Here is a 115,343-nt window from a genome sequence, read left to right as displayed (position 1 = left end):
TGGTTTGTGCTTTCAACTGCTTTAATTTTGATTTTATTAATTTACGTATATTCGATTTTTAAACTTTTGCAACAAAAAAAATACTCTGAATTGCAGCGTGATTTTATCAATAATATGACGCATGAATTTAAAACCCCATTATCTTCTATTTTAATTGCATCGAAATATTTAATAGAACAAAATCCAATTAAGGAAAATAAAAAACTGCATACTTATACTGATATTATAATCAATCAGAGTAATAAACTGAATAATCATATTGAAAAGATTTTAAATATTGCGAAATCAGATTACAGACCTTTAGAATTAAAAAAAGAAACTGTTTTAATTATTCCAATTATTGAAGAAGCAATTGAAAACATTCACCTGAAATATCCAGAGGCGGTTATCAAAATCGAAACGCATTCTAAAGAGTATTTATTAGAAACAGATATATTTCATTTTTCTAATATCATCTATAACCTTTTAGACAATGCGGTAAAATACTGCAATGCAAAACCGGAAATCACAATTAAAATATCTGACGAAAAATCGATTTTAAAGATTGAAGTTATTGATAACGGAATCGGAATTTCTTCTAAAAAAATATCCTTTATATTTGATAAATTTTATCGAGTTCAAAATGAAAAAAGTAATGAAGTTAATGGTTTTGGACTTGGTTTATATTATGTGAAAGAAATTTGCGGACTGCAAAACTGGAAAATTAAAGCCGAAAATAATGCAACAAACGGAGTTACTATAACTTTATCTATTCCTTATAAAAAATGAAACAATATAAAATACTTTATACCGAAGATGATGAAACATTAGCCTTTTTGACCAAGGATAATTTAGAACAAAACAATTACGAAGTTGTTCATTGTATTGATGGTAAGTCTGGCTTGGAAACTTTTAAAAAAGAGAGTTTTGACATTTGTATTTTTGATATTATGATGCCAAAAATGGATGGTTTTGAATTGGCTTCAGAAATAAGAAAAATAGATTTAGATGTGCCTATTATTTTTCTATCAGCAAAAACTTTAAAAGAAGATCGTATAAAAGGACTGCGTTTAGGAGCTGATGATTATTTGGTAAAGCCTTTTAGTATTGAAGAATTAATGCTTAAAATTGAAATTTTTCTAAAACGCTCACAGCGAAATATCACGGTTGAGAAATCGATCTACGAAATTGGAAAATACCAATTTGATACTAAAAACTTCATTCTCTTTAATGATGATGAAAAAATTGGACTTACTCAGCGTGAAGCCGAATTATTAAAACTATTTCTCGATAATAAAAACTCTGTATTAAAAAGAGAACAAATCCTAACCTCTCTTTGGGGAACTGATGATTATTTTATGGGTAGAAGTCTTGATGTTTTTATTTCGCGACTTCGTAAAATTCTATCCAATGAAAAAGGTATTTCGATAGAAAATCTTCACGGAATTGGTTTCAGGTTTTCTATTGAATAAATTTCCGAAAATTCTTAATTTAAACGCTAACAATTTTATTAAAAACAAAGAGAAATCTATAAATTAAATTTGAAAAATCTTTGTATTTTTAATATCTAATTTTCCAGATATGAAAATACATCATTTGCGAAATGCGACTTTAGTTATTGAAACAGAGAAGCATGTAATTTTGGTTGATCCAATGTTAGGAAAAAGAAAAACGATTCCTCCATTTACAATCTTTCGATACAAACCAAAAAGAAATCCCTTAGTTTCTCTGCCCAAAAACAGCCGAGAAATTTTGAGTAAAGTAACTCATTGTTTAATAACTCATTTACATCCTGATCATATAGATAAAGCTGGTGAAGTTTTTTTAAGACGAAAAGGCATATCAGTTATTTGCAGTGCAAAAGATGAAAAAGTGCTTACAAAAAGAGGTCTTAACATTGTTCAAACTTTAAATTACTGGGAACCGCAATCTTTTTTAGATGGAAAGATTATTGGTATTCCCGCACTTCATGGTTATGGTTTTGTTGCAAAATTAATGGGAAATGTAATGGGATTTTACATCGAACTCGAAAATGAAAAATCTGTTTACATAAGCGCTGACACCATTTTTACCAATGATGTGCAAAAAGCGCTCATCGAGTTAAAACCTGATATTGCAACTGTTGCCTGCGGAACTGCCAGATTAGATTTTGGACAGCCTTTATTAATGCGAATGAATGATATTTTGAAATTTACAACACTTGCTCCTGGAAATGTTTTTGCAAATCATCTTGAAGCTTTAAACCATTGTCCAACAACTCGTGAAGAACTCAAAACGGCTCTTGCTGAAAACAATCTTCTCTCTAAAACTGCAATTCCAAGCGACGGAACTTTTGTAGAATACTAATTTATAAAACTAACAATCCGAACTCGCGTAAAGTGTTTATAGGTTTTGAATACCAAAACAACTCAAAATCTTCTAAATGAGTTTCAAAGTCATTTTTCACTTCTTGAAAAGTATAACTTTTAGGATTTGAAACTGAAATTTTAGTTAGAATTTCAATTAACCATTTACCTTCTTCATTACTGGTTTGAATAGCAAAACTTTGTTTTTTGTCATGAAAAGTCAGCGACATCATTTCCCAGCTTCTGCCTTTTTTAGATTTAGTAAAAATCTCCGTTGAAGGTTTTCCGCCAAGCCAAACCACTTTTGCATTTGGCTTTGTATTGAAATCATTTTGCTCTTCAAGTGCATTAAATATAAAATCGGGGTGAATTTTTGTCTTTGGAATTTTGAAATCAAACCAATCTTGAAGTTCGTAATCAAAACAAATTCCGTGCATGAAATTAAAAAGCGATTTCTTTAACCCAAAACTAAATTTATCGTGATTAATTCCCGTTGAATCTGTGTATTCAATATCATTATTAGCAAAAGTTCCAATAGTTTCAGAAGCCTTAGTTACACCAAATTTTTCAGGATACAACCCAACCGGACTATGGGCAGTTAATGCAAACTGATGCCAAAATCCAGACTGTAAAACTCCCGCTTCAAACAATTGACGAACCATTTCAAGACTATCTACTGTTTCTTGGATCGTTTGTGTTGGATATCCGTACATTAAATAGGCATGAACCATAATTCCCGCTTCGGTAAAATTGCGTGTTACTTTTGCAACTTGCTCCACCGTTACACCTTTGTCTATTAATTTCAATAATCGGTCTGAAGCAACTTCTAAACCGCCTGAAACTGCAATACAGCCAGAGGCCTTTAAAAGAAAACAAAGATCTTTAGAAAAACTTTTTTCAAATCTAATATTCGTCCACCATGTAACTGCAAGTTTTCGCTTTAGAATTTCAAGCGCCAAAGCACGCATTAAAGCTGGCGGTGCAGCTTCATCAACAAAATGAAAACCATTTTGCCCCGTTTGCAAAATCATTTCTTCCATTCGATCACAAAGTAAACTTGCCGCAACTGGCTCGTAAACTTTAATATAATCTAACGAAATATCACAAAAAGTACATTTTCCCCAGTAACAGCCATGCGCCATGGTAAGTTTATTCCAACGTCCATCACTCCACATTCTGTGCATTGGGTTTACAATTTCAATTACCGAAATGTATTTATCCAAAGGCAGATCTGAGTAATCTGGAGTTCCTACTTGTGATTGCTTATAATCGTGTTTTAACGAATTATTTTTATAAACTACTTCTCCGTTTTCTAATAAAAAGGTTCTTTTATAACACTTCTCGTCCCTCGACTCCGCTCGGGATGACATATTTTCAATAAGTTCTTCTATTGGAACTTCGCCATCGTCTAAAGTGATAAAATCGAAAAATTCAAAAACACGTTTATCTGAAAGTGAACGCAGTTCTGTATTTGGAAAACCGCCTCCCATTGAAATCTTAATTTCGGGGTGGTTTTGTTTTACCCATTGTGCACATCTAAATGCGCTGTATAAATTTCCTGGAAAAGGAACAGAAATCAAAAAGAATGTAGGCTTTACAGCTTCAATTTTTTCTTTTAAAATAGAAATTAAAACGGAATCAATATAAGTTGGTTCTTGTTGTAAAGCATTGTACAATTCATCAAAAGAATTGGCACTTCGGCCTAAACGTTCTGCATATCGGCTGAAGCCAAAATTTTCATCAACACATTCTACAATAAAATCCGAAATATCTTCAAGATATAAAGTCGCCAAATGTTTGGCTTTATCTTGTGTTCCCATTGTTCCAAAAGCCCAGTCAAGCTCTTCCAACTGTGCAAAACGAGAAGCTTCAGGCAGAAAATCTTCCTGACAAATCTGCAAAGCCAAAGTTGGATTTTTTCCCTGCAAAAACTGAATTACAGCATCAATGGTTTTGATGTATTCATCCTGCAAAGCAAAAATACGTTTAGAGTTATCTGAAACTTCAAAACCAGAAGTCTCAAACTTAAAACTTGAAATTTTAAACAAATGATTTAATCCTTTCTTCGAAAACAATTCTAAAATCACATCAATACCCAAATCTGCCTGAACCGACTCGATCATTTTGGTATTCAAAAAACCTTTTATATAAGCCGTTGCCGGATACGGAGTATTCAGTTGTGTAAATGGCGGCGTTATAACGAAGAGTTTAGTTTTCAACAGAAATTATTTTTTGCAAAAATACGAGATATTTAGAGATTTTTATGGGAAAGATTCTATAAGCAGTCGTTTTAGATTTTTGATTTTGTTTTGTAAGATATTTAATTAATTTTACTCCTATCCAAAACAAACCTATGAAACATAAATTACTTTTATTTTTTTTGTTCATTGCAATTCAATTATATTCTCAAAACAAAAACCAATCCATTGGTTTTAAAGAAAATAAAGGTCAAATTGTAGATCAAAAAGGAAAACCCAATACCGCTGTAAAATATTTATTGAATTCTAATGGATTAAATGTTCAATTAAAGAAAAATGGATTCTCATATGATATTTACGAAGTAAAGAAAACACCTATTGTTTGTTCTAAAACAGCAAAAACACTTCCAGATTTAACTTTTGACAAGGAAAATAACGAAAACCAAGAGTTTAGTTTAGAATATACATACCATAGAATCGATATTGAATTTCTAAACTCAAATTCAAAAGTAGAATTAGTTGCTAAACAAAAGTTAACCGATTTTGACAACTACTACAATATTCCTAATAAACCTGAGGGAATTACCAACGTATATCAATTCAAAGAAATTACGTATAAAAACATCTATCCAAATATTGATGTTATTTTTACAATTCCTGCCGATCCTCAAAAAACAGTCGAATATAATTTTGTAATTCATCCAAAAGGAAAAATTTCTGATATTCAATTAAAATTTACTGGAGCTGAAACTAATTTAGTTGATAATAAAATCCAAATGAATGTTCGTTTTGGAAAAATGAAAGAAACGCTTCCTTCGAGTTGGATTGAAGACGGAAATAGTAAAACGGAGATTGAGGTTGAATATAAAAAAATAAATAAAAACACTTATGGATTTAATTCAGTAGATTGTTCTAATGAAAAAACGATTGTAATTGATCCTGTGCCAATAAGATTGTGGGGAACATATTATGGCGGTGCAGAGTTCGATTATGCAACCTCAATTTTCACAAAAGACGATTTTGTCTATATGGCTGGAGTAACCTACAGCATCAGCAATATTGCTTCTTCTGGCTCCTTTCAAACATCTTATTATTCAAGCACAGACTATGATGCTTTTTTTGTTAAATTTAATCCTGATGGCACTCGTATTTGGGGAACTTATTTTGGCGGGAATTTTGCTGATCAAATTATGAAAATTAAAGTCTCAAATAATGACAACATCTATATAGCTGGTAAAAGTCTAAGCCCTACAAATATTTCAACTTCAGGAACTCATCAACCAGTAAAAAATCGTTATTTTGATGGTTTCGTGGCCAAATTTGATTCGAACGGCATTAGAAAATGGGCTACTTATTACGGAGGATCAGACAACGAATCTATAAATAGCATTTTAATTGATTCAAATGAAGACTTTTACATTTTTGGAGAAACTAATAGTACCGCAAATATTGCGACACCCAATTCTCATCAAAGTAATGTTGGAAACACATCGGATGGTACACAAGATGGCTTCATAGCTAAATTTAATATTGCAGGTGTTCGTCAATGGGCAACATATTACGGAGGAAGTAAAGCAGATGCTATTTTTGATGCCGAATTTGATTCAGATGGAAATATTATTATTCTTGGCTCTACAGGAAGCAGCAACAATATATCGACAGTAAATTCTTATCAAGAAACAAATCTTAAATCAGATGGCTTCTTAGCAAAATTCACACCAAATGGAAATATACTATGGGGAACCTATTTTGGTGGCGAAGGTGATGATTATTTTCTCAACATGGGAGTAGACTCAAATCATAACATTTATTGTTTTGGAAAAACAAACAGTATCCAAAACATAAGCACTTCAGGTGTTTTTCAGGAAACCTATCTTCGAACTCAAATTTCAATTAATCAAAATACTAGTAATGGTTGTATTTTTAAATTCAACGGTAATGGTCAAAAGATCTGGGGATCTTACTTTTTTCCAGAAACATTAGGAGGATCTGTTTCAAAAAATGGTTCTATTTACTTTGCAGGACGGGCTGAAAATGGATTTTCACCTACAATAAATGCTTACCAAGAAACCCGTAATCCTGGAACAGAGTCCTATCTTGTAAAATTCAATACAAATGGACAAAGAGAATGGGCAACATACTTTGGCGGAGAAATGGCAGATAATGCATTGATCACAGATGTAGATAACAAGTCAAATATTTATTTGGCAGGAGCAACAAATAGTACAACAAATATTGCAACCCCTGGTACATATCAACTAAATCTATATCCTAAAATTAATAGTTATACCCCAAATATTGGAGATGCTTTTCTAGTAAAATTTAAAGATTGCCAATCGAACTTAACGGCCTCTAGTAACTCACCCGTATGTATTGGCAAAACATTAGAACTTACGGCCTCAGGAGGAACAAACTATTCCTGGACAGGACCAAACGGATTTGTATCTACTGATCAAAACCCAAAAATTATAAATACAACAACTTCAAACTCCGGTGAATATTCATGTACAATTACAGGAAGTGGAGATTGTGATGACATTAAAAAAATCAGTGTTATAATTGGTGATATAGAAGCTCCAGTTCCTAAAATGAATATTTTACCAATAATAACTGGAGATTGCAACACTGTAATAAATACAATCCCAAGTGCTGCAGATGCATGTGCTGGACAAATTACTGGAACAACTACAAGTCCATTATCTTATAGCTTACCTGGAACTTACACAATTGTTTGGAATTATAACGATGGAAATGGAAATTCATCAACTCAAAATCAAGTTGTAGAAATTACAAGTGTTCCTATTCCTACAGTAAATTCTACTCAAGACTTCTGCATACAGCAAAATGCAACATTAGCCAATATTCAAATTACAGGAAATACTATAAAATGGTATAACGCCCTAACGGCTGGAACACTTTTACCAGATACAACTTTACTTCAAAATGGAATAACGTATTATGCATCGCAAACTATTAATGGATGTGAGAGCGAAAGAATTCCAGTAACAATTACAATTCAAAATACTCTAGCACCAACAGGAAATGCAAATCAGCCTTTTTGTGCAAGTCAAAATGCCACAATTGCCAATATTCAAGTTATCGGAACTTCAATAAAATGGTACGATACATTAACTAATGGTTCTTTGTTAGCAGGAACAACAAATTTGATTAACGGAAAAACTTACTATGCTTCGCAAACAATTAATGACTGCGAAGGCCCGAGATTTGGAGTTACTGTTTCAATCGTAAATACGCCTCCTGCTCCAACAGGAAACGTAAATCAGTCTTTTTGCAAAAACGAAAATGCAACCTTAAGCAGTATTCAAATTTTAGGGCAGAATATAAAATGGTACGATACCAATATGTCTGCAGCCACTTTACCAAACACTACTTTATTAGAAGACAACAGAACATACTACGCTTCTCAAACTATTGGATGCGAAAGTGATAGAACTCCTTTTTTAGTTAGAATTTACGACACCACATTACCAACAGGAAGTAATAATCAACAATTTTGTATAGATGAAATTGCTACTATCGAAAATTTAAATATAAATGGGACCAATGTTAAATGGTACGATGCCGCAACAAACGGAAATATATTACCCGAAACAACTTTATTACAAAACAACATCTATTACGCATCGCAAACATTGAATAATTGCGAAAGCCCACTATTTGCCATAACTGTAAAAATTCAGGATACTCAAATCCCACTTGCTGATTCACCACAAGCATTTTGTATTCAGAAAAATGCTACTATTAATGATATTGATATTACAGGGCAAAATACAAAATGGTTCGAAAGTGCTTCTTCGACAATTGTGTTATCGGAGTCAACTCCTTTAGAAAATGGAAATACTTATTATGCCACTCAAACCTTAAATAACTGCGAAAGCGACAGAATTCCTGTTACCATAAATATTCTTGAAGCGACACATAAAGATTGCATTAATTTAGTTGATGAACTTCCTTTTCCTAATTTTTTTACTCCAAATGATGATGGTTACAATGACACTTGGTCCATTAATTTTGATTATCTCGCACCAAATAGTAGTATCAAAATATATGATCGTTATGGAAAACTCCTTAAACAACTAAGCAAAAATACTTCTTGGGACGGAACTTTCAGCGGTCAGGATTTACCTGCTTCCGATTATTGGTTTACGGTTACTCGAGCAAATGGAACCGAATTTAGAGGTCATTTTAGTTTGAAACGATAAAAAAACAACCGCAAAAGTATATTTTGCGGTTGTTTTTTATTTACAACATTTTTTAACTTATTTCGTCTGTAATAAAACCCACCTTGATATTTCTTCTAAAGTTATTGGAGAAAAAGTCTGTTCAATTTTTTCATATTCATCTGGCGAACCTGTTTTACACTCCTGAAACAAATGATTTAAATCAGGTGAAATTTTAGCCGTCACTTTTTTATTTCCCGCTTTTGCTAAAGTCTTTTCTATCACTTGTAAATTAACTTCTGCAGGGACTTGCAAATCTTTACTTCCATTAAGCGCTAAAACTGGACATTTTACTTTTGCTAAAGCAACTGCTGGATCCATTTTTATAAAAGTGTACCACCAATTACTTGTAATTTGGTGCGTCGCCGCTTTTGCTTGATTCTCATCAAATTTTGAATTAAAATAAGTACCTACACTCTTTTTGAAATTTTCATCATTTGCAGAAGAAGCCAAAACAAGATCGTAAGCCCCCTTTAAAATTTCTTGTCTTTTTTTAATTTCCTCGTTAGAAACACCACTTTGTCTCTCTATTAATTCGGTTTGTAAAAGTAATAAAGCATCGCCACGCAAACCAGGACCTGCCAATAAAACAATAAAATCAACATCTTTAGAATTTCCTGCTATAATAGGTGCGATTAGTCCACCTTCACTATGGCCTATTAATCCTATTTTCTTTTTATCAATTTCTTTTCTTGTTTTTAAATAATCAACTCCAGCCTGAACGTCTTTTGAAAAATCAATCGTGGATGCTTTCGAAAAATCTCCTGTAGATTCGCCTGCACCACGATCATCAAAACGTAATACCGCAATGCCTTTTTTAGTCAAATAATCCGCTAAAACGAGGAACGGTTTATGTCCTAAAAGTTCTTCATCTCTATTTTGTCTGCCACTTCCTGTAATTAATATCACAGCCGGAAAATTCCCCTCTTTTTTAGGAAGAGACAAAGTTCCTGCTAAAACGACATTATCAGTTTTATTCTCGAATTTTACTTCTTCAGTATAATATGGGTAAGGCTTTTGCGGTTCCTGAGGTCTTGCATAAACTTGTTGTTGAATAGTTTCCCTAGATAAATCCAGTTCTAAAGATTGTCCTCCCTGCGTAAATTTTCCAACAACAATATTATCTTTATTCAAGGTACCCTCGTAAGAAATTTGAGCACTTGGAATTTCCAATTTTAAAATCGAATTTTCAAAAACAACTTTCCCCAAAGGAATTCCTGTGACTTTCTGATCTGGACTATCCATTGTCCCATTATATCCATTTTCTGCCTTGTTGACATGAAAAACAACTCTTAACTGCCCGTTCGGAACCTTCAAAAGTCCATTCCATTGTCCTGTAATTTCTTGTGCGTTCATTATAAAAGAAATTAAAGCTGTAATTATAATAAGTACTGTTTTTAACATTTTTATTTGAATAAGTGAATGATTTAATTGATTTTCAACCGTTACAGTTTTTCTTCTTTTTTCTCTAATTGCTTGAATTTGATAAAGGAATATGCAATTGGTACAAATGCTAAAACAACTCCGATAGCAATGAAAGCTTTAGCGAAAATAGGGCCTGAAAAAATAAGTGCCCCTAAAATGATAATTAGACCGCCGCCAAACCAAAGCTTACCTGCAAATACGTGCGTAGCTTTCCAAACTTCAGGATTTTCTAATGTCCACGGTGTTCTAATTCCGATAAAATAATTGGGCTGAATTACTTTAAAATAATTTCCTAATGCCATTAATAAAGCACCAATCAAAACATACATTAAATTCGGATTTGAAAAAGTTTGATTTTTTGAGATGTATATTATGAACAATGCAAGCAAAGACATAATCAAAATCAGAAAAAACTTCAATTGATAAAATTTAGACCCCATTAAAGAAATCCTTTTTTTAGGATCAAATTTTGCAGCCGCAATCGTAATAAGATACATTAAGCCCGGCAGCATAAAAACCAATACAATCAAGAAAGATTTATTTCCCCAATCGTCAATTTGTCCATTAATATTCCAATGTATTGGAACTCTTTCCGGAAGACTGTTCCAAATTGTACCTAAATACACAAAAGGAGCCAATACAATTCCAATAATTGGAAGCTCTTTTTTTAATTCTAAATTCATTTTTTATTTTTTAAAAGTTAATATCCATTGCAAGACATCCTCCATTATGGTGGTATTGATGGAATAAATGATGAATTGCCCTTTTTTTTCGGATGTAATTAAATCCGCTCGTCTTAAAATATCTAAATGATGCGAAATACTTGGTTTTGAAATATTAAATGCATCTGCAATTTCGCCTGCAGACATATCTTTCTGTCTTAAAAGCTCAAGAATTTCTCTTCTTGTTGCATCATTTAATGCTTTAAAAATATCATTCATTCTATTTATATATTTAGACAAATATCTAAATACTTTTTAAACTGACAAAAAAAAGCAGTAATTTTTAAATTACTGCTTTCCTATATCTTTAGAAATATCTTAAAACTTATGCTCCTCTTTACTGATTACCAAAAATGAAAATAATGAAATACAAGCAGCAGCTGTTAAATACAACCCTACATAACTTACGCTATAAGTAGAGGCTAAATAAATGGCAATCATTGGCGCAAAAGCAGCTCCAAGAATTCCTGCCATATTAAAAGTCAAAGAAGCACCAGAATAACGAACATTTGTTGGAAACAACTCTGATAAAAATGTTCCTAAAGGACCATAAGTGAACCCCATTAACCCCATTCCGATGCAGGCAAAAGTGGTAATTAAAGCAATGTTTCCAGTACTCAGAAAGTACGAAAAGAAAAAACCAAAAACTGCAATAGCTCCTGTGGCAATAATAAGCATTTTACGACGTCCGATTTTATCAGCAACTACTGCAGAAACTGGAATAAAAGCCGCAAAAAACAGTACGGAGAATAATTGCACTAATAATGCATCTCTTTTGACAATTCCTAAATCTGAAGTTGCCCAGCTCAATGTAAAAACGGTCATTAAATAAAAAACTAAAAAAGTTGTAATGGCAGCAAACGTTCCAAAAATTAACTGATTTTTATATGATTTTACCAATACTAAAAAAGGGATTTTAACTTCTTCCTTCTCTTTTTTAGAATTTTCAAATGAAGGTGTTTCAGTAATTTTTGTTCGAATATAAAAACCGACTACAACCAAAAGTGAACTCGCAATAAATGGAATTCTCCACCCATAATCCATAAAATCCTCATTACTCATAGAATCGGTTAACAATAAAAATGTTCCTCCCGAAAGTAACAATCCTATTGGAGCGCCTAGTTGCGGAAACATTCCGTACCAAGCACGTTTGTTTGGCGGTGCATTTTCTATAGCCAGCAAAACTGCTCCTCCCCACTCACCTCCTAAACCAACACCTTGCCCAAAACGACAAAGCATCAACAATAAAGGCGCCGCAACACCTATACTGGCGTAACTTGGCAAAAATCCAATCGTAACTGTAGAAATACCCATTGTTAATAAAGCCGCCACTAATGTAAATTTACGTCCGATTTTATCACCATAATGACCAAAAAAAGCAGAACCTAAAGGTCGTGATAAGAATGCAATTGAAAAAGTAGCTAACGATTCCAGAGTCGCCATAGTCGAATCTGAACTGGGGAAAAATAATTGTGGAAAAACTAATACAGCTGCATTAGCGTAAATATAAAAATCAAAAAATTCAATTGTAGTACCAATTAGGCTTCCAAAAAGAACGTGTTTTAAGGAGTTCTTCTTTTTTGGGTTAGTTTCCATGTAAAATAGATATATTTATTTCTGCTACAAAAATAGGTTTTCACCTCTAATAATTCAATGATACACAAATTAGTTTTAAACCATTTACACATTATTAACAAATTTAATGCGTTTTTACATTTTTACAACCCCTTAAAAAACTTAATTAAAAAACTGATTTTAAGACATTTATCTTAAAATTTAAAAATCAATTCTTAAGCAATCGTTAAAACCAATTTTGACTGTATATTTTCATTAAATTTACAGCTGTCAAAAATAAATTTCAAATTATGCCTACAGACTGTATCAGCTACCAAACTTCAGGATATTTTTCTAAACTAATACAAGATTATTTAGATCAAAAATCAGAATTAAAGCCGCTGTACAATCATTTTCCTACTTTAGAAAATTTTCAGAAACAAATCACTGAAAAGACGGTCAACTTTGACAATAACAATCGAATTCCTTTAGTAGAGACTTTAAAAAAGCAATATCAAAACATAGAAGTTTCGAATTCTACTAAACAGAACATTGAACTTCTTGCACTCGAAAATACCTTTACAATTACAACTGGACATCAACTAAACTTATTTAGCGGTCCATTGTATTTTTTATATAAAATTATTTCGACCATTAATCTTACTGAAGAATTAAAAGCGAAATACCCATCACAAAATTTTGTTCCGATTTACTGGATGGCAACAGAAGATCATGATTTTGAAGAAATTAACTATTTTAATTTTAAAGGAAAAAAATTCAGATGGAACAAAGAAAGTAATGGTCCAGTTGGAAGACTTTCGACTGAAGGTCTGGCAGAGTTTTTTGAAATTTACGCTTTAGAATTAGGCTCAAGTACAAATGCCAATGTATTAAAAAAGCTCTTTGCTGATGCTTATTTAAAACATGACAATCTAGCCGATGCGACTCGATTTTTAGCAAACAGCTTATTTGCAGACTATGGTTTAGTAATCTTAGATGCTGATGATGCACACTTAAAACGTGCCTTTATTCCGTATGTAAAAGAAGAACTAGAAAAACAAACTTCATACACAGCCGTTCAAAAAACAATTGAACAGCTTGCAGCATATACAATTCAGGTAAATCCGCGCGAGATTAATTTATTTTATATTGAAGATCATTTACGCGAAAGAATCATTTTTGAAAATGATAAGTACGTTGTAAATAATACAAAAATCACGTTTTCAAAAGAAGAAATTTTCAACCTTTTAGAAAGTAATCCCGAAAAGTTCAGCCCAAATGTGATAATGCGTCCGCTTTATCAAGAAATTATCTTACCTAATTTATGTTATATTGGCGGAGGCGGAGAAATTGCCTATTGGCTTGAATTGAAATCTTTTTTTGATGCGGTAAAAATTACGTTTCCAATGCTTTTAGTTCGTAATTCCGTTCTTCTAGCAACTGAAAAACAAGCTAAAAAAGCAGATCAGCTGCATTTAAGCTGGAAAGATTTATTTACCAAACAAGAGAATTTAGTCAACACAATCACACATAAAATTTCGACATTTCCTATTGATTTGACGCCGCAAAAAGATATTTTGAAAACACAATTTCAATATCTTTACGAACTGGCAGATCAAACTGACAAATCATTTTCGGGAGCTGTTAAAGCACAGGAAATAAAACAGACAAAAGGTCTTGAAAATTTAGAAAAACGTTTATTAAAAGCGCAAAAACGAAAATTACACAATCAATTACAACGTGTTATTGATTTACAGTGCGAATTATTTCCAAATAATAGTTTACAAGAACGCCAAACCAATTTTTCTGAGTTTTATTTAGAAAAAGGCGAAGAATTAGTACCGCTTTTATTGGAGAACTTGAAACCATTAGAAATGAATTTTAACATTATAACAATATAAAAAAGTCAGCCATGAATTGCACTAATTCACACTAATTTCTAGAAGCAAAAAAGTAATTCTAAAATTCATGCAATTCGTGACTAAAAAAACAATAAAGTAATAATTCTGAGAACCAAATAACCACCTTCTTCTCGAAATTATTGCCTCTCTAAACCAAATAGAAAAATTTTATAAAAACAAAAATTAACCTATTTACCAAAAACTATGACCAGAGAGCGCTTGATTTCGTTAGATGTCTTTAGAGGACTCACTATTTTATTGATGACAATTGTAAACAACCCCGGCGATTGGGGCAATGTTTATCCGCCATTATTACATGCCGATTGGAACGGATGCACGCCTACTGATTTAGTATTTCCGTTTTTCATCTTCATAATGGGTGTTGCGGTCCCATTAGCAATGCCGGATAAATTTTATGACGGTTCCACTTTTAATAAAATCCTAGTTCGCTCTTTACGAATGCTCTGTTTAGGGATTTTCTTTAACTTTTTTGGAAAAATTCAGTTATTTGGGCTCGAAGGAATCCCACTTTTAATTGGCCGATTAGCCATTACAATTGCCGTAGGTTATGCTTTAATGGGAAGTTTCAGTTCCAAAATTAAAAACATATTAGCCTTTTCAATTCTCTTTATTTATCTATTTCTAGCTTACAGCGGTATTGAAGCTTATAGCAGCGTAAGACTTCCAGGAGTTTTACAAAGAATTGCGATCGTTTATTTTGTCGTTTCTCTTTTGTACTTAAAAACATCTCAAAGAACACAAATTATAACTGGAATACTTTTACTATTTGGCTATTGGGCAATTATGACCTTAATTCCTGTACCCGGAATTGGTGAAGCTAACCTTGAAAAAGGAACAAATCTAGCTTCTTGGGTTGACAGTGTTTTACTAAAAGGACATATGTATCGCGGCACCATAACTTGGGATCCTGAAGGAATCTTAAGTACAATTCCATCAATCGTAAACGGAATTATCGGTTTATTAATTGGACAGGTTTTACAAGCAAATACGATCAAAATACAAAAAGCGCAAAAAATGGGCATCATAGGTACGATACTTATCTTTTTTGGTTTAATCTGGGACATCGTTTTTCCAATAAATAAATCACTTTGGACAAGCAGTTATGTTTTGTACACTACAGGATTAGCGACAGTATTTCTAACAATTTTATACTATATAATTGATATTAGCAATTACAAAAAAGGCTTCAAACCTTTTTTAATTTGGGGCGTAAATCCAATGATTGTTTTCTTTACTTCGCAAATTATTCCGCAGGCTTTAATAATGATCGAATTTCAGAATCCGCATAATACCTCAGAGAAAATCAACTTATTAAATTACTTATATAGTTTCGGGATTGCACCATTTTTCAACAATCCAATGACTGCTTCGCTGGCTGGCGCACTGACCTATGTTTGTATTTGGACGTTTATTCTATGGATATTCTACAGAAACAAATTAATATTCAAAGTATAAAAATGTTTCACCATATAAGTAATGTAAATTCATTTTAGAAAATGGCAAAACTTTTTAAGCTGTTTCACACACAGATTTAAATGAACTTACATTACTTATATGGTTTAAAAAAGCTTTTATTCACCGAAACATCATTCTAACGTGTTTTAATTACGAATTAATTAAAATCAATTCATAAAAAAAGTATACTTTTGCACAAAATTTAATAAAATAAAAAATGGCAACAAATAGAACTTTTACAATGATTAAGCCAGATGCTGTTGCAAACGGACACATCGGGAATATCTTAGCAATGATCACTAACGGTGGTTTTAAAATCGTTTCATTAAAATTAACTCAATTAACTGTAGCTGATGCTCAAGCATTTTACGCAGTTCACGCAGAAAGACCTTTCTACGGAGAATTAGTTGAATTTATGTCACGCGGACCAATTGTTGCTGCAATTTTAGAAAAAGAAAACGCAGTAGAAGATTTCAGAACTTTAATTGGAGCTACAAATCCTGCTGAAGCTGCTGAAGGAACTATCCGTAAAGCATATGCTACTTCAATTGGAGAAAATGCAGTTCACGGTTCTGACAGCGACGAAAATGCTGCAATCGAAGGCGCATTCCACTTTGCCGGAAGAGAGCAATTCTAATTTATGATTTTAGAGTTCAGTATTAATAATTACTGAACTTTACACATAATAAAAAGCCGTTTCAAAACTTGAAACGGCTTTTCTATTTTATTAATCTATGCAAACAATTAAGCGTTCTCTCTTTTTAAAGTATTTTCCATTTCCACTAAATCGACTAAATTACTTTTCAGGTTTAACTTTAAAGCATCGAAATTGCTATGATAAAAACTAGAAATACAACCTACTCTTTTTCCTTCTTCAAGAATAAAAATAGACTCATAAACACTGCCTTTTCCAGTCTCGAACATAGTAGCAAAACCATCTAATTCAGCGTATTTATATACTATCGATTTTCCTAATCCAAAGTAACGTTTCACTAGTATACTATCTTCATACATTGTTATACTGTTTGCCCGAGTTTTCAATATAGTTAACCAGAAAACAACAATAAACAATAAAAACAAAATAGCTAATATTATATTTTCCTTTAGCGATATAAAACATAAATAAATAGCCAAAAGAGGCAAAGCACTCAAATATGAGATTAAAACAATCGGGAAAATTTTAAACTTCGATTTTATGATTATCATAATTTACCTATCTTAAATTCCAAATGAGATTTATCTTAAAACAACGTCTTTCACAACCTCACGACCCAATTCTTCATTAATCATCTTAACGATTTTAGATTTTCCATGACTTAACTCTTCCCTTAAAACGGCCGACGCAAGTTCAACATAAAGCGTACTTCCTTTTAAAACAACATTTCTGGTGTATGTGTTCACTCCATTTCCCATCAACTGTCTCCATGCCTCTTTTACATCAATTTGATCCATTCCAGGCTGCAATTTATTCACCTGAATAATTTGCTGTAAAACATCGCCAATTGTACTTTGATTATTTAGTCTTTTTGCCATTTTCTAAAATATTAACTGGTCCTGCTTTTTTATAATGATATTCTTTATTTTGATCGTTCTTTACAACAAAAGTTTCATCTGAAACAGAAATCAACTCCTCACTCCATTTGGCATAATCTGTTTTATAATCCAAAAAAGTTCCTTTATCAGTAAATCTTACTGCAACATTTTCAAAAGTATTTGTAGTTAAAAAAGTACCATCTAACTGCGCCATAACTTTCGTACGAGTACCTTTATTTCCTTTTATCTGAAAATAATCAAAGTTCTCATTCATTCCGTATGCTTTTTCTTCACCTTTATCAAAAACCACCTTTTCAATTTCCCAGTAACCATTAAGTTTTTCAATATCTGCGGGTTTTATTTCTTGTTTACAGCTTATAAACAAAAGCGACAAAACCAAAACCATAAAAGTGTTTTTCATAATAATTTATAATATTAATTTGGAGCTTATTCCCGCTGTCCGCTGTATCTTTTCCTGCCTAAAGAAGCCAGAAAAAGGATGCCGCTCCCATCAGGGCTAGGACTCCCATTTTCAAAAAGAAATTTAGTGAATCACAAAGATAAACTTATATAACCAAAGTACTATTTAATTAACGACGAAGAATCTAAGTAAATATTGAAGTAAAAACATTCTAAATCAATTGCCAGCCTTTTCTCATTAAAAAACTCTTGCAACTCATACAAAACTCTTTTTCTTCATCAAGGGGATTTCCACCTTCAGCATCTCGCATTAAACAAGTCTTTACTGCACAATGAGGCAAACCTTCTGTATGCCCAAGCTCATGAAGAACTAACTTATAAAACTGTTCACTTTTGTTCTTTGGAGACAATCTAAAATCAGAAACCACACAGGCTTTTCCCGGTCTATAACCTAATCCCATAACACCCCAATCTACAACCCCTTTATATGTTGTACTAATATCACGGTTAGACAATCCAACAATTATAGAATCTTTGCCAATTTTATCCTTAAGACTTTTAATAATACTATCTGCTCGATATCTATTTCTGGGTTTATAAAATGAATTTTCAGGAAAGGATTTTTTTGATCTTAAAACTACATTTGGATTTATAGACTTAATTTCTACAAATACCTTTTGAGATTGTTCTGTTTTAAAATCACCCAAAGGCTGTATAACAATTACTTTTTGACTTTTAATACCATTTTCACTTTTATCCTTTTTACAAGAAAACACAAGAAAAAGAAAAACAAGAAAACAGTATTTCATAATCAAAATTACAGTAATAAATTATTGCTTAGTACGAAGCCTTTTAAGAACTCCCATAAAAAAGAATCCTATTCCTAGAACAAGCAGAACATAATAAAAAGAAAGACTGCTGTCTCTTAAAACATTTGCTAAAACAAAACACACCACACTTGCAAAATAAAATACAACTGCCGATATATTTTTTAAAGAAGAAAAACTCATTATTATTTTATTTAAAGAAACTGTCTACGAATTCATATTTATTAAAGACTTGTAAGTCTTCAATTCCTTCGCCAACACCAATATATTTTACAGGAATTTGAAATTGATCTGAAATACCAATCACAACACCGCCTTTTGCAGTTCCATCTAATTTTGTTACTGCCAATGATGTTACTTCTGTTGCTGCCGTAAATTGCTTAGCTTGCTCAAAAGCGTTTTGACCTGTTGAACCATCTAAAACTAAAAGCACATCGTGTGGAGCATCTTCAACCACTTTCTGCATAACACGTTTCACTTTAGAAAGCTCATTCATCAAATTAACTTTATTGTGTAAACGTCCAGCGGTATCAATAATTACAACATCAGCATTTTGAGCTACTGCAGATTGCAAAGTATCAAAAGCTACAGAAGCAGGATCACTCCCCATATTTTGTCTTACGATTGGAACATCAACACGATCAGCCCAAACTTGTAACTGGTCTATTGCAGCAGCACGAAATGTATCTGCAGCACCTAAAACCACTTTATAACCCGCTTTTTTAAACTGATAAGCCAGTTTACCTATTGTAGTAGTTTTTCCAACACCGTTTACTCCAACCACCATTAAAACGTATGGTTTTTTATCTTTTGGAATATCAAACTCTGTTCCTTCGCCTGTATTGGTTTCAGATAATAAACCACCTATTTCATCACGAAGAATTTGATTTAATTCGGCTGTACCTAAATATTTATCTTCGGCAACGCGTTTTTCAATTCTTTCGATGATTTTCAATGTAGTATTTACACCAACGTCTGAAGCTACCAAAACTTCTTCAAGATTATCTAAAACATCGTCATCAACTTTAGATTTTCCTGCAACAGCTTTGCTTAACTTAGAGAAAAAAGTAGTTTTCGTTTTTTCAAGACCTTTATCTAAAGTCTCTTTTTTTTCGGTAGAGAATAATTTTTTAAAAAAACTCATTTTTTATTTATTGTTAGTTGTAGATTGCTTCTTTAGGGCTTTAAAACAATCCTAATGCTTATAGAATACCTTTTGCTTTTAATTTAATCCCGACAAGAACAATATTCTTTACTTATCTTCTTTAGACGAGTAAAGATAAAGAGTATGGCGGGAACTAATGTTTAAAAAAAACACAAATTGTATGGTTTCTACAAATTTTTAAACAAATATAAAAAATAAAAAAGCTACTTCCGAATGAAAGTAGCTTTTCTATATATTGTAAATGTAATTATTTCTTTTTCAAGAAATTATCAACTTCTTCAGGAGCCATAATAGATTCTACGAATGTATATGCACCAGTTTTAGGAGATTTCACCATTTTGATGGCTTTTGATAATCTCTTAGAAGATGTTTGTAACGATGCTACGGTTTTCTTTGCCATGATTCAAATGTTATTTGAAGTTTTATAAAACTCAAATGGCCAAACCACTGAGACTTATAAATCTCTAATTATTACTTAATTTCTTTATGAACAGTTACTCTTTTTAAGATTGGATTAAATTTTTTAATCTCTAATCTGTCTGGAGTATTTTTTTTGTTCTTAGTTGTAATGTATCTAGAAGTTCCTGGAACACCAGAAGTCTTGTGCTCAGTACATTCTAAAATTACTTGGATTCTATTACCTTTCTTTGCCATCTTGCTATATATTTATTTAGGAAAAGATTATTTGATAAATCCTTCTGACTGCGCTTTTTTCAAAACAGCAGTGATTCCATTTTTATTAATTGTTTTTATCGTAGATGCTGCTACTCTAAGAGTAATCCATCTATCTTCTTCTGGAAGATAAAAACGCTTTTTAACTAAGTTTACAGAAAACTTTCTCTTAGTTTTGTTCATAGCGTGAGAAACGTTATTTCCTACCATCGCTCTTTTACCTGTAAGGTCACAAACTCTTGACATTATACTTATCTTTTATCGTTATTCAAAATCAGGGTGCAAAGAAAAGAAAAATAAACCATTGTAGCAAAAAATTATTGCACAATTTTTAAAATTTCTTTCTGTAAAATTTCCAAACTCTTAATCGTGGCTCTATCTATCACTTTTTCACGTGGTTGACCAAAGTTAAATTCTTCTACAATTATCTCCGTTGGGGTAGCCAAAGCTATAAAAACAGTGCCAATTTCAGCATCTGAATCACCTTTTGAGGGTCCGGCGTTACCAGTTGTCGCAATTGCATAGTCCGTTTTCAGTATTTCTTTCACATTCAAAGCCATAGCTGATGCAACCTGCGCACTTACCACTGTAAATTCATCTACTAAATCCTGCGAAACACCAAGAACATTGACTTTAGCCTCTGTTGCATACGAAACAATACTTCCTTTAAAATATTTTGAAGAGCCTTCTACCGAAGTTAACAACGAAGCAATCCTTCCTCCGGTACAACTTTCTGCCGTTGAAATCGTTTTATTTTGTCGAGAAAGAAACTTAGCAATTACAGTTTCTATCGTTTCATTTTCTTCATAACCAACTATTATATCATGAATTATAGCATCTAAAGATTTTACATTCTCTTCTATTGCTTTTTCTAACTCGGCTTTATCCGTTCCTCTGGCTGTTAATCGCAAACGCACTCTGCCTGGATTTGGCAGATACGCTAATTTTATAAAATCTGGCAGATTATTCTCCCAAGTTTCTATACGCTCTGCAACTAAACTCTCTCCTTGACCATAGGTTAGAATAGTTTTATGAATAATATAAGGGCGCTTGTATTCTTTGACTATTTTCGGAATTATCTCTTCTTCGACTAAATATTTCATCTCATACGGAACTCCGGGAAGTGAAATAAATACGGTATTTTCTTTTTTCATCCACATACCCGGCGCAGTACCCACTTGATTATGAAGTACTGTACAGGTAGACGGAACGAGCGCTTGATCTTTGTTTAATTGTGAAATTGGTCTTTTATAAAAACCTTCTATTAACTGCGTTACATGCGCTAAAACTTCTGGATTAACAACTAATTCGTCATTAAAATATTCGCAAAAAGTTTTCTTCGTAACATCATCTTTTGTAGGCCCTAAACCGCCGGTTACAATCACAACATCAACCTTGTTTTGCAATTGCTCAAAAGTATCTAAAATGTGTTTTTTATCGTCACTAATCGAAATCATTTCTGCAACTTCAACACCAATTCGATCAAGTGATTTAGCAATAAAACCAGAGTTTGTATCAATAATTTGACCTATCAAAATTTCATCTCCAATAGTTATAATGGCTGCCTTCATACAAATATTATTTTCACTTGCGGTAATGCAAGTTGTTATTAGAAAGTAGATTGCTGTTTTTACTTTATTTATAAGGAAATAAAAGCTGGATTCTTTTTACAACAAATACCAGATGTTGAGCAAACGAAGTTTTTAGAAATTGAAAAACAACCTCAACAATAGAAGAAATCCTTAATTCTTATTCTTTTCTTAAAAAAACAAGAATTAAGAACATTTAAATCTTACAAATCAAAATCTTTCTTGATTTCTTTGATCGCATCTTTAACCTGAACTTTTATACTTTTAAAAGTCTCTATAATATCCTTTTTCTTTCCCTCTGCTTTTGTCCAAGCTTCTACTTGCAGAATTTCTTCAAAAGCAACATTTAACCCCATTAAATCTAATGTAGGTTTTATTTTATGAGCATAAGAATAGGCATACTTATGATCCTTTTTCTTAATTCCCTCTTTTATTTGTTTTAAATCTTCAGGGACTTCTGTAACAAATAAATTAAGAATTTCGTTTACAAATTCAGGATCGTTATCTGAAAGCGCGTACACTTTCGAAAGGTTGTACTTTAAGGCCATTATTTTACTTGTATTCTAAATAATTTTTTATCTTCTAAAAAGCCTTCTAAAATATCATTAGGCTTAACCGATGCAACACCCGCAGGCGTCCCAGTAAAAATAATATCTCCAATTTTTAAGGTAAAAAATTGCGATACGTACGAAATCAATTCGTCAATTTTCCAAAGCATAAAGCTTGTATTTCCTTTTTGAACAGTTTCATTATTATTCTTGAGTTCAAACGTAAGATTTTCTAATGAAACAAAATCACTTTTTGGCAAAAAATCACCAATTACCGCAGAACCGTCAAAAGCTTTTGCTTTTTCCCACGGCAATCCTTTTGCTTTTAATTTATCTTGTAAATCTCTGGCTGTAAAATCAATACCTACACTAATTTCTTCGTAATATTTATTAGCAAACTTTGGTTCGATATATTTTCCTACTTTATTAATCTTTACGATTACTTCTAATTCATGATGAACTTCTTCAGAAAATTCTGGAATTACAAACGGATGCTGCTTCAACAAAACTGCCGAATCTGGCTTCATAAAAACCACAGGTTCATCTGGTCGTTCGTTTTTTAACTCCTCAATATGATTGGTATAATTTCTACCGATACAGATTATCTTCATTTTTCTTAAGTGTTCAGTAATCAGTTTTTAGTGTTCAGTAAAACTTAGCACTCAAAAACACTGAACACTAAAAACTGAACACTGAATACTTTATTTAGTGTTTAATTTTCTTAATTTAATTGCCGTTAAAACTTTTTTGGTATACAAAGGAAAGTCTGCATTTTGAATCCAACTAAAGTAACCCGGCTCTGATTCTAATACTTTTTCTACTTTTGCTCCTTTATGTTTTCCGAAAGTAAAAATCTCTTCATTGTCTTTATCAAAAGCAATCATTCCAGCAAAGTCAGCTATTTTTTTTCGAGTTGTAAATTCAGACAATGATTTCATATCATTCTCTAATTCTGGATAACGATCTAATTGTGCTTTTAAAATTTCGTAAGTTGCCATTGTATCTGCTTCTGCAGAATGGGCATTTTCAAGGCTTTTTCCGCAATAAAATTTCAAAGCAGCACTTAATGTACGCTCTTCCATTTTATGAAAAATAGTCTGCACATCTACAGAAACTTTATTTTTCATATCAAAATCAACTCCTGCACGAAGTAATTCTTCTGCCAATAACGGAATATCAAAACGATCTGAATTAAAACCTCCTAAATCACTATCCTTAATCATATTGTAAACCTGCGGTGCCAACTCTGTAAAAGTAGGCTCATTTGCCACTTTTTCATCAGTTATACCATGCACAGCTGTTGTTTGCGGCGGAATTGGGATAGTAGGATTAACTAACCATGTTTTACTTTCTTTATTTCCGTTTGGGAAAACTTTGAATATCGAAATTTCTACAATCCGATCTTTACCGATGTCAATTCCAGTAGTTTCTAGATCAAAAAAACAAATTGGTTTGTTAAGCTTTAATTCCATTTTTAAATTTTATAAGTTTACAAATGTAATTTTTAAAGCGGAATTTCCTTTGCAAATTTTTATTTTTTTGCCCAAAATAAGTCTCTTTTTTGCATTTTAACATCAAAATTTATCAGACAACAATTTCTTCTTAATTGTATCTTCTTATTTTCCTACAAACAAAAAACCCGAAAAAACTAATTTTCGGGTTTGTATCTAAATATCGATCGATTAAAAATCACGATCTACATCAAAAGCTTCTAAATACTCTGCTACTCTTTTCACAAAACTTCCTCCTAAAGCTCCATCAACAACTCTATGATCGTAAGAGTGCGACAAGAACATTTTTTGACGGATTCCGATAAAATCACCTTCTGGTGTTTCGATAACTGCAGGCACTTTACGAATCGCACCAAGAGCTAAAATACCAACTTGAGGCTGATTGATAATTGGAGTTCCAAAAACACTTCCAAATGTTCCAACATTTGTTACTGTATAAGTTCCACCTTGTGTATCATCTGGTTTTAATTTTCCAGCTTTTGCACGATTCCCTAAATCGTTTACGGCTTTTGCCATTCCAACAAGATTTAATTGATCTGCATTTTTAATTACAGGAACAATTAGATTTCCGTTTGGCAATGCGGCTGCCATTCCTAAATTAATATTTTTCTTTTTGATGATATAATCTCCATCAACAGAAATATTCATTCCAGGAAAATCTTTTAAAGCTTTTGCAACAGCTTCCATCATAATTGGAGTAAAAGTAAGTTTCTCGCCTTCTCTTTTCTCAAAAGCGGTTTTCACTTTATCTCTCCATTTTACAATATTTGTTACGTCAACTTCAATAAATGATTGTACGTGAGCCGAAGTTTGAACTGAAGCCGTCATGTAACCTGAAATCAGCTTACGCATTCTATCCATTTCAATAATTTCGTCACCTCCATTAACAGAAACTGGAACTGCCTGCTGACTTTTTTGAACTATTGGTTCTGCCACTTTTGGCGCAGCAGCAACAGTTTGCTGAGCAGGAGCACCTGATTTTCTATTTTCTATAAACTTTAGAATATCTTCTTTTGTTACGCGTCCATCTTTTCCTGAACCTGCAATATTGTTCAATTCAGCGACAGAAACACCTTCTTCTTTTGCAATATTTTTCACTAAAGGAGAAAAGAATTTATCTGATCCCGAAAAATCCTGCGGTACAGAAACTGCCTCTTTAACTGTTTCTATTGTTTTTTCAATTTCTACTGCTTCTACAGGAACTGCAGTTTCTTCAACAGCTTGCACAGCTGGAGCATCACCTTCTGTTTCAATAATAGCAATGGTTTGTCCTACCTGAACTAAATCGTCTTTACCAAACAATTGTTCAACTAAAACGCCCGACACTTCGCTTGGCACTTCGCTGTCAACTTTATCAGTTGCAATCTCTAGTACAGCTTCATCAGCTTCAATTCTGTCTCCAACTTCTTTCAACCAGTTTGTAATGGTTGCTTCAGCGACACTTTCTCCCATTTTTGGAAGTTTTAATTCAAATCTTGCCATATTGTTATCCTCAAGGGTGATTTTGATTATCAGATTGCGAAATTACTGAATATTTTAAATATAAATTACATTTAATATAATTTTCTACTCAATTTTCACAATTTGACCCATGTCATTTCGCGAATTGCTTCCAATTATAAAATTTGTATTTTTAGGGAAAATCTTAAAAGTAATGTTCTTATCTTTAAGAGTTTCTATGATTTTGATACATTTTTTGAATGAAACATACTGATTATCCAAAATTATCTCAATGTTTTTCCCCTTAAAAACCTGGCACGAATTTACCATTTTTTCTTTTTTTAAATCTAAAAACTGCACTTTATTTTTTAAAATAGATGGTAATTTTTCAGACAAATTTTGATTTGAGGAATAAAAAATAAAACTTTCCGGCGATGGTTTTACTTTTATTTTCGCTTGAAACATTTTAAAAAATGAAAAAACAAAACTTCCTATTTGAATAAAAAATGTAAAAAACCAAGATTTCTTAAAATGCTTTTGATAAAAATAATTCATTGCCTCTTGAAAACGCAGCATATATTTTTCGTCCTTTATTGTACTTTCTCCTTTATAGTGTAAAACAGTCGTTTCATGAAAATAATAATTTGATTTTTGCTTCAAAAGTGCACGATAAGACAAGTCAATATCATCTGCATACATAAAACAATTTTCATCAAATCCTCCTAGTTCAAGGTAAAGATCTCGTTTCATAAACATAAAAGCTCCCACTAAAATCTCAACTTTTCCGCTTTGATCTTTATTTAAATGCTGGGCATAGTAACGATTAAATATTCTTGATTTTGGAAATACTTTATACAAACCAAAAATCTTTGTAAAAGCAACCCAAGGAGTTGGAATACCTCGTTTACTTTCGGGCAGGAAACCTCCGGTACCATCAATTAGTTTACAACCTATTATTCCTAAATCTTGTTTTTCTTCGGCGAAAGCCAAAATTTTAGCGAATGTATCTTCTGCAACGACTGTATCAGGATTTAAAATACAAATGTATTTTCCCGATGCAAATTGAACTCCAATATTATTGCCTTTTGGAAAACCAAAATTGCGATCGTTCTGAATTAATTTAATGTCAGGGAATTTATTTTTCATCATCAAACAACTATCGTCAGATGAATTATTATCTACTACAATAATTTCGGCATCAAGTGTTAAAAGTGCTTCTTGAACACTCAAAATGCATTGTTCGAGAAAGTAACGCACATTATAATTAAGTATAACAACCGATAATTGCATGAAATTTTAAGTAATTTGATTTTTGGGAAAGTTAGAAATTTTCGGTTAAACCTAATCGCAGCGACCAATCGTTTTTGCTAACTCCAAAATCCAGCACTAAATTACTATTATTCTGTTTATTCCATTTAATACGTAATCCCGTTCCAACGGCGGGATTCCATTTACTAAACTGATAGGTGTCTAATTTTGAAACTGAGGAAATATTGGTAAAAAATACGACGCCCCAAAAACCATTTTTTGAAATATCGGTACGATATTCGGTTTCAAAATAAATAAGTGCATTGCTTCTAAATCTATTTCTGGTAAAACCACGACCCGTTTTTCCGTCTCGATCCCAACCAATACTTGGCAAGTCAAGATAATGCGGTTTTCCTCCAAAAGTGGACCAATAAAAGGCTCTATACGCTAAAACTCGATGTTTGTGTTTATTAAACGAATGATATTTTCGGGCATCAAAATAAATAGAATTCCATTTTTTACCATCGACTCCGCTTGTATTCATTCTATAATCTGCTTCGACATACAAACCTTGTTCTGGATTTACATTGTTTTCTCTAGAATCATATAAACCTTGAACAGCAAATCCTAACGAAGTTTCATCCGTAAAATCACCGTTCATATATTTAGAGTAATCAGTTTCTTCATCTATATAGGAATCTTCAGAAATATTTTGATAATTATCAAACAATACACCCAATCCCATTCTGAAATTACCAATAACTTTTCGGGTTGTAAATTGATAAAATCTCCATTGCTGATAATCCAAAGTAGACATTTTATCTTCGGTATTATGCCCTCCCAAACCATAAGTATCTTGCGGATAAATCATATACCTGTAATCTCCTATAAAGTTCCACTTATTATCTGCCGTATAAATATAAGACTGCACAGGAAAAACATATTGTTTGGTAAAACTAAAATAAGGAGAAAAGGTAATTTGAGACATTCTTGTTGTTTTGCTGTCTCCCAAATAAAATGTGGTTAAAAATGACACTACTAATCCGGCACTTTTATTTGCATCTATAGGAACTGGAAGCAAAGAAAATGCTACTTTTTTTTCTGGTTTTATTCGAACAGAATCGTTTTTATGGAAAAGCTTATACAATACATCCAAAATGTCTTTTTGATTATTCGAAATGGAATCATTTTGTGCGTAACAAAACGGCATCCCAAAAAAGAAAAATAAAACAAGTATTAATTTTGCTTTTTTCATTTCGTAAAGTTTTCGGAAACAACTTCTTACAAATTTAAAATTTTATTTAGAATAGGTATCTCTTTCAAAATAATAAAAAAGAAAATTATATTTTTGATGTTGAAACCTCTCTTTTTTATGAAAAACAAACCGTCGATTATCCTGAACTATTTTCTTTTTTCTTTAGTCTTGCTGTTCATGTATGGTTTTTCTTCATTAACCGTTTCTTCGAGCTCAAGCTTAGATCTTGTAAAAACTTCGACATGGTATATTGCAGGCCCAACGAAAGAAACACAGGAAACCATTAATAAAATGAGAAAAGAAAAGGGCTTAATTAAGATTACTGCAAAAGAAAATCCAGCAGGTGCAATTGAGCTGAATGTGATGATTTCTGAATCTGACTCGAATGACGGCGTTCCCACAAATTTATCTAAAAACTCAAAATATGTGAGTATTACCTATAAATCAAATGAATTAATAAAACTGCAGGCTCGCGAAGGAAATGTAGAAGGCACTGGATGTGTGCATGGCGGCTCACACCCAAGAGTTGATCTTCCGATATCAGCCAAAAGCTTTACAACAATAAAAGTTCCGTGGACAGAGTTCAAGCAAGATGGTCTTGCAGATGGAAAGGTTTTAAATATTCATAACCTTTGCAAATTCAATTTTGTAAACTACAATCCAACATCAAACGCCGTTTTAGAAATAAAATCTGTTCGTATTCATTAACCGTTTTATTACAAATAGAATCTCTTGTTTGACTTACTATAAATGAAGTTGAATTTTATACTTATTACATACTTTCATAACAAAAAGCATAATTGTAGAAAATACTAGTGACCAAATTATTCCCGGAACTCCTACTCTAAAATAACCTGGAATAATATGAAATCCCAAAGCTTTGCAGAAATAATAAATTACTCCGGGAAGAATGTAAATCAATAAAGGGTTTGCTGCGGCTGGCATAAAAAACGCACTCCATTTTGTTTGTTTCTTAACTTCCATTAACCAATACAAAAAGTAAAACAGCACGGTACAAATTCCAGCAGAAAACATCGTCCAAGACGGCGTTCCTTTTATTTTTGAAATTCCAAAATAAGGGCGCAAAAAGTACCCGATTGCAAAAAACAAAACGGCAAAAGCAATTACCGGCCAGTTAATTTTTTGCTGTATTTTCCTGTCAAAAAACAATAACGAGATTATTACTCCTGCACTCACTAATGCAGCGTGCGTTAAATGCCCAGCAATAAATTTAAACCAAGGCAGATTTGACAGTGGAAGATCAGCACTTAGATTTATTGAATTTGCAATTACACAAACAAACAAAAATGCAATCATCGCCCATAATCGTCCTGAAACAAGCCAATAGTAAATTACCGAAAAAAGATATGCCCAGCCAATTAATCCTAGAATTCCCCACCATTTAGGCGTTATTCCAATTTCGCCGGTATCTCGCACATATAAAAAATAAAGAATAACCAGAACGAGCATTCCGCCGTAGTGAAGACTGTTTTTTAACCAAATTGGGAAATCTTTAGGGTATTTATTCCAAATAGGAATTGGCATTGCATAGGCTATAAGCGCCCAAAGCACCGGAGAAATAATCATTTTTGAAGCATCAAAACCATATTCGGCATTAACCATAAAAACACCAATAATGATTAGAGCTAAAGCTCTTTTTAAAGTATGAATCCAAATTACTTTAGGACTATCTCCTTTTAGCAATCTGGCATTGAAAGCAAATGGAATTGACATACCTACAATAAACAAAAAAGCAGGAAAAACTACATCAACAAAAGTCATCGCATCTGCATCTGCAGGCATGTGTCTAAGCCATTGCGGGACTTCTTTTATACTTGCCAATTCATTTACAAATATCATTACAAAAATGGTAATTCCACGTAAAGCATCTATTGATATAATCCTTTGATTGTATAAATTTTCTTTAATTTTCATAAATTACTTTGTTTTTGGCAATAACAAATTTAAAATAATAGACGAGATCTCGTTTTTATTTCTAATAAATATTTTAAAAAGAATCTATCTTAAACATAGTATCTAAATTGAACTGCAAAAATCAAAATGCAACAAAAAAGCCTTTTTTATGTTAATCTCTTAATAGTGTACTTTTGTTTTTATTAATGCCTATTTGTAAATGAAAAAAGTAATTTTCTTTTTCCTTATAATTTTCACTTCAGCTTATTCGCAGGTTTCTGGCTGTACAGATCCTCTTTCGAAAAACTACAACCCAAAAGCAACTCAAAATGACGGAAGCTGTCTTTACAGAAGCATAAAAGTAAAACCTGCATATTCAATCAAATTAAGTGACTCTGTTAAAGAAACTTCAGGACTAATTACATTCGACAACTTATTATGGACACATAATGACGATAATGATAAAACTATTTACGGATTGGACTCTATTGGAAAAATTAGACGAAAAATTATTCTTGAGCACGCTGTGAATAATGATTGGGAAGAAATATCACTAGACAGCACGCATATTTATATTGGCGATTGCGGAAATAATGCAAGCGGAAATCGAACTGACTTAAAAATTCTAAAAATAAACAAAACATCATTTTTGAATGAGAATCCAATTATTGAAACAATTTCATTCAAGTATTCTGATCAAACTGATTTCTCTGCAAAGAAACCAAACACAACCAAATTTGACTGCGAAGCTTTTATAGTTTCAAAAGACAGTATTTATCTGTTTACCAAGCAATGGAAATCTTCAAAAACGAGTATTTACGTTTTACCAAATCACGCTGGAAATCATATTGCACAATTTAAAAGCACAATTAACACAAAAGGTTTAGTTACGGGTGCCGTTTTTCTTGAAAACAAAAAAGCAATTGTTTTGTGCGGTTACTCAAAAACAGGAAAGCCTTTTCTCTATTTATTGTATGATTTTAAAAATGGAGATTTTTTATCAGGAAATAAACGTCGAATACATCTAAAACTCCTATTTCATCAAATTGAAGGAATTACCACAAAAGACGGACTTCATTATTTTATTACAAATGAATCTTTGGTTCGCAAACCCATCTTAAATAATCCGCAGCAAATACATTACTTTGATTTGAGTCCTCTTCTAGGATCGTATCTACATAAATAATTCGCAAATGCAAGATAATAGTTTACTTTTGCAGAAAGTTATGTTTTTCAAAACATTCATAACTCATATTTTATAACTTATAATTACAAAAGTGAATTACTTATCTGTAGAAAATATATCAAAGTCATTTGGCGAAAGAGTCCTTTTTGACAACATTTCTTTTGGAATCAATAAAGATCAAAAAATCGCTTTTATTGCCAAAAATGGTTCTGGAAAAACAACTATTATGAGTATCATTAATGGTTTAGACGAACCAGATACCGGGCAAGTTGTTTTAAGAAAAGGAATCAGAATGGCTTTTCTGTCGCAGGACAATAATTTGCAGGATGAACTTACGATTGAAGAAAGTATTTTCGCTTCAGACAATGAAACGCTTAAAATAATTGAAGCATACGAAAAAGCACTAGAAAACCCAAATGACGAAGAAGCGTACCAAAAAGCTTTTGACGGAATGGATCAGCATAATGCTTGGGATTTTGAAACGCAGTACAAACAAATTTTATTCAAGTTAAAACTTGAGGATTTTAAACTTAAAGTAAAAAATCTTTCCGGAGGGCAAAAAAAACGTCTTTCATTGGCCATCATATTAATCAATCGCCCTGATTTATTGATTCTAGATGAGCCAACCAACCATTTAGATCTTGAAATGATCGAATGGCTTGAAAGTTATTTTGCTAAAGAAAATATCACCTTATTTATGGTAACGCACGACCGTTTCTTTTTAGAACGTGTCTGCAATGAAATTATAGAATTAGACAACGGAAAACTATATCAATACAAAGGAAATTACTCGTATTATTTAGAGAAAAAAGAAGAGCGAATTACTTCTGAAAATTCTAGTATTGACAAAGCAAAAAATCTTTTTGTAAAAGAATTAGAATGGATGCGCCGCCAGCCAAAAGCGAGAACGACCAAATCTAAATCACGTCAGGACGATTTTTATGTAATTAAAGAAAAAGCACAAAGCCGACGTAAAGAAAACAAAGTTGAGCTTGAAATTAACATGGAAAGAATGGGAAGCAAAATTATCGAGCTTCATAAACTTTCTAAAAAATTCAAAGACCGTGTTATTCTAGACAACTTTAGTTTTGATTTTCAGCGCGGCGAGAGAATTGGAATTATTGGTAAAAACGGAACAGGAAAATCTACCTTTTTAAATTTACTAACCGGAACAATTCCGCCAGACAGCGGCAGGGTTGTAAAAGGTGACACTATTAAAATTGGATATTATACACAATCCGGAATTAATCCAAAACCGGGTCAACGTGTAATTGATATTATAAAAGAGTACGGAGAATATATTCCGCTTGCAAAAGGAAAAATCATTTCGGCTTCGCAATTGTTAGAGCGTTTTCTTTTTGATGCCAAAAAACAATACGATTATGTCGAAAAATTAAGCGGTGGAGAATTAAAACGTTTGTATTTATGTACGGTTTTAATTCAGAATCCAAACTTTTTAATTCTAGATGAGCCAACAAACGATTTAGATATTGTAACGCTAAACGTTCTTGAAAGTTTCCTTTTAGACTATCCAGGATGTCTATTAGTAGTTTCGCACGACCGTTATTTTATGGATAAAATTGTCGATCATTTATTTGTTTTTAGAGGAAATGGCGAAATCGAGAATTTCCCTGGAAACTATTCTGATTTCCGTGCTTATGAAGACAGTGCCGATGTGGCTCAAAAAGAAGAAAACAAAGCCGAAAAGAAAGACTGGAAACAAAACAATCCTACTGGAAATTTAAGTTTCAACGAGCAAAAAGAATATCAAAAAATCGAAAGAGAAATTAAAGATTTAGAAATCGAAAAAACTAAAATCGAGCAATTATTCTCTGACGGAAAAGTTGCCGATGCCGATATTGAGAAAAAAGCAAACGAACTGCAAAACATCATAAACAAAATAGATAAAAAAGAAGAACGCTGGTTTGAACTTTCGGCTAAACTTGAAAGTTAATATTTCAGTTATAGATTTTCGTTTTCAAAAAATCATTTTTTCAACTAAAACACAGACTAAAGCCTAATTTTATATATTTACGATCTTTAAAAACAAATACCACATGAAAAAATTATTAGTTGCTTTTTCAATTCTTACCTTTTTTATCTCTTGTTCAAGTGATTCTGGATTAGAAAAAATTCCTGAAAAAATAGATTACAGCGTTGAAAACGAAAAAGAAATCACAGATTATCTAGTTAAAAACAATTTAACAGCAAAAAAAACAGACACTGGTTTACATTATATTATTACTGAAGAAGGAACCGGCAAACAACCCATTACACAATCATCTATTACTGTTACCTACAAAGGTTCTCTTACCAATGGAAAAGTTTTTGATCAAAATGCTTCGGGCGCAACTTTCCCATTAAGCAAATTAATTTTAGGATGGCAGCAAGGATTACCCTTTTTTAAAGAAGGCGGAAGTGGTATTTTGTTTGTTCCAGCACATTTAGGATACGGCAGTTATTCTGTTTCTGGCATTCCAGGAGGTTCTGTTTTAATATTTGAAATTAAACTGATTACCGTAAATTAATTCGCCTGAAAAACGAAATATTATAAGAATGCTCTTTCAAATACAATCTTATCTAAAATTTCTTTGGAATTCTAAAAACGAACATGGTGTTCATTCGCCTTTCGTTTTTAGTCTGCTGACAAAATGTTTCTATGATAAGAAGCCTAAACCAGAATATAAAATTCTAAAAAAATACAGAAAGTCACTTCTTGAAAACAAAAATTTCATCGAAGTAACTGATTTTGGTGCAGGTTCAAAAGTCTTTAAATCAAATAAGAGACAAATTTATAAAATTGCATTGACGGCTGGAATTTCTCCAAAACGTGCTGAACTATTATTTAGAGTAACTAATTATTTCAAGCCAAATAACATTCTTGAAATAGGAACTTCATTAGGTTTAGCAACTTCTGCCCTAGCTCTTGGAAACACAAACGCAAAAGTTACTACTATAGAAGGATGCCCACAAACTGGAAATATTGCAAAAAATCAATTAGAAAAATTTAATTGTAAAAACGTCGAAAACATAATTGTAGAATTTGAATCTTTTTTAGTTTCTGAAAATCTAAAATCTAAAACATACGATCTAATTTACTTTGACGGTAATCATTCTAAAAAAGCAACTTTAGCCTATTTTGAAAGTTTATTACCAACAATCAACAACGATTCAGTTTGGATTTTTGATGATATTCATTGGTCTCCAGAAATGGAGGAAACTTGGGAAATCATAAAAAATCACCCAAAAGTAAAAGTTACTATCGATACCTTTCAATGGGGATTTGTATTTTTTAGATACGAACAAGAAAAAGAGCATTTTATAATTAGAGCATAACAAAAAAGACGATCATTAATGATCGTCTTTTTTATTGAAATAAAAATTTGAAGATTATTTTTTAGCAGCTGCAGTTTCTTCAGACTTCGCTCCTATTCTGTTTACTGTATACATTGGTGCAAACTTAAGTTTTAAACCAGCGATTTTTCTGTTATCTTCGGCAGTAAGACCTTCTTTTTCAACTGTATTTTTACGGCTGTCAAGTGCCTCATACATAAGCTTAACTTCATCCCAGTCTTCTCTTGAATACTTATCTTTATTATTCTCAACCGTATGAACAAATTGCTGGTAAACACTATGAATGTTTTTAGCATTTACCCAATCAAAATTCATATCATCACCAATCTTGCCTTCACCAAATAAGGTATTTCGTAATTGTTGTTTTGGGCTTGGACTTGGGGCAAAAAGGACAGCCATTTCATTTCTAAACTCTTCATATTTAACTTTACTCGTGTTTATTTTCTCTGTTGCCGCAGTATTATCTTTAATATCTGCCAAAGCCAATTGTGCTTCTTCTGCTCTTTTATCATATTCAGTTTCTACACCTTTCCAATTTTCTTTCAAATCATCAGCGGTTACATTCTTAACTGAATCGACATAAGCCACATAAGAATCTATTGTTTTTTGAGCCTTTTCTTGTTTCTCATCTTTACACGAAGTAAAAATTAATGCAATAAATGCAATTCCTGACACTAATTGTATATTTTTCATAATTCTGATTATTTAAGATTACATAACAAATATAGTTATAACCCTAAGTGTTTTATTACACAATTATCACTTTTACAGCATTAAACACAATATAATTCAGTAAAATTTAAAAAACATGACAATTACATAAAAACAACTCAAAATGGTATAACAGCATTTTCGATTCTAATTTTATATTATCCAAACAAGCACAAAAACGTAAATCAATATAAAAAACTTCATTTTGTAACATAATTCAATTTAAAACTACTTATCGTTTATTGAAAAGTGTTTTGTACTTTTAAATCCAAAAATTGTAAAACGAAATGGCAAATCCATTAATTAAAATAACCGACATAAAACGAAATTTTGTTCTAGGTAATGAAATTGTATATGTTTTAAAAGGAATTAATTTAGAAATCAACAAAGGAGAATATGTTGCATTAATGGGGCCTTCGGGATCTGGAAAATCAACTTTAATGAATTTATTAGGTTGTTTAGATACTCCAACTTCTGGGCGATACATTTTAAACGGAAAAGATGTCAGCCAGATGAAAGATGATGAATTGGCAGGAATTAGAAACAAAGAAATTGGTTTCGTATTTCAAACCTTTAATCTTTTACCAAGAACAACGGCATTAGACAATGTTGCATTGCCAATGATTTATGCTGGACATTCAAAATCAGAACGTAATGCGAGAGCAGTTGAAGTACTAACGCAGGTAAATCTAGCAGACAGAATGGATCACCAGCCTAATCAGCTTTCTGGAGGACAACGCCAGCGTGTTGCCATTGCGAGAGCATTGGTTAACAAACCATCTATTATTTTGGCCGATGAACCAACAGGAAACTTAGACAGTAAAACTTCGGTAGAAATTATGAAGCTTTTTGGTGATATTCATGCACAAGGAAATACCGTAATTCTGGTAACTCACGAAGAAGATATTGCGGCTTATGCGCATCGCGTTATTCGTTTAAGAGATGGATTAATCGAAAGTGACACCACGAAATAGTTTAACCGGAAAAGGAAAAACTTAGCATCTTAGCACCTCAGAACCTTAGTATCTTAAAAAAAATGAAAGTATATACAAAAACAGGCGACAAAGGAACTACGGCTCTTTTTGGAGGCACGAGAGTTCCTAAAGATCATATCAGGATTGACAGTTACGGAACTGTTGATGAATTAAATTCTTACATTGGATTAATTCGCGATCAAGAAATGGATTCTCATTATAAAACTATTCTAATAGAAATTCAAGATCGCTTATTTACCGTTGGAGCAATATTAGCAACACCACAAGAAAAAGAGGTTTTAAAAAACGGCGAACTTCGTTTGAAAAACTTAGGCATTATTGATTCTGATATTGAATTACTTGAAAACGAAATTGACAAAATGGAGGAAAGTTTACCGCCGATGACTCATTTTGTTTTACCAGGCGGACATCCCACCGTGTCACATTGTCATATAGCACGCTGCATTTGCCGCAGAGCAGAACGTTTGGCAGTACATTTAAGCCATAATGAACACGTTCCTGAAGTAGCAATCAAGTACTTAAACCGACTTTCTGACTACCTTTTTGTCTTGGCACGAAAGTTGTCCTCAGACTTACAAGCGGAGGAAGTGAAATGGATTCCTCGCAAGTAAAATTTTAGATTTTAGAGCTTCATTTTTAGATTTTTTTCAATGTATCAATCTAAAATCAACAATCTAAAATCTGCAATTTAGAAGACGTTCTTAAATTTTATTAAAATAAATCAAAATTTACTTGTCTTTTTCAGTAAAAAATTTATTTTTGCACAAACTAAACAGATAACAGATGTATTGGACATTAGAATTAGCATCTTATTTAAGTGATGCGCCATGGCCTGCTAACAAAGACGAACTTATTGACTACGCTATTAGAGCTGGTGCTCCATTAGAAGTAGTAGAGAACCTTCAATCAATCGAAGATGAAGGCGAGATATATGAATCAATGGAAGAAATTTGGCCTGATTATCCAACAGACGAAGATTATCTTTGGAATGAGGATGAATATTAAAAAATAAACCAAAGGAAAAAGTCTCATCACCGAGGCTTTTTTTTTGGTTCAAATACACAACATATAATAAAGAAATACTAATAAATTATGAGTTTCATAAACAGCATCATCAAGGTCTTTGTAGGTGATAAATCTCAAAAAGATGTCAAAGCTTTACAACCTTATTTAAACAAAATTAAAACATTCGAAACCAGCTTAATGGCTTTATCTCATGATGACCTAAGAGCTAGAACTGTATATTTTAAAGATAGAATTAAAGAAGCCAGAGCAGATAAAGATGCTAAAATTGCTTCGCTTAAAGCTGAAGTTGAAAACATCGAAGACATCGACAAAAGAGAAGATCTTTATGATGCGATAGACAGTCTTGAAAAAGAAGCTTATGAAATTTCTGAAAAAACTTTATTAGAAATTCTTCCAGAAGCATTTTCTGTAGTTAAGGAAACAGCACGTCGTTTTAAAGACAATTCATTTATTGAAGTTACTGCTACTCCAAAAGACAGAGAATTTTCGGCTTCAAAAACGTATGTTACTATTGAAGGTGACAAAGCTACTTGGGCTAACAAATGGAATGCTGCTGGTAAAGAAATTACTTGGGACATGATTCATTATGATGTTCAGTTAATTGGAGGAATGGTTCTGCACGAAGGTAAAGTTGCCGAAATGCAAACAGGTGAAGGTAAAACTTTGGTAGCAACACTTCCTTTATACTTAAATGCTTTGACAGGAAACGGAGTTCACTTGGTAACTGTGAATGACTACTTAGCAAAACGTGACAGCACATGGAAAGCGCCTTTATTCGAATTTCATGGTTTAACTGTTGATTGTATCGATAATCACCAGCCAAGTACTGAGCAAAGAAAAAAAGCATACGATGCCGATATCACTTACGGAACCAACAACGAATTTGGTTTTGACTACTTAAGAGATAACATGGCACACTCGCCTAGCGATTTAGTTCAAAGAAAACACAATTATGCAATTGTCGACGAGGTCGATTCTGTATTAATTGATGATGCAAGAACACCACTTATTATTTCAGGACCAGTTCCTCAGGGAGATCGTCATGAATTTAACGAATTGAAACCAAAAATCGAAAACCTAGTTGCACAACAACGTCAATTAGCAAACGGTTTCTTGGCAGAAGCTAAAAAATTAATCAAAGAAGGAAATACTAAAGAAGGCGGATTCTTATTATTAAGAGCTTACAGAAGTTTACCTAAAAATAAAGCATTAATTAAATTTTTGAGTGAAGAAGGAATCAAACAATTGCTTCAAAAAACCGAAAATCAATATATGCAAGATAACAATCGCGAAATGCATAAAGTTGATGAAGCTTTATACTTTGTGATTGAAGAAAAAAACAATCAAGTAGAATTGACAGACAACGGTATTAAATACCTTTCTGGAGATACTGATGCAGATTTCTTTGTTTTACCAGACATTGGTACAGAAATCGCTGCAATTGAAAAACAAAAATTAGACAAAGACGCTGAAGCGGAAGCTAAAGAAAGATTATTCCAAGATTTTGGAGTAAAAAGCGAACGTATCCATACTCTTACACAACTTTTAAAAGCATATGCTTTATTCGAAAAAGATGTAGAATATGTGATCATGGACAACAAAATTATGATTGTCGATGAGCAAACAGGTCGTATTATGGATGGTCGTCGTTATTCTGACGGATTACACCAAGCGATTGAAGCTAAAGAAAATGTAAAAATTGAAGCTGCAACTCAAACTTTTGCAACTGTTACATTACAGAATTATTTCAGAATGTACAGCAAATTGGGTGGTATGACAGGTACAGCAGTTACTGAAGCTGGAGAATTATGGCAGATTTACAAATTGGATGTTGTTGAAATTCCAACCAACCGTCCGATTGCTAGAATAGACAAAGAAGATTATATCTACAAAACAACTAGAGAGAAATTCAACGCTGTTATCGAAGACGTTACTGAATTATCAAACGCTGGAAGACCAGTTTTGATTGGAACAACTTCAGTAGAGATCTCTGAATTGTTAAGCCGAATGTTGAAAATGAGAGGTGTTACACACAACGTATTAAATGCTAAAATGCACAAGCAAGAAGCACAAATCGTTGAAGAAGCTGGTAAAGCTGGTGTTGTAACAATTGCTACAAACATGGCTGGTCGTGGTACCGATATTAAATTATCTCCAGAAGTAAAAGCTGCGGGAGGTTTAGCAATCGTTGGTACAGAACGTCATGATTCTCGTCGTGTAGACAGACAGTTACGTGGTCGTGCTGGTCGTCAAGGAGATCCAGGAAGTTCTCAATTTTATGTTTCTCTAGAAGATAACCTAATGCGTTTATTTGGTTCTGAAAGAGTTGCTAAAGTTATGGACAGAATGGGACTTCAAGAAGGTGAAGTTATTCAACATTCGATGATGACTAAATCTATTGAGCGCGCTCAGAAAAAAGTAGAAGAAAACAACTTTGGTGTTCGTAAACGTTTATTAGAATATGATGACGTAATGAACTCACAACGTGAAGTAGTTTACAAACGTCGTCGTCACGCATTGTTTGGTGAGCGTTTAAAACTGGATATTGCAAATATGCTTTACGATACGTGCGAACTAATCGTAAGTAATAATAAAGTAACAAACGATTTCAAAAATTTCGATTTTGATTTAATTCGTTACTTCGGAATTACTTCTCCAATCTCAGAAGCTGATTTTACAAAATTATCAGATATTGAAATTACAGGAAAAGTATACAAAGAAGCACTTGCTTTCTATACTGAAAAAACAGAAAGAAGCGCAAGAGAAGCTTTCCCAATTATTAAAGGAGTTTACGAAGAGCCAAATAACCATTTTGAAAGAATCGTAGTTCCATTTACTGACGGAATCAAAACGCTTAATGTTGTTACAGACTTAAAGAAAGCATACGAAAGCGAAGGAGCTCAGTTAATTGCTGATTTTGAGAAAAACATCACACTTTCGATTGTCGATGAAGCTTGGAAAAAACATTTACGTAAAATGGACGAATTGAAACAATCTGTTCAATTGGCTGTTCACGAACAAAAAGATCCATTGCTTATTTACAAATTAGAAGCTTTCAATTTGTTTAGAGGAATGTTGGACAACGTTAACAAAGAAGTTATTTCATTCTTATTTAAAGGAGATTTACCTGCTCAAAACGTTCCTGAAATTCACGAAGCAAGAGAAGTTCGCCAGAAAGAAAATTTACAATTAAGCAAAGACGAAATTGTAAACAGCGAAGAAATTAATCGTGAAGCTGGAGAAACACAACAACGTCAAGTTACAGAAACCATTGTTAGAGAGATGCCAAAAATCAATCGTAATGACAATGTAACTATTCAAGAAGTTGCAACTGGTAAAACAGAAACAATGAAATATAAAAAAGCAGAAACTCTTTTAGCTTCAGGAGCTTGGGTTATTGTTAAAGAATAATTTTTATTTCAAATTACATATTAAAGCCTGCAAGTTTTCAAAAACTTGCAGGCTTTATCATTTAAAAGAACCTTCAATTGCTTAAAGCTCTAGAATATTTTTTTTGAAAAAATTTAAAATAAGTTCTTTCCAAAACGAATTAAATGTATTTTTGCATTCGAAACAACGAAATCAAGCCTTGAAGAATATCTTCATCATATTACTTTCCGGTATACTTTTACTGCCATCTTTTGGCAATTTCTTTGTTTATACTAATTTCAAACTGAATCAAGAGGAAATTATAAAAACCATTTGTGTACAGCGTAAACAAGTTTTCAATACCTGTAACGGTCGATGCGAGCTTCAAAAAAGCTTGAAAAAATACGCCGATAACGAAAAAAAAATGGAAAACAATCTTAAAGAAAAAACAGAGATTGTTTACATTCAAAATACAATTACAGCACCTTACCAATTAGTGGTGCCAATTAAAACTAAAACACAAAACTTTTCTGTTTTAGACAAAAAACCTGTTTCGGTTTCGAACACTTCGTTTCGTCCGCCATCCTATTTTATATAATTTTTTAAATCTACTTTCAATTTTACAATTGAAATCATTTTTATTGCCCAAAAGCAATGAAACGTGCTTACGCACATCTCAAATTTAAAATCAAATTATATAAAACCCATAAAATGAAAAATACTTTATACAGAGCTTTAGCTATTGTAACACTATCTATATCTTTATTTTCTTGTTCAAACGATGATAACAACGAAACGATTACAGGAAACGGAAAAATCACTTTAAAATTTGACAACGCATACGGAGCAAACGATCTAATTTTAAGCACACAAGGAAATACAACTTCTAACAATGAAGTATTAAAAATTAGTCTTGTAAAATATATTGTCAGCAATGTTGTTTTTACAAAAGCTGACGGAACCACTTTTACCTACCCAAAAAGCAAAAGCTACTTTATTGCAGATGAATCTACTGCTGCCGGACAACAATTTCAACTTGCTGATATTCCTGCTGGAGACTACACAAAAGTAAAATTTGGAATTGGAGTTGATGAAGAACAATGGAAATTAGGCGCTGCTGGACAAGGTGATTTCTTAGCGCAAGCCGATGCTGCCGGAATGATGTGGTCTTGGGCTGCTGGATATAAATTTTTAGCTCTAGAAGGCACATTTACTTCACCAACAGTTACAACTGCGACTCCTTTTATGATTCACACAGGAAAAACAGGAACAGATTACAACTATACTGAAGTGACTCTGGATCTTCCAACAAAAGCTTTAGTTCGTACAAACATTACTCCTGCTGTGCACATTATAACAGATCTTTCGAAAATTATCGACGGGAAAAACAAAATCAAACTTTCAGACAACAACATGGGCGGAATGGGCGCGATGATTATGGGCGGTGCTAATTTGCCATTAATTACTCAAAACATCTCTGCAATGTTTAGAGTAGATCACGTACATAACGACTAAACTTATTTTCAGGAGCACAAAAGTCATGGTTTAACAGACCACTCGTCCTGCCATCCGTTAAATCTTTCACGGCGAACACCGCCGTAAAAGGATATCACTTCTGTCAGGGCTAAAAAAAACCTTTTGTGCTTCTTAAAACCCAAAAATCATGTTGAAAATAAAATATTTTCTTTGCCTGATCATTCCATTATTATGGAGCTGCTCAGATCAAGATGACGAATATATAAATGTGCCGCTGGAATTTAAAGTTCCATCAAACTTTCCAGATCTTGCTTATAATATTGCCTTAAATCCGCCAACAGTAAAAGGATTCGAACTAGGAAAAAAATTATTTTACGATGGACGTTTAGCATCTGACGGAGTCGTTTCCTGCGGTTTCTGTCACATTCAAGCAAATGCTTTTACGCATCACGGACATACTGTAAGTCATGGTGTAGACAATGCACAGGGAACACGAAATACACCATCCATTCAAAATTTAGCATTTCAAACGACTTTTATGTACGATGGTGCAGCTGATCATTTAGATTTACAGCCGTTGATTCCGCTTAAAAGTGCGATCGAAATGAATGGTGATTTGAATGCTATTCTAAAAATGATGAAAGCCGATGCAGCATATCAAAAACTATTTGGGCAGGCTTTTGATGATGGCGCCATTACAACCGAAAATATGCTGAAAGCCCTTTCGCAATTTATGGTTATGGTGGTTTCATCAAATTCAAAATTTGACAAATACAGGCGAAATGAATCTGGCGGAAGTTTTACTTCTGATGAATTGGCAGGTTACGATTTGTTCAAATCAAAATGTGCTTCATGTCATGCAACAGATTTACAAACTGATAATTCGTTTCGAAATAATGGTTTAGCAGTAAATCCAGCAGTTAATGATATTGGACGTTATAGAGTAACAGAACTGACAAATGATTATTACAAATTTAAAGTACCGAGTTTACGAAATGTAGAAGTTTCTGCTCCTTATATGCATGATGGCAGATTTGGAACTCTTGAAGGTGTTTTGGATCATTATGCGAGCGGAATTGAAGATTCTCCAACTTTAGATCCAATTTTAAAACAGAATGGAAAATTTGGAATTGCACTTTCTGCAACTGAAAAACAACAAATAATCGCTTTCCTGAAAACGCTTACAGATAATCAGTATTTGACAGATAAACGTTTCTCGGAATATTAAAAAATATTTCCATAAAATGAGTTTAAAACTTTGACAAAAAATATCGCCAAAGTTTGTCATTTCGATCCCGAGGCTTCGGGAGAGAAATCACACTAGAAACTCCGTAAAGAAAAGCGCAAACCTTTGTCGACCAACGAGTTTGATTTCTCCTCCGTCGAAATGACAAAATTGCCTTATCAAAAATGACAAAAAAATAAATCTTATGAAAACAGGTGCCTAGCCCCGATTGAAGAGGAAAGCCTCTTTGAAGAAAGACCTTATTTTTCTTGAGTTTATAGAGCGACCAACGGAAGCTTTATAAACTTATAGAAAAATGGGATTTTGAAAAAAGATTACTTCACTTAACTTTTATTTTAAAGCGGAGTTCAGTGAACTTCGTTTGAAACGAAAAGCGGGATTAGCTCCTAAAAACAATAAAAATGAAAAAATTAATAATAGTTTGCACTTTTTTGGTTGGATTTTCAGCCTTTAGTTCTACTGTAAAAGACAGTATTTCGACATTCACCTTTCAGCGTTTAGCTCTAATGGAAGATTTTGAGTGTGATGCCTGCGGTTGTTCTGCAAGCGGCGGAAGTATGGGTTTTAGCTCAATGTTAAATAACAATTTTGTTGGACTTCGATATTTTAAACAAAGCTATACAAGCCGCGACGGTATTTTTGCCAATTCGCCTTGGATAGACGAAAATTTCAATACAGTTCAAGCCTGGGCAAGGATTCCGATTTCAGAGAAAATTCAGGTTTCTGCTTTAATTCCATATCATTTTCACGAAAGACAATTAACAGCAGGAACGCAAAGCATTGAAGGTTTAGGCGATATGACTATTATGGGACTTTATACTGTTTATGAAACCCAAAAAGACAGTACGGTTTTTACTCATAAACTAAATCTTGGTGGTGGAGTTAAGATTCCAACGGGACAATTTAAAGAGATTAACAATTTAGGAACTATAAATCAGAGTTTTCAATTAGGAACTGGAAGCTGGGATTTCCCTTTGGTTTCAGAATATGTAATCAAACACAAAAATCTAGGTCTGAACACTACTTTGAATTATATTTTTAAAACAGAAAACAGTAAAAATTACCAATACGGCGATCAATTTAATTACGCCGGTACTTTTTTCTATTTGTTTGATGCCAATAAATTTCAAATTGTTCCGCAAGCAGGACTTGCAGGCGAAGTTTACCAAACTAATAAACAACACGGACTTGATTTACCAAATACAGCAGGAGATATTTTGTTTGGAAAATTTGGCATTGAAGCCGGAAAAGATAAATTTTCGATTGGTGTAAATGCCATGTTACCGATTACTCAAAATTTATCGAATGGTAATATGGAGGCAAATTATCGCTGGAGTATTAATTTGAATTATACTTTGTAAAAAAGGTTCTGAGATACTAAGGTTCTGAGATACTAAGATAAAAAACTTAGAACCTTAGTCTCTTTAAAATTTATCTTGGATTTTCTTCGTAATAACGTGCCTCAATTCTCTTAATATCTTTAATCGAATTTCTAGCCCATGAAAGACGTTTTTCTAGAATTTCCTCTTCAGATAACTCCCATTTAATATCTGAATTTCGCAGTCTATTGGTTAGGTTTTGAATAATGATTGCAGCTGAAACAGAAATATTCAAGCTTTCGGTAAAACCAACCATCGGGATTTTAAGAAAACCATCCGCTTTTTCTAATATTTCTTCAGATAATCCATCTCGTTCTGTTCCAAAAAATAAGGCACTTGGTTTTGTAATATCAAAATCCTCAAGCAAGCAATCATTTTCATGCGGAGTAGTTGCAATGATTTGATAACCTTTATTTTTTAAAGTAGAAATACAATTGCTGACAGAATCAAACTGATTAATATCTACCCATTTTTGAGCGCCCATGGCAATTTCCTTATCGATTTTTTTTCCATATCGCTGTTCGATAACATTTAATTCCTGAATTCCAAAAACTTCACAGCTGCGCATTACGGCACTTGTGTTATGCATTTGAAAAACATCTTCGACAGCAATAGTAAAATGTTTAGTACGATTTCCAAGTACGTTTAGAAATCTTTCTTTACGATTATCCGTTAATATATTTTCAAGAAAAGCGAGGTAATCTAAATCAACCATTATAATTTTATTTGCTGCAAAAATACATTTTTTATCTTTCTTTTTAAGTTTGATTAAAGAACCTCATCTCTTTAACATCAGGAAAACTTTAGTTAAATTCGTAAAAAAAAGTAAATGGGAATACCAAAAATTAGAAAAATCGACTTAGCAGAAATACAACTATTACAAAAAATAGGTAGAGAAACATTTCGTGAAACTTTCGCAGATCACAATTCTGAAGAAAACATGGCCACCTATTTAGATCAAAAATTCGCTGTCGACAAACTTACAGCTGAAGTAACAAATCCAGATTCAGCTTTTTATTTTGCTCACATTGATGATCAAATTTTAGGGTATTTAAAACTAAATTTTGGTCAAGCACAAACAGAACTCCAAGACAAAGACGGTTTAGAAATAGAACGAATATATGTTTCAAAAGAATTTCATGGACTTAAAATAGGACAGCTTTTATACGATCATGCTTTGCAAACTGCAAAAAACTTGGATTTAAAATATATTTGGTTAGGTGTTTGGGAAGAAAACACAAGAGCGTTAAACTTTTATAAAAAAAATGGTTTCGTAGAATTTGACAAACACATTTTTGTACTTGGAGATGAGGAACAAACCGATTTATTAATGAAACTAACGCTAAAATAACAAGAATGAAAAAGAAATTAGTTGTTTTAACCGGCGCTGGAATAAGTGCCGAAAGCGGTATTAAAACTTTTCGAGACAGCGATGGTTTATGGGAAGGTCACGATGTAATGGAAGTTGCAACTCCCGAAGGCTGGCACAAAAACCAAGATTTAGTATTGGATTTTTACAACAAAAGACGCCAGCAGCTTAAGGAAGTGAATCCGAATTTAGGCCATCAGATTTTAGCTGAATTAGAAAACCATTTTGATGTTTATATTGTTACTCAAAATGTTGATGATTTGCATGAACGCGCTGGAAGCTCAAAAGTTTTGCATTTGCATGGAGAATTATTAAAAGTAAGAAGCACAAAAAACCGCGAATTAATTCTAGACTGGACCAATGATTTACTTACTGGTGATCTTGATAAAAACGGTCATCAGTTGAGACCTCATATTGTTTGGTTTGGCGAAGAAGTTCCTGCACTTGAAGAAGCCATTTCGATTGTAGAAGAAGCTGATTATTTGGCCGTAATTGGAACTTCGCTTCAAGTATATCCTGCTGCTGGATTAATTTCATATACCTACAGCATTACTCCGGTTTTTTACATTGATCCTAAACCAATTTCGATTCCTAATATTCAGAACAAAGTTGAAGTTATTGCTAAAACTGCTACCGAAGGAGTGGCAGAAATGAGAAAAAAATTGTTCGAACTGGAAAAAATATCATGATCGTAGAAAATCTTTTACAGCAATTATCGCAAATAGGTTTCTTGGCTCAATTACTCGTTTTTACAATAGAAAATGGCATTCTGCTGCTAATGGCGGTTTTAATTGGAAAAATAGTTGAACCTAAAAACACTGTTCTAAATATAAAGGATAGAAAATGGGTTATTTCGACTTTGATCTGCAATATTTTCATTACAGCTCTAGGATTTAAACTGTATCAATTGCAACTCATTCGAATAGATTTTTCGGCTTCTTTAACTTCAACTGTAATCGATACTCTTATACTCATTATTTTGATGGACTTTTTTATGTTTTGCTTTCACTATCTAGCACATACTCTAAAATGGTTCTATCCAATTCATAAACTGCATCATACCCACGTCAACACCAATGTTTATAGTTTATTTATGCTTCATCCAATAGAAACTCTAGGTTTTGGTTTTATATGGCTTATTCTCATTTCTATTTTTGAGTTTAATTACATCAGTTTAATCATTTATTTGTTTTTAAATTTGATGTATGGAATATTTGGTCATTTACAAAAAGATCTATTTCCTGCATTCTGGCACAAAAACTTTATGACAAAATGGATTTCTACTACAAAATTTCATGGCGATCATCATAAAAATGAAGCTCATAATTTTGGCTTTTACTTTACCATTTGGGATAAAATTTTCAAAACTAGCATTTAATTTGAAAGTTCCTATATAATAACGCTTCGGTAATTTTCAGAAGTTTTAACAATAGCTTATATTTGCACCTTTCGAAAAAACAACATAACAATGACTACTCTAAACGAACTGAATGCTATATCACCAATTGATGGAAGATATAGAAATAAAACTCAAAATTTAGCACCTTTTTTCTCAGAAGAAGCTTTGATAAAATATCGCGTATTGGTTGAAATTGAATATTTCATTGCCTTATGCGAAGTGCCTTTGCCTCAGCTTTCAGATATAGACTCTAGTTTATTTGACAGCTTAAGAGATATTTACAAAAATTTCTCTACAGAAGATGCGCTTTGGATTAAAGAAACTGAGAAAGTAACCAATCACGATGTAAAAGCGGTTGAATACTTTATTAAAGATGCCTTTGAAAAACTAGGTTTATCTAAATACAAAGAGTTTATTCACTTCGGATTAACATCTCAGGACATTAACAATACTGCAATTCCGCTTTCTACAAAAGAAGCTTTTGAGCAGGTTTATATGCCTTCGTTAATCGCTTTAATTTCTAAATTAAAAGAATTAAGTATAGAATGGGCAGCCATACCAATGCTTGCACGTACGCACGGACAACCAGCCTCTCCTACTCGTTTAGGCAAGGAAATTTTGGTTTTTGTAGAGCGTCTTGAAGAGCAAATGCGTTTGTTATTTAATGTTCCATTTGCAGCTAAATTTGGCGGGGCAACAGGAAACTTCAATGCACATCATGTAGCGTATCCGCAAATCGACTGGAAACAATTTGGAAATAAATTCGTTGAAACAGATTTAGGTTTACACCATTCTTTTCCAACAACTCAAATTGAGCACTACGATCATTTTGCAGCATTCTTTGATGGTTTAAAAAGAATCAACAATATCATCATTGATTTAGACCGTGACATTTGGACTTATGTTTCAATGGAATATTTCAAACAAAAAATAAAAGCCGGCGAAATTGGTTCATCTGCAATGCCGCATAAAGTAAACCCTATTGATTTTGAAAACTCAGAAGGAAATTTAGGAATTGCAAACGCTATTTTTGAGCATTTAGCAGCCAAATTGCCTATTTCAAGATTACAGCGAGATTTAACAGACAGTACTGTTTTACGTAATGTTGGAGTTCCAATGGGACACACAATTATTGCTTTTGAAGCAACTCTAAAAGGTTTAAACAAATTATTATTAAATGAAAGTAAATTTGCTGAAGATTTAGAGAAAAACTGGGCTGTTGTTGCAGAAGCTATTCAAACTATTTTGCGTCGCGAAGCATATCCAAATCCATATGAAGCATTAAAAGGACTAACAAGAACAAATGAAGCCATTGATAAAAATGCAATTCACAATTTCATTGCCACTTTAGAAGTTTCTGATGCTGTTCGAACTGAATTAATGCAGATAACTCCTAGTAATTATGTAGGAATTTAAATAAAACCTAAAATATTTTCTAAAAAAAAGCTATCTTTATCGAGATAGCTTTTTTTTTAACGCAGGAAGTTAATCCAGATTCAAACAAAAATCCTTTTGCCGAAAAAATATTGTTTTTTCACCACTGCTGAATGGCATACGAAAGCGCCATGAACCAATCTAAAAAGGGCTATTTAAGTAAACAGCTTAAATAAAAAATCGGACTAAGCTCCTTAAAAACAAAAATACCCTTTATGATTGCCTTAAACGCCGCTGCCGAAAGTACACACCATTTACAACCCTTAATCAGTGATCTGGGATTAATCCTGATGACTGCAGGAATCGCTGTTTTATTATTTAAAAAAATGAAACAACCTCTAGTTTTAGGATACCTGATTGCAGGATTCCTAGCTGGAAACCACTTTGATTTTTTCCCTTCAATAACCGACATGAAAAGTGTTGAAGTATGGGCCGAAATTGGGGTTATCTTTTTGCTGTTTAGTTTAGGACTCGAATTTAGTTTTAAAAAGCTGATGAAAGTTGGAGGCACCTCCTCCATCACCGCAATAACCCAGATTTTATTCATGACCATTATAGGTTATTGTGTAGGACAATGGATGGGATGGGGAAAAATGGACAGCGTTTTTCTTGGAGCAACACTCTCAATCTCATCAACGACCATCATTATTAGAGCCTTTGATGAACTGGGAGTAAAAGGTAAAAAATTCGCAGGAATAGTATTTGGAGCCTTAATAGTCGAAGATATTGTGGCTATTTTAATGCTTGTTTTATTATCGACTATTGCAGTCAGCGATCAAGTTTCTGGTGCCGAATTATTACAATCAGTTCTAAAACTAGTTTTCTTTTTAATCATTTGGTTCCTAGGAGGAATCTTTATCATACCGACAATTCTTAAAAAAGCCAAACATCTTTTAACTGATGAGATGCTGCTTATTATTTCACTGGCATTATGTTTAATGATGGTTGTATTTGCTGCAAAAGTTGGCTTCTCGCCTGCATTAGGAGCTTTTATAATGGGTTCTATCATTGCCGAAACTACGATGGCTGAAAAAATCGAACACTTAATTCAGCCTGTAAAAGATCTATTTGGAGCCGTTTTCTTTGTATCAGTCGGGATGTTAATTAATCCAGACACCTTAATTACTTATGCACTTCCTGTTGCTTTAATTACACTTATTACCATTTTCGGAAAAGCATTTAGCTCCTCATTAGGTGCACTGCTTTCAGGTCAACCGCTTAAACAATCAGTTCAAACCGGTATGAGTTTAGCACAAATTGGTGAGTTCTCTTTTATTATTGCCACTCTAGGTATGACATTAAAAGTTACCAGCGATTTCTTGTATCCAATTATTGTTGCTGTATCAGCAGTTACAACCTTTACAACTCCATTTTTAATTAAATATTCAGATCCTTTCTCTGAACTTCTTGAGCGAAAGCTGCCAAAAAAATGGGTTAAAAATATAAACCGCTACAGTGTCAATGCACAAGCGATAAAATCAGTCAGCACATGGCAAATTGTACTACGAGCGTCTATAACTCAAATTATACTGCATACCATAATTATAGTTGCTATAATTTTATTATCATCAAAATTTGTTGCACCTCTGGTTGCTGACACTCGTTTTGGCAACACCTTAGCCGCACTTATTACACTAGTAATCATTGCTCCTTTTTTATGGGCGCTTTCGCTGCGTCGTGTAAAAGTTGATGAAGTTGAAACTTTATGGGAAGAACGTAAATATCGAGGCGCACTTTTAATGCTTATATTAATTAGAATGAGCCTTGGATTATTCTTTGTAGGGTTCTTATTGAATATTTTCTTTTCTCCTTTAGTAGCATTTGTTGCTTTGATTATTGCAATTGGAGCGTATCAAATTTTCCCTAAAAAACTAAACGAACAATATCATAAAATTGAAAATCACTTTTTAAAGAACTTGAACGATCGTGAAAATAAAAAAATAGACAGAAGATATGCTAATCTAATGCCTTGGGACGGTCACATGTCTATTTTTGATATTGGAAAAGAATCAAACCTTGCAGGTAAAACACTTGAAGAATTGCGAATTCGAGAAAACATGGGGATAAACATCGCTTTTATTCGCCGTGGAGAAATTACAATTCCAATTCCAACCAAAAATGAACGATTGTTTCCTGGCGATGAGATATGCGTTATTGGAACTGACGAACAAATTGCACAGTTTACTACTTATCTAAAAAATGAAATTGAAGCTCCTAATAATGCTGAAGAATCAGATATTGTACTTCGTCAATTAGAAATTTCAAACGAAGATTTTATTCAAAAAAGTATCGGTCAATTTAGAGGAAGAACCGGCGGACTTGTGGTAGGAATTGAGCGTAATGGTAATCGAATTTTGAATCCTGAATCGAATATCATTTTAGAAAAAAACGATATCATCTGGGTTGTAGGCGATAAAAAACGAATGAACGAATTAATGCAAAAAAGTACACACGTTTCATTTTAAAAACTAATCACTTATATAAAAAAGAAAGCCACAGGAATTTTAATCTGTGGCTTTTTCTTTTTTTATTTATTTGGCTGCGGTGTCATACGCAGATAAGGTTTTATAGGTGTATGTCCTTTAGGAAACTTCGCAGGAATATCACTGTCCGGAATTGCTGGAGCAATTACTACATCTTCTCCATCTTTCCAGTTTGCCGGTGTAGCAACACTGTAATTTGCTGTTAACTGCAAACTATCAATAACACGAAGCAATTCGTCAAAATTTCTTCCTGTTGATGCTGGATAAGTCAAAGTCAATTTGATTTTTTTATCGGCACCAATTACAAAAACAGATCTTACGGTAAATTTATCACTTGCATTTGGATGAAGCATATCATACAAAGTAGCTACTTTTTTATCCTCATCAGCAATAATTGGAAAATTAACTTCAGTATTCTGAGTTTCGTTGATGTCTTTAATCCAATCTAAATGCGATTGTAAACCATCTACACTCAAAGCAATAACCTTAGTATTTCTTTTTGTAAACTCAGGAACATAATTCGCTACAGTTCCTAATTCAGTCGTACAAACAGGAGTAAAATCTGCTGGATGCGAAAATAAAACACCCCAAGAATCTCCTAACCATTCATGAAAATTAATTGGTCCCTGCGTGGTTTCTGCATGAAAATCTGGAGCTATATCGCCTAATCTTAATGTTGACATAATTTATATTTTTTAGTTCCTCTAAAATTAACTAAAAAATACACTTAGAAAACATGCAAGAATTAAAAAAAAGTTAAAATTCTACATTCTCTATCTAATTACTATTTTAAACTAAATAAAGCGCATCACAAAGTACCAGAACGCAAGGGTTACAAACGAAATTGGAATTCCGAAACCAATCATCATACTGCTTAATTTTGGTTTTAAACCATAAGTCGAAGCTAGAATTGCACCCGTAATCATGGGCGCCATCGCTGTTTCCATAATCGTTATTTTTATAGGCTCTGAATGTTGGTTAAAAACAAATACATACAAAACCATAATAATAAACGGTGTGAGAATCAATCTAAAAAAAAGACCGAGACGAAGAAATCGCCAATGTTGACTTCGTCTATCAAAAGTAAGCTGCAATCCTACCGAAAGCAAAGCAAGCGGTGTTACCAAACTACCAATTTTCAACAAAAAAGATTGTACGTTTAATTCTAAATCATATTCAAAAACATTCAATAAACAGGCTGCAACAAAAGTAATAAAAGGCGGAAAAAAGATTATTTTCTTGCAAATACTCCATGCATCTGGACTTCCTTTAGAATAAAATGCAGCTACAAAAACACCCAAAGTAGAAACTACCACAAAAGTTCCAGGCTGATCTACCAATATAGCGGTTTCTAATCCTTTTTTGCCATACAAAGCTTCTATAATTGGATAGCCTAGAAAAGAGGAATTACTTAAACCTGCGGTTAAAATTAAGCAGCCAATTAATTTATTTGACCAGCCCAACTTTTTTCCTAAAAAATGAAAAAATACAAATGCCAATAAAAAAGCAATCCAGCCAGCTCCTATAGGAAACAGTAATTCGTTACTCCATTTTATTTTCGGAATATGATATAAGGTAATTGCAGGCAAACATAAATAAATGACAATTTTATTTAAAACCTTATAAATATGGGTTGGAAATTGTTTTACATGTTGTAAAATCAAACCCAAAGCAAGAAAGAAAAATATAAGTATAAAATTATTCATGGCGCTAAAAGTCTCAAAAATACATTTTTATTACATGTAAGTTTTTATAGAAACGAAACATTTTAGCTTCCGTAATCCTTTTTTAATTTTCTCATTAATAATCTCACCCCATTAACTGTTGCTTCATTAAAAGAATTGGTAAAAATGATATAACCAATAAACTTTTTACGGTCGATAGAAACAATGGTATAATAAGTTCCGGCAGTTCCTGAATGCGTCGAAAAGTCTTGATTATTCTCGTAACTATTAAACCAACCCAAAGAATAACCTTCGATTCCTTTATGAATAAAACGATAAGTACTTGCTTTTAAATAATTATCCTGATCTTGAAGTCCCTGAATATTGAGCTGAATAAACTTAATATAATCAGTAAGTTTAATATTAATATCACCCGCAGGTTCTGTATAATCTAAATGATAATCTGTATTTGAAGGAACAGGACTTAATTTATTGTTTTCAAAAGAATGTCCCCATGTATCTTTTGCTTTTATATTTTCTGGCCATGACAATTTAACATCAAGTTTTAAATCTTTATTAAAAACCTCATCAACCAGTTTTTCCCAGCTTTTTCCGCTCACTTTTTCGACCATCATTGTGGCGAGAGTGTAACCTGCATTAGAATAAACATATTTGTGGTCAGCCTCTATTTCCGCAGGATTTAAGGTAAGTACAAATTTCCCAAACTGATTTCTTTTCTCTTGATGAGTGCCTGTAAAATTAGGAACTGCTGGGTCATTTTCTCCCTGAAAAGGCTGAATTCTGGCTTGGTGCGACAATAATTTTTCGAGAGTTACAGTGTAATATTCTGGTTTTGAAGTTTTCTTTAAATCTGGAAATAAATCAAAAAATTTAGACGTCCATTTCAGTTTTCCTTTTTCAACATATTTTGCAATAATAAAAGCTGTCATCGCTTTGGTATTCGAACCAATATGAAATCGGTCATTTAATGAAGCTGCATCTGTTAAATCTATCGAATGCAATCCTGACGTATTAATTTCTAACGTTTTACTACCATTAACAACGGCATAACTCAATTCTGGAATTGCATGTGCAGCACGAATAGAATCTGCATATTGCGCATGATTTTGCCCATACATCAAAGTTGAAAAACAATAAAAGAAAAGGAATCTTAATTTAAATTTCATCGTAATAAATTGAGAGTGACACAAATTAACTACAAATCTAATACTAATAAAAAACACTCGAGTTCTCAAATCATTTTATTTTAAAACATCAGTCCCATTTCATTCAAAAATTAATTTTTAGTTAAAATCTTTTTTATTCCGTCAAAGCTTCTTATATTTGTAACATATTTTATTACAGTATGATTTCAGGTAAATTTGCCATAACGATTCACATTCTTACTTTGCTGACTAAATTCCCTAATGATTATTTATCATCAGAGTTTATTGCCGGCAGTATCAATTTAAATCCTGTTTTGGTTCGAAAAGAAATTGCAAACCTAAAAGCACATCATATTGTAGAAAGTAAAGAAGGAAAAAATGGCGGAACAAAATTGGCCGTAGATGCAGCGAAATTGACTTTAAAAGAGATTTTTGAAATGACTTTTGAAACTATTAATTTGGGGTATGCAAAAAATGAACCTAACCCAGATTGTCCTGTTGGAAAAAAAATCAATCAAAATCTAGCTGATTTATATAGAGAAATGAATCAGAAAGTGAGCGCACAATTAGAAAATATTTCGCTTGAAGATTTTTCGAACCAATTTTAAAACTATTTTTTTATCCTAAACTGTAACATTTTTTATTACTAAATAAATTTATATATTATGAAAATCGCAATTATTGGAGCTACAGGATTTGTTGGCTCAGCCATCTTAAACGAATTAGCAGATAGAAAACACGATATTTCGGCAATTGCTCGAAATCCGAAAGACAGTACAAATGCAACTTGGATTGCAGCGGATGTTTTTAATGTTGATGCTTTGGCAGAAGCTTTAAAAGGACACGATGTTGTAGTAAATGCTTTTAATCCAGGATGGACGAATCCTAATATTTATGATGATTTCCTAAACGGATCAAAGGCAATACAAGAAGCAGTAAAAAAATCAGGTGTAAAACGTTTTATTACCATTGGAGGTGCGGGAAGTTTATTTGTTGCACCAGATTTACAAGCAGTAGATACTCCAGATTTTCCAAAGGAAATCTTTAATGGCGCAAATGCAGCTAGAAACTACTTAAATATAATTAAAGAAGAAAAAGATTTAGACTGGGCATTTTTTAGTCCAGCGTTTGAAATGCATGCGGGAACTAAAACAGGAAGAACTGGTAAATATCGTTTAGGCCTAGAAAACCCTGTTTTTAATGACGAACAAAGAAGCATCTTATCTGTAGAGGATCTGGCAGTTGTTATCGCTGATGAAGTTGAAAACCCAAAACATCATCAAGTTAGATTTACAGCTGGATATTAATTTTTTTTAAAGGCTCTAAGAAACTAAGGTTCTAAGTTGCTAAGTTTTTTTGCCACGAATTACATGAATTATTTTTTTAGCTAATAACACGTTCTCTATGTCATCCTGAGCGAAGTCGAAGGACACACAAGCAGCTCGACAAAGCTTGTCTATTTTGATTGCAGAGTTACTGGCATGCCCTTCGACTTCGTTCGGGAAGAAAAAAATATGATAACAAATTCGTTTAAATTCGTGTAATTCGTGGCAAACTAACTTTTTGAAACTGTTTTTGTTTTCAGTACTTTTACGTTATTAAAAAAGTATTTTGTCAAGTTTAAAGAAACAGTCAAGTAATTTAACTGAAAAAGCTGGAATTTCACCTCCCGAAATCACCAATGTTTCGGCTATTAATCAAATTAAAAACAAACGCAGACAACAACCTTCTGCCGGCGAATTAATCTCTGGAATTCTTTCTGGAAATAGAACGGCTCTCAGCCGTGCCATTACGCTTGTAGAAAGTACAAATCCTGAACATTCTGAGAAAGCAAATGAAATTATAAACGGCTGCCTGCCTCATGCAAATAAATCTGTCCGAATAGGAATTACGGGAGTTCCCGGAGTTGGAAAAAGTACTTTTATTGAAGCTTTTGGAACTTTCCTAACACAGACAGGAAAAAAAGTGGCTGTGCTGGCTGTTGATCCAAGCAGTTCTATTTCGCACGGAAGTATTCTTGGCGATAAAACCCGTATGGAAGAATTGGTAAAAGACGAAAATGCTTTTATACGCCCAAGTGCATCTGGAGAAACTTTAGGCGGTGTGGCTCGCAAAACCCGTGAATCAATAATTTTATGCGAAGCTGCTGGTTTTGATACTATAATTATTGAAACAGTTGGCGTTGGTCAAAGCGAAACCGCTGTTCACAGCATGGTAGATTTTTTCCTTTTATTGAAAATTTCTGGTGCCGGCGATGAACTTCAAGGTATTAAACGCGGTATTATGGAAATGGCAGATGCGATTGTAATTAACAAAGCAGACGGCGATAATATCAAGAAAGCAAATCAGGCAAAACTGGAATTCAACAGAGCTTTACATTTATTTCCACCCAAAAAATCAAACTGGCAGCCAAAAGTAACTACTTGCAGCGCCATAACTAAAGATGGAATCTTAGATATTTGGAATACAATTTCTGAGTATTTCGAATTAACAAAAGAAACAGGCTTTTTTCAAGAGAAAAGAAAGGAACAAAATCATTTTTGGATGATGGAAACAATAAACGAACAATTAAAGCAAAATTTCTATAACAGTCCTGAAATTATCTCCCTTTTAGAGCAAAACAAAAAAGCAGTTCAAAATAATGAAATTTCACCTTTTACAGCTGCACAGGGTTTATTAAAATTGTATTTTAATAAAGGTTCAAAGTAGCAAAGATTCAAAGAGACAAAGGTTTTTTCTTATCAAACATAGCCCGTGGTTTCAACCACGGGAAACGTGTTTTTAAATACATTGTGTCCCTGTGGTTGAAACCACGGGCTATATTTTTGCCTAATCTCCAACTTTTGCGTTTGACCCAGGTTTTCTTCTAGCTTGTCTTTTCTAAGTCTAAATTCATAAAAGTAAAAAGGTTCAAAGTAACAAAGTCATTAACTCTGTTTCTTTGAACCTTTGCTTCTTAGTACTTTTGTACCTCTTTTAAAACTATTTTTTTCTCAGCTTGTATTTGCTTTCTTTATACAAATTACCCGCTGTAATTACGTGTGCCAAGGCATCTTTTGCCAATTCTTCGTTTAATTTTACAGGAACTAAAGTCGTATCGTTTTTAACTTCAAACTGAAGAGGTTTTAAATTGGGCTGCATAATTACAACCTGATTTTCAACTCTAAATGCATTAATATCATTAAACTGCATAATCGCTCTTCCTTGTACCTTTTCATCAAGTTTACTTAGGTTTCTACCTACCATTGGAGTTTCGAAAGGAAGTCCTAAATAACTCAATAATGTTGGCGGAATATCAATTTGACTTGCTAATTTATTATAAACTGCACCTTTTGGAACTCCAGGTCCCATAATAAATGCAGGAATATGGAATTTATTTATTGGTACTAAATTTTTCCCGTACGTTCTTGTATTATGATCCGCAATTACAATAAAGATTGTATTTTTAAAATAAGGCTCTTTTTTAGCCATTTCAAAGAATTTTCCAATCGAAAAATCGGCATACTTCATAGCATTGTTTACCGTTGCAGGTTTTGTATCATAAGGTTTTATTCTGCCTGCAGGATATTCAAAAGGTTCATGATTTGAAGTCGAAAACATTAAAGAGAAAAATGGTTTATCGCCTTTTGCTTTAAAGTAATTATTGGCTTTAGTAACCAAATCTTCATCAGAATAACCCCAAGTACCTTTAAAAGCATATTTATTTCCGTCAGATTCAAAATCTTCCTGATCTACAATATCCTGAAAACCATTTCCGTTGAAAAACGACGCCATATTATCAAAATTGGCCATTCCTCCATAAATAAAACTAGTATCGTATCCTTTTTGTTTTAAAGCATCAGCAAGCGTAAAAAATCCTTGCTGCGAATTTCCAAGTTTTACCACACTTTCTGACGGTGATGGTAGAAATCCAGTTACAACTGCCTCAATTCCGCGAACACTTCTTGTTCCTGTGCAATACAAATTAGTAAACAATAATCCTTCTTTTGATAATTTATCAAATTCTGGTGTCAGCGGTTTTCCTCCTAAAATTCCAACATATTCAGCACCTAAACTTTCTTGTAAAAAGATCACCAAATTGTATGGCTTTTTCATAACAGAATCTGGCTGCTGCACATGAAGAAAAGGAATTTCAGCATCAGTAAAATCGTTTGGACCAGCAATCATGTATTTTTTTACACGAGCGATTGCTTCAGCTTCATCCATTTTACCATACATTTTTGTGTTTCCTTCATTCTTAATCGAATAAGCAGCAAAAGCAACTGTATAAAATGAGTTTAATCCTAAAGTATTAGTCAATTGATCTGTTGAAAAAACAGCATTACTGGCATTGATAGGACGTTTTGAAGTAAGACTTGAACGTGCACCAAAAAACAATAAAAATGCTAGTAATGGAAAAACCATTAATTTGAATTTATATTGAGTACTTGTTGTATGAAAATATTTTTTCCCTTTTTTGAAAGCAAAATAAATAACTACTCCAAGAATTATAAAAGTCACGATAATAGAAGTCAGATAACTTTTTAAAAGCATTCCAACAACTTCTTTTGGATAAATAAGGTAATCTAAGAAAATTTTATTGGGACGTGTATCGTATTGTTTTACAAAATCAGGTGAAGCTAATTCTACAAAAAGAATCAAAAACAGGAATAAAAAACTATAAATCACCAAAAAATTATTGGTGAACTTAAGCCATTTATTCGGTAAAAAAGTAATCAAAACGGCTGGAAGAAATGACAAATAGCAAAGTAAAATCAAATCCATTCGCAAACCGATTGGAAAAATGTACCAGAAATTTGGCGTTTCTACTACTCTCTCTTTAAATAGAAAAAATAAAAAGATTCGGCTTAAAGTAGTAATCAGTAATCCGATTAAAATAAAATTAACTATAGGTTTTAAGTAACGTAAATTTTTCATTAGATGATTTAAACTTTTTGATTAAGGCAAAATTTGAAGAAACACGGTAGTGCGTTTCTACTCTTCGTAACGATCTATTTCTCGATCATAGAACTCATTTGCCAAAACAATCAAACCTTCCATTTCTGCATTTAACTCAGCTTCATCAAGATCTTCGGCTTCTTCCATAAACTCAACCTCATCATCTTTTAGATTGATTATAAATCTAGGGTAATCAAGGTGAATGATAAAAATATCATCTGGAAAATCAGTATTATCTCCAAGTAAAAATTTAGGTAATTCCATTTTTATTTATTTATTATTTTGTTTTTATTTTCTTGTTTTTCCCGATGTTATCGAGATGCAAGGATTAAAGGATTTAATATTTGTTTAAGTCATTTAATCCGTGCCAGATTCTTATTTTGTGCTCAAATTTAAGTATTTGAAACTGAATTAGTATTTAATTTCCTAGTTAAATAGTGAAAGCGCATGAATAGAAAAATTGCCGCCGCTGTTAATCCTGCCAAAAGTCCAATCCAAACACCTTGTGCTTTCCATTCTGTATGTTCACCTAAGTAATAGGAAATCGGAAAACCAATTATCCAATAGGCAACAAAAGTGATATACATTGGAATTTTTACATCTTGTAAACCACGTAAAGCACCAAGAACAACTACCTGAATTCCATCAGAAATTTGAAAAACTGCTGCGATTAAAAGTAGTTTTGATGCAATGCTTATCACTTCTGTATTATCCATAAGCTGTCCGCCGTTTTCCATGTTTAAAAAGATGTAAGGCAGATAATCGTGAAAAACAACAAACAATATCGCAAAAAACGTTTCTATTATAATGGCAAGCAAAAAAATAGAACGCGCCACAACAATTAGTTTTTTATAATCTTGTAATCCTCTTTGGTTACTAACTCTAATCATCGAAGTTACACTTAATCCCATGGCAAACATAAATGTCATCGAAGCAAGACTTAAAGCAATTTGATTGGCTGCCTGGCTCGTTTTACCAATATTTCCGCAAAGCCATATTGACGCTGTAAACAATACAACTTCAAAAAGCATTTGCATTGCTGATGGAAATCCAATACTTATAATTTTTTTGATGGTAGCTTTTTTAATTTCCTGAAAGCTGAAATTCTTGAAAAAACGCTTTAAATCATTTCTTCTAGAAAGCATGATATGCATAAACATAACCAAGAAAATCCTTGAAATTACAGTTCCTAAAGCGGCACCAATAATTCCCATTTTTGGAAAAATCCATATTCCATAAATCAACACATAATTGATTCCTACGTGCAGTACATTTGCCATAATCATGGCATACATAGAGTATTTTGTCAATGATAATCCATCAGCAAATTGTTTGTATCCTTGATACATAATTAGCGGAATCAACGAAAATGCCACCCAGCCTAAATATGGTTTTGCCAGTACAATTACTTCTGCCGGCTGCTGCAGTAATTCCATTATCGGTTTTGCAAACATAATTACCGTAAAAAGAACTAATCCTAAAATGGTACATAAAAATAATCCGTGATGAAAAGCAGATCTAATTTTAGTATCGTTTTTTTCAGCATCGCCTTCGGCAACTATTGGAGTAATAGCAGTAGAAAAACCAATTCCAAGAGACATTGCTATAAAAATCATACTGTTTCCAAGAGAAACTGCTGCGAGTTCAGTACTTCCTAGTTTCCCCACCATTATATTATCAACAATACCAATTAAGGTATGCCCAACCATTCCTAAAATTATAGGATACGCTAATTTTAAATTGTATGAAAACTCTTTGGTGTACTGCTTTAAATTCACTTCTATTCTTTTTTAGTGTGCAAAGATAATCAGAAGCTTCGAATTCTATTCTATTAATAAAAAGATAAGCCAATTTTAAGGCGAAATTTGGCTAAACGCAATATTATGTAACGATTTTTAAAAATTATATAACAAGCTCCAAAGGCCTTGATCCTACTTTTACAATATTAAAAATTCAAAAAAAATTGTCATGAGAAAATTACAAATGTTATGCATAGCGACTTTCGCTTTTTTATACGCCAATACCACTTTCGCTCAAGACAGTGAAACAAAAAATTACGATCAAGGTTTTAGATTAGGATTTGGTGTGAATGGCGGAATACCAACTGACAATGATTACAGATGGTCGCTTGGTGGAGATGTTCGTTTACAATACGATTTATCTAAAAAAACATCGTTGACTTTAACTACAGGTTTTACAAACTTGTTTATGAAAAATCAAAATGGAGTTGAAGTAAAAGATCTTGGATTCATCCCTGCTAAAGCTGGTTTTAAAGCTTTTGTCTGGGAAGACCAATTTTATGTTTTAGGTGAAGTAGGTGCTGGTTTTGCCGTAACAAATGGCTATAACGATACTACTTTTTTATGGGCGCCGGGAATTGGATACGCCAATAAGTACATTGATATTAGTGTTCGCTATGAAGACTATAACAAATTCAATACCAACCAAGTGGCGTTACGCTTAGCTTATGGTTTTAAATTATAAAAGGAAAGGTTTAATTTATTATTTTGTTTTTGGTAACAAGCCCGACAGTTTTCATAGTCTGTCGGGCTTTGTTTTTTTTACCATTGGTCAAAAGAGAAGTGTCATTAGTCAAATGATTTTTTAGGATTGATTTAGAAGGCGGTAATTCGCAAAAAATTAATCAAATCATGAACAAGACAGTTTTTTATCTATCACAAGTTTTACTTTTTTTATTGCTTTCTGTTGCCACAAGGGCGCAATCTGGAATCTCAGGAGAATTTAAAGTCGATTATGTTCCCTTTTCTAAATATGTTCGACCAATGGACAGCACCAAAACAAATGCTGAAAGTAATTTTAAGCGCGCTCAAATCGCATTTGAAGTTCCATTATCTTTAAAAATGGATCAATACAATCATCCAAGGCTGTGGTCTATTTTTGTTAATGGAAGTTATGCTCGAATGGAGAATAAAAATTATGAAATTCAATCTCTGCCACCAGAATTTCAAGGAGGATTTCCAAATGAACTGCTCAACACACAAATTGGTATTAAACATTTACGTTCTCTTTCACCCTCTTGGTCTTTATTAACAATGTTGTCCGTTGGTGTTTATACCGATATGGTCGAAATTAATAAAGATGATGTCTTGATACAAGGTGGTGTTCTTTTTATCAAACAATTCAATCCTAATTTGGCTTTTGGTATGGGACCCGTTTTAACCAATAGTTTTGGTGTTCCGATGGTTCTGCCAGGAATTTACTTTAATTGGGAATCTAGAGGAGCTTTACATTTTAAAGTTGCGTTTCCAGAAGGTTTAGAGTTGGGTTACAGAATGTCTGACAATTTTGATTTGAAAGCCGTTGCAGAAATAAGCGGAATGACCGCCGAAACAAGGGTTGGAAATAAATCGATGTTATTAGGATATCAGCAAATTATTGCAGGATTGCGACCTCAGGTAAAACTAGGAAAACATTGGACACTAGAACCTACAGCAGGAAGCACTATTGTTCGAAATTTCTCGACTAACAGCCGAAAAATTAAAGACATTTTTAAAGAAAAAGACATAGCCGATCCAAGATTCACAACTACTTTTTATGGAGCTGTAGCTTTAAAATGGAAATTCTAATACTATCGGCTTAATAAGTTTTTATACACTACCTCTTTCAACAATGCTTCACGGCGCGTTCTTGAAATAGGTAGTTCTTGTCCTTTTATAAACAATCGTCCGCCGGAAACCGAATCTATGTGGGTGATATTTACTAAAAAAGATTTATGAATTCTAAAGAAAAACTCTGCAGGAAGCGTTTCTTCTAATGAAATCATGGTTTGATGAATTACCAGCACTTTATCTTTAAAATGAAGTTTGGCATAATTCTGCATTCCTTCAATATACAAAATATCAACCCAAGAAATTTTTTGAAATCCTTCTTCCTGACGTACATATAAAAACGGATCCAATTGATTTTGCTTTGGAGATTGAATCATTTGATACCATTGTTTTGCTTTTAGCGAAGCCTGATAAAAACGCTGAAATGTAATAGGTTTCAATAAATAATCAACCACTTGCAAACGATATCCATCTAAAGCATGTTCTGAATATGCTGTCGTAAAAATCACTAAAGGCGGATTATCTAATGCTTCCAGAAACTCTAATCCGGTAAGGTAAGGCATATTGATATCTAAAAACATCAAATCGATTTGCTTCTCCTGAAGATAAGAAGTGGCTTCTAATGCCGAAGCACAAGTTCCCATAACTTCCAGAAAATCAATTTTAGAAATAAAGTCTACGATTCCGTTTCTTGCGATAGGTTCATCGTCTATAACGAGGCATTTCATGTTCATAGTTTTTTTAAATTTTGGTGTTTTTTTGTTTCCCGCAGATTTAGCAGATTTTTTTTGAAATCCTTTTAATCTGATAATCTGTGGCAAAAAATTTAACCGCAAAGAGCGCAAAGGTTTACGCAAAGTACGCAAAGTTTTAAGTCTTAAAAAGGATGCAAAGATCACAAAGCAATATGTTAAGATTCTACAGATTAAAAATTCGTGCTAATTCGTGCAATTGGTGGCAAAAATAAAATCTTTTTAATCCTTATAATCTGTGGCAAAAGTAAAATCATTTTAAATCTAAAGTCACTGTAACCGTAAAATCAGAATCGGTTTTACTGATATTAAATTGATGTTTTTCTGGATACTGGATTGACAGTCTTTTCTTGACGTTTTCAAGCCCTAAACCTTGATTTTTAGACGGTATTTTATATTGTTCTGTATATGAATTTTCGATTCTAAAATTCAATTGATCGTTTATTTGTTCACATGATAAATGCACATAACCTTTTTGGTTTGGAAGCCGGGAAACATGCTTAAAAGCATTCTCTATTAAAGGAACCAAAAGTAATGGCACAATTTGAAGCTGCCCGTCTTCTATATTCCATTTGCTTTTTACTTCTAATTCATTTCCCCATCGAGTTTCTTCAACGGCAATTAAATCTTTCAAGTACTTAATCTCGAGATGCAGCGGCACATATTCTTTGTTGCATTCATACAATTGATAGCGCAAAATATCCGAAAACTGAACCAATAAAACAGACGCCAATTTTACATTACTCTGCATTAGAATATGAATATGATTCAGGATATTAAACATCAAATGCGGATTAATCTGATCTTGCAATATTTTGATTTGAGCTTCAAGATGTATTTGCTGCAATTGCGCGTGATTTCTTTCGATGACATTATGCTCCTGATAAAATCGAAGTCCGCAAGCAGTACCACAAATTAAAATCGCTGATGGAATATTGCCGTAAAATCGTGTCCACAAAAAATGAAGAGAATCCACATCTGCTTCTTCAGGATATATTTTGCTTCTCAAAACTGAATCCGAAAAAACAATATAAATCAATGACAAACAAAATGCCAAAAGCAGTACGACAATAACGCTTTGTACTGCAAACCAGTTCATTTTATTTTGTTTTAGTGCTTTGGGCAATATAACATCACTCAAAATATGAGCTAAAATGGCAGAACAAACCAAAACCAAAACAGCCTGAATCGTAGCCGTCAAAAAATCGTAATCTTCGATCATTTGCGCCCAGATCGTCATACCTAATAAGCTCCAAAAAAAGACTAAAAATATCCAATGCCTATTTTTATAATTTGTAACCATCTAAATAATTTATAAGAAAATTTATATTCAAAATTAACCCTATATTTTTTAAACAAACAGCAAAGAACCAAAAAGATTCTTTGCTGTATATAGAGTTGCTTGATAAAAAGTGACGTTATAAGAAAAAATATCCAACACCCACATTAAACGAATTTGGTTTAGAGCTGAAATCTTTACTCACATTATTTAATCCTCCTTGATACGTTAAATCAATAGTAAATTTCCAAACCTCAACTCCTGCCCCAATCTGATATCCAATATTCGATTTATCAAATTTCTTATACGAATCTTTTAACTGGTTCAATGACGAAAAATTTTCATCTAAAACATAAGAATAAACCCCGCCTCCAAATACTCTGACATTCAAAGTCGAAAGATCAATTACTTTGTAACCAATAAGTAAAGGCATTTCAAGACTTTTCCATTTTGCATTTTTAGCCCCTGTTGAAGTCGTTCTTTCGATTTCTGAAGATTTCTCGCTATACAATATTTCATTCTGAATATAGAATCTCTTAAAATCAAATCGCGCCATGGCACCGCCAAAATAACCAACGGCATATTTTGATTTATATCCATCTGAAACTGGAAGCTCAGAATAATTAGATCCGCCCTTAATTCCAATATGAATAGGGAAAGGAGATTGTGCATTAATCTTAGAAGAAACTAATCCGAAAATAAAAACTGTCGTCAACAATAATAATTTGTACATGTTCATGATAATAATGTTTATAATTTGATGCAAAGGAGCACAAACCTAAATCACTATTAAAATTAGTTTGATGAACTACATTAGTGTTTTGACAAACGGATTAAATAATTATTATCTAGCTGTCTTAACTAAACTATTCTTGTTTAAAATGTGACTTCAAAAAATAAACCCAACAAGTTTTTAAAGACCTATCGGGTTCATTATTAAAAAAATGATCTAATTATCTAATTAATCATTTTCTAGAGCTTTTTTATACATTTCAAAATTAGCTTTTATTTTATCGTCTAATTCTGGTTCTTTAATATCAGTATGTTTTTGCATTTCTTCCCAAATAATTTTTGCCACAATATAACGTGCCATTTCCTTATCGTCAGCAGGAATTACATACCACGGCGCATAATCTGTAGAGGTTTGATTTATTGCCTCTTCATAGTATTGCTGATATTCTGTCCAATGTTCGCGTTCCTTCAAATCGCCTGGAGAAAATTTCCAATGGTGTTTCTCTTCTTCTAAGCGGCGTAATAAACGACTCTTTTGTTCGTCTTTACTTAAGTGCAAAAAGAATTTCATGACAATAGTTCCGTTTTGAGCGATATGCTTTTCAAAATTATTAATCTGCTCAATTCTATTTTCCCAAAATTTAGGCGTAATATCATCTATCGATTTTATATCTGGCAAATTCTCCGATAAAATATATTCGGGATGCACGCGCGTTACCAAAACATTCTCATAGTGTGTTCTATTAAAAATGGCAAACTTTCCTTTTTCGGGTAAAGCAATATAATGACGCCATAAATAATCATGTTCCAGCTCTGTTGAATTGGGAGTTTTAAAACTATGCACCACTACTCCACGCGGATTAAATTCTTTAAAAACTTCCCGAATCAAACTATCTTTTCCTGACGTATCCATTCCTTGAAGGCAAATTAAAACCGCATACTTATTATGAGCATACATTACGTCTTGCAAATCGCTTAATTTTGCCTGAACCTTATCCAATTTCTCTTCCTTTTCATCGTCATCAGCATCAATATTTAACAAAGTAGGAAGTTTACTTAGTTTGATTTTATCCGTAACTTTAAAATCTTTCGGGTCTATTGATTTCATCTTTTTTAGTTTTTTGTATCATAAATATAGTAATTTTACGAAGCAAATTCTTGCTATTCATTGCAATACTTTTTAATAAATTGCCATTAGGGCTAAACAGTTATTTTTAAAACAAGCTTTTAGATAAGAAAAAATGCAGCGATTCAATATTTATAAAAAGTCAAAAAAGTTTCATTGGAGTACCACTTCAATATTATTTTCATTGCTAATATTGTTGTACTTAATTTTTTTTATTAAGAACAATTTATTTTCTCTAGCCAAAGGATTATCTGAAGACGCATTTCTAAAATCCGCCCTTTTATTCTCTTTTATTATATTAGTACTAAAAGCAATTGGATTAATAAAACCTAAAGCCTTAAATGGAACCTTTAGTGGCTATTTAGAGTTTTTTAAAGATGCTATAATTATAGACAACGAGAAATTTCAAATTGAAGAAATCAAATTAGTTGAAATTTCAAATAATGATTACTTTGGTAAACCAACGAGAAATGGTTTTGATTCTTCGTTATCAAGCGGAATCGAAAATCGAATAACTATTACGCTAAATTCGGGAGAAAGAAAAAAATACCACTTTGAATTGTATAATCAATATGATTTAGGAAAAGTTGAGGATGAACTCGTTTCATATTATTTAAAAGAAAAAATGGCGTTTTCAGAACTTTGTAAAATATTAAAATTAAAACAATCAGAAATAGAGGAATATAAAAATCAAATTACTCTTCTCTAACAAAAACATTTCATGGAAAAATTTACATTAGAAATATTATTTCAAATTATAGGAATCGGTTCAGCATCAGGATTATTTTATAATAATGATGCCCTTTATGTAATTGGCGACAACAGCGGATTCTTATACGAATACAATATGCAGAATCAGAAATTAAACCAACACGCTTTAATTGACAATCCTACACAGAATATTCCAAAAAACTTAAAACCAGATTTTGAGTCGCTCACAAATCATAATGATACTTTGTATGTTTTTGGCTCTGGTTCTACTGAAAACAGAAACAAAATGATTGAGTTCGACCTTAAATCTAAAACTGTTTTACAAAAGAATAATTTGGTCGATTTATACGGTTTAATGCAAAACTTTGGAGAAATAAAACCCGAAGATTTCAATCTGGAAGGTTCTATTTTCGACGGCGAAAACTGGTATTTGTTTAATCGCGGCAATGGAGTTTCAAACAAAAACACCATTTTTACTATTCACGCCAAAAATCTTGGTGAAGAATTTGCTTTAATTTCTGTGAATTATAAACTTCCAAAAATAAAAGGTATTCGCTCCAGTTTTACTGATGCTATTTTAGTCGAAGACAAAATCTATTTTCTTTCTACAGTCGAAAACACTAAATCAACTTATGATGACGGTGAAATCTTAGGAAGTTTCATTGGCCGAATCGATCAGAAAACCATGAAAATAGATTTTACTCAAAAAATTACTTCAACTAATAAATTTGAAGGTTTAACTTTTTACAAAAAAGAAAACAATAAAATTGAATTCTTGCTTTGCGAAGATAATGACACAGAAGTTTTAGAAACTAAGATTTATAAGTTGACGCTGCCAGTTAAGTAATCGAACTTTCATGAAAAAAATAATTATATCATTAATAATGGTTTCCTCTATTTTGATTGGCGGTTATTTATGCTATGACTCTCAAATAAACAAAGTACAAAGGGGAAGCATCAAAAATTTAGATCCTCAAAATAAATTTTTCAAGACTTTGAGTACGGCAGATTTAAACCCAAAATCATTTATTACACTTTTTAAAGAAAAATATAACAAAGACTCAACGCTAAACTTTGTAACAATACGGGGAGATTTTCCTAAAAATTGGGTAAAACCAAAAGATGTACCTTATTTAGTCTCCATTATAAGCTCTAAAGAAAAATGTTGTGGATATATGAACATATTTTCCTCTACCATTTCAAATGACAATGGCGAGGTTGGTGGTTTTGCAATAATTTTTTTAAACTCCTATATCTCAAACACTAAAATTAACATGGGTTTAAATTGTAATCCCAAAACCGATGAAGAATCTATTATAAAAATTAAAAAATGGTACCAAAACACAGCTAATAAAAATTAAATACATTTGATTTCATAACTATTATAGTAGGGTAGCACTTTGCGAAGATGATGATACAGAAGTTTTAGAAACTAAGATTTATAAGTTGACGCTGCCAGTTAAGTAAAATTTTACACCATACAATACAGTAAAGACGCACTGCAGTACGTCTACGCAAAGAATATAAAAACAATTCGCACACTAAAAATAGTTTGGATTCTCAGACGTTAGACGTACTGTCGTGCGCCTCTACGATAAAACCTTTGTAACTCTGAATCTTTGTAACTTTGACCCTAAAAAAATATTTTAATATTTTTTCACCCCTGTCCCAACCTTTTTATCTTTTTCTCTCTCTATATAAGAAAGACAACAATTGTGATAAACGAGACTCAAATAGCAAACTGTAAAAAAATGCATCGTGATGCCCAGCGTCAGGTGTACGAATACATGGCGCCAAAGTTGTACCGCCTTTGCAAACGATATTTAAAAAAGGAAGAAGAAATCGAAGAAGCTTTAGCAGATTCTTTCTTTACCATTTTCACTAAACTGGATCAATTGAAAGAAGCCTATGCTTTTGAAGCTTGGGCCAGAAGAATAACGGTAAATCATTGTTTGGCGACTATTAGAAAAGAAACTAACTTCAATATGTATCTAGATGATGTTAAGTTGATTTCGCAGCCTTCAACAGATGAATTAACTACGTTGGAAGAAGAAGATTTACTTAATTTATTAAACCATATACCAGACGGCTGCAAAACAGTATTTAACCTTTTTGTTATTGAAGGTTTTGCACACAAAGAAATAGCCGAAATGCTAAAGATCTCCGAGGGCACCTCAAAATCACAATTGAATGCCGCAAAGACCAAATTAAAAGAACTGGTTAATAAACTCTATTATCAAAAAGCAAAATAGTCATGGACAATCAAGATAAATTATTAGATAAAATAAAACAAGCTTCGCAAAATGCCGAGTTTAAAGACTTTCCTGGAATGGAAAAAGTCTGGTCGCGCGTTGAAGAAAAATTAGACAAAAAAGAAGATAAAAAAACAATCGCATTGTGGAAAAAAATTGCTGTTGCTGCTTCTCTTCTTTTATTGATTTCTTTAGGTTCTCAATTTTTTCTTTCAGATAAAAAATCAGTAACTGAATCTCCAAAAGTGGTGATTCAAGAAAAACAAAAATCTAAAGAACCTGTTTTAAATCAAGAAAACACAATTCCTTCTTCTGGTTCTGGGCTTATTTCAAATGAAGAAGCTGCTAAAATTTTAGAAAAACAAAATAAAGGACAAGAAGCTGTTGCCATTCATGAAGAAGCTGCTCCAAATGCACAATCAATAGTGCCTTTAGCAGATAAAATAGTTTATACAGAACCTGTTGGTTCAGGTCCTGCACTTGCTGCCCCAGTTCAGCAAAATTATGCTGAAGAACAAGATAATGCCGCATTTGCAAAAGAAGAAACAGTCTCAGCAGCTAGATACTCAAAAGCCAGAGAATCGGCTAAAGTCGCTTATGGTGCAAAACAATTTCAAAGTGCAAAAAAAAGCAAGCCTTTGGTTATTTTAAATGGAAATGCAATGGCTCATAGTGATGATGTCAAAAAAGACAAAATGATGCAGGATGAGCTTCCGAATCTAAATCCAGAAAACGTAGATTCTCTTGTAGTTCTTGATGAACCTTTGTACATCATCGATGGAATTTATTATTCAGAAAATGATTTATTTGGCAATAACCCAACAAGCCCATATGCGCCTTTAGACAAACAGGACATTAAAACAATAACCATTTTGCAAGACCTTGAAGCTACAGAAAAATATGGCGAAAAAGGTAAAAAAGGAGTTGTCATAATTACGACAAAAACAGGAAGACCTACTCCGAAAAAATAACTCTAAGCTTTGTCAAAGTCTGCAGCTTTGACAAAGCTAAATCCGAACATTAATTCTTAAAACTTACTATCATGAAAAGTCTAAAACTTATTTCATCAGCCATTGCTATGCTTATATGTTTCGTAACCATAGCACAACAAAGAACAATCACGGGAACAGTAACAGGTGCAAATTCGACTCCGCTTCCCGGCGCTAACGTCTTTATTAAAAAATCAAAAACATCTGCTGTCACCAATTTTGACGGAAAGTATACTATTAAAGCTGAGAAAGGAGACATTCTCGTTTTTAGTTTTATTGGAATGAATACTGAAAATGTTGTTGTAAAAAATTCGAATGTAATTAATGTTACATTGAAAGAAAGTGCTAACCAACTGCAAGAAGTTGTTACAACAGCTTATGCCTCTACAAAAAAGAAAATGACAACAGGATCCATAATGATGATTCGCGGTACGTCGGCAGGTGTTCCAATTCCATTAAATAGCCAATATCTCGCAGCTCCAAGTGCTGCTATGCGTGGAGTTGAATCAATTTCTCCTAAAAATGAACCTATGTATATTGTTGATGGAGTTCCTGTAAAAGCAGATCAAATGGCAAAAATTAATCCGAATGATATTGATGACGTGAAAGTTCTAAAAGACGAATCGGCTGCCTCTCTTTATGGCAGTAAAGCTGCAAACGGAGCCGTTGTAATTGTCACTAAAAATGAACTTTATAAAAATCTTTCGGAAAAAGAATTAGACAAAAAATTAAACATTATTAGACCAATTCCAGCTCAACCAACTCAGGAAGATTATGACACTTTTGTAGAAAATGCTTTTGAAAGCCCAAAGACAGCTCCGCTTTCTACCTTTTCTATTGATGTTGACAATGCTTCTTACACTAATATCAGACGTTTTTTGAACAACGGACAAGAAGTTCCAAAGGATGCTGTACGTGTAGAAGAAATGGTAAACTTCTTTAAATACAATTATCCACAGCCAAAAGATCAGCATCCATTTTCTATTAACACTGAAGTAAGCGACTCGCCTTGGAATTCAAAAAACAAAATTCTGAAAATTGGTTTGCAGGGAAAAAACATTCCAACCAATAATTTACCAGCTTCAAATCTTGTTTTCTTAATTGATGTTTCGGGATCGATGAGCGACATGAATAAACTGCCTTTATTAAAACAATCTTTAAAAATATTGGTAAATGAATTACGCGCAAAAGACAAAGTGGCAATTGTGGTTTATGCAGGAGCAGCCGGAGTGGTTTTGAAACCAACTTCTGGAGATGAGAAAAAAACAATTATCGATGCACTGGAAAAATTAGAAGCTGGTGGAAGTACTGCTGGTGGAGAAGGAATTGAACTTGCTTATAAAATTGCAGCTGAGAATTTTATTAAAAATGGCAATAATCGCGTGATTCTAGCAACAGATGGCGATTTTAACGTGGGAAGTTCTTCTAATTCTGATATGGAGAAATTAATCGAAGAGAAAAGAAAAACTGGCGTTTTCTTAACTTGTCTAGGTTATGGAATGGGAAATTACAAAGACAGCAAAATGGAAATCTTAGCGGATAAAGGAAACGGAAATTATGCCTATATTGATAATATTCAGGAAGCCAATCGTTTTTTAGGAAAAGAATTTAAAGGTTCAATGTTTGCCATTGCTAAAGATGTAAAAATTCAGATCGAATTTAATCCGAAACAAGTTCAGGCGTATCGTTTGATTGGTTATGAAAACAGAAAACTTCGTCCAGAGGATTTTAAAAATGACGCTATTGATGCAGGAGAATTAGGAAGTAATCATACGGTTACAGCTTTGTATGAAATTATTCTAGCCGGCGTAAAAAGCGATTATTTAAATGTTCAGCCGGATGATCTAAAATACACTAAAACGGAAACTAATTCTGCTAATTACAGCAGCGAACTGGCGACAATAAAATTCCGTTATAAAAAACCTGACGGCGATAAAAGCATTGAAATGGTTCAGGTTATTGATAACAAATCGATTGCTTTAGATAAAGCGAGCGATGATTTAAAATTCAGCTCAGCTGTGGCTTGGTTTGGATTGAAATTAAGAGATTCTAAATTGATTGCTGACAAATCATCAGAAGAAATCGTGAAATTAGCCAAACAAGGAGTTTCAAATGACGGTGATGGTTATAAAGCTGAGTTTATTCGTCTTGTTGAGACTTCAAAACAATATAATTAATAAAAATTTATTTACATTTGGGTTCAAAATCTAAAAACTAATTTTCACATAAACGTATGAACCCAATTTTAAGCCAAAATCTATTTTTAGTAAAAGAACATGTCGGAATGTTTAAAGCTGCTAATAATTATGATATTTACAATCCTGAAACGAATCAAATAACTATGAATTGCCGTGAGAACAATCTTGGTTTTTTCACAAAAATGCTGCGTTTCACAGATTATAAAAGAATGACTCCTTTTAATGTTGAAATTACAACGGCTTCTGGAGAAAAATTAATCTCAGTAAAACGAGGTATTGCTGTGTTTCGTTCAACAGTTGAAATTTTTGATGAGAAAGACAGATTAGTAGGAACCTTTAAACAAAAGTTCTTTTCTATTGGCGGGAAGTTTGAAATCATGGATAAAAACGAAAAACCTGTTGCGACATTACAAGGAAAATGGACGGGTTGGGACTTTAAATTTTCTCACGAAAACAAACAACTTGCTCAAGTAAGTAAAAAATGGGCTGGTTTAGGTAAAGAGTTTTTTACAAGTGCTGACAATTATGTGCTTCAAATTGAAGACAATGTAGCATCAGACAGTTCCCTTAGACAATTAATTCTTGCTGCCGTAATGTGTATAGACATGGTTTTGAAAGAATAACAAAGTTGTTAAACTTAGATTAAGAAAATACTTGAAAGCATCATTTTAGTTTACAAAAGCTTTATTTTTGTAAGACTTAAAATGATGCTTTCGGCATTTCTAAACAATAAATCATGACAAGCTTAAAAAATAAAAATGCTCTTATTACAGGAGCTGGAAAAGGAATTGGAAAAGCAATTGCAATTGCCTTGGCAAAAGAAGGTGTAAATGTAATTCTGGTTTCAAGAACTCAAGCAGATGTTGATCAATTGGCAGATGAAACGAATGATTTAGGGGTTAAATCTTTAGCTCTTTCTGCAGATGTATCGGACATTAAATCTATAAATAGTGCCGTTGAAAAAGCACTAACTGAGTTTAAACATATTGATATTTTAATCAACAGCGCAGGAATTGCTTCTTTTGGAAAATTCCTTGATCTAGAACCTGCTGCTTTTGAAAAAATCATTCAGGTAAATTTAATGGGAACTTATTATGCAACACGTGCCGTAATTCCAAACATGATCGAAAGACAAAGTGGAGATATTATCAATATTTCGTCAACAGCTGGTTTAAACGGTAATGCTCTAACAAGTGCATACAGTACTTCTAAATTTGCAGTTTTAGGTTTAACGGATTCTTTAATGCAGGAAATGCGCAAACACAACATACGTGTTACTGCTTTAACTCCAAGCACTGTTGCGACAGACATGGCAAAAGATTTGAACTTAACTGATGGGAATCCTGAAAAGGTAATGCAGTCTGAAGATATTGCAGAATTAGTTGTTGCACAGTTAAAACTAAACCGCAGAGTATTTATAAAAAACAGCAGTATTTGGTCAACCAACCCTTAAAAATTAAACTCTATCCCGAAGCTATCGGGATGGAATTTTTAGAAAATATATGATGGAACAATATTTAAGACAATTAATAGCGATAGAATTTCAGGATAAAAAAGAAATTTTTACAGGATTTCTTATTGACTATTCTGATGATTGGATTCTGCTCCGAAATAATCCAGTTGATTATATTTTGGATGGTTTTGTCATTTTGAAAAACAAAAATATCGAAGCTGTTCACAGAGATCAGGATTTGGCTTTTATAGAAAAAGTGATTCGCTTAAAAGGTTTAAAAACAAATGCCGAAGATATTATTCCGATTCGGGATTTGAATTCGATTTTAAATTTCATCAACAATAAACATGGTATTTTTCAGATTTCGAAAAAATCAGCAAAATCAGCTTATTTAGGAAAATTAATTTCTTTAAACGACGAAGAACTTATAATTGATTTCTTGGATACAAAAGGTCAATTTGGCGGAGAATTAAGTTTTAATCCGCAAAAAATCCGAGTTATTGAATTTGACACCGATTATATCAATTCTTTGAAATTGGTAATTCCTGAAAATCAGAAGTAGTTATAGCTTTTTTATTTGTCATTTCGACCGAAGGGAGAAATCGCACTAGTAATTCCGCATAGAAAATCTCCAATCTTTGTCGACAAACTAGTGCGATTTCTCCCTTCGGTCGAAATGACAATACTTTGTGTAATTTATTGAAATAAACTTTGTCAAAGTTTAAAACTTTGACAAAGTTCAACTATACTTTTTTAAGCTTCGGCCAATTTATTTATAAACTCTAAACGAACGCTTCCGTCTTCATCAATTTTAGTTAAATTAATTTCCTGCAGCGTATTTACTAATTCAGGATTCCATGGTGTTTTTACTTTTACGTAATTCTCTGTAAAACCATGAATATAACCTTCTTTATTTTCTCCTTCAAAAAGCACTGTTCTGTTTGTTCCTAATTGGGTTTCATAAAATGCACGACGTTTTTTTACAGATAAACCGCGAAGCATTTTGCTTCTTTTTGCTCTTACATTTGCAGGAACAACTCCAGGCATATCTATAGCTTCTGTATTATCTCTTTCAGAATAGGTGAAGACGTGTAAATACGAAATATCCATTTCGTTTAAGAAATGATATGTTTCTAAGAAATGCTCATCTGTTTCTCCTGGAAAACCAACAATTACATCAACTCCTATACAAGCATGAGGCATTACTTCACGAATTTTATTCACACGTTCAGTATACACTTCACGTAAATAACGGCGTTTCATTAATTTCAAGATATCATTGCTTCCTGATTGTAACGGAATATGGAAATGAGGCACAAAAGTGCGGCTTTTTGAAACAAATTCTATCGTTTCATTTTTCAACAAGTTTGGTTCGATAGATGAAATTCTTAAACGCTCGATACCTTCAACTTTATCTAAAGCCTGAACAAGTTCTAGAAAAGTATGTTCATGTTTTTTATTTCCAAACTCTCCTTTTCCGTAATCTCCAATATTAACTCCAGTTAAAACAATTTCTTTAATATTTTGAGCCGAGATTTCTTTGGCGTTCTGCAATACATTTTCTAAAGCATCACTTCTTGAAATTCCTCTTGCTAAAGGAATTGTACAATACGTACATTTATAATCGCAGCCGTCTTGAACTTTCAAGAAAGCTCGAGTACGATCTCCTATTGAATAACTTCCAACATAAAAATCAGCCTCAGCAATTTCGCATGAGTGAACTTCACCCATATCATTTTTGCTTAAGTCATGAATATAATCTGTAATCTTAAATTTTTCTGTAGCTCCAAGTACCAAATCAACTCCGTCAACATTTGCCAACTCTTCAGGTTTCAACTGCGCATAACATCCCACTGCTGCAACAAATGCCTTATCATTAAGTTTCATTGCTTTCTTTACTACCTGCTTAAACTGCTTATCGGCATTATCTGTTACAGAACAAGTATTGATTACATAAATGTCTGCTACATCTTCAAAATCGACGCGGTCGAATCCTTCGTCATTAAAATTTCTGGCAATTGTAGACGTTTCTGAAAAATTCAGTTTACATCCAAGCGTATAAAAAGCAACTTTTTTTCTATTTTCCATGGGAACACACTACGTTTTAAGCAGTAAGGTATTATATTTATATCTCTTTTAAAGAGTTTGCAAATTTACGTACAATATTTTTTAAAATAAAATCAATAATACACTATATATCAATATTTTGCATTAAACACCTGTTTAAAATCGTCTTAATTAACCATATCGCAAATCGCAAGCATAATTAATTCTAAAAAAACAAAATCGGGATTCAATAAGAATAAAATGACAAAAACATCGATTAAGTGCAAATTACATCGGTAAAGCGCATTTTTTTCAAGTATTGGCTTAAAATTTTCTTACATTTAACTTTGTTTAAGTCTTTAGCGAGATTTAATTAAGATTCTAAAATAAATGACCGTTATTACTAATATTATAACAATTCGAGCATAACTATTTTGAAATTCAATCGTTATGTTGTTGTTTTGTTACAAAAAGCATGGGAACGCCGAAAACCAGAAAGAGTAGGCAAAAATTAAAAATTACAAATTCCATTATGAAAGCATTTTTACCCACAATCTGCTTAATGTTCTTAACCATTTTTAGTTCGCAGGCGCAAACTAATACTCCTGCTGCAAATCCATTTCCGTCTATTAGTACCTTAACAACTTGGGCGAGCTTAAATTCGCAGTCTCAATTTGATATTGCCATTCGTGCTGTTGGATTTAAATTTGAAGTAAAAGAGCCAGGTGAAGGATCAACAGCTTATACCTACATTCGTAAAGTAACGGTAAACGAAGTAAACTATACTGATAGAATTGTTTACAGAATTACAAATAACAATTCAGCAAGCATCATCTCATTGGTAACGGCTTCAACTGATTTAGTAAGTTTATATACACCGCAATTGGCGACATTTAAAAACAATAATTGTAAAACTGAAATGTCTAAAGACAAAAACACAACTTGCAGCTGTTACGAAAGCGCTAATTTTGCAATCGACCTTTGCGACGAGCGTGTTAAATTGACAATGGGTGACGGAAATAAATATTTTGTTTCTGTAGCTAAAAAATAATTTAAGAAACTACGTTTTCCAAATCTTTGCAAACTTTATTAAGCTTTCAAAGATTTGGGACGCATTTCTTAGAAACTATACGTTTGGGTTCTTTAACTCATACCAAACTTCTAGTTCTTCTTGATACTCAAAAGAATTTACATAACGTAAACCTAATTTTTCTAGTATTTTTCTTGAGTTATCATTGCCGGCATCTGCATAGGCATAAACAGCATCAGCTTTTAAATTATTAAAAGCATACTCTATAAAAGCTTTTCCAGCTTCGGTTGCATATCCTTTTCCCCAATGTTTCTCTATAAAACGATAACCAATTTCATAGAAATTTTTATGGTTGTTGATTTCATCGGTAATAAATTTAATTCCAGACCAACCTAAAAACTCATTTGTTTCTTTTAGAATTACTGCCCAGCGTCCAGTTCCAAAATCTTTGTATTGCTGCTGAAGATTTTCAATGTATGCTGCACTCTGTTCAATAGTAGTGACAGGCTTCCCTCCAATGTAAATATGAACATTCGGATTAGAATCTAACTCAAACATTCCATTAAGATCTGAAGCAATCACTTCACGTAATAGCAAGCGTTCTGTTTCGATTGGTTTTTTCATCAAAAATTAATTTAGAATATACTTTTGTACTACTTCAGCAACGCCGTCATTATTATTTGAAGCTACAATTAAATCTGCTTTATCACGCAATTCAGGTGTTACATTATCAACCCAAACTCCTAATCCAGCATATTCGATCATGGTCAAATCATTTCCTGCATTTCCAATAGCAATAATTTCGCTTTGATGAATATTAAGTTTCTCTGCCAAAAGTTTTAAACTAGCCGCTTTATCAATTCCTTGCTGTGCCGCTTCTAAGAAAAAAGGTTTCGACATAGAAACGCTCAAATGCGGCATTGCTTTAATTAAATCATTTTCTACCAATTTTAAATAGGCTGGATTTTCTAGCAAAATACATTTTACAGCTGGTCGATCAATATAATCTTTAAAACTCGCCACTTTACGATGCGCCATTCCTGTAATTTCCTTTTCAACCTCAATATATTCAGAATCTGTTTCGCTTATAATTTCATCATCCAAGTAAGTTATGATATGCGTTTTTGTTTTCACGCTGTAATCATACAAATCGTGAATTTGCTTAACAGTTAATTTCTGCTCAAATAAAATTTGATCATCTTTTGCCTGACTTATAATGGCACCATTAAATGAAATGATATAGGAATCATTCAAATCTAGTTCTAATTCCTTGGCATAAGAAGTCATTGCAGAAGTTGGTCTTCCTGAAGCCAAAACAACATAAACACCTTTTGCCTGAGCTTCTAAAAGTACTTTTTTATTTAAATCTGATATTTTGTGGTCGTCGGTCAACAAGGTATCATCCATGTCGAGAACTAACATTTTGTATTGCATGCTTTTTTGTTTTCAGCGCTCAGTCTCCATTTTCTGTTTCCATTGTGACTGAAGACTTCTTTTAAATACTCATTCTGAAATTTTCGATAACTGGATTTGCTTTTGCAAAATCAGTTTCTTGAATAAAAATTTCAACAGCCAAATCGGTACGAGGAAAACCTCCTAAACGAGACGATTGAATATTATCTTTTTTAACTGTTTCTACACCTGCTTCTTCTAGTTTTTCCTGTAAAGCAATTGCTAATATTTCACTACCTGAATACACTTTCATTAATCCCATAACACTTTATTTTTATCTAATTTCTGACTATTCTTCCTCTTCGATATCTTCTTCATCCTCATCCAATTCTTCTTCACCTTCTTCATCCATATCGAAAAAATAAGGCTCTAACAACATTTTGCCTGTCAGGATCTCGATACGCTCTGTCAAAGTTTCAGCAAAAACGATACGCTGTGTTTTTGCAATACTATTAGAAATACGCATTATTTTAGTTTCATGACGCAATTTCAAAATAGGATCAGCATCATCCAAAATAAACATTTTTAAGCGGTTTACATTGTAACCTGCAGTCGAAAACATATCGCTCAATTTATTTGGTGTACCAATTAAAACATCAATTCCCGTAGAAACATAATTTTTATCGTAATCCATGTCGCCTTTATCGTGTACACCGTAAACTTCAAGATTAGTATATTTTCCATACTTTTCAAAAAGTTCTTCCATTGCAAGAACCTTTTCTTTGTCTTCAACAATGATCAAAGCACGAGGCGATTCTTCGGTTTTTCCTGCCAATTGCTGAATAACATTCAATACAATCGTAGTTGTCTTACCACTTCCTTCCGGAGAAACAATCAAACAATCCGCACCACTTTTTATAGTCGAAAAAGTTTCCTGCTGTAAAGCATTTGCTTCTGTTAAACCATTTTCAATTAGGGCGTCCTGTAATTTCTCGTTTATTTTTTTTAGTTTCATTTTTTTAAGCTTTAAGCTTTAAGCTATACGCCGTAAGCAAAAATTATTTATTTTTTTTAGCTTTAAGCTTTAGGCAATAAGCTTTAGACCAAATTTATTATGTTTTTTTTAGCTTAAAGCATAAAGCTTATAGCTTATTGCGCGAAGCCCCTATTTGCTTGCAAACATTTTTACATCAGTTTCAGAGATTTCGCTTCCTCCTAAAATAATCAATCTCTCGACTACATTTCGAAGTTCACGAATATTTCCTGTCCAGTCGTATTCTTGCAATAATTTTATGGCTTGTGCCGAAAATCCTTTTACAGCATTTCCTTGCTCTGATGCAATTTTTTCTGCAAAATGCTTAATCAAAGCCGGAATGTCGTCACGTCTTTCATTCAATGGCGGAACTTTTATTAAAATAACTGCCAAACGATGATATAAATCTTCACGGAAACGACCTTCGGCAATTTCTGTTTTCAAATCTTTGTTGGTTGCGGCAACGACACGAACATCAACTTTAATATCCTTTTCTGCACCAACTCTAGTAATCATATTTTCCTGAAGTGCACGCAAAACTTTGGCTTGCGCCGAAAGACTCATATCACCAATTTCATCTAAGAAAATAGTTCCTTTATCAGCAGCTTCGAACTTTCCAGCACGATCTTTAACCGCCGATGTAAAAGCACCTTTTACGTGTCCGAACAATTCACTTTCAATTAATTCACTCGGAATTGCAGCACAGTTAACTTCGATTAAAGGATAATTAGAGCGCTCGCTTTTTTCATGTAATTGATGTGCGACTAATTCTTTACCTGTTCCGTTTGGACCTGTAATTAAAACTCTGGCTTCTGTTGGAGCTACTTTATCAATCATCACTTTAATATGATTAATTGAGTCGCTCTCGCCTATCATTTCGTAATTTTTGCTGACTTTTTTCTTTAGAATTTTATTTTCAACAACTAATTGTTTTTTATCTAAAGCATTACGAACTGTATTTAGTAAACGATTCAAATCTGGCGGTTTTGAGATATAATCAAAAGCTCCTAAACGCATGGTATGAATTGCTGTTTCCATATCGCCGTGACCAGAGATCATAACCATCGGAATTTCTGGTTTTATTTTTTTTGCTTCTTCTAAAACCTCAACACCATCCATTTTTGGCATTTTGATATCACACAAAACCAAATCGTAATCGTTGTTTTTTATTTTTTCAAGACCTGCAGCACCGTCTTCTGCTTCATCTACCTTATAGGAATCATTTTCTTCTGATAATATTTTTACCAAAACTCTTCTGATCGCTGCTTCGTCTTCGATAATTAGTATTTTACTCATTTTTTGAGGTTCTAAGGTTCTAAGCTGCTAAGGTACTGAGGTTTTTCTGCAAGAAGCTAAAAAATCTTAGCATCTTAGAACCTCAGCACCTTAGCAGCTTCAAAAATTAATATTTAAGCCACTTATACAATTCCTTCCAAGTTGGTTTTTTGCCGTACATTAAAATACCTACACGGTAAATTTTTGCGGCGAACCAGACAACAAGGAAAAAGGTAGCAAACAATAATGATACCGAAATTGCGATTTGCCACCACGGCACGCCAAACGGAATACGCATTAGCATAACAATTGGCGATGTAAGCGGAATCATTGAAAATGCAACGGCTACTGTTCCGTGTGGATCATTTACAACTGTAAAAAATCCGATATAGACACTCAAAATAAGAGGCATTAAAATGGGCAGTAAAAACTGTTGTGAATCTGTTTGATTGTCAACCGCTGCACCAATTGCCGCATAGAATGAACTGTACAGAAAATAACCTCCAATAAAATAAACTATAAATCCAATTATAATACTCGCAATTGGCAGATTCCATAATTCAGCGATATACATTTGTGCTGAACCCGAAAGTTGATGCTGAGCTGATTGCATTAATTCTGGCGAAATTCTAGCTGTTGGACCAACATTAACTCCAAAAAATGTCGAAGCAGCAAACATTAAACCTAAACCAATAATTGCCCAAATCATAAACTGCAGAATTCCAGCTAACGAAGTTCCAACAATTTTACCAATCATTAACTGAAATGGTTTTACTGATGAAATAATGATTTCGATAATTCGATTGGTTTTTTCTTCGATTACGCTTCGCATTACCATATTTCCGTAAATGATAATAAACATCATAATCAAATAACCAAAAGCGCCTCCAATTGCAATTTTTATTTCGTTCAAGCCTTTTAAACTTTCTTCTCCTGATGCTTTTATCAAATGAATATTGACATCTGACTGTGCTTTTTGAATTGCTAAAGTATCCAGTTTTGCTTTTTCAAGATTCAGTTTGGTTATTTTATTGCCAATAATATCCTGAGTATTTTCTACAAAAGAAATACTTGGACTGTTATTAGAAATAAATTCAATTTTACTTTCTAAATCTTTAATATCAGCCGTTTTTGGAATAACGATTAAACCACTGAAATTTTCTTTTGTAATACTGTCTTTCAAAGCTTTTACTTCAATTTCTGATAAATTAAAGTATTTAAATTCGGCTCCTTTTTTATTTTCTTTTAAAAAATCAGCTGCAAAAAGCCCGGTTTCGTCATGAATTGCAATACGCTTTGTTTCTGCTTTCATTGAACTTAAATAGCCAATAAATACAGCTATCGCTACAAACAAAAGTGGACTCAAAAAAGTCATGACAACAAAAGATTTATTGCGAACTTTTGCAATGAATTCTCTTTTTATAATCAACGAGATGATACTCATACTTAGATTTTAGATTTTTAGGTTGTTGATTTAAATTTTAGTTCTTCACTCTAAAATCTAAAACTTATTTTCGGTAACTGTTTGAATAAAAATATCGTTTACACTTGGAATTTTTTCTACAAAGTGCGTTACTTGTCCGCGTTGTGTCAGCACATTCAATAATTCATTTGGAGCTGAATTTCCTATTTGGATATTTAATTTCAAATCGTCATTTAACGATTTGAAATTAGCTGGCGAAACGGTAAATTTTTGTGTAATATCGTACATCAAACCTTCGACATTGTCAGTCAAAATTCCAACTTCAAAACTATTGGTTTTAAACTGGCGTTTTACATCGCTTACTTTTCCTTCGATCAATTTATTCGATTTATGAATTAAAGCTATATGATCGCAAAGTTCCTCAACGCTTTCCATTCGGTGTGTCGAGAAAATAATGGTTGAACCTTGTTCTTTTAATGCTAAAATTTCATCTTTTATAATATTGGCATTTACAGGATCAAACCCTGAAAAAGGCTCATCAAAAATCAGCAGTTTCGGTTTATGCAATACACAAACCACAAACTGAATTTTTTGCGCCATTCCTTTAGATAATTCTTGAATTTTCTTATTCCACCAACCTTGAATACCTAAACGATCGAACCAATAATCCAGCTGTTTTTTTGCTTCGGCTTTAGAAAGTCCTTTCATTTGCGCCAGATACAAACACTGCTCACCCACTTTCATCGAACTGTACAAACCTCTTTCTTCTGGAAGATATCCTATAGTTTGAACGTGTTTTGGCTGTAATTTTTCGCCATCTAAAATTACTTCACCGCTGTCTGGCATTGTAATTTGATTGATGATTCTGATTAGAGAAGTTTTTCCAGCTCCATTTGGACCTAAAAGTCCATAAATACTGCCTTTTGGCACATTTAATGAAACTTCGTTAAGCGCTACATAATCGCCATATTGTTTTACGACTTTATGTACTTCGAGTAAGTTGCTCATTTTATTTTTTAGGTTTTCTTTTAGTGGCTTTTTTATTTTTGCCAACAGTCTGTAAAAGTAAATAATTCACACGGAATCTACATTATAATACGCAAAAAACCCATTCTATTTATGTTTAGAATGGGTTTTGATTTTTATGTACATCTTCAAAAAAAGTGCTATTTATGAGAACATATCTTTTACTTTCTCGAAAAACGATTTCTCTGATTTTTCCGGGCTCGGTACAAAATGTTCATCATTTAGAGCTTTCTCAAAGAATTGTTTTTGCTCTTTATTTAATGTTTTTGGAGTCCAAACGTTTACGTGAACTAATAAATCACCACTTCCGTAACCGTTTATACTTGGAATTCCTTTTCCTTTTAATCTTAAGATTTTTCCAGATTGAATTCCTTCTTCCAACTTAATACGAACTTTTCCGTTGATTGCTTCGATGTCTTTTGAAGCTCCTAAAACAGCTTCTGGAAAACTAATGTATAAGTCGTAATGAATGTTCTCGCCTTCGCGTTTCAAGAATTCGTGTTCTAACTCTTCAATGGCAACGATTAAATCTCCTGGAATACTATTTCCTGGGGCATCATTTCCTTTGTTAGAAACTTTCAACTGCATTCCGTCAACAACACCAGCTGGAATTTTGATAGAAACTGTTTCGTCTTCTACCACCATTCCTTGTGCATCTGCTTCAGAAGGTTTTTTATCTAAAATTTGACCTGAACCTCCACAAGTAGGACAAGTTGACGCTGACTGCATTCTTCCTAAAATGGTATTTGTAACACGCATTACCTGTCCTTGACCATTACAAGTCGTACACGTTTTATACGTTACGCCTTTAGCTTGAACTTTACGTTTTACTTTTACTTTTTTCTCAACACCATTTGCAATCTCTTCTAAAGTTAGTTTCACTTTAATTCGAAGATTACTTCCTTTAGCGCGACGAGGACCTCCGCCTCCGCCTCCGAAACCTCCAAATCCACCTCCAAAAATATCACCAAACTGGCTGAAAATGTCATCCATATTCATACCGCCGTGGCCACCGCCAAATCCGCCAGAACCATCAAATGCTTGATGTCCGTATTGATCGTATTTTGCTTTTTTGTTAGGATCGCTTAATACTTCGTAAGCTTCTGCCGCTAATTTAAAGTTTTCTTCTGCCTCTTTGTCGCCTGGATTTTTATCCGGGTGATATTTCAACGCACTTTTTCTGTACGCTTTTTTTATTTCGGCAGCATCAGCACTCTTAGAAATGCCTAGTATTTCGTAAAAATCTTTTTTCATAATTTAGGTTAAATTCCAATACTACAAATTCCAAATTTCAATTTAAAAATTGATTTCTAGAATCTATTTGCATTTTAGTTTCCAACAACAACTTTAGGAAAACGAATAATCTTATCTCCTAATTTGTATCCTTTTTCAATAACATCAACAATTTTGCCTTTTAATTTATCCGAAGGAGCTGGAATTTGAGTAATTGCTTCAGCAATATCTGCGTTAAAAGCATCACCTGCTTTAATCTCAACCTGCTCTAAACCTTTAGAAATTAAAGTGTTTTTCAATTTTTCATGAATCAACTCAACTCCTTTTTTCAAATTTTCGTCGTCAGATTTATTGATCTCTACAGTTGCTCTGTCAAAATCATCTAAAACAGGAAGCATTGCTTGCAAAACGTCTTGATTTGCCGTTTTGAATAAATCGATGCGCTCCTTTGAAGTTCTTTTTTTGTAATTTTCAAATTCGGCAAATAATCTCAAAAACTTATCTTTTTCTTTTGCCAAGTCTTGAGCCAATTGCTCTTCAACACTTAATTCTTCAACAATTAACTGCTCACCGTTGGCATTGTTCTCTAACGTTACATCATCTAATTCCTGATCGAATTCTGTATTTTCCGTAGTCATATTACTTTTATTTTTAAAAATATTTTTAAACTTCATTTTTTATTCTTTCTGTTGGATTGCAAAAGTACTGCCAAATCTTATAAAATGTCAAATTGTCACTTTATTAATTATGAGAGTTTTAAAAACCGAATCCCTAAATTAAAATTTAGTATAATTTTAAGACTATTACGTTTTAGTTTATGTTAAATTTGAGTTCAAAATTGGAAACTAAATTATTACCTATCAAAATTGAATTTAAGGGTTGGCTTCGGCCTCATAAATAATTATTAATTCAAGTTTACCTTATATTAAAAAAAGCTTCGCCTTATAGTAGAGACGAAGCTTTTTTTATGCTTTTTGAGAAAAATTTACCGCAAAGAACGCTAAGATTTTTACTCTTGACTTCAAAAAAAATTCGCAAAGCTTTGTATTAATTTAGCCTTGCGAACTTTTTTTGATAGTATCTTAGATAAAATCCTTGTTTCCTTTTCGATAAGAAATATTGCACGGGCGGAGGGATTCGAACCCCCATCAACGGTTTTGGAGACCGCTATTCTACCCTTGAACTACGCCCGTAACTCAAGGCCGCAAATTAAAGGCTTTTTTTTCTTTTCTACCAACTATTTCGGGCAAATTTTAAAAAGATATAAGCAGATAAAGACTGAGATTTATTAACACAATCACTTTCAGAACTTTGTGCGTTTTTATTTTTCAATCAAAACAAAAACTTAGCGAAATAACCGCAAAGTACGCTAAGTTTTTTAAAAGTCTGGTTTTATAAAAACACAAAGTTCGCAAAGCTTTGTGTTGATGTAGCTTTGCGAACTTTGTGTTTTCTATGCGTGAAGCAAAATTAAATTTTAGCGCACTTTGCGGTTAAAATCTTATGCCAATAAAGCAGCTTTCAATCCTTCAAAGTCAACAGAAATCTGCTCTCCTGTCACTAAATTTTTAAGTGCGTAAGAATTTGAAGCGATTTCTTGATCTCCTGCAATTACAGCAAATGGAATCAAACGTTTATCAGCGTATTGAAACTGCTTGCCCACTTTTACATTGTCAGGGTATAATTCTACTTTTATATTTTCTTTTCTTAATTTCTGAATGGCTTTTGAAGCATACAAAGCCTCATTATCTCCATAATTGATAAACAATGCTTTTGAAGTAGCTGCAACGGTTTCTGGAAACAACTGCAGTTCTTCTAAAACTAAATAAATTCTATCCAATCCAAAAGAAATTCCAACACCGCTCATATTTTTCAATCCAAAAATACCCGTCAAATCGTCGTATCTTCCACCGCCTCCAATAGATCCCATTGAAACGGTTTTTGGTGCTGCAACTTCAAAAATAGCTCCGGTATAATAATTTAAACCACGAGCAAGTGTCACATCAAGATCCAAAATTGCTGTAGACAAACCTAAAGTTGCCACATTGTCACAAATAAATTTAAGTTCCTCAACTCCTTTTGTTCCTTCTTCAGATGACGCTAATAATTCTGAAAGCTGTTTGATTTTATCTGCAAACGTCCCTGTAAAACTAAAAAGCGGCTGTACTTTTACCAACGCTTCTTCAGAAATACCTTTTTCGATCATTTCTTTCTTCACGCCGTCTTCACCAATTTTATCCAGTTTATCAAGAGCAACTGTAAAATCAATTAATTTATCAGACGCACCAATAACTTCGGCAATTCCTGATAATATTTTTCGGTTGTTAATTTTAATAGTAACACCTTCTAATCCTAAAGAGGTAAAAACAGTGTCATACAATTGAACCAATTCTACTTCCTGCCAAAGTGACTTTGAACCCACAACATCGGCATCACATTGATAGAATTCTCTGTAACGTCCTCTTTGCGGACGATCTGCTCTCCAAACAGGTTGAATTTGATATCTTTTAAAAGGAAATTCAATTTCATTTTGGTGCTGTACAACGTATCTAGCAAATGGAACTGTTAAATCGTAACGAAGTGCTTTCTCAGAAATTTTTCCTGTAAATTTATTCAGTTCGATTCTTTGATTAAGATCGATAGTTTCTGCTGAATTAACTTGAAGTGATTCTATAGATTCTGGTAATTCAATTTTATTTTTATTGAAGAAAAAGTTTCCTGAATTCAATATTTTAAAAATCAAACGATCTCCTTCTTCTCCATATTTTCCCATTAAGGTGTCTGAATTTTCAAACGAAGGTGTTTCAATTGGCTGAAAACCAAATTTTTCAAAATTATTTTTTATCGCCTGAATTATATATTGACGTTTTGACACCTCTGCAGGCGAAAAATCTCTTGTTCCTTGCGGAATGCTTGGTTTTGAAGCCATTTCTTATTATTTTAGATTTCTGATCTTAGATTTTAGATTTCTTTGAAGCCTAAAATATAAAACCTATAGCATTAATTTATTTCTAGTTTTTTTTGATTGTTGGATTTTTGCACTTTCGACTTTAATACTTTCCAACTTTCGACTTAATTAAGGTTGCAAATATCTTACTTTTTAAAATAAATAATACGTGTTCGAAAACAAACTTGTAACAAAAACCGTATTTTCGTGACAAATTGGTCATGATGCTAAAATTATTTAAAGAAAATATCCGAATTGCTTTTGGTTCTATCAAAACACAATTATTGCGAACCATTCTTACTGTATTAATTATTGCTATCGGAATCACGGCATTGGTTGGAATTCTAACTGTTGTAACTGCACTCGAAAATACTGTTTCGACCAATTTCGCTTCAATGGGTGCTAATACATTCAACATCAAACAGTATGCAAATACGGTTAGAAATCGCGGCGGAAACGAACGTGAAGTTATTAATCCTATTATTTCTTATCCAGAAGCTGTTGCATTCAAAAACAAATACAAATATCCTTTTACCGAAACTTCTCTTTCGTTTACTGCCACATCAAAAGCGGAGGTAAAATTTCAGGATACTAAAACTGATCCTGAAATTTCGATCATTGGAGTCGATGAACACTATATTTCTAATTCTGGTTTAGAAACAACTTTAGGCAGATCGTTTAATCAATTTGACATCGACAATAATACTTACACCTGCATTGTTGGTTCTGATTTTGAAAAAGGTTTACTGAAAGATGTTAATCCAATTGACAAAGTTATCTCTATTCGAGGCGCTCGTTTTAAGGTAATTGGAGTTTTAAAAGAAAAAGGATCTACTTTTGGAAACAGTCAGGATTTACGCGTTTTAATTCCTATTCAGGTGGCGCGATCTTTATTTACTGCTCCCAATATCAATTATACGATGAGTGTAATGGTATCTAAAAAAGAACTTTTAGATCAAGCCATTGATGATGCAACAAGTGTTATGCGCAGAGTTCGCAAATTGAGCCCAGTTAAAGATAATAATTTTGGGATTGGCCGAAGCGATGATTTAATTAATAGAATTCTAGGAATCACCAAATATTTAGATTGGGCTTCTGCCATTATTAGTGTAATTACAATATTAGGTTCATCGATCGCATTAATGAATATCATGATCGTTTCAGTAACAGAACGAACACGCGAAATTGGCGTTCGAAAAGCATTAGGAGCAAAAAGATCAACCGTTGCATTTCAATTCTTCATTGAAACCTTATTAATTGGACAAATTGGAGGTTTAGTGGGTATTTTTCTAGGAATGTTAATCGGTTTTGGTATTGCAACTGCAATGAGTTTTACATTCGTTGTCCCATGGTTTGCTATACTGATTGCCTTCGGAACCAGTTTTGCCGTTGCAATTGTTTCAGGTTTATATCCAGCAATTAAAGCTTCAAAACTAGACCCAATTGAAGCACTTCGATACGAATAATTTTTAGTAATTTAGTGTTCAGTTCAATGAAGATTCATTAGAACGTTCTATTTACTAAACACTTAAATATTGCCTTTAATCATTCGATCATTATCATAAATATCTTTTCGCAATTCGATACTTTTAAAATTCATTTCATCTAATAAGTCCGTCATTTCTTTTCCAAGATATTGGTTAATTTCAAAATACAGCTGACCATCTTCTAAAAGGTTCTTTTTGGCTAAATCAGCAATTTTTCTGTAAAAAATCAACGCATCGTTATCCTCAACAAAAAGCGCCAAATGAGGCTCATAATCCAGAACGTTTTTCTTGATTTCTTCTTTTTCTAAATTGCGAACGTAAGGCGGATTGGAAACAATTATATCGTAATTTGATTTCAAAATTTCTAATTCTAGAACATTCTTAAGCATAAAAATTATTTCAACTTTATTACTTATTGCATTTCTCTTAGCAGTTTCAAGTGCTTTTTTCGAAACATCGATTGCATAAACTTCTGCATTTGGTAAATTTTTAGCCAGTGAAATAGCAATACATCCGCTTCCTGTTCCTATATCCAGAATTTTAATTTTCTTCTTTTTATCAATCGCTTTATTCTCGTTGATAACCCATTCGACCAACTCTTCGGTTTCTGGTCTTGGAATCAATACATTTTCGTTTACTTCAAACTCTAAACCGTAAAAATGCGTTTTCCCAAGTAAATATTGAATTGGAACTTCTTTTTTCAATTCTTCCAATATCGAATTCCATACTGTAAAATCAGCTTCACTAAAAGTCAAATCATGATTTAATGCCAAATCTATTTGTCTTAACTTATGTTTATCTTCTAAAATCAAATAGAAAAGACTCTCCGCTTCGTATGCATCATAAAAAGGCGATAATTCTTTTATAAATTGAGTTCGGTATTGTTTAATTTTCATTTTATATATCTCTTTTTAATTAGCAGTCAAACTGCACTGCTATTTCTGAAACTTTCTTCACTGAATCTCCGTTTTCAGCTTTTGAAGAAAGGAACAAAATTACTCGTTCTTCTTCGTAATTTCTATTTGCCCCAAAAACAAAATCAAGTTTTCCATCTCCGTCAATATCTCCTGCAAAAAGCAATTCTACAAACGTGTCGTTAAACGACATTTCAGTTAAAAGAAGTTTTTCTGGATTACTCCCAACGGTTAAATACAGTTTATAATCTTCTACTTTCTTAAAAATCTCTATTTTATCATCGTCAGTACTCACTCGTTCCTCAGAAAGAACTTTTCCTTCGCCGCGTAAAGTGTAATTAAGATTACCAAAAGTAAAACTCAACTTTTCTTTTGGCCATATTTTATCTTCTTCAATTTTTATTGATTTTACTTTCCCCGTTTTCAATTCAGGATAATCCATCAATAGCAAAACTTTCTTTTTAGGTAAAATTGAAAGAAGAGAATCACCTGAACATTCGCTGTATCCTTTTTCAATTTTAAAATTAGGTTTCCCTAAAAAATACTCATCATTTTCCTGATACAACTCAATCCATTTATTATTTAAAGCCGTTACAGGATTTTGATTATCATAAGTTCGATAGTTTTGTGGTATCAGAATATCAAATTCATTTTTAAATTCTTCTTCTGATGTGGTAATTTTACTTTCGTCAGTAGTAATTACTGAGTCTTTTGCAATTACGGCATTCTTTATCGATTTTGCTTCTTTAGTATCTTTACAAGAAAACAAAATTGAAATCAAAAGAAAACCAAAAACACTTTTTTTCATAAACTTATAATTTTTTCAACATCCATACAGGGCAAGAATCGTGCCCAGTAGAACCTAATGGAGCATCTAAATATTCGAAACCTGATTTTTTATATAATTTTTGAGCGGCGTGCATAAAAGGCATTGTTTCGATATAACATTTTTCAAAGCCAAAATTTCTTGCCTGCTCTAAACATTTCTCCATCATAATACTTCCTATTCCTAAACCACGTGTTTCAGGCAAAAAATACATCTTTTGCAATTCACAAATTTTTGGATCACTGTTTTCTAATGGAGCAATTCCTGCGCAGCCCAAAATTTTACCATCGTTTTCAACTACAAAATAAACCGAATTTGGCTTACTATATTCTTCAAACATTAAATCCAAATACGGATCTTCGTATGCGGTACCTACTTTTGGAATTTCCATTTCGTCAAAAACCGACCTTATTAATTTCGCAACCGCCTGATTGTCTTTATTTTCAATTTTTCTTACAATCCAATTATTCATTTTTCTTATATTATTCAATCCTATTGTAAATGTAAAATAGTTTTTTTGATCACTAATCGAATCCAAACCATTATTGAGACTAAACTCAAAAATAACTACTTTTGCAGGGTGAATATACATGAAAAATACATAAGACGCTGCATTGAACTAGCCAAAAATGGCTTCGGAACAGCGTATCCAAACCCAATGGTTGGAAGTGTAATTGTTTATAATGATACAATTATTGGAGAAGGCTGGCACAAAAAAGCCGGTGAACCACATGCCGAAGTAAACGCAGTACGTTCTGTAAAAGACAAATCGCTTTTAAAGAAAGCTACAATTTATGTTAGTTTAGAACCTTGCAGTCATTTTGGAAAAACACCTCCGTGCTGTGATTTAATTATTGAAAATAAAATTCCCAATGTTGTTGTAGGAACTGTTGATCCAAATGAAAAAGTAGCTGGAAACGGAATCAGAAAACTTGTTGAAGCCGGCGCAAATGTAATTGTAGGTGTTTTAGAAGACGAATGTAATGAACTCAATAAACGCTTTTTTACTTTTCATCAAAAAAAGAGATCTTATATTATACTAAAATGGGCAGAAAGTCTGGACGGATATTTAGCTCCTGAAAAAGAAATTAATCAGGAACGAAAACCGGTTTGGATTACTAATAAATTTTCTCGTCAATTAGTTCATAAATGGCGCAGCGAAGAACAGGCAATTCTAGTTGGCACACAAACTGTTATTGATGATAATCCTAAATTAAATGTTAGAGATTGGTCTGGAAACAATCCTGTTCGCGTGGTTTTAGATCAAAATAACCGAATTTCAAAAGACAGTTTTATTTTTGATGACAGTGTAAAAACAATTGTTTTAACAAAATCAGAAAATACTATTTCGACTGAAAATACACTTTTTGAAAAGATTGATTTTAATAAAAATACGATTGAGAATATTTTATCGGTTTTATATCAGCATCAAATTCAATCTATAATTATTGAAGGCGGAAAACAAACACTGCAATCTTTTATTGATAAAAACATTTGGGATGAAGCTCGAATTTTTATTGGAAAGAATACATTTGAAAAAGGCACGAAAGCGCCAGAGCTTAAAAAGAAGAATGAAGCAAAAACTCATATTCAGAACGACGAATTAATATATGTAAGAAATCATGATTGATACTATAATTTTTGACTTTGGTGATATTTTTATCAATCTGGACAAACAAGGAACTATTTCGGGATTACAGAAATTAGGATTAAAAGAATGGAATGCTGATCTTGATCGTTTGAATCTATTATTTGAAACTGGAGATATTTCGTATGATGATTTTGTGGCTGGTTTTCAAAAACAGCTTCCAAATGCAAGCATTGAAGAAATTCTCGAAGCTTGGAATGCCGTTTTGGCTGATTTTCCTTCTTATAGATTAGACTTTCTAAAAGAGCTCTCAAAAAAATATCGCTTGTTTTTATTAAGTAATACTGATTCTATTCATATTGCGACTTTCGAGAAAAAAAGCGGCGCACCATTTTATACTGATTTTTACAATTGTTTTGAGAAAGTTTATTTTTCTTTTGAAATGGGATTAAGAAAACCAGACTCAAAAATTTACCAAGTTTTACTTGACAAACACAATCTAGTTCCGGAAAACACTTTGTTTATTGATGACAAAACAGAAAACACAAACAGTGCTGCAACTTTAGGAATTAAAGTTTGGAATCTACAAGTCGGAAAAGAAGATGTTGTCGATTTATATAACAAAGGGATATTATAAAAATATTTAGTCACCAATTAATGTGATTAAAAGGATAAAAAAATACTGCCACGAATTACACAAATTTTCACTAATAGAATTGGATCAAAATAAAATTCGGGAAAATTTGTGTAATTCATGGCAAAAAAACTCAATTTAGAATTTTAATTTTGGAATACAGCGATACTTATCAAACCATAGCAATTGAATCTGAAGAAGTACTTTTTAAAGAAAAAGGCAGCAAATTCTTTGGTTATGCTTTTCCTATAGAAAATGAGGAGGAAGTAAAACCAATAATTGAGAATTTAAGAAAACTTCATCCGCACGCTGTACATTACTGCTATGCTTATCAATTGGGCACTGCTCCAAAAATTTCCTATCGGGCAAATGATGATGGCGAACCAAGCAATACAGCCGGCGCACCTATTTACGGACAAATACAATCTTTTGGCGTAACAAACGTTCTTATAGTTGTGGTTCGTATTTTTGGAGGTACTAAATTAGGTGTAGGCGGTTTAATTGCTGCTTATCGAACAACGGCTCAAATGACATTAGAAGTTTGTGAAATTGTTGAAAAAACAATTGACGTTCATTTTTTAATTTCGTTCGATTATAAAAACATGAACAAAGTAATGCGGGTTATAAAAGAAAAAAAACTCGAAATTACTTCTCAAGAAATGGAAATGGATGAAGATTCTGGACTTCCAATTGGCAAAATAATCACCAAAACACGAAAAAAAAATGCCGAATCAGTATTCGACATTTTTGATTTAATGTTTGAAATCGATATTAAAATTATATAAATTAACATTAAAACACATCTCATTTTAACAATTATTCAAGTGTTTTAAATAATTCTAAAATGTAATTTGGAGGTGCAGTCGGGCGACCCGATTTTAACGAAATAAATACTAAAATAAACACTGCTGTTGTTAATAACTCATTTGACTCATTATAAATTGCGCAGTCGAATTCAATCTTAACAGAAGACTGACTTTTGAACGTGGTATGAATTGTTAAAAGCTCATCATAGCGTGCCGATTTTTTATAATTAATCTGCATCGAAACAATTGGCAGGCCAATTCCGCTTTCTTCCATGCTGGCATACGAAATCCCTTTATTTCTAAGCCATTCGACGCGTCCAATTTCAAAATAAGGCACATAATTTCCGTGATAAACAACCCCCATTTGGTCTGTTTCAGAGTAACGAACACGCACTTGCGTTTGATGATTTTTCATTATTTACAGATTAAAAAAAATTAACTTTCAAAAACGTCCTTACAACATTTTTTTATAAAATTAGACCCCAAAATATTTTTTTTTACAGAAATTTGTTCACATATTTGTTATCCCGAAATACGGAATAAAATTGCTCCTTTTTTATTAGGAGAATCTTTATCAATAATAAAAAAACTTATCTGAATTTATGACTAAAACTGCTCAATCGGTATGGGAAAACTGTTTGTCCTTTATAAAAGACAATATTCAAGATCAAGCTTATAAAACTTGGTTCGAACCAATCAAATCAGTTGAGCTAACCGACAACGCATTATATATTCAGGTACCAAGTAAATTTTTCTACGAATGGCTCGAAGAGCATTACGTAAAATTATTGAAAGTTGCGCTTACCAAAGAACTAGGAAAAAACGCAAAGTTACTCTATAAAATTAAAATGGAGAACACTTATGGAAATAAACAGCCGTTTACCGAGCAGCTGCCAAGTTCCAACAGAGTGCCAATGAAACCGCAAGAGGTTGATGCTCCGTTTAAAAACTTAAATCCAGAGCTTAAAAATCCTTTTGTAATTCCGGGAATTAGAAATTTAAAAATTGAATCTCAATTAAATCCTAATTACAGCTTTGATAATTTCCTTGAAGGAGATTCAAACCGTTTAGCTCGTTCTGCAGGTATGGCTGTTGCCAACAAACCTGGAGGAACTTCATTTAATCCGTTATTGATTTTTGGAGGAGTTGGTTTAGGAAAAACACACTTAGCACATGCTATAGGTGTAGAAGTAAAAGATAAATACCCAGAAAAAACGGTTTTATATATTTCTGCCGAGATTTTCACACAACAATATATTGATTCGGTTAAAAAGAATAATCGTAATGATTTTATTCACTTTTACCAATTAATCGACGTTTTAATTATTGATGATGTTCAGTTTTTGTCAGGAAAATCAGGAACTCAGGACGTTTTCTTCCACATTTTTAACTACCTGCACCAAAACGGAAAACAGGTAATTTTAACTTCGGATAAAGCTCCTGTTGATATGCAGGATATTGAACAGCGTTTATTATCTCGTTTTAAATGGGGATTATCTGCAGAATTGCACCAGCCTGATTACGAAACTCGTATCTCAATCTTAAAAAACATTTTATATCGTGATGGAGTTGAAATGCCAGAAGATATTATAGAATATGTTGCGCGCAACATCAAATCTAATGTTAGAGAATTAGAAGGTGCAATCATTTCGTTAATCGCCCAATCTTCTTTCAATAAAAAAGAGGTTACGATTGAGCTTGCTAAAAGTGTTGTAGAGAAATTCGTTAAAAACGTTAAGAGAGAAATCTCTATCGATTATATTCAAAAAATTGTATCTGACTATTTTCAACTTGACATTGAAACGCTTCAATCTAAAACACGAAAGAGGCACGTTGTTCAAGCGAGGCAGTTGGCTATGTTTTTTGCAAAAAAATTCACCAAAGCTTCTTTGGCAAATATTGGTTCACAAATTGGAGACCGAGATCATGCCACTGTTTTACACGCCTGCAAAACTGTTGACAATTTAGTTTCTACAGACAAACAATTCAAAAAATTTGTCGAAGACATCAACAAAAAACTAACGCTATAAACGCGAATCATGCCAGTAAAAATTTTAATGGTTTGTTTAGGAAATATTTGCAGATCTCCTTTAGCAGAAGGAATACTAGCTTCAAAATTACCTAATGATAGATTCATCGTTGATTCTGCTGGAACAGGATCATGGCATATAGGCCACGCGCCAGACAAACGCTCTATTGCTGTGGCTAAAAAAAACGGCTTATGTATTGACAATCAAAAAGGAAGACAATTTAAAACTTCTGATTTTGATGAATTTGATTATATCTATGTAATGGATAATTCAAATTTAAGAGACGTCCTTCATCTTGCCAAAACTCCCGAACACAAAAATAAAGTTCATCTTATTCTGAATGAATTATTCCCAGATGAAAATGTAGATGTTCCAGATCCTTATTACGGAGCTGCAAACGGATTTGATAATGTTTATCAAATGTTGGACGAAGCATCTGAAGTAATTGCCCAAAAACTTATCAAAAAACATTCATAATTTAATTTGTATTTTAGTTATTCATAAATAATTAAAATACATTTTTTGTTTTAAACTATAAAATATCACAAAATGAAACTTCTAGGAAAACTATATTTAATTCCAACTACAATGGGCGAAAGCGATCCGATGGATGTTTTGCCGCAAACCGTTAGAAGAAGTATCGAACTTATAGATCACTATATTGTCGAAAATGACAAAACTGCTAGAAAATCAATAAAAGCAGTTTATCCTGAAAAAAAACAATCAGAATTGGTTCTTTTCACTCTTAATAAACGAACGGAACCAAGCGAACATTTAGACTTTATCAAACCTTTACTAGAGGGGAAAAATATGGGTTTAATGAGTGAAGCGGGCTGCCCAGGTGTTGCTGATCCTGGTGCCGTTATTGTAAAATTGGCGCATGAAAAAGGAATTCAAGTAGTCCCATTAGTTGGCCCCTCTTCTATCCTATTGGCTATGATGGCTTCTGGAATGAATGGTCAAAGCTTTACTTTCAATGGCTATTTACCAATTGACAAGGACGAAAAAAAATCGGCATTGAGACATTTTGAAAAATTATCTCACGATAAAAATCAATCTCAGATTTTTATTGAAACACCTTATAGAAATAATAAATTAGTTGAAGATATTTTACAGATTGTAAATCCGTCAACACATTTATGTATTGCAACAGATATTACTTTACCAACAGAATTTATTAAAACAATGAAAATTTCTGACTGGAAAAAATTAAAAGTAGATTTACACAATCGCCCTACTATTTTTATTATTCATAAAATGTAAATTTAAAAGTTGTCGTAATGAAAAAGCTTTTAACCCTGATTTTTCTATGCTGCCTGCAGACTGTGTTTTCTCAAAACACTAAACAAGTTTCTAAAACAAAAGCTTCAGAAACAAAAAAAGCAGAGCCTGTTATAGTTGAAGATAAAGATCTTTATTTCGATTCACATTTAATTATTGACGAAAACGTTCCGACGAATAGCGATAAAACAATTTACAATACCGCAGGAATAGATGTTAAACCAATCTTTCCGGGAGGTTTTGAGAAATTCTATAAGTTTGTAGAAAATAATTTCAAAAATCCTGATGAAGATATTGACTTCAAAGGAAAAAAAATCTACGTAACCTTTATAGTTGAGCAAGATGGCGCATTAACTGATATAAAAATCCTTAGAGATGCAGGCTTCAACACAGGAGCTGAAGCAATTCGAGTTTTGAAAAAATGCCCTAAATGGTCTCCTGGAGAAAAAGATGGTAAGAAAGTTAGAGTTTTATATTCGCTTCCAATAACTTTAAAATAGTTAAATTCAGTCCGTTTTTCATATCGCACTCAACAGTTTTCCCAAATCAAACTTTATCATGAGTAAACTTCCAAACGTAACCACAAGCATTTTCACGGTAATGTCAAAAATGGCTGCTGAATATAATGCAATAAATCTTTCTCAAGGATTCCCGAATTTTCCTGTTGACGAAAGGTTAACAGATATAGTGGCAAGATTATCAAAGGAAAACGTACATCAATATACACCAATGGCAGGTTATCCGCCATTGATGAACAAAGTTGCCAAATTGACTCAGAGTTCATACAACAGAACGATTAATCCTGAATTAGAACTTTTGATTACCGCTGGCGCAACACAGGGAATTTTCACATCGATTTTGGCTTTGGTTAAAGAAAATGATGAAGTAATTATTCTTGATCCAAGTTATGATTCGTATGAATCACCTGTTTTACTATGCAATGCAAAACCTGTTCGTGTGGCGCTAAACGATGATTATACTCCAAATTGGGAGACAATCGAAAAAGCCTGTTCAGATAAAAGCCGAATGATTATCATCAATAATCCGCATAATCCGACAGGAAAAATATTAACTGAAGCTGATTTTGATCAATTAAAAAAAATACTTTCAAAATATCCCGATCTTTTGGTTTTATCTGATGAAGTTTATGAATACATTACTTTTGAAGAAAAACATATTTCGGCGCATACCAAAAATTTCCTTTTAGATCGTTGTATTATGGTTTCCTCCTTTGGAAAATCATTTCATATTACGGGTTGGAAAATTGGTTACACTATTGCTCCGGAACATTTAATGAAAGAAATCAAAAAAGTACATCAGTTTTTGGTTTTCAGTGTAAACAGTATTTCACAAGCTGCGATCAGCGAATATTTAGACGTTGTTGATGTCAATTTACTTGGGAAATTCTATCAGGAAAAAAGAGATTATTTCCAGAAACTACTTCAAAACAGCCGTTTCGAATTGAAACCATGTGAAGGGACTTACTTTCAGGTAGCTTCTTATGCTGCTATTTCTGATGAAGATGATGTGTCTTTCTGCAAAAATCTAATTATTAATCATGGCGTTGCCGCGATTCCTATTTCAACTTTCTACTCTGATCATAAAGACCAGAAATTAATACGTTTTTGCTTCGCTAAAGATAATTTAACACTAAAAGCTGCCGCAAAAAAACTATGCGAAATATAAAGTTTATCAAAATTTTACAACTTTATTATGCGTGCATCCTATTTTTTTAATTAATATTGTAAAAAAAGAAAAGTATGAGCTATACAGATAAAATGTTACGTGATGACGCTTTAAAAGGAAAAGTTATCGTTGTTACAGGCGGCGGAAGCGGTTTAGGAAAAGCGATGACAAAATATTTTCTAGAATTAGGCGCTCAAGTCGCTATAACTTCTAGAGATTTAGAAAAGCTAAAAACTACTGCAGCGGAACTTGAAAATGAAACTGGCGGGAAATGTCTGCCTCTTCAATGTGATGTTCGTCATTATGAAGAAGTAGAAAATATGCTTCAGGAAACCTTAAAAGTTTTTGGAAAAGTAGATGTTCTTTTGAACAATGCTGCTGGAAATTTTATTTCTCCAACAGAACGTTTGTCTGCAAATGCATTTGATACTGTTATAGACATTGTACTTAAAGGTTCTAAAAACTGTACACTGGCTTTTGGAAAACACTGGATTGACACTAAACAAACATCGGCAACGATTTTAAATATTGTAACGACTTATGCTTGGACTGGTTCTGCGTATGTTGTACCAAGTGCTACTGCAAAAGCAGGAGTTCTAGCCATGACAAGAAGTCTTGCTGTGGAATGGGCAAAATATGGAATTCGTTCAAACGCTATTGCCCCAGGACCATTCCCAACAAAAGGAGCTTGGGACAGGTTATTACCAGGAGATCTTTCCGAAAAGTTTGATATGGCAAAAAAAGTGCCTTTGAAACGTGTTGGAGATCACCAAGAATTAGCCAATTTGGCTGCTTATTTAGTATCTGATTTTTCAGCTTATGTAAATGGAGATGTTATCACAATAGACGGAGGCGAATGGCTGAAAGGTGCAGGACAATTCAATTTATTAGAAGCAATCCCAGAAGAGCTTTGGGACCAGCTTGAAATGATGATAAAAGCAAAAAAGAATAAATAGTTTTACGTGCTTACTAAATTCAGAATATTTTATTAAAACTATACTGATTGCGCGAAATCCCGAAGGTTTACTTTCGGGATTTTTTTTATATTTTTCACCATATAAGTGATATTATTTCAATGAAGTAACAAATTGTTTGCATATTCTGCTTGCTTAAATTTACTTACATTACTTATATGGTTAAATACATTAATATGCTTACACAATTCACTTAAATTATTATTTTTGCCAAACAAATAACAAACAAAAATTTTATGCTCATTATTGGACTTGCAGGAGGAACAGGAAGTGGAAAAACAACAGTTGTACACCAAATCATGACCGAATTACCAGACACTGAAGTTGGTGTAATTTCTCAAGATTCGTATTACAAACAAACCGATAATTTATCTTTTGATGAAAGAGCATTAATTAACTTTGATCATCCAAGATCTATCGATTTTGAACTTTTAGTAAAACATCTAAAAGCTCTAAAATCAGGCGAAACTATCGATCAACCTGTTTATTCTTTCATACAACACAATAGGACAGATGATACGGTGTCAACACATCCTAGAAAAGTAATGATCGTTGAAGGAATTTTAATTTTAACGAATCCTGAATTACGTGAACTTTGCGATATCAAAATTTTCGTTCATGCCGATTCTGATGAAAGATTAGTTCGTCGTTTAAAAAGAGACATTTCAGAAAGAGGACGTGATATCGACGAGGTTTTAAACCGTTATCAAAACACATTAAAACCTATGCATGAGCAATTTATAGAGCCGTCTAAGGCTTTTGCTGATATCATTATACCTAATGACAAATACAATACTGTAGCAATTGATGTAGTTCGAGCTGTAATTAATCAGAGAATTTCATAATTTTTATTGTAAATTTAAACCATTAAAAAAATGAGCTGATCCTGATTTTATCGGGATCAGTATAATAGGTAATGAAAAGTAAAATGAAAAATCCTTATAAAGACAAAAAATGGTTTAAACTCCTAGGCAATAAGTATGTTTGGGTACTTCTCTTTTTTGTTATCTGGATGCTGTTTCTAGACAATTATTCCTATTTTGATCATCGTTTTTTAGACCAGCAAGTTAACGAGCTGCAAGACAATAAAAAATACTATCAGGACGAAATAAAAAAAGATCAGGAACAGATCAAGCAGCTAAAAAATCCTGAACAAATAGAAAAATATGCTCGCGAAAAGTATTTTATGAAAAAAGACAGCGAAGATATTTACATCATTCAATTCGAAGGAGATACTATTCGAGATAAAGAATAATCAGAAAAAAGCAACTAATGGCTAATACACTATTCAACGATTTTAATCCTATTTCATCCAAACAATGGAAACAAAAAATTCAGTTTGAATTAGATGGAGCTGATTATAACGAAACGATGATTTGGAATTCTCCCGAAGATATTCAGGTTAAACCTTTTTATCATCGTGACGAATTCACAAAAGCAGCATCGGTTAAAACTCACGCTTCTAATTTTCAAATCTGTCAAAACATATTTGTACATGATATCGAAAAATCGATTAAACGTGCAATTGATACAATCGAAAGAGGTGCAGAAAGTCTTCGTTTTACTATTCAAAACGAAAATACTGATGTTCAAAAATTACTAGAAAATCTTCCTTTAGAAAACAAAACCGTTTACTTCAATTTAAGCTTTATCTCAATCGATTTCGTAAAATTATTAAACGCAATTTCTATTGAGAAAAAAGCTGTTTTTTATTGTAATCTAGATCCTATCGGACAATTGGCCCGTGACGGAAATTGGTTCACAACCTCAGATAAAAATAATTTTGAAACGCTTGAAAAAATTTCAAACGAAACAAAAGATCTTTCATTGCTTAGTATCGATTCTGGTTTATATCAAAATGCAGGAGCAAATATTACACAGCAAATCGCCTATAGTTTAGCGCACGCAAATGAATATTTAAATCGTTTACCAAGTATTACAAAACCGATTGTTTTTCAAGTCTCTGTTGGAACAAATTATTTTTTTGAAATTGCAAAACTTCGAGCTTTACGAATGCTTTTTAAATTAATTGCAGCTGAATACAATTCTAATTTAGAATGTCATTTATTGGTTACGCCAACGAAACGGAATAAAACTATTTACGATTATAATATCAATATGCTTCGCACAACAACCGAATGTATGTCGGCAATCCTTGGCGGCGCAGATGCTGTTGCTAATTTACCTTATGATTCATTATATCATAAAGACAATGAGTTTGGCGATCGAATTGCACGAAACCAATTATTAGTATTAAAACACGAAAGCTATTTTGACAAAGTAGATAATCCTGCGGATGGAAGCTATTATATTGAAAGTTTAACAATGCAGCTGGCTGAAAAAAGTTTAACGCTTTTTAAAGATATTGAAGCAAATGGAGGTTTCTTAAAACTTCTAAACGACGGAACTATTAAAAAGAAAATTCAAGAAAGTGCCGCTAAAGAGCAAGAATTATTCGACTCAAAAAAAGAAGTTTTATTAGGTACAAATAAATACCCTAACAAAGAGGACAAAATGAAACATGACTTAGAGCTGTTTCCTTTTGTAAAAATCAAGCCGAGAAAAACATTAATTACACCAATTATAGAAAAAAGATTAGCCGAAAAACTAGAACAGGAAAGGCTTGAACAAGAATAATTTTTCTTTATCTGTAATTAATAAAACAATATAACGAAGCGTCTCCATGATAAGAAAAGACCTTAAACATATTAAATTAGATGTTAAAAGTGAAAAGTTAGACGAACTGACGCATAACTCAGACTCTTTAACGCACAACTTCACCACTGCCGAAGGTATTGAACTCAAAAAAAACTATTCTGAAAAAGACATAGAAGATTTAGAGTTTCTTGACTTTGGAGCTGGTTTCGCACCTAATTTACGCGGACCATATGCTACGATGTATGTTCGTCGTCCTTGGACAATTCGCCAGTATGCGGGATTTTCGACTGCAGAAGAAAGTAATGCTTTTTATAGACGAAATCTAGCGGCTGGTCAAAAAGGACTGTCAATAGCTTTTGATTTGCCTACTCATCGCGGTTACGATTCAGATCACGAAAGAGTTGTTGGTGATGTAGGAAAAGCAGGAGTAGCAATTGATTCTGTCGAAGATATGAAAGTATTGTTCGACCAGATTCCACTTGATGAAATGTCAGTTTCAATGACCATGAATGGTGCTGTTTTGCCTATAATGGCATTTTATATTGTTGCTGCTGAAGAACAAGGTGTTGAACTTAATAAACTTTCTGGAACTATTCAGAACGATATTTTGAAGGAATTCATGGTTCGTAACACTTATATATATCCACCGGCGCCATCCATGAAAATTATTGCTGATATTTTTGAATTTACGAGCAAAAAAATGCCAAAATTCAATTCTATCTCTATTTCAGGATATCATATGCAGGAAGCTGGAGCAACGGCAGATATTGAGTTAGCTTACACTTTAGCAGATGGATTAGAATATATTAGAACGGGATTATCAACTGGAATGACTATTGATGAATTTGCTCCCCGCCTTTCTTTCTTTTGGGCAATTGGAATGAATCACTTTATGGAAATTGCAAAAATGAGAGCGGGCAGAATGATTTGGGCAAAGCTGCTTCAACAGTTTAACCCGAAAAGCGACAAATCATTAGCATTAAGAACACATTGTCAAACCAGCGGATGGAGTTTGACAGAACAAGATCCTTTTAACAATGTTGCCAGAACATGCATTGAAGCAACAGCAGCTGCATTTGGAGGTACACAGTCTTTACACACAAATGCGCTTGATGAAGCAATTGCATTACCTACTGACTTTTCGGCTAGAATTGCTCGCAATACGCAAATATATTTACAAGAAGAGACTAAAATAACCAAAACTGTTGATCCTTGGGGCGGCAGTTATTATGTCGAATCGCTTACAAACGAAATTTTAGAAAGTACTTGGAAACTGATTGAAGAAGTTGAGGAACTGGGCGGAATGACAAAGGCGATTGAAGCTGGGATTCCAAAATTAAGAATTGAAGAAGCAGCCGCAAGAAAACAAGCTAGAATCGACAGCGGTCAAGATACAATAGTTGGTGTTAATAAATTTAGATTAGATAAAGAAGATCCTTTGCATATTTTGGATGTTGACAACCAAATGGTTCGTAAACAACAAATTGAACGACTTACAGAAATAAAAGAAAAAAGAGATTCACAAAAGGTAAATCAATCACTTGAAAAATTAACTCATTGCGCAAGAACCAAAGAAGGCAACTTATTAGAAATTGCTATTGAAGCTGCCCGAAATCGAGCAACTTTAGGCGAAATAAGTGATGCTCTTGAAAGTGTGTTTGGAAGGTTTAAAGCGCAAATTAAATCATTTAGCGGTGTGTATAGTGCAGCAATAAAGAATGACGAGAATTTCGAAAAAGCGAAACAGCTTGCGGATGCTTTTGCGAAGCAAGAAGGAAGACGTCCAAGAATTATGATTGCCAAAATGGGACAGGACGGTCATGACCGAGGTGCAAAAGTAGTTGCAACAGGTTATGCTGATGTGGGTTTTGATGTTGATATAGGACCTTTGTTTCAAACTCCGGCAGAGGCTGCTAAACAAGCTGTTGAAAACGATGTTCACATATTGGGTGTTTCTTCTCTTGCTGCTGGGCATAAAACATTGGTTCCGCAAGTTATTGAAGAGCTTAAAAAACACGATCGTGAAGACATTATGGTAATTGTTGGCGGAGTAATTCCTGCACAGGATTATCAGTTTTTATTTGACGCTGGTGCGGCGGCAGTATTTGGCCCAGGAACCAAAATAAGTGAAGCTGCTATCAAAATTTTAGAAATATTAATTGACTAGATTATAAAAAAATATCCCGATTGCTCGGGATATTTTTTTTAATGTTAATCGTTTATTGTTGCATTACTATCTGCTTCAATAAATGAAAGATCATAGCCGCCAAAATCACGCATGTAACTTTTTAATGAAGTTCCAAAAGCGTCTCTAAAATGTCTATTGCCTTTATTTTTAAAAAAGTTTTTTACTGATCCAGCACCACCTAAATGCGCTGCCGCTAAAATACCTGATTCGGTAATTTGAATACCACTAACAACTTTTCCTTCATACTTTTCAATTTCATTACGCAAAATCCATTTGTTTTTAGATAATAATGCTAGAAAAGCTTTTTCCTGTAAGGCAGGATCTTTTAGAAATTCTTTTTCATTGCTGACTCCGATAGCACGTAATGCTTTAGAACCAAATTGATATTTTCCCATATATCCTAAAGAATTTACCATTCGGTATTTTCCTTGAGACTCTTTAAAAGCAACTGCTTCTTTAAAACCAATAAGACGATTTCCTGTATATGGGACGTTTAGATTAATTTTAGGATAATCATCCTTTTCTGTTGATGGAAACAAGTATTCAGATCCATCTGTTTTCTCTGTTAAAAACCAAGGTTTGGTTTCCAAAGTAAAGGGTTTAAAACCCAAACTTAAAAATGTAATAATAACGATCAAACTCGCATAAAAATACCACTTCTTTATCATAAATTGTTTTTCTTCAAAACGCTGTCACCTTTTTGAAATTTCTACGCTGCAAAGATAACGAATATTAAACAATGCTATAAATCAACACTTTACGAGTTTTTAAGATTTTCAAAATTTAGTCTAAACCCTTTAATCACGCATTATTAGAGCTTATTTTTTCAAAATGAATAAGACTTAAAAAAGGGCAAAAACTAATTCAATAAAATGTCATTTTTATCAAATTTTTATCAAATTTGTTAAAATAGAAAGATTAAACCTACGATTTTATATAGTTTTTAACGTGAAAAAAAACTTCAATTATAAAAAACAAGAAATAAATTATACCTAAAAAAACACCTTTTAATCAAATTAAACTAAAATCTTAAAAAAATTAAATTGAAAATTTACTTTCACTACAGATCATAAAAAAAACCGAAGCAAAAACTTCGGTTTAATGATTTATGTGTTTAAAAAAAACTACCCTTTTCTTATCTCGTTACACCTTGACTTGCAATCCAGTCAGAATATTTTTTAGCATTCACATTATGTTCTGCTAAAGTTGAAGCAAATTCATGATAACCAAAACGATCTACACTTGCACAAAAATAGATATAATCGTTTTTCTCAGGATTCAAAACAGCTTCTAATGCCGTTATATCAGCCATTGCAATAGGTCCTGGAGGAAGTCCTGTATTTACATAAGTATTGTATGGTGACTTCATAACCAAGTCATTATAAAAAACTCTTTTTATTACTTGATCAAAATTGTTATCTCGCAGTTTTAAAGCATAAATAACGGTAGGATCTGCTTGTAATGGCATATCTAAACGTAATCTGTTTAAATAAACGCCGGCAATACGCGGACGCTCATCTTTTTTAACTGATTCTTTGTGAACTATAGATGCTAAAATAGATACTTGAACTGGTGTTAAACCTTGTTTTTTAGCTTGTTCAATTCTTTCAGGAGTCCAAAAATTATGATATTCTTTAATCATTTTGTCACGAAACTTTTCTGCAGATGTATTCCAATATACTTCATATGTATTTGGAATAAACATAGCAAAAACATTATCCTCATTGAATCCATTTGCTGCTAGAAAAGTAGAGTCTTTAAATGCTTTCATTAAAGACAAACTATCTGCTTCGATTTCAGAACCAACTCTTCCAGCAAAATTCTCTAAACGCTCTTGATTATTAAAAGCCAATTTTACAGGAACATTTGAACGCATAGCACGAACTAAATCAATATTGTTCATGTCTTTTTTAAGAAGAAAACGCCCAGACTTTACATTTTCTGGATAACTTCTTTTGTTTGCCACCATTTCAAAATTTTCAAAATTCTTGATATAGGGTTCTAATATCTTTTTTACATCAGTATAGTTTGCGCCAGTTGGAACGTAAACATAAACCTCTTTTTCTTGAAATTTTGTATTGGCGCTGAATATTTGGCTAATTAATATAAAACCGTAAACTATTAAAACAGAAATTACGGCTACAGCAGTTATTGTGATGATTTTCTTTAGATTCAAAGCTATAAATTTAAATGTTCTTTGTTAATTAATTGAAAAATTGCTTCGTCATGATAGTGGTTATTCAGCAAAATCCAATCTTTTTTAATTCCAATTTTCTCAAAACCAAATTTAGTAAAAAGAGCCATACTTGCGTCATTACTTGTACTAATATTTGCATAAAGCTGATGCAGATTCAAATTAAAAAAAGAATAATTAATCAGTAGCTCTAATGCCTCAGAACCAATGTTTTTACTTCTATTTGCATTTTTTTGAATCACAATTCCTACTCCTGCTCTATTATTTTTTGGATCAAAATCAAATATATCGATCAAACCAATTGCTGGAAAATCTTCATCCTGACAAATAGCCAGACGCAATTGCTTTGCTTCATAAATATCTTGCTGGGCATTTTCGAGATACTGACGAATTAAAAAACGACTATAAGGTGTATGGGTATTGCTAACTTCCCAAATACTCTGATCATTTTCCATGGCATATACAAACTCTAAATCATTAGGTTCTAATGCACGCAGATAAATTGTATCGCCTTTGAGTGTAATCATTATTAAATATTAGATTTCGATTATTCCTTTAAAAACAAATTTTGCTGGTCCAGTTAAAAAAACATTTGTAAAATGTTCTCCTAGTTTATCAAAAGAAACATTTAATTTTCCGCCTTCAACATTTAAATCAATCGAAGTTTTATCAGTCTGACCAATAGCATTCATTGCAATTGCAACAGCAGTCGCTCCAGTTCCACAGGCCAAAGTTTCATCTTCAACTCCTCTTTCATAAGTACGAAGTGAAAAAGTTTGATCGTCAACTTTTTTTACAAAATTAATATTGCTTCCTTTTTCTCCATATAATTCTCCATAACGAATAGCTGCTCCGTTTTCTTTCACATTATAATGTTCTAAATCATCAACTAATTCAACATGATGCGGCGATCCTGTATTTAAAAAAGTATAAGAATCGTTTTTTTTCACTTCATCAACATCAATCATTTGCAATGAAACAATTGCGTCATTATTTACTGATGCATGGTGCAAACCGTCTGTTGCTATAAAGGTTGTTTTATTATCGATTACTCCTAGCTGATTTGCAAAAGCTACTAGGCAGCGTCCTCCATTTCCACACATTGAACTTTGGTTTCCATCAGAATTATAATAAACCATTCTGAAGTCAGTTTCTTGATCGTTTTCTAACAGAATAAGACCGTCAGCTCCAATACCAAAACGTCTGTCACATAAGCGTTCAATCAATTTTACATCGTCTTTTGGGAAAAAATTTGTACGATTATCAATCATGACAAAATCATTGCCAGTTCCTTGATATTTATAGAATTCTATTTGCATTTTTTAGTCATTAAGTAATACAAAAGTACGAACTAATAATTAATGAAATGTTAATCATTGTTAAAGAGAGTTAAACCACTTTACAAAATATTTTTTTGCTTTATTTTTACATTAAATAACTTAAACAAAATTGTAATTATGAAAAGATTTTCATCCTTATTTTTAGTATCACTTTTAAGTGGCGCTATTACCCTTGGAGCTTACAAGTTATTATTTGAGAGTAACAATTCTCTTTTTGGAAAAGGAAACTCTGTTGTTACACTTGCGCCCAATTCATTCGGAAAAAATGTCGCTCTCTCTGCTGAGACTGTAGATTTTACAGAGGCTGCGGACAAAACAATTCATACTGTTGTTCACGTTAAAAATGTCAGCAGGCGAACTGTGAGTAATCCTATGCTGGAATTTTTCTATGGTTATGGAGGACAACAGCAGCAGGAACAGGTAGGGACTGGGTCTGGTGTTATTATTTCTGAAGACGGCTACATTGTAACAAACAATCACGTTATAAAAGATGCTACAGAAATTGAAATAACATTAAATAATAAAAAGTCTTATAAGGCAAAACTTGTTGGCACGGATTCTAAGATGGATATTGCGCTTTTAAAAATTAATGCTGACGAAAAATTACCTTATACGCCTTTTGCGAATTCTGACAGCGTAAAAGTTGGCGAATGGGTTTTGGCAGTAGGAAATCCGTATAACTTGACTTCGACTGTAACTGCAGGAATTGTTTCGGCGAAAGCTAGAAATCTAGATCAAAGCGGTATCCAGTCATTTATTCAAACTGATGCTGCTGTGAATCCAGGAAACAGCGGCGGGGCATTGGTAAACACAAGAGGTGAATTAATTGGTATTAACACTATGATTTCCTCAACAACAGGATCTTATGTTGGATATTCATTTGCAGTTCCTTCTAATATTGCTCGAAAAATTATTGAGGATATAATGGAGTTTGGAAATGTTCAAAGAGGAATTTTAGGCGTTGAAGGCGGAGAACTGAATAGTGCTGTATCTAAAGAATTAGGAGTTACTGAAACTCAAGGTTTTTATATTAGTAAGGTTTCTAAAAATTCTGGAGCAGAAAAAGCTGGTCTTGGCAAAGGCGATATTATTGTAAAACTTGATGAACAAAATATTTCAACTTATGCAGATCTTTCTGGTTACATTAATACTAAACGTCCAAATGATGTTATTAAAGTTACCTATATTAAAGAAGGGAAAACTAAAACCGTTCCGGTTTCTTTAAGTAAAAATGAATTTTTTAGTACTGAATATAAAGGAATGGAATTAGAAAATATTGATGCTTCTGACAAAAAGAAATTCAGAATTGATTATGGTGTAAAAATCAAAAATATTACAAATGAGAATTTAATGCAGTACCAAAACGAGCTGCAGGGTAATATCATTTTAAGCATAGACAATGTAAAAGCAACAAATGTTGAAACTGTTTCTAAACTTTTGAGTAAAAAAGACGAAGGACAGAGTTCCCGCATTGAAATGATAAACAGAAATGGTGAAATTTTTAGAATCATAATCTAAATCTCTGTTTACAAAATAACATTACTAAAAGCCATCTTAAATAATTAAGATGGCTTTTTTTATTCAATGAAAAGAAATAGCCTCTAAGTTAATTTCAAAAATAAATGCTAAAATAGTTTACGAAATCGATTGAAATGGATACTTTTGCGCAAAATTTTAAAATAGTGAGCATTTTATTTTTTTAATTTAATCAATTATGAGCAAAAAATCTTTGTACCAAAAAGAGGTATCATTACAGGTCGACCGAAGAAAAGCTGGTGTCGAATTAATCAAAGTAATAAGTGATTTATGGTACGACAAATCCATTGAAATGGTTTTATTCAAAAACCAATTACTGGATAAAAATGTCAGTGACATCATCAATCTTCATCAATATGCAGGTGAATTTGTAGGTAAGCCAATTACAATTTTTGATTCGGTAGAAATCGCAAAAGTTGTTTTATCATTAGATCTTCCACCAGCAAAAATAGATCTTGGAAAACTTACCTATGAATATCGTTTAGAAGACGAAAAATATCCTGATGCAAGGTATTTTGTTATCGAAAAATTAAAAAAGGCGAAATCATCAAAAGAAATCCAGCCAAAAGATGTTGTCCTATACGGCTTTGGAAGAATCGGACGTTTGTTAGCTAGAGAATTAATGTCTAAAACCGGAAAAGGAAACCAATTGCGCTTAAGAGCAATTGTTACGCGTGATAAAAATGATGCATCAAGTTTAGAAAAACGAGCTTCTTTACTACGATACGATTCAATTCACGGAGACTTTCAAGGTTCAGTAATTGCCGATCCAAAAAACAATGCTTTAATCATTAATGGAACTACTGTTCATATCATTACAGCAAATTCTCCTGAAGAAATTGATTATACTCAATACGGAATAAATGATGCTTTAGTAATTGATAATACGGGAGCATTCACAACTGAGGAAGCTTTAAAAAGACATTTAACTTCTAATGGAGCAAATAAAGTATTACTGACTGCGCCAGGAAAAGGAGTGCCAAATATAGTACATGGTGTAAACCATAATGAGTATAATCCAGATGAAAACGATATTTTTTCAGCTGCTTCATGCACCACAAATGCCATTACACCAATTTTAAAAGTTATTGAAGAAACTTTAGGAGTAGTAAAAGGTCACTTAGAGACTATTCATGCTTATACCAATGATCAGAATTTGGTTGATAATATGCACCGAAAATACCGTCGCGGCCGAGCTGCTGCGCTAAACATGGTAATTACTGAAACAGGTGCAGGAAGTGCAGTTGCTAAAGCTTTACCATCATTAGAAGGAAAATTAACTTCGAATGCTATTCGAGTTCCTGTACCAAATGGATCGCTTGTAGTTTTAAATCTAGAGGTTAAAAAAGCCACTTCAATTGCAGCAATCAATAAAATTATGAAGAAATATGCACTTGAGGGAGAATTGGTAGAGCAAATAAAATATTCTTTGAATAATGAATTGGTTTCATCAGATATTGTTGGAACTTCTGCCCCTTCAATATATGACAGTAACGCAACTATTGTATCAAAAGATGGTAAAAATATAGTATTATATATCTGGTACGATAACGAATACGGCTATAGCCATCAGGTAATACGTCTTGCAAAATATATAGCAAAAGTAAGACGATTTACTTACTATTAACAGAAACCTAACCAAAACCAAATTACCTTAAAACCATCAAGTCTCCTTGATGGTTTTTTATTTTTAAACCGGTAAAACCGTAGTGCTTTTAACTTCAGAAATAACAAAAACGGTATTTATAAGAGATACTTCCGGCAAGATAGAAAGTTTTTTTTGATGAAAATGATGGTAACTTTCCATATCTGGAATTATAATCTTTAGCATATAATCAAAATTTCCAGATACATAATTGCACTCCACCACTTCAGGCAGATTCAAAATTGACTGATTAAACCCCTCAGATGTATCATAGGTCTGTTTAGTGAGTGTTACTTGGCAATAAACAGTCAAATTATTTCCGAGTTTTTTCTTATCCAAAATGGTCACATATTTCTCTATAATTCCATCTTTTTCAAGTCGTTTCACTCGATCATGAACAGGAGTTAAAGACAAATTTATTTTGTTTGCAATATCTTTTAAAGTGTAATGTGCATCTACTTGTAAAAGACGTAAGATTTTTTTGTCTATTTCATCTAAAGCCATAACGAAAACGTTGTATTAAAATTTATGAAATTTAGTTTTTTTTTCTCTTTGAAGATTTAATCCTTTCTCTAAAAAGAATAATTTTCTGTAAAATTAAAAAATAAAATAATATTTTCTTATTTATTACCCTGTAAACCATAATTTATTCTCTATCTGTAGATTTGTAAAACAATTTCAATAAAAACAAAAAAATATAACAAAATGATAATAGGAGTTCCAAAAGAAATCAAAAACAACGAAAATCGTGTAGCATTAACTCCAGCAGGAGTTTCTGAAATGAAAAAACATGGACACGTTGTTTATGTTCAATCTACTGCTGGTTTAGGTAGCGGTTTTAGTGATGATGAATATGCACAGGCAGGAGCAGTAGTTTTACCAACAATTGAAGAGGTATATGCTATTGCTGAAATGATTATTAAAGTAAAAGAACCAATTGCATCAGAATATCCATTAATCAAGAAAGATCAATTGTTATTTACTTATTTCCACTTTGCTTCATCAGAGCCATTAACTCACGCTATGCTTGAAAAAGGTGCAGTATGTTTAGCTTACGAAACTGTTGAAAAAACAGATCGCAGTCTGCCATTATTAGTACCAATGTCTGAAGTTGCAGGTCGTATGGCAATTCAACAAGGTGCAAAATATCTAGAAAAACCATTAAAAGGAAGAGGAATTCTTTTAGGAGGTGTTCCAGGTGTTCCACCCGCTAAAGTATTAGTTTTAGGAGGAGGAATCGTAGGAACTCAAGCTGCAAAAATGGCTGCTGGATTAGGGGCTCAAGTAACAATTATGGATTTAAGCTTACCTCGTTTACGTCAATTAGACGATATTATGCCTGCAAATGTAAATACAGAAATGTCTAACCATTACAACATTACAAGAGCAATTAAAGATGCGGATTTAGTTGTTGGAGCTGTTTTGATTCCAGGAGCAAAAGCACCTCACTTAATTACTCGTGATATGCTAAAATTAATGCGCCCAGGAGCAGTTGTAGTTGACGTTGCGGTTGACCAAGGAGGCTGCATTGAAACTTGTACTCCAACAACACACGAAAACCCAACTTTTATTATTGATGATATTGTTCACTATTGTGTAGCAAATATGCCAGGAGCTGTACCTTATACATCTACTTTAGCTTTAACTAATGCTACTTTACCTTATGCTGTACAACTTGCAAACAAAGGATGGGAAAAAGCTTGTGCTGAAAGTGAAGAATTGAAAAAAGGTTTAAATATTGCTAACGGAAAAATCCTTTATAAAGGAGTTGCTGAAGCATGGAATCTTCCTTACAATGAAGAATTAGTATTGGCAAACGCATAGTGTCAATATTAAATAAGTGCTTACTAAGCAATAAAACAAAAGGCTTTTCATCACGAAAAGCCTTTTATTTTATCCTAAAAAAACTTGCTCTTAAAAGAACAGGTTTAATGTTATTTCTTATTATCTAAAACTTCTTGCAAAACCTTTGCCTCTGTCCCATTAGGGAAAGTAACTTTAATTTTTTGTGCAATTGTTGGAGCTATTTCAGTTATTGCTTTTTTATCATAAGATTCTCCTTTTTTGATATTCCAGCCATAAAAAATAGCCGGTACATGAGTATCATAGCTATAAATGGTACCATGAGAAGTCCCTGTTGTAGAATATTCAATATCTCCAGGTTTATCCACAATTACTAAATCACCATTTTGAGTAACATCGTAACCTTTAGCAACAAAATTTAATGAATAATCATTTCCGCCATTTGCCAAAATTTCCTCTTCTGTATAAACCTTTTTCACTTGTGGTTGAGAAATCAAGAACTCTTTAAAAGCTTGTTTAACTGCAGCCAATTCCAAACGTTTATCTTTTATGATTTGTCTATTGAAGAAAACATTAAAATTAGAGTAATTTAAAATCAAATCAACTCCAAAAGTTTTTGTCGAAAAATCTTGTAAGCTTTTCTTAACTTGCTTAGAAGGATAATTATCTACATTATATTTACGATCCTTTAAATAAATTACATTTTCTGCCCCTGCATGATCAGCTGTTAAAAAAAGTAAATAATTTCCTTTTCCAACTGTCTTATCCAAATAAGCTAAAAAATCAGCAATAGTTTGATCTAATCTCAAATAAGTATCTTGAAGTTCCATTGATCTAGGCCCTAGTAAATGCCCAACATAATCAGTAGATGAAAAACTAACAGTTAAAAAATCTGTTATGTTATCTTTTCCAAGCTCTTCTTTTTCAATTGCTCTTTTTGCAAACTCAGCCAAAAGATCATTCCCGAAAGGAGTTGCACGAATAACTCCAGCGTCGTTCTTCTCATACATTGATTTTAAATCATATGGAAAAACAGGAGCTGCACTTCCATACAGTTTTCCTTCATAAGGATTATTATCCGGAAGACTTTCATTATACACTGAAGCAGGTTTGTATAAATCCCAGCCTTTATTAATGTATTTTAAGTAATTCTTTTCATTGTTAAATTCAGAAACCCATTCTGGCAATTTCTCTCCATAAAAAGTACTAGAAATAAACGATCCTGTTTTACTATACCAAAATGCCCAATTGGCAAAATGTCCAGCTGGCAAAATTGCACCACGATCTTTAAGACTCATTCCAATTACTTTTCCATTAAAATTAGTAGCCATTCTAACTTCATCAGTAATTGTAGTACTTTGAAGATTCTTAGGAGACATAGCCCCTTCCTCAGCAGTTCCATCACCAACAGTTTTTACGTCTGCATCATCTGTACAATACATTTCCTTTCCAAGAGTCCTGCTGAACCACTCATTACCAACAATACCATGTGTAGCAGGAGTTGTACCAGTATAAATTGAAGCGTGTCCAGGTGCAGTATAAGTTGGCATATAATTATAATGCATATTTTGAAAAACATATCCATTATTCATTAATTTTTTGAAACCATTTGGGGAAAAATCATCAGAAAATCGATATAAATATTCCATTTTCATTTGATCAACTACTATACCTACAACTAATTTGGGACGTTGTTGTGCACTAAGATTTGTAATAACAAAAAGTGTCAACAGTAAAATACTTTTCTTCATGTTTAAATAAATAATTTAAAGACAAAAATACTCATTCAAATCCAAAAATTCTAAAGTATTAATACCTAAGACCAAACAAATAATCATAATTTAACAAAATTAAACTACAAACTATTATTGAATTAAAGAAATACTCATTTAAAAACTCTGTTTTCTAAAAAAAAAATATTACTAAAGAGCAAACAAGGAAGCTAAAGTATAAAACCGCTATAAATCAAAAAATCCTCATCAAATACATGATGAGGATTCTTAAAAGAAAGGCGACGACATACTCTCCCACAAAATTGCAGTACCATCTGCGCAGGCGGGCTTAACTACTCTGTTCGGGATGGGAAGAGGTGAGCCCCGCCGCAATAACCACCTTAAGGTTGTTAGTAA

Annotated in this window: 111 protein-coding genes, 1 tRNA gene and 1 rRNA gene (1 of these 113 running past the window's edge); 57 read left to right on the top strand and 56 right to left on the bottom strand. The window is 32.8% G+C overall.

Annotated elements, in window-relative coordinates; translation table 11 throughout:
• From ACHRV0_RS05850 to ACHRV0_RS05840, 3 genes are all read left to right on the top strand, one after another.
• Nucleotides 1-768 carry the 3' portion of a sensor histidine kinase gene (locus ACHRV0_RS05850; RefSeq protein ID WP_395440193.1) on the top strand. It extends 495 nt beyond the left edge of the window, so the window shows 768 of its 1,263 coding nt (coding positions 496-1,263); its start codon lies beyond the left edge, outside the window; it ends in the stop codon at nt 766-768.
• Entirely contained in the window at nt 765-1,451 is a 687-nt protein-coding gene (locus ACHRV0_RS05845; protein ID WP_129022963.1) for a response regulator transcription factor, read from the top strand. Before ACHRV0_RS05850 ends, ACHRV0_RS05845 begins: the two co-directional genes overlap by 4 nt.
• Before the next feature lie 109 nt (nt 1,452-1,560).
• Nucleotides 1,561-2,325, top strand: a complete 765-nt coding sequence (locus ACHRV0_RS05840; protein ID WP_395440192.1) for an MBL fold metallo-hydrolase — start codon at nt 1,561-1,563, stop codon at nt 2,323-2,325.
• Nucleotide 2,326: 1 nt separating this feature from the next.
• Here ACHRV0_RS05840 and ACHRV0_RS05835 read toward each other — a convergent pair whose 3' ends face one another.
• Nucleotides 2,327-4,543, bottom strand: coding sequence for a B12-binding domain-containing radical SAM protein (locus ACHRV0_RS05835; RefSeq protein ID WP_395440191.1), 2,217 nt, complete (start codon nt 4,541-4,543; stop codon nt 2,327-2,329).
• A 134-nt stretch (nt 4,544-4,677) separates the two neighbouring features.
• On the opposite strand from ACHRV0_RS05835, the gene ACHRV0_RS05830 reads away from it, so the two are divergent.
• Nucleotides 4,678-8,745 carry a T9SS type B sorting domain-containing protein gene (locus ACHRV0_RS05830; RefSeq protein WP_395440190.1) on the top strand — a complete coding sequence of 1,356 codons (4,068 nt, stop codon included), beginning with the start codon at nt 4,678-4,680 and terminating at the stop codon, nt 8,743-8,745.
• 57 nt (nt 8,746-8,802) lie between these two features.
• Here the strand turns inward: ACHRV0_RS05830 and ACHRV0_RS05825 are convergent, their stop codons facing one another.
• The 4 genes from ACHRV0_RS05825 to ACHRV0_RS05810 all read right to left on the bottom strand — a co-directional run bounded on the left by ACHRV0_RS05825 (nt 8,803) and on the right by ACHRV0_RS05810 (nt 12,506).
• Entirely contained in the window at nt 8,803-10,167 is a 1,365-nt protein-coding gene (locus ACHRV0_RS05825; RefSeq protein WP_395440189.1) for an alpha/beta hydrolase family protein, read from the bottom strand.
• A 41-nt stretch (nt 10,168-10,208) separates the two neighbouring features.
• A complete protein-coding gene (locus tag ACHRV0_RS05820; protein ID WP_129022958.1) occupies nt 10,209-10,871 on the bottom strand; it encodes an SdpI family protein in 663 nt (220 codons plus the stop codon).
• A 3-nt stretch (nt 10,872-10,874) separates the two neighbouring features.
• Nucleotides 10,875-11,129, bottom strand: coding sequence for an autorepressor SdpR family transcription factor (locus ACHRV0_RS05815; protein WP_089056237.1), 255 nt, complete (start codon nt 11,127-11,129; stop codon nt 10,875-10,877).
• 99 nt (nt 11,130-11,228) lie between these two features.
• On the bottom strand, nt 11,229-12,506 hold the full coding sequence (locus tag ACHRV0_RS05810; protein ID WP_089056238.1) for an MFS transporter: 1,278 nt from the start codon (nt 12,504-12,506) through the stop codon (nt 11,229-11,231).
• 269 nt (nt 12,507-12,775) lie between these two features.
• On the opposite strand from ACHRV0_RS05810, the gene bshC reads away from it, so the two are divergent.
• From bshC to ACHRV0_RS05795, 3 genes are all read left to right on the top strand, one after another.
• Entirely contained in the window at nt 12,776-14,365 is a 1,590-nt protein-coding gene (gene bshC / locus ACHRV0_RS05805) for a bacillithiol biosynthesis cysteine-adding enzyme BshC (RefSeq protein WP_395440188.1), read from the top strand.
• 204 nt (nt 14,366-14,569) lie between these two features.
• A complete protein-coding gene (locus ACHRV0_RS05800; RefSeq protein ID WP_395440187.1) occupies nt 14,570-15,841 on the top strand; it encodes an acyltransferase family protein in 1,272 nt (423 codons plus the stop codon).
• 217 nt (nt 15,842-16,058) lie between these two features.
• Nucleotides 16,059-16,478: a nucleoside-diphosphate kinase gene (locus tag ACHRV0_RS05795; protein ID WP_129022955.1), complete on the top strand. Its 420-nt coding sequence runs from the start codon at nt 16,059-16,061 to the stop codon at nt 16,476-16,478.
• A 107-nt stretch (nt 16,479-16,585) separates the two neighbouring features.
• Here ACHRV0_RS05795 and ACHRV0_RS05790 read toward each other — a convergent pair whose 3' ends face one another.
• The 15 genes from ACHRV0_RS05790 to ACHRV0_RS05720 form a co-directional block, all read right to left on the bottom strand.
• Nucleotides 16,586-16,855, bottom strand: a complete 270-nt coding sequence (locus ACHRV0_RS05790) for a hypothetical protein (protein WP_129022954.1) — start codon at nt 16,853-16,855, stop codon at nt 16,586-16,588.
• A 222-nt stretch (nt 16,856-17,077) separates the two neighbouring features.
• Nucleotides 17,078-17,374 (bottom strand): DUF721 domain-containing protein, encoded by a 297-nt coding sequence (locus ACHRV0_RS05785; protein WP_089052934.1) that lies wholly within the window; start codon nt 17,372-17,374, stop codon nt 17,078-17,080.
• On the bottom strand, nt 17,355-17,795 hold the full coding sequence (locus ACHRV0_RS05780; protein ID WP_395440186.1) for a hypothetical protein: 441 nt from the start codon (nt 17,793-17,795) through the stop codon (nt 17,355-17,357). The genes ACHRV0_RS05785 and ACHRV0_RS05780 overlap by 20 nt, the downstream gene beginning before the upstream one ends.
• A 211-nt stretch (nt 17,796-18,006) precedes the next feature.
• A complete protein-coding gene (locus tag ACHRV0_RS05775; protein ID WP_395440185.1) occupies nt 18,007-18,603 on the bottom strand; it encodes a Zn-dependent protease in 597 nt (198 codons plus the stop codon).
• A 208-nt stretch (nt 18,604-18,811) separates the two neighbouring features.
• Nucleotides 18,812-19,765, bottom strand: coding sequence for a signal recognition particle-docking protein FtsY (gene ftsY / locus ACHRV0_RS05770; RefSeq protein ID WP_089052932.1), 954 nt, complete (start codon nt 19,763-19,765; stop codon nt 18,812-18,814).
• 268 nt (nt 19,766-20,033) lie between these two features.
• Nucleotides 20,034-20,186 carry a DUF4295 domain-containing protein gene (locus tag ACHRV0_RS05765; RefSeq protein ID WP_071634818.1) on the bottom strand — a complete coding sequence of 51 codons (153 nt, stop codon included), beginning with the start codon at nt 20,184-20,186 and terminating at the stop codon, nt 20,034-20,036.
• Between the two features lie 71 nt (nt 20,187-20,257).
• The gene (gene rpmG, locus ACHRV0_RS05760; RefSeq protein WP_008253902.1) at nt 20,258-20,440 is read right to left on the bottom strand and encodes a 50S ribosomal protein L33; all 183 of its coding nucleotides are present in this window, start codon (nt 20,438-20,440) and stop codon (nt 20,258-20,260) included.
• 27 nt (nt 20,441-20,467) lie between these two features.
• Nucleotides 20,468-20,704: a 50S ribosomal protein L28 gene (rpmB, locus tag ACHRV0_RS05755; RefSeq protein ID WP_008468080.1), complete on the bottom strand. Its 237-nt coding sequence runs from the start codon at nt 20,702-20,704 to the stop codon at nt 20,468-20,470.
• A gap of 71 nt (nt 20,705-20,775) precedes the next feature.
• Nucleotides 20,776-22,029, bottom strand: a complete 1,254-nt coding sequence (locus ACHRV0_RS05750; protein WP_129022951.1) for a CinA family nicotinamide mononucleotide deamidase-related protein — start codon at nt 22,027-22,029, stop codon at nt 20,776-20,778.
• Between the two features lie 221 nt (nt 22,030-22,250).
• Complete coding sequence (locus tag ACHRV0_RS05745) at nt 22,251-22,595, bottom strand: Hpt domain-containing protein (protein ID WP_089052930.1); 345 nt, start codon at nt 22,593-22,595, stop codon at nt 22,251-22,253.
• On the bottom strand, nt 22,595-23,206 hold the full coding sequence (locus tag ACHRV0_RS05740; RefSeq protein WP_089056246.1) for a fumarylacetoacetate hydrolase family protein: 612 nt from the start codon (nt 23,204-23,206) through the stop codon (nt 22,595-22,597). The genes ACHRV0_RS05745 and ACHRV0_RS05740 overlap by 1 nt, the downstream gene beginning before the upstream one ends.
• A gap of 90 nt (nt 23,207-23,296) precedes the next feature.
• Nucleotides 23,297-24,067 (bottom strand): 3'-5' exonuclease, encoded by a 771-nt coding sequence (locus tag ACHRV0_RS05735; protein ID WP_089052928.1) that lies wholly within the window; start codon nt 24,065-24,067, stop codon nt 23,297-23,299.
• 210 nt (nt 24,068-24,277) lie between these two features.
• Entirely contained in the window at nt 24,278-25,588 is a 1,311-nt protein-coding gene (locus ACHRV0_RS05730; protein WP_395440184.1) for a dihydrolipoamide acetyltransferase family protein, read from the bottom strand.
• A gap of 84 nt (nt 25,589-25,672) precedes the next feature.
• A complete protein-coding gene (locus ACHRV0_RS05725; protein ID WP_395440183.1) occupies nt 25,673-26,836 on the bottom strand; it encodes a glycosyltransferase family 2 protein in 1,164 nt (387 codons plus the stop codon).
• 31 nt (nt 26,837-26,867) lie between these two features.
• Entirely contained in the window at nt 26,868-28,049 is a 1,182-nt protein-coding gene (locus ACHRV0_RS05720) for a hypothetical protein (RefSeq protein WP_395440182.1), read from the bottom strand.
• Nucleotides 28,050-28,166: 117 nt separating this feature from the next.
• On the opposite strand from ACHRV0_RS05720, the gene ACHRV0_RS05715 reads away from it, so the two are divergent.
• Nucleotides 28,167-28,757 (top strand): hypothetical protein, encoded by a 591-nt coding sequence (locus tag ACHRV0_RS05715; protein WP_395440181.1) that lies wholly within the window; start codon nt 28,167-28,169, stop codon nt 28,755-28,757.
• A gap of 36 nt (nt 28,758-28,793) precedes the next feature.
• On the opposite strand, the gene ACHRV0_RS05710 is transcribed toward ACHRV0_RS05715, so the two are convergent.
• A complete protein-coding gene (locus ACHRV0_RS05710; RefSeq protein WP_395440180.1) occupies nt 28,794-29,984 on the bottom strand; it encodes a DUF5009 domain-containing protein in 1,191 nt (396 codons plus the stop codon).
• Between the two features lie 199 nt (nt 29,985-30,183).
• Here ACHRV0_RS05710 and ACHRV0_RS05705 point away from each other — a divergent pair, with 199 nt between their 5' ends.
• The 4 genes from ACHRV0_RS05705 (at nt 30,184) to ACHRV0_RS05690 (ending at nt 34,485) form a co-directional block, all read left to right on the top strand.
• On the top strand, nt 30,184-31,149 hold the full coding sequence (locus ACHRV0_RS05705; RefSeq protein WP_395440179.1) for a T9SS C-terminal target domain-containing protein: 966 nt from the start codon (nt 30,184-30,186) through the stop codon (nt 31,147-31,149).
• Nucleotides 31,150-31,240: 91 nt separating this feature from the next.
• Nucleotides 31,241-33,103 (top strand): ABC-F family ATP-binding cassette domain-containing protein, encoded by a 1,863-nt coding sequence (locus tag ACHRV0_RS05700; RefSeq protein ID WP_089052922.1) that lies wholly within the window; start codon nt 31,241-31,243, stop codon nt 33,101-33,103.
• Between the two features lie 103 nt (nt 33,104-33,206).
• A complete protein-coding gene (locus ACHRV0_RS05695; RefSeq protein ID WP_129022944.1) occupies nt 33,207-33,677 on the top strand; it encodes an FKBP-type peptidyl-prolyl cis-trans isomerase in 471 nt (156 codons plus the stop codon).
• Nucleotides 33,678-33,705: 28 nt separating this feature from the next.
• Nucleotides 33,706-34,485: an O-methyltransferase gene (locus ACHRV0_RS05690; protein ID WP_395440178.1), complete on the top strand. Its 780-nt coding sequence runs from the start codon at nt 33,706-33,708 to the stop codon at nt 34,483-34,485.
• A gap of 54 nt (nt 34,486-34,539) precedes the next feature.
• On the opposite strand, the gene ACHRV0_RS05685 is transcribed toward ACHRV0_RS05690, so the two are convergent.
• On the bottom strand, nt 34,540-35,196 hold the full coding sequence (locus tag ACHRV0_RS05685; RefSeq protein ID WP_129022942.1) for a DUF6565 domain-containing protein: 657 nt from the start codon (nt 35,194-35,196) through the stop codon (nt 34,540-34,542).
• Nucleotides 35,197-35,501: 305 nt separating this feature from the next.
• Between ACHRV0_RS05685 and ACHRV0_RS05680 the strand changes: the two genes are divergently transcribed.
• The 8 genes from ACHRV0_RS05680 to ACHRV0_RS05645 all read left to right on the top strand — a co-directional run bounded on the left by ACHRV0_RS05680 (nt 35,502) and on the right by ACHRV0_RS05645 (nt 44,687).
• Nucleotides 35,502-36,188 (top strand): ABC transporter ATP-binding protein, encoded by a 687-nt coding sequence (locus tag ACHRV0_RS05680; RefSeq protein ID WP_089056257.1) that lies wholly within the window; start codon nt 35,502-35,504, stop codon nt 36,186-36,188.
• 62 nt (nt 36,189-36,250) lie between these two features.
• Complete coding sequence (locus ACHRV0_RS05675; RefSeq protein ID WP_395440177.1) at nt 36,251-36,820, top strand: cob(I)yrinic acid a,c-diamide adenosyltransferase; 570 nt, start codon at nt 36,251-36,253, stop codon at nt 36,818-36,820.
• A 172-nt stretch (nt 36,821-36,992) separates the two neighbouring features.
• Nucleotides 36,993-37,214 (top strand): DUF2795 domain-containing protein, encoded by a 222-nt coding sequence (locus ACHRV0_RS05670; RefSeq protein ID WP_007138072.1) that lies wholly within the window; start codon nt 36,993-36,995, stop codon nt 37,212-37,214.
• Between the two features lie 87 nt (nt 37,215-37,301).
• On the top strand, nt 37,302-40,646 hold the full coding sequence (gene secA, locus ACHRV0_RS05665) for a preprotein translocase subunit SecA (protein WP_129022940.1): 3,345 nt from the start codon (nt 37,302-37,304) through the stop codon (nt 40,644-40,646).
• A 103-nt stretch (nt 40,647-40,749) separates the two neighbouring features.
• The gene (locus tag ACHRV0_RS05660) at nt 40,750-41,202 is read left to right on the top strand and encodes a hypothetical protein (RefSeq protein ID WP_395440176.1); all 453 of its coding nucleotides are present in this window, start codon (nt 40,750-40,752) and stop codon (nt 41,200-41,202) included.
• A 113-nt stretch (nt 41,203-41,315) separates the two neighbouring features.
• Nucleotides 41,316-42,119, top strand: coding sequence for an MbnP family protein (locus ACHRV0_RS05655; protein ID WP_129022939.1), 804 nt, complete (start codon nt 41,316-41,318; stop codon nt 42,117-42,119).
• Nucleotides 42,120-42,267: 148 nt separating this feature from the next.
• Nucleotides 42,268-43,308 carry a cytochrome-c peroxidase gene (locus tag ACHRV0_RS05650; protein WP_395440175.1) on the top strand — a complete coding sequence of 347 codons (1,041 nt, stop codon included), beginning with the start codon at nt 42,268-42,270 and terminating at the stop codon, nt 43,306-43,308.
• 419 nt (nt 43,309-43,727) lie between these two features.
• Entirely contained in the window at nt 43,728-44,687 is a 960-nt protein-coding gene (locus ACHRV0_RS05645; RefSeq protein WP_395440174.1) for a transporter, read from the top strand.
• Between the two features lie 70 nt (nt 44,688-44,757).
• On the opposite strand, the gene ACHRV0_RS05640 is transcribed toward ACHRV0_RS05645, so the two are convergent.
• Nucleotides 44,758-45,420, bottom strand: coding sequence for a TrmH family RNA methyltransferase (locus ACHRV0_RS05640; RefSeq protein ID WP_395440173.1), 663 nt, complete (start codon nt 45,418-45,420; stop codon nt 44,758-44,760).
• 114 nt (nt 45,421-45,534) lie between these two features.
• Here ACHRV0_RS05640 and ACHRV0_RS05635 point away from each other — a divergent pair, with 114 nt between their 5' ends.
• From ACHRV0_RS05635 to ACHRV0_RS05615, 5 genes are all read left to right on the top strand, one after another.
• The gene (locus tag ACHRV0_RS05635; RefSeq protein ID WP_395440172.1) at nt 45,535-46,056 is read left to right on the top strand and encodes a GNAT family N-acetyltransferase; all 522 of its coding nucleotides are present in this window, start codon (nt 45,535-45,537) and stop codon (nt 46,054-46,056) included.
• Nucleotides 46,057-46,061: 5 nt separating this feature from the next.
• Complete coding sequence (locus ACHRV0_RS05630) at nt 46,062-46,763, top strand: SIR2 family NAD-dependent protein deacylase (RefSeq protein ID WP_395414308.1); 702 nt, start codon at nt 46,062-46,064, stop codon at nt 46,761-46,763.
• Nucleotides 46,760-47,452 (top strand): sterol desaturase family protein, encoded by a 693-nt coding sequence (locus ACHRV0_RS05625; protein WP_395440171.1) that lies wholly within the window; start codon nt 46,760-46,762, stop codon nt 47,450-47,452. Before ACHRV0_RS05630 ends, ACHRV0_RS05625 begins: the two co-directional genes overlap by 4 nt.
• A 90-nt stretch (nt 47,453-47,542) precedes the next feature.
• A complete protein-coding gene (gene purB, locus ACHRV0_RS05620; RefSeq protein ID WP_395440170.1) occupies nt 47,543-48,889 on the top strand; it encodes an adenylosuccinate lyase in 1,347 nt (448 codons plus the stop codon).
• A 233-nt stretch (nt 48,890-49,122) separates the two neighbouring features.
• Nucleotides 49,123-51,372: a cation:proton antiporter gene (locus ACHRV0_RS05615; protein ID WP_129022931.1), complete on the top strand. Its 2,250-nt coding sequence runs from the start codon at nt 49,123-49,125 to the stop codon at nt 51,370-51,372.
• Between the two features lie 62 nt (nt 51,373-51,434).
• Here the strand turns inward: ACHRV0_RS05615 and ACHRV0_RS05610 are convergent, their stop codons facing one another.
• The 3 genes from ACHRV0_RS05610 to ACHRV0_RS05600 form a co-directional block, all read right to left on the bottom strand.
• Nucleotides 51,435-52,073, bottom strand: coding sequence for a peroxiredoxin (locus ACHRV0_RS05610; protein WP_089052906.1), 639 nt, complete (start codon nt 52,071-52,073; stop codon nt 51,435-51,437).
• A 111-nt stretch (nt 52,074-52,184) separates the two neighbouring features.
• A complete protein-coding gene (locus ACHRV0_RS05605; RefSeq protein ID WP_129022930.1) occupies nt 52,185-53,096 on the bottom strand; it encodes an AEC family transporter in 912 nt (303 codons plus the stop codon).
• 62 nt (nt 53,097-53,158) lie between these two features.
• On the bottom strand, nt 53,159-54,241 hold the full coding sequence (locus ACHRV0_RS05600; RefSeq protein ID WP_395440169.1) for a serine hydrolase domain-containing protein: 1,083 nt from the start codon (nt 54,239-54,241) through the stop codon (nt 53,159-53,161).
• Between the two features lie 179 nt (nt 54,242-54,420).
• Here ACHRV0_RS05600 and ACHRV0_RS05595 point away from each other — a divergent pair, with 179 nt between their 5' ends.
• From ACHRV0_RS05595 to meaB, 3 genes are all read left to right on the top strand, one after another.
• Nucleotides 54,421-54,828, top strand: a complete 408-nt coding sequence (locus ACHRV0_RS05595; protein WP_129022928.1) for an Rrf2 family transcriptional regulator — start codon at nt 54,421-54,423, stop codon at nt 54,826-54,828.
• A 57-nt stretch (nt 54,829-54,885) separates the two neighbouring features.
• Nucleotides 54,886-55,527 carry an NAD(P)-dependent oxidoreductase gene (locus ACHRV0_RS05590; RefSeq protein WP_395440168.1) on the top strand — a complete coding sequence of 214 codons (642 nt, stop codon included), beginning with the start codon at nt 54,886-54,888 and terminating at the stop codon, nt 55,525-55,527.
• Nucleotides 55,528-55,831: 304 nt separating this feature from the next.
• Complete coding sequence (gene meaB, locus ACHRV0_RS05585; RefSeq protein WP_395440167.1) at nt 55,832-56,929, top strand: methylmalonyl Co-A mutase-associated GTPase MeaB; 1,098 nt, start codon at nt 55,832-55,834, stop codon at nt 56,927-56,929.
• Between the two features lie 273 nt (nt 56,930-57,202).
• Here meaB and ACHRV0_RS05580 read toward each other — a convergent pair whose 3' ends face one another.
• From ACHRV0_RS05580 to ACHRV0_RS05570, 3 genes are all read right to left on the bottom strand, one after another.
• Nucleotides 57,203-59,137 (bottom strand): LTA synthase family protein, encoded by a 1,935-nt coding sequence (locus tag ACHRV0_RS05580; protein WP_129022926.1) that lies wholly within the window; start codon nt 59,135-59,137, stop codon nt 57,203-57,205.
• A 57-nt stretch (nt 59,138-59,194) separates the two neighbouring features.
• Entirely contained in the window at nt 59,195-59,422 is a 228-nt protein-coding gene (locus ACHRV0_RS05575) for a hypothetical protein (RefSeq protein ID WP_129022925.1), read from the bottom strand.
• Nucleotides 59,423-59,550: 128 nt separating this feature from the next.
• Entirely contained in the window at nt 59,551-60,936 is a 1,386-nt protein-coding gene (locus tag ACHRV0_RS05570) for an MATE family efflux transporter (RefSeq protein WP_129022924.1), read from the bottom strand.
• Between the two features lie 190 nt (nt 60,937-61,126).
• Between ACHRV0_RS05570 and ACHRV0_RS05565 the strand changes: the two genes are divergently transcribed.
• Nucleotides 61,127-61,642, top strand: coding sequence for a hypothetical protein (locus tag ACHRV0_RS05565; protein ID WP_395440166.1), 516 nt, complete (start codon nt 61,127-61,129; stop codon nt 61,640-61,642).
• Nucleotides 61,643-61,809: 167 nt separating this feature from the next.
• Nucleotides 61,810-62,745, top strand: coding sequence for a DUF6268 family outer membrane beta-barrel protein (locus ACHRV0_RS05560; protein ID WP_395440165.1), 936 nt, complete (start codon nt 61,810-61,812; stop codon nt 62,743-62,745).
• Between the two features lie 2 nt (nt 62,746-62,747).
• Here the strand turns inward: ACHRV0_RS05560 and ACHRV0_RS05555 are convergent, their stop codons facing one another.
• The 4 genes from ACHRV0_RS05555 to ACHRV0_RS05540 form a co-directional block, all read right to left on the bottom strand.
• Entirely contained in the window at nt 62,748-63,461 is a 714-nt protein-coding gene (locus ACHRV0_RS05555; protein WP_395440164.1) for a LytR/AlgR family response regulator transcription factor, read from the bottom strand.
• 271 nt (nt 63,462-63,732) lie between these two features.
• The gene (locus tag ACHRV0_RS05550; RefSeq protein WP_395440163.1) at nt 63,733-64,782 is read right to left on the bottom strand and encodes a sensor histidine kinase; all 1,050 of its coding nucleotides are present in this window, start codon (nt 64,780-64,782) and stop codon (nt 63,733-63,735) included.
• A gap of 115 nt (nt 64,783-64,897) precedes the next feature.
• Nucleotides 64,898-65,497, bottom strand: coding sequence for a porin family protein (locus ACHRV0_RS05545; protein WP_395440162.1), 600 nt, complete (start codon nt 65,495-65,497; stop codon nt 64,898-64,900).
• Between the two features lie 222 nt (nt 65,498-65,719).
• Nucleotides 65,720-66,598, bottom strand: a complete 879-nt coding sequence (locus tag ACHRV0_RS05540; protein ID WP_129022920.1) for a PPK2 family polyphosphate kinase — start codon at nt 66,596-66,598, stop codon at nt 65,720-65,722.
• A gap of 133 nt (nt 66,599-66,731) precedes the next feature.
• Between ACHRV0_RS05540 and ACHRV0_RS05535 the strand changes: the two genes are divergently transcribed.
• The 9 genes from ACHRV0_RS05535 (at nt 66,732) to ACHRV0_RS05495 (ending at nt 74,781) form a co-directional block, all read left to right on the top strand.
• A complete protein-coding gene (locus ACHRV0_RS05535) occupies nt 66,732-67,325 on the top strand; it encodes a hypothetical protein (protein ID WP_395440161.1) in 594 nt (197 codons plus the stop codon).
• 12 nt (nt 67,326-67,337) lie between these two features.
• Complete coding sequence (locus ACHRV0_RS05530; protein ID WP_395440160.1) at nt 67,338-68,174, top strand: DUF6929 family protein; 837 nt, start codon at nt 67,338-67,340, stop codon at nt 68,172-68,174.
• A 10-nt stretch (nt 68,175-68,184) separates the two neighbouring features.
• Nucleotides 68,185-68,688 carry a hypothetical protein gene (locus tag ACHRV0_RS05525; RefSeq protein WP_395440159.1) on the top strand — a complete coding sequence of 168 codons (504 nt, stop codon included), beginning with the start codon at nt 68,185-68,187 and terminating at the stop codon, nt 68,686-68,688.
• A 390-nt stretch (nt 68,689-69,078) separates the two neighbouring features.
• A complete protein-coding gene (locus tag ACHRV0_RS05520; RefSeq protein WP_089053088.1) occupies nt 69,079-69,579 on the top strand; it encodes an RNA polymerase sigma factor in 501 nt (166 codons plus the stop codon).
• Nucleotides 69,580-69,581: 2 nt separating this feature from the next.
• The gene (locus ACHRV0_RS05515; protein WP_395440158.1) at nt 69,582-70,550 is read left to right on the top strand and encodes a hypothetical protein; all 969 of its coding nucleotides are present in this window, start codon (nt 69,582-69,584) and stop codon (nt 70,548-70,550) included.
• 71 nt (nt 70,551-70,621) lie between these two features.
• Complete coding sequence (locus ACHRV0_RS05510) at nt 70,622-72,745, top strand: von Willebrand factor type A domain-containing protein (RefSeq protein ID WP_395440157.1); 2,124 nt, start codon at nt 70,622-70,624, stop codon at nt 72,743-72,745.
• Between the two features lie 56 nt (nt 72,746-72,801).
• Nucleotides 72,802-73,389, top strand: coding sequence for an LURP-one-related/scramblase family protein (locus ACHRV0_RS05505; protein WP_129052621.1), 588 nt, complete (start codon nt 72,802-72,804; stop codon nt 73,387-73,389).
• Between the two features lie 113 nt (nt 73,390-73,502).
• Nucleotides 73,503-74,219: a 3-ketoacyl-ACP reductase gene (locus ACHRV0_RS05500; RefSeq protein ID WP_395440156.1), complete on the top strand. Its 717-nt coding sequence runs from the start codon at nt 73,503-73,505 to the stop codon at nt 74,217-74,219.
• A gap of 52 nt (nt 74,220-74,271) precedes the next feature.
• Complete coding sequence (locus ACHRV0_RS05495) at nt 74,272-74,781, top strand: hypothetical protein (protein WP_089052888.1); 510 nt, start codon at nt 74,272-74,274, stop codon at nt 74,779-74,781.
• 191 nt (nt 74,782-74,972) lie between these two features.
• On the opposite strand, the gene mtaB is transcribed toward ACHRV0_RS05495, so the two are convergent.
• Nucleotides 74,973-76,307, bottom strand: a complete 1,335-nt coding sequence (gene mtaB, locus ACHRV0_RS05490) for a tRNA (N(6)-L-threonylcarbamoyladenosine(37)-C(2))-methylthiotransferase MtaB (protein ID WP_395414263.1) — start codon at nt 76,305-76,307, stop codon at nt 74,973-74,975.
• 490 nt (nt 76,308-76,797) lie between these two features.
• Here mtaB and ACHRV0_RS05485 point away from each other — a divergent pair, with 490 nt between their 5' ends.
• Nucleotides 76,798-77,316, top strand: a complete 519-nt coding sequence (locus ACHRV0_RS05485; RefSeq protein WP_089053087.1) for a hypothetical protein — start codon at nt 76,798-76,800, stop codon at nt 77,314-77,316.
• A 75-nt stretch (nt 77,317-77,391) separates the two neighbouring features.
• Here the strand turns inward: ACHRV0_RS05485 and ACHRV0_RS05480 are convergent, their stop codons facing one another.
• The 11 genes from ACHRV0_RS05480 to hisS form a co-directional block, all read right to left on the bottom strand.
• Complete coding sequence (locus tag ACHRV0_RS05480; protein ID WP_395440155.1) at nt 77,392-77,919, bottom strand: GNAT family N-acetyltransferase; 528 nt, start codon at nt 77,917-77,919, stop codon at nt 77,392-77,394.
• 6 nt (nt 77,920-77,925) lie between these two features.
• Nucleotides 77,926-78,729: a Cof-type HAD-IIB family hydrolase gene (locus ACHRV0_RS05475; RefSeq protein WP_395440154.1), complete on the bottom strand. Its 804-nt coding sequence runs from the start codon at nt 78,727-78,729 to the stop codon at nt 77,926-77,928.
• Between the two features lie 61 nt (nt 78,730-78,790).
• The gene (locus ACHRV0_RS05470; RefSeq protein ID WP_129022911.1) at nt 78,791-79,009 is read right to left on the bottom strand and encodes a putative signal transducing protein; all 219 of its coding nucleotides are present in this window, start codon (nt 79,007-79,009) and stop codon (nt 78,791-78,793) included.
• Between the two features lie 27 nt (nt 79,010-79,036).
• A complete protein-coding gene (locus ACHRV0_RS05465; RefSeq protein WP_395440153.1) occupies nt 79,037-79,702 on the bottom strand; it encodes a DEAD/DEAH box helicase in 666 nt (221 codons plus the stop codon).
• A gap of 150 nt (nt 79,703-79,852) precedes the next feature.
• A complete protein-coding gene (locus ACHRV0_RS05460) occupies nt 79,853-81,016 on the bottom strand; it encodes a sigma-54 dependent transcriptional regulator (protein ID WP_129022910.1) in 1,164 nt (387 codons plus the stop codon).
• A gap of 106 nt (nt 81,017-81,122) precedes the next feature.
• Nucleotides 81,123-82,439, bottom strand: coding sequence for an ABC transporter permease (locus ACHRV0_RS05455; RefSeq protein ID WP_089052881.1), 1,317 nt, complete (start codon nt 82,437-82,439; stop codon nt 81,123-81,125).
• Between the two features lie 57 nt (nt 82,440-82,496).
• On the bottom strand, nt 82,497-83,426 hold the full coding sequence (locus ACHRV0_RS05450; protein WP_395440152.1) for an ABC transporter ATP-binding protein: 930 nt from the start codon (nt 83,424-83,426) through the stop codon (nt 82,497-82,499).
• Nucleotides 83,427-83,588: 162 nt separating this feature from the next.
• A complete protein-coding gene (dnaJ, locus tag ACHRV0_RS05445) occupies nt 83,589-84,698 on the bottom strand; it encodes a molecular chaperone DnaJ (protein WP_089052880.1) in 1,110 nt (369 codons plus the stop codon).
• Nucleotides 84,699-84,772: 74 nt separating this feature from the next.
• Nucleotides 84,773-85,351: a nucleotide exchange factor GrpE gene (locus tag ACHRV0_RS05440; RefSeq protein ID WP_089052879.1), complete on the bottom strand. Its 579-nt coding sequence runs from the start codon at nt 85,349-85,351 to the stop codon at nt 84,773-84,775.
• A 448-nt stretch (nt 85,352-85,799) separates the two neighbouring features.
• A tRNA-Trp gene (locus ACHRV0_RS05435) sits at nt 85,800-85,870 on the bottom strand.
• Nucleotides 85,871-86,178: 308 nt separating this feature from the next.
• Nucleotides 86,179-87,606, bottom strand: a complete 1,428-nt coding sequence (gene hisS, locus ACHRV0_RS05430) for a histidine--tRNA ligase (RefSeq protein ID WP_395440151.1) — start codon at nt 87,604-87,606, stop codon at nt 86,179-86,181.
• Nucleotides 87,607-87,845: 239 nt separating this feature from the next.
• Between hisS and ACHRV0_RS05425 the strand changes: the two genes are divergently transcribed.
• The gene (locus tag ACHRV0_RS05425) at nt 87,846-89,090 is read left to right on the top strand and encodes an ABC transporter permease (protein ID WP_129022907.1); all 1,245 of its coding nucleotides are present in this window, start codon (nt 87,846-87,848) and stop codon (nt 89,088-89,090) included.
• Nucleotides 89,091-89,152: 62 nt separating this feature from the next.
• Here the strand turns inward: ACHRV0_RS05425 and prmC are convergent, their stop codons facing one another.
• Genes prmC through ACHRV0_RS05410 form a run of 3 tightly spaced genes read right to left on the bottom strand, consistent with a single transcriptional unit; the run spans nt 89,153 to nt 91,323 of the window.
• Entirely contained in the window at nt 89,153-90,007 is an 855-nt protein-coding gene (gene prmC / locus ACHRV0_RS05420; RefSeq protein WP_395440150.1) for a peptide chain release factor N(5)-glutamine methyltransferase, read from the bottom strand.
• 19 nt (nt 90,008-90,026) lie between these two features.
• Nucleotides 90,027-90,833 carry a hypothetical protein gene (locus ACHRV0_RS05415; protein ID WP_395440149.1) on the bottom strand — a complete coding sequence of 269 codons (807 nt, stop codon included), beginning with the start codon at nt 90,831-90,833 and terminating at the stop codon, nt 90,027-90,029.
• 4 nt (nt 90,834-90,837) lie between these two features.
• Nucleotides 90,838-91,323 carry a GNAT family N-acetyltransferase gene (locus ACHRV0_RS05410; RefSeq protein ID WP_395440148.1) on the bottom strand — a complete coding sequence of 162 codons (486 nt, stop codon included), beginning with the start codon at nt 91,321-91,323 and terminating at the stop codon, nt 90,838-90,840.
• Between the two features lie 108 nt (nt 91,324-91,431).
• On the opposite strand from ACHRV0_RS05410, the gene ribD reads away from it, so the two are divergent.
• From ribD to ACHRV0_RS05395, 3 genes are all read left to right on the top strand, one after another.
• A complete protein-coding gene (gene ribD, locus ACHRV0_RS05405) occupies nt 91,432-92,481 on the top strand; it encodes a bifunctional diaminohydroxyphosphoribosylaminopyrimidine deaminase/5-amino-6-(5-phosphoribosylamino)uracil reductase RibD (RefSeq protein ID WP_395440454.1) in 1,050 nt (349 codons plus the stop codon).
• Nucleotides 92,474-93,076, top strand: coding sequence for an HAD family hydrolase (locus ACHRV0_RS05400; protein WP_395440147.1), 603 nt, complete (start codon nt 92,474-92,476; stop codon nt 93,074-93,076). The genes ribD and ACHRV0_RS05400 overlap by 8 nt, the downstream gene beginning before the upstream one ends.
• Nucleotides 93,077-93,225: 149 nt before the next feature.
• A complete protein-coding gene (locus ACHRV0_RS05395; protein ID WP_089053085.1) occupies nt 93,226-93,858 on the top strand; it encodes a YigZ family protein in 633 nt (210 codons plus the stop codon).
• Nucleotides 93,859-93,889: 31 nt separating this feature from the next.
• Here ACHRV0_RS05395 and ACHRV0_RS05390 read toward each other — a convergent pair whose 3' ends face one another.
• Nucleotides 93,890-94,294 carry a thioesterase family protein gene (locus ACHRV0_RS05390; protein WP_089052871.1) on the bottom strand — a complete coding sequence of 135 codons (405 nt, stop codon included), beginning with the start codon at nt 94,292-94,294 and terminating at the stop codon, nt 93,890-93,892.
• Between the two features lie 187 nt (nt 94,295-94,481).
• Between ACHRV0_RS05390 and dnaA the strand changes: the two genes are divergently transcribed.
• From dnaA to scpA, 10 genes are all read left to right on the top strand, one after another.
• Entirely contained in the window at nt 94,482-95,909 is a 1,428-nt protein-coding gene (gene dnaA, locus ACHRV0_RS05385; protein WP_065451227.1) for a chromosomal replication initiator protein DnaA, read from the top strand.
• Nucleotides 95,910-95,918: 9 nt separating this feature from the next.
• Nucleotides 95,919-96,386: a low molecular weight protein-tyrosine-phosphatase gene (locus tag ACHRV0_RS05380; RefSeq protein WP_395440146.1), complete on the top strand. Its 468-nt coding sequence runs from the start codon at nt 95,919-95,921 to the stop codon at nt 96,384-96,386.
• A 72-nt stretch (nt 96,387-96,458) separates the two neighbouring features.
• Complete coding sequence (locus ACHRV0_RS05375) at nt 96,459-97,172, top strand: SAM-dependent methyltransferase (RefSeq protein ID WP_129022901.1); 714 nt, start codon at nt 96,459-96,461, stop codon at nt 97,170-97,172.
• Between the two features lie 17 nt (nt 97,173-97,189).
• Nucleotides 97,190-97,690: an energy transducer TonB gene (locus ACHRV0_RS05370; RefSeq protein ID WP_395440145.1), complete on the top strand. Its 501-nt coding sequence runs from the start codon at nt 97,190-97,192 to the stop codon at nt 97,688-97,690.
• A gap of 58 nt (nt 97,691-97,748) precedes the next feature.
• A complete protein-coding gene (locus ACHRV0_RS05365) occupies nt 97,749-98,876 on the top strand; it encodes a methionine aminotransferase (RefSeq protein ID WP_395440144.1) in 1,128 nt (375 codons plus the stop codon).
• A gap of 74 nt (nt 98,877-98,950) precedes the next feature.
• Nucleotides 98,951-99,832: an SDR family oxidoreductase gene (locus ACHRV0_RS05360; protein ID WP_164973650.1), complete on the top strand. Its 882-nt coding sequence runs from the start codon at nt 98,951-98,953 to the stop codon at nt 99,830-99,832.
• A gap of 254 nt (nt 99,833-100,086) precedes the next feature.
• Nucleotides 100,087-100,695, top strand: coding sequence for a uridine kinase (gene udk / locus ACHRV0_RS05355; RefSeq protein WP_089052866.1), 609 nt, complete (start codon nt 100,087-100,089; stop codon nt 100,693-100,695).
• A gap of 83 nt (nt 100,696-100,778) precedes the next feature.
• The gene (locus ACHRV0_RS05350; protein ID WP_395440143.1) at nt 100,779-101,105 is read left to right on the top strand and encodes a septum formation initiator family protein; all 327 of its coding nucleotides are present in this window, start codon (nt 100,779-100,781) and stop codon (nt 101,103-101,105) included.
• Nucleotides 101,106-101,122: 17 nt separating this feature from the next.
• A complete protein-coding gene (locus ACHRV0_RS05345) occupies nt 101,123-102,487 on the top strand; it encodes a methylmalonyl-CoA mutase subunit beta (protein WP_395440142.1) in 1,365 nt (454 codons plus the stop codon).
• 46 nt (nt 102,488-102,533) lie between these two features.
• Nucleotides 102,534-104,675 carry a methylmalonyl-CoA mutase gene (gene scpA, locus ACHRV0_RS05340; protein WP_395440141.1) on the top strand — a complete coding sequence of 714 codons (2,142 nt, stop codon included), beginning with the start codon at nt 102,534-102,536 and terminating at the stop codon, nt 104,673-104,675.
• 44 nt (nt 104,676-104,719) lie between these two features.
• Here scpA and ACHRV0_RS05335 read toward each other — a convergent pair whose 3' ends face one another.
• The 4 genes from ACHRV0_RS05335 to dapF form a co-directional block, all read right to left on the bottom strand.
• The gene (locus ACHRV0_RS05335) at nt 104,720-105,364 is read right to left on the bottom strand and encodes a peptidoglycan-binding protein LysM (protein WP_129022896.1); all 645 of its coding nucleotides are present in this window, start codon (nt 105,362-105,364) and stop codon (nt 104,720-104,722) included.
• Between the two features lie 467 nt (nt 105,365-105,831).
• On the bottom strand, nt 105,832-106,872 hold the full coding sequence (gene mltG, locus ACHRV0_RS05330) for an endolytic transglycosylase MltG (protein ID WP_089052862.1): 1,041 nt from the start codon (nt 106,870-106,872) through the stop codon (nt 105,832-105,834).
• Between the two features lie 2 nt (nt 106,873-106,874).
• Nucleotides 106,875-107,417, bottom strand: coding sequence for a GNAT family N-acetyltransferase (locus ACHRV0_RS05325; protein WP_395440140.1), 543 nt, complete (start codon nt 107,415-107,417; stop codon nt 106,875-106,877).
• A 9-nt stretch (nt 107,418-107,426) separates the two neighbouring features.
• Nucleotides 107,427-108,209 (bottom strand): diaminopimelate epimerase, encoded by a 783-nt coding sequence (gene dapF, locus ACHRV0_RS05320; RefSeq protein ID WP_395440139.1) that lies wholly within the window; start codon nt 108,207-108,209, stop codon nt 107,427-107,429.
• Nucleotides 108,210-108,347: 138 nt separating this feature from the next.
• On the opposite strand from dapF, the gene ACHRV0_RS05315 reads away from it, so the two are divergent.
• The gene (locus ACHRV0_RS05315; RefSeq protein WP_395440138.1) at nt 108,348-109,748 is read left to right on the top strand and encodes a trypsin-like peptidase domain-containing protein; all 1,401 of its coding nucleotides are present in this window, start codon (nt 108,348-108,350) and stop codon (nt 109,746-109,748) included.
• Nucleotides 109,749-109,944: 196 nt separating this feature from the next.
• Nucleotides 109,945-111,393 carry a glyceraldehyde-3-phosphate dehydrogenase gene (locus ACHRV0_RS05310; RefSeq protein WP_395440137.1) on the top strand — a complete coding sequence of 483 codons (1,449 nt, stop codon included), beginning with the start codon at nt 109,945-109,947 and terminating at the stop codon, nt 111,391-111,393.
• 63 nt (nt 111,394-111,456) lie between these two features.
• Here the strand turns inward: ACHRV0_RS05310 and ACHRV0_RS05305 are convergent, their stop codons facing one another.
• Nucleotides 111,457-111,915, bottom strand: a complete 459-nt coding sequence (locus ACHRV0_RS05305; protein WP_089052857.1) for an Lrp/AsnC family transcriptional regulator — start codon at nt 111,913-111,915, stop codon at nt 111,457-111,459.
• A gap of 201 nt (nt 111,916-112,116) precedes the next feature.
• Here ACHRV0_RS05305 and ald point away from each other — a divergent pair, with 201 nt between their 5' ends.
• Nucleotides 112,117-113,235 carry an alanine dehydrogenase gene (gene ald / locus ACHRV0_RS05300; protein ID WP_129022892.1) on the top strand — a complete coding sequence of 373 codons (1,119 nt, stop codon included), beginning with the start codon at nt 112,117-112,119 and terminating at the stop codon, nt 113,233-113,235.
• A 110-nt stretch (nt 113,236-113,345) separates the two neighbouring features.
• Here the strand turns inward: ald and pafA are convergent, their stop codons facing one another.
• Both pafA and rrf read right to left on the bottom strand, forming a co-directional pair.
• Entirely contained in the window at nt 113,346-114,965 is a 1,620-nt protein-coding gene (pafA, locus tag ACHRV0_RS05295) for an alkaline phosphatase PafA (RefSeq protein ID WP_395440136.1), read from the bottom strand.
• A 255-nt stretch (nt 114,966-115,220) separates the two neighbouring features.
• A 5S ribosomal RNA gene (gene rrf, locus ACHRV0_RS05290) occupies nt 115,221-115,330 on the bottom strand.
• Between the last annotated feature and the right edge of the window lie 13 nt (nt 115,331-115,343).

This window comes from Flavobacterium sp. FlaQc-30 (genome assembly GCF_044005885.1).
Taxonomy (GTDB): domain Bacteria; phylum Bacteroidota; class Bacteroidia; order Flavobacteriales; family Flavobacteriaceae; genus Flavobacterium.
This window is presented reverse-complemented; position numbering and strand designations above follow the sequence as displayed.

Coding starts and splice junctions, on each gene's coding strand:
- ACHRV0_RS05600 (WP_395440169.1), bottom strand. CDS start 54,241: ATGAAATTTAAATTAAGATTCCTTTTCTTTTATTGTTTTTCAACTTTG.
- ACHRV0_RS05415 (WP_395440149.1), bottom strand. CDS start 90,833: ATGAAAAAAAGTGTTTTTGGTTTTCTTTTGATTTCAATTTTGTTTTCT.
- ACHRV0_RS05545 (WP_395440162.1), bottom strand. CDS start 65,497: ATGAACATGTACAAATTATTATTGTTGACGACAGTTTTTATTTTCGGA.
- ACHRV0_RS05670 (WP_007138072.1), top strand. CDS start 36,993: ATGTATTGGACATTAGAATTAGCATCTTATTTAAGTGATGCGCCATGG.
- prmC (WP_395440150.1), bottom strand. CDS start 90,007: ATGAAAATTAAACAATACCGAACTCAATTTATAAAAGAATTATCGCCT.
- rpmG (WP_008253902.1), bottom strand. CDS start 20,440: ATGGCAAAGAAAGGTAATAGAATCCAAGTAATTTTAGAATGTACTGAG.
- ACHRV0_RS05440 (WP_089052879.1), bottom strand. CDS start 85,351: ATGAAGTTTAAAAATATTTTTAAAAATAAAAGTAATATGACTACGGAA.
- ACHRV0_RS05450 (WP_395440152.1), bottom strand. CDS start 83,426: ATGAGCAACTTACTCGAAGTACATAAAGTCGTAAAACAATATGGCGAT.
- ACHRV0_RS05460 (WP_129022910.1), bottom strand. CDS start 81,016: ATGAGTAAAATACTAATTATCGAAGACGAAGCAGCGATCAGAAGAGTT.
- ACHRV0_RS05560 (WP_395440165.1), top strand. CDS start 61,810: ATGAACAAGACAGTTTTTTATCTATCACAAGTTTTACTTTTTTTATTG.
- ACHRV0_RS05360 (WP_164973650.1), top strand. CDS start 98,951: ATGAGCTATACAGATAAAATGTTACGTGATGACGCTTTAAAAGGAAAA.
- ACHRV0_RS05590 (WP_395440168.1), top strand. CDS start 54,886: ATGAAAATCGCAATTATTGGAGCTACAGGATTTGTTGGCTCAGCCATC.
- ACHRV0_RS05675 (WP_395440177.1), top strand. CDS start 36,251: ATGAAAGTATATACAAAAACAGGCGACAAAGGAACTACGGCTCTTTTT.
- secA (WP_129022940.1), top strand. CDS start 37,302: ATGAGTTTCATAAACAGCATCATCAAGGTCTTTGTAGGTGATAAATCT.
- ACHRV0_RS05565 (WP_395440166.1), top strand. CDS start 61,127: ATGAGAAAATTACAAATGTTATGCATAGCGACTTTCGCTTTTTTATAC.
- ACHRV0_RS05540 (WP_129022920.1), bottom strand. CDS start 66,598: ATGAAATCAATAGACCCGAAAGATTTTAAAGTTACGGATAAAATCAAA.
- ACHRV0_RS05810 (WP_089056238.1), bottom strand. CDS start 12,506: ATGGAAACTAACCCAAAAAAGAAGAACTCCTTAAAACACGTTCTTTTT.
- ACHRV0_RS05580 (WP_129022926.1), bottom strand. CDS start 59,137: ATGAAAAATTTACGTTACTTAAAACCTATAGTTAATTTTATTTTAATC.
- ACHRV0_RS05640 (WP_395440173.1), bottom strand. CDS start 45,420: ATGGTTGATTTAGATTACCTCGCTTTTCTTGAAAATATATTAACGGAT.
- ACHRV0_RS05515 (WP_395440158.1), top strand. CDS start 69,582: ATGGACAATCAAGATAAATTATTAGATAAAATAAAACAAGCTTCGCAA.
- ACHRV0_RS05735 (WP_089052928.1), bottom strand. CDS start 24,067: ATGGAATTAAAGCTTAACAAACCAATTTGTTTTTTTGATCTAGAAACT.
- ACHRV0_RS05645 (WP_395440174.1), top strand. CDS start 43,728: ATGAAAAAATTAATAATAGTTTGCACTTTTTTGGTTGGATTTTCAGCC.
- ACHRV0_RS05520 (WP_089053088.1), top strand. CDS start 69,079: ATGCATCGTGATGCCCAGCGTCAGGTGTACGAATACATGGCGCCAAAG.
- ACHRV0_RS05845 (WP_129022963.1), top strand. CDS start 765: ATGAAACAATATAAAATACTTTATACCGAAGATGATGAAACATTAGCC.
- ACHRV0_RS05680 (WP_089056257.1), top strand. CDS start 35,502: ATGGCAAATCCATTAATTAAAATAACCGACATAAAACGAAATTTTGTT.
- ACHRV0_RS05370 (WP_395440145.1), top strand. CDS start 97,190: ATGAAAAAGCTTTTAACCCTGATTTTTCTATGCTGCCTGCAGACTGTG.
- ACHRV0_RS05685 (WP_129022942.1), bottom strand. CDS start 35,196: ATGAAAAATATACAATTAGTGTCAGGAATTGCATTTATTGCATTAATT.
- ACHRV0_RS05575 (WP_129022925.1), bottom strand. CDS start 59,422: ATGGAATTACCTAAATTTTTACTTGGAGATAATACTGATTTTCCAGAT.
- ACHRV0_RS05345 (WP_395440142.1), top strand. CDS start 101,123: ATGGCTAATACACTATTCAACGATTTTAATCCTATTTCATCCAAACAA.
- ACHRV0_RS05380 (WP_395440146.1), top strand. CDS start 95,919: ATGCCAGTAAAAATTTTAATGGTTTGTTTAGGAAATATTTGCAGATCT.
- ACHRV0_RS05350 (WP_395440143.1), top strand. CDS start 100,779: ATGAAAAATCCTTATAAAGACAAAAAATGGTTTAAACTCCTAGGCAAT.
- mtaB (WP_395414263.1), bottom strand. CDS start 76,307: ATGGAAAATAGAAAAAAAGTTGCTTTTTATACGCTTGGATGTAAACTG.
- ACHRV0_RS05715 (WP_395440181.1), top strand. CDS start 28,167: ATGAAAAACAAACCGTCGATTATCCTGAACTATTTTCTTTTTTCTTTA.
- ACHRV0_RS05310 (WP_395440137.1), top strand. CDS start 109,945: ATGAGCAAAAAATCTTTGTACCAAAAAGAGGTATCATTACAGGTCGAC.
- ACHRV0_RS05710 (WP_395440180.1), bottom strand. CDS start 29,984: ATGAAAATTAAAGAAAATTTATACAATCAAAGGATTATATCAATAGAT.
- ACHRV0_RS05650 (WP_395440175.1), top strand. CDS start 42,268: ATGTTGAAAATAAAATATTTTCTTTGCCTGATCATTCCATTATTATGG.
- ACHRV0_RS05790 (WP_129022954.1), bottom strand. CDS start 16,855: ATGTATGAAGATAGTATACTAGTGAAACGTTACTTTGGATTAGGAAAA.
- bshC (WP_395440188.1), top strand. CDS start 12,776: ATGCCTACAGACTGTATCAGCTACCAAACTTCAGGATATTTTTCTAAA.
- ACHRV0_RS05745 (WP_089052930.1), bottom strand. CDS start 22,595: ATGGCCTTAAAGTACAACCTTTCGAAAGTGTACGCGCTTTCAGATAAC.
- ACHRV0_RS05775 (WP_395440185.1), bottom strand. CDS start 18,603: ATGAAATACTGTTTTCTTGTTTTTCTTTTTCTTGTGTTTTCTTGTAAA.
- ACHRV0_RS05595 (WP_129022928.1), top strand. CDS start 54,421: ATGATTTCAGGTAAATTTGCCATAACGATTCACATTCTTACTTTGCTG.
- ACHRV0_RS05325 (WP_395440140.1), bottom strand. CDS start 107,417: ATGATTACACTCAAAGGCGATACAATTTATCTGCGTGCATTAGAACCT.
- ACHRV0_RS05800 (WP_395440187.1), top strand. CDS start 14,570: ATGACCAGAGAGCGCTTGATTTCGTTAGATGTCTTTAGAGGACTCACT.
- rpmB (WP_008468080.1), bottom strand. CDS start 20,704: ATGTCAAGAGTTTGTGACCTTACAGGTAAAAGAGCGATGGTAGGAAAT.
- ACHRV0_RS05305 (WP_089052857.1), bottom strand. CDS start 111,915: ATGGCTTTAGATGAAATAGACAAAAAAATCTTACGTCTTTTACAAGTA.
- ACHRV0_RS05730 (WP_395440184.1), bottom strand. CDS start 25,588: ATGGCAAGATTTGAATTAAAACTTCCAAAAATGGGAGAAAGTGTCGCT.
- udk (WP_089052866.1), top strand. CDS start 100,087: ATGCTCATTATTGGACTTGCAGGAGGAACAGGAAGTGGAAAAACAACA.
- ACHRV0_RS05505 (WP_129052621.1), top strand. CDS start 72,802: ATGAACCCAATTTTAAGCCAAAATCTATTTTTAGTAAAAGAACATGTC.
- ACHRV0_RS05655 (WP_129022939.1), top strand. CDS start 41,316: ATGAAAAATACTTTATACAGAGCTTTAGCTATTGTAACACTATCTATA.
- ACHRV0_RS05425 (WP_129022907.1), top strand. CDS start 87,846: ATGATGCTAAAATTATTTAAAGAAAATATCCGAATTGCTTTTGGTTCT.
- ACHRV0_RS05765 (WP_071634818.1), bottom strand. CDS start 20,186: ATGGCAAAGAAAACCGTAGCATCGTTACAAACATCTTCTAAGAGATTA.
- ACHRV0_RS05630 (WP_395414308.1), top strand. CDS start 46,062: ATGAAAAAGAAATTAGTTGTTTTAACCGGCGCTGGAATAAGTGCCGAA.
- ACHRV0_RS05635 (WP_395440172.1), top strand. CDS start 45,535: ATGGGAATACCAAAAATTAGAAAAATCGACTTAGCAGAAATACAACTA.
- ACHRV0_RS05375 (WP_129022901.1), top strand. CDS start 96,459: ATGAAACTTCTAGGAAAACTATATTTAATTCCAACTACAATGGGCGAA.
- ACHRV0_RS05720 (WP_395440182.1), bottom strand. CDS start 28,049: ATGAAAAAAGCAAAATTAATACTTGTTTTATTTTTCTTTTTTGGGATG.
- ACHRV0_RS05705 (WP_395440179.1), top strand. CDS start 30,184: ATGAAAAAAGTAATTTTCTTTTTCCTTATAATTTTCACTTCAGCTTAT.
- dnaA (WP_065451227.1), top strand. CDS start 94,482: ATGACTAAAACTGCTCAATCGGTATGGGAAAACTGTTTGTCCTTTATA.
- ACHRV0_RS05480 (WP_395440155.1), bottom strand. CDS start 77,919: ATGAAAAAACCAATCGAAACAGAACGCTTGCTATTACGTGAAGTGATT.
- ACHRV0_RS05500 (WP_395440156.1), top strand. CDS start 73,503: ATGACAAGCTTAAAAAATAAAAATGCTCTTATTACAGGAGCTGGAAAA.
- ACHRV0_RS05830 (WP_395440190.1), top strand. CDS start 4,678: ATGAAACATAAATTACTTTTATTTTTTTTGTTCATTGCAATTCAATTA.
- ACHRV0_RS05550 (WP_395440163.1), bottom strand. CDS start 64,782: ATGGTTACAAATTATAAAAATAGGCATTGGATATTTTTAGTCTTTTTT.
- ACHRV0_RS05455 (WP_089052881.1), bottom strand. CDS start 82,439: ATGAGTATCATCTCGTTGATTATAAAAAGAGAATTCATTGCAAAAGTT.
- ACHRV0_RS05465 (WP_395440153.1), bottom strand. CDS start 79,702: ATGAAACTAAAAAAAATAAACGAGAAATTACAGGACGCCCTAATTGAA.
- ACHRV0_RS05690 (WP_395440178.1), top strand. CDS start 33,706: ATGCTCTTTCAAATACAATCTTATCTAAAATTTCTTTGGAATTCTAAA.
- ACHRV0_RS05470 (WP_129022911.1), bottom strand. CDS start 79,009: ATGGGATTAATGAAAGTGTATTCAGGTAGTGAAATATTAGCAATTGCT.
- ACHRV0_RS05840 (WP_395440192.1), top strand. CDS start 1,561: ATGAAAATACATCATTTGCGAAATGCGACTTTAGTTATTGAAACAGAG.
- ACHRV0_RS05825 (WP_395440189.1), bottom strand. CDS start 10,167: ATGTTAAAAACAGTACTTATTATAATTACAGCTTTAATTTCTTTTATA.
- ACHRV0_RS05610 (WP_089052906.1), bottom strand. CDS start 52,073: ATGTCAACATTAAGATTAGGCGATATAGCTCCAGATTTTCATGCAGAA.
- ftsY (WP_089052932.1), bottom strand. CDS start 19,765: ATGAGTTTTTTTAAAAAATTATTCTCTACCGAAAAAAAAGAGACTTTA.
- ACHRV0_RS05485 (WP_089053087.1), top strand. CDS start 76,798: ATGAAAGCATTTTTACCCACAATCTGCTTAATGTTCTTAACCATTTTT.
- dnaJ (WP_089052880.1), bottom strand. CDS start 84,698: ATGAAAAAAGATTTTTACGAAATACTAGGCATTTCTAAGAGTGCTGAT.
- ACHRV0_RS05390 (WP_089052871.1), bottom strand. CDS start 94,294: ATGAAAAATCATCAAACGCAAGTGCGTGTTCGTTACTCTGAAACAGAC.
- ACHRV0_RS05400 (WP_395440147.1), top strand. CDS start 92,474: ATGATTGATACTATAATTTTTGACTTTGGTGATATTTTTATCAATCTG.
- ACHRV0_RS05695 (WP_129022944.1), top strand. CDS start 33,207: ATGAAAAAATTATTAGTTGCTTTTTCAATTCTTACCTTTTTTATCTCT.
- ACHRV0_RS05530 (WP_395440160.1), top strand. CDS start 67,338: ATGGAAAAATTTACATTAGAAATATTATTTCAAATTATAGGAATCGGT.
- ACHRV0_RS05410 (WP_395440148.1), bottom strand. CDS start 91,323: ATGAATAATTGGATTGTAAGAAAAATTGAAAATAAAGACAATCAGGCG.
- ACHRV0_RS05820 (WP_129022958.1), bottom strand. CDS start 10,871: ATGAATTTAGAATTAAAAAAAGAGCTTCCAATTATTGGAATTGTATTG.
- pafA (WP_395440136.1), bottom strand. CDS start 114,965: ATGAAGAAAAGTATTTTACTGTTGACACTTTTTGTTATTACAAATCTT.
- ACHRV0_RS05725 (WP_395440183.1), bottom strand. CDS start 26,836: ATGCAATTATCGGTTGTTATACTTAATTATAATGTGCGTTACTTTCTC.
- ACHRV0_RS05750 (WP_129022951.1), bottom strand. CDS start 22,029: ATGAAGGCAGCCATTATAACTATTGGAGATGAAATTTTGATAGGTCAA.
- ald (WP_129022892.1), top strand. CDS start 112,117: ATGATAATAGGAGTTCCAAAAGAAATCAAAAACAACGAAAATCGTGTA.
- scpA (WP_395440141.1), top strand. CDS start 102,534: ATGATAAGAAAAGACCTTAAACATATTAAATTAGATGTTAAAAGTGAA.
- hisS (WP_395440151.1), bottom strand. CDS start 87,606: ATGGCTTCAAAACCAAGCATTCCGCAAGGAACAAGAGATTTTTCGCCT.
- ACHRV0_RS05605 (WP_129022930.1), bottom strand. CDS start 53,096: ATGAATAATTTTATACTTATATTTTTCTTTCTTGCTTTGGGTTTGATT.
- ACHRV0_RS05625 (WP_395440171.1), top strand. CDS start 46,760: ATGATCGTAGAAAATCTTTTACAGCAATTATCGCAAATAGGTTTCTTG.
- ACHRV0_RS05365 (WP_395440144.1), top strand. CDS start 97,749: ATGAGTAAACTTCCAAACGTAACCACAAGCATTTTCACGGTAATGTCA.
- ACHRV0_RS05815 (WP_089056237.1), bottom strand. CDS start 11,129: ATGAATGATATTTTTAAAGCATTAAATGATGCAACAAGAAGAGAAATT.
- ACHRV0_RS05780 (WP_395440186.1), bottom strand. CDS start 17,795: ATGAAAAACACTTTTATGGTTTTGGTTTTGTCGCTTTTGTTTATAAGC.
- ACHRV0_RS05315 (WP_395440138.1), top strand. CDS start 108,348: ATGAAAAGATTTTCATCCTTATTTTTAGTATCACTTTTAAGTGGCGCT.
- ACHRV0_RS05555 (WP_395440164.1), bottom strand. CDS start 63,461: ATGAACATGAAATGCCTCGTTATAGACGATGAACCTATCGCAAGAAAC.
- ACHRV0_RS05510 (WP_395440157.1), top strand. CDS start 70,622: ATGAAAAGTCTAAAACTTATTTCATCAGCCATTGCTATGCTTATATGT.
- ACHRV0_RS05475 (WP_395440154.1), bottom strand. CDS start 78,729: ATGCAATACAAAATGTTAGTTCTCGACATGGATGATACCTTGTTGACC.
- ACHRV0_RS05525 (WP_395440159.1), top strand. CDS start 68,185: ATGAAAAAAATAATTATATCATTAATAATGGTTTCCTCTATTTTGATT.
- purB (WP_395440170.1), top strand. CDS start 47,543: ATGACTACTCTAAACGAACTGAATGCTATATCACCAATTGATGGAAGA.
- ACHRV0_RS05785 (WP_089052934.1), bottom strand. CDS start 17,374: ATGGCAAAAAGACTAAATAATCAAAGTACAATTGGCGATGTTTTACAG.
- ACHRV0_RS05495 (WP_089052888.1), top strand. CDS start 74,272: ATGGAACAATATTTAAGACAATTAATAGCGATAGAATTTCAGGATAAA.
- ACHRV0_RS05335 (WP_129022896.1), bottom strand. CDS start 105,364: ATGATAAAGAAGTGGTATTTTTATGCGAGTTTGATCGTTATTATTACA.
- ACHRV0_RS05795 (WP_129022955.1), top strand. CDS start 16,059: ATGGCAACAAATAGAACTTTTACAATGATTAAGCCAGATGCTGTTGCA.
- ACHRV0_RS05615 (WP_129022931.1), top strand. CDS start 49,123: ATGATTGCCTTAAACGCCGCTGCCGAAAGTACACACCATTTACAACCC.
- ACHRV0_RS05535 (WP_395440161.1), top strand. CDS start 66,732: ATGCAGCGATTCAATATTTATAAAAAGTCAAAAAAGTTTCATTGGAGT.
- ACHRV0_RS05740 (WP_089056246.1), bottom strand. CDS start 23,206: ATGAAGATAATCTGTATCGGTAGAAATTATACCAATCATATTGAGGAG.
- dapF (WP_395440139.1), bottom strand. CDS start 108,209: ATGCAAATAGAATTCTATAAATATCAAGGAACTGGCAATGATTTTGTC.